Source organism: Microbispora sp. NPDC088329 (assembly GCF_040685655.1).
Lineage (GTDB): Bacteria > Actinomycetota > Actinomycetes > Streptosporangiales > Streptosporangiaceae > Microbispora.
The window spans coordinates 1-109,525 of sequence record NZ_JBFBIP010000009.1; the positions used below are offsets into that span (position 1 = coordinate 1).

Genomic DNA, 109,525 nt, shown 5'->3' on the forward strand with positions numbered 1-109,525 from the left:
ATGTCCAGCAACGCGTCGTCCTGGCCGGAGGTGTGGTCCTTCTCCAGCGTCGCCCGCATCGACTCGTACTGGCCGAAACGCTCCAGAATCTGGTCACTGGTCCAGCCCAGCGCCTTCAGCAGCACCGTGACCGGCTGCTTGCGCTTGCGGTCGATCCGCACGCCGACGCTGTCACGCTTGTCGATCTCGAACTCGAGCCACGCGCCACGCGAGGGGATCACCCGGCAGCCGAACAGGTCCTTGTCGGAGGTCTTGTCGACCGACCGGTCGAAGTAGACACCCGGCGACCGCACGAGCTGGGAGACCACGACACGCTCGGTGCCGTTGATGATGAACGTGCCCTTCGACGTCATGAGCGGGAAGTCGCCCATGAACACCGTCTGGCTCTTGATCTCACCTGTGGTGTTATTGATGAACTCCGCCGTGACGAACATCGGGGCGGAGTAGGTCATGTCCTTGTCTTTGCACTCATCGACTGAGTACTTGGGCGGCTCGAACCTGTGGTCCCGGAACGACAGGGACATGGTTCCGGAGAAGTCCTCAATCGGACTGATCTCCTCGAAGATCTCTTCGAGACCCGACTGGGCCGGGACGTCCTTGCGCCCGGCCTGGCGAGCCGCCTCAACCCGTCCCTTCCATCTCTCGTTCCCGAGCAACCAGTCAAAGGACTCGGTCTGCAGGGCGAGAAGGTCGGGTACTTCGAGCGGCTCCTCGATACGTGCGAACGACACGGTACGGGGACCGGCGGGTACGGCGGAGGCGTTGCGCGAGGCTGCCAACAGATGTCCTTCCGAGGGCTCGCGGACTGACTACACGCACGCCAGACGACCAGGACTAAGAGTTACTCAGAGAGACGGTCGTCAAAGGGCAGCGCAAAGGGGCAGTGTAGCCGATCGGCATACACCTGTCCACTCCGCTATCGCTCTGCGCTCCACGTTGGTGGCAGCATCACCCGTCAGCGCCGAAACGTCAAGCCCGAGAGCCGACATTTCGCCTAACCGACGGGCGTCACGCTGGGTTTTTCCGCCCTCGGGACCGAGCGAGCGCCGGGGATCCAGTCCCTACCCGGGACCGGGGACGGGTAACGCTCAGTCACGCGAGCGGCCCAACGCTGACCGTCGGTCGACGCCGCCGTGCCCTGAATACCCATCTACAGCCCTGGCCTAAACGCCTTCTTTGCTAACAATTTAGCTACGTGCTCAGGGAACGGGCGTGTCACCCAGGAGCGTGGACAGCCGGGAGGCCCGCCAGCCGTCGCCCTGCGTCACCATGACCAGGCGTGCTCTCCCCTGGCTGACCTGCTGTTTGGGCTCCTCCTGCCCCGGCCCCGAGCGTGTCGTGACCAGGTTCACGAACAGCAGCACCCGGACCTCGTCCGGAGTCGCCGACTCCACGCCGGCGGCGGCCACGACCGCGTGCTGGACCGTCCGCCGTTCACGCGCCCCCGGGCCGAGCGTCGCCGCGAGCGTCCGATAGTGCTCCGCCAGCTGACCGGTCGCGTGCGCACCCGCCCTCAGCATGTCCCGCTCGATCGTACGGTAGTCGTACGACAGCATGTCCGGGGCGTAGGAACGGGCGGCCGCGAGGGCCTCCCTGGAGGCCGTCTCGGCGGCCTGAAGGCGGCGCAGGTCGAGCAGCAGCCACACCGCGGCGACGGTCAGTCCCGCCGCCAGGAGGACCGCCAGCGACCGCACCAGGCGACTCACCGCACCAGCTCCGCCCGGGCCACCAGCCACAGGCCCGAGGCCTTCGTGACGTCCATGCGCCACCGGAAGAAGCGTTCTTCGGGAGGGGCCTTCCTGCCGTCCTCCCAGTGGATCACCGCGTCCCCGACGATCAGCACCTGCGCCGTACGCCGGTCGCCGGCGAGGGAGGCGAGCGCGGACGCCCGCAGGACGCCCGTCTGGACGGCCTTGTTCTTCAGCGTGGCGGCTCTCAGCACCGCCTGTCCGGCGGCGTACTGTGCCCGTTCCTGGCCCGTGGAGGTCGCCAGCGCGCGTTTGATGTCGTCGTCGATGCGGCGGTGGTCGATCGACATGAGGCTCACGGCGTGCGCCGCCGCGGCCTGTACGGCCATCTCACGGTCCTGTACGGCGGTCAGGGCCTCCGTACGGGCTCGGGCGAAATACTGGGCCGCCAGGGCCGGCGCGGCCACGAGGAGGACGAGCCCGGCGGTCAGCGCGCGCCGCATCCCCGCACCTCCTGAGCACCCGGTCGTCTCGGTCCGTTCACGTCGCGCGGTCCACGGTCGTGTCCGACGCACCATGTCCCGCGTCAGACACTCCCTATGCCGCACGATAGATCAACGGGGCCACCATGCCCATAGGGTCTGGATCCCGTACGACTTCCGGACATGCGAAAGGGGCGGTCCCATCCGGCACCTGGATGGACCCGCCCCTTCGGTGAAGCGTGTTGCGAGACCGTCTTACTTGACGGTGACGGTGGCGCCGGCGCCCTCGAGGGCGGCCTTCGCCTTCTCGGCCTGCTCCTTGTTGACCTTGCCGTCGAAGACCGGCTTCGGAGCGCCGTCCACGAGGTCCTTGGCCTCCTTGAGGCCCAGGCTCGTCAGGGCGCGGATCTCCTTGATGACCTGGATCTTCTTGTCGCCGGCGGCCTCGAGGATGACGTCGAACTCGTCCTGCTCCTCGGCCTCTTCGGCGGCGGCCGGAGCGCCGGGGGCGCCGACGGCGGCGACGGCGACCGGAGCGGCGGCCTTGACGTCGAAGGTCTCCTCGAAGACCTTCACGAACTCGGACAGCTCAAGGAGGGTCATCTCCTTGAAGGTCTCGAGCAGCTCGTCGGTGCTGAGCTTCGCCATGATGTGTTCCTCCAGTGGATCTAACTCGAAAACGTGTAAGGGACCGCGGTGCGCGCTTCCCCCGTCCGCTGCGCGGACCTACTCGCCGGCCTCTTCGCGCTTGGCGCGCAGAGCCTCGGCCAGTCGAGCCATGGTGGTGGGCAGCGCGGCGAAGGTGGCGGCAGCCTGGGACTGCTTGGCCTTCAGCGCACCGGCCAGCTTCGCGAGGAGCACCTCACGGGACTCAAGGTCGGCAAGCTTGGTGATCTCGTCGGGGGTCATCGACTTGCCGTCGACGACGCCGCCCTTGATCACCAGGAGGGGGTTGGCCTTGGCGAAGTCACGCAGACCCTTGGCCGCCTCCACGACGTCGCCCTTGACGAACGCGATGGCGGTGGGGCCCTGGAACAGGTCGTCCAGGGAGGTGATCCCGGCGTCGTTCGCCGCGATCTTGGTAAGCGTGTTCTTCGCCACGGCGAACTTCGCATTCCCACCGAGAGAAACGCGCAGCTGCTTGAGCTGAGCGACGGTGAGACCGCGGTATTCGGTCAGAACGGCGGCGCTGGATCCCTCGAACTCACTCTTGAGCTCGGCGATCGCGACGCTCTTCTCCGCCTTCGCCATGGGCCTCCTTCCAGATGTGCCGCCGGCGAAGGCCCTCGGAAAACAGACAAGCCCCGGCGCAGGCGCACGGGGCTTGGACGGACATCGAACGTCCTCAAGCATCTCCACACCTACGCGGGCCGTCCACTCACGTGGATCCTTCGGTCACCAGGCTTCACGCCCGGCGACGACCGGCGGTCTTCGGCAGGAGACAGACTACGTTGTCAACCGGCTGGACGCCAAATCAGCCGCCGAGGCCGGACGGCTGCGGCAGGTTCTGCGGCAGTTCGCCCACCTGGTCGGCGGCCGGCGCCTCGATCGAGACCGGCTCGTTGAACGCCTTGAACATCGCCGTGGCCTTGACCGTGCCGGCGTTGGGCTCGCCGCCGTTCAGCTCGACCTTGCGCGGCAGGCCCTGGGCGTCGATCCAGGCGTCGAACTTGACGTCCTTGGCGTTCGCGAGCTCGCCCTGCAGGCGCGCGCGCCGCTCCTCGGGAAGCTGCTTGACCGCCTCGTCCACCGGGAACGTGCCCGAGTAGTGGGTGGTGTCCACCCCACCGACCTGCTCGCTGCCGACCGACTTCACGTCCTTCGACGCCGTCAGCATGGCGGCGCTCGTCTTCAGGTCGAACTGCTGGGCCTGGCCGAGGAACTGGTCGACGTTCACACCCGACTGCGAGCCGAGCTGCTTAAGGTCGAGCCTGATCCACGGCTTGGTGGCGCCCACCAGGGTCTTCAGCATGTCGACCTTCACGTACGCCACGTCGCCCTGCAGGATCAGCCGCACGCCGCCGGGCACGTTCTGCCCGTTGAACGCCACCTGGCTGAGATTGATGTCGGTGGCGAGCTGCGGGGTCTTCTGGTAGAGCATCGTGCCCTGGACGACCCCGCCCTGACCGCCCTTGGCGTCGGTCACGTTGACCACGAGGTCCGCGGCATAGGTGTTGACGTCGTCGACCTTCTTCGCGGTCTGCTGAATGGCCTCGGCCGCCGAAAGCTGCACGTTCTGGAGAGACGGAGTCGCGGTCGTCCCGCATCCCGCGACCGTGATCGCGGCCACCGCTCCGGCAGCCACCAGTAGTCGTCGCATTGTTTCCATCCCTTCGTTTCCCCCTTTACCTGCCCTTGACCCTATGCGCCTAACGCCCCAAGCGCGCCGAGGGCAGGCAAACCCCCATCAGCCCTGCACAATCCCTCCACATCGCTAGCGGTTCGGCAGGTGCGCGTGCACGGACAGCGGTGTCTGTGCCCATGGGTGTGCCGCTGTCCGGCGGCTGACGCGGGAAGGTTGTGTGATCCGCCCTGGACGCGCGGAAGCCCCCGCCCTGGAAAGGGCGGGGGCTTCCGTCGGTCTGCCGGCCGGAGCGACGGCTCAGGCGTCGATCTCGGCGGTCATCGCCCGCGTCACGTTCGGGTCGACCGGGATGCCCGGGCCCATGGACGTGGTGAAGGTGACCTTCTTGAGGTAACGGCCCTTGGCCGCCGACGGCTTGAGACGCAGCACCTCGTCCAGCGCCGCGGCGTAGTTCTCCACGAGCTGGCGGTCGTCGAAGGACGCCTTGCCGATGATGAAGTGCAGGTTCGCGTGCCGGTCGACCCGGAACTCGATCTTGCCGCCCTTGATGTCGGTGACGGCCTTGGTCACGTCGGGCGTGACGGTGCCGGTCTTCGGGTTCGGCATGAGGCCGCGGGGGCCGAGCACGCGGCCCAGACGACCGACCTTGCCCATCATGTCCGGGGTGGCGACGACCGCGTCGAAGTCGAGGCGGCCCTTGGACACCTCGTCGATCAGGTCATCGGAGCCGACGATGTCGGCGCCCGCCGCGCGGGCCTCCTCGGCACGGTCACCGGTCGCGAAGACCAGGACCCGGGCGGTCTTGCCGGTGCCGTGCGGGAGGTTGACGGTGCCGCGGACCATCTGGTCGGCCTTGCGCGGGTCGACGCCCAGCCGCAGGGCGACCTCGACGGTCGCGTCGAACTTCGTGGTCGCGGTCTTCTTGGCCAGCCGTACACCCTCGAGCGGGGCGTACAGGGCCGCGCGGTCGACCTCGGCCGCCGCGTTCTTCCAGTTCTTGCTGCGCTTCACTTCATGCTCCTCGTGGAGATCGTGGTCCGGGCCTGCGCTTCGGCCCTCCCACAGCGTTGGATCGCCTCGCCTGCGGCAAGGCGGGTTCGAAGTCAGTCGGCGATGGTGATGCCCATGGAACGGGCGGTGCCGGCGATGATCTTCTCCGCGGCCTCGACGTCGTTGGCGTTGAGGTCCTGCATCTTGGTCTCGGCGATCTGGCGAAGCTGCTCGCGGGTCAGCTTGCCCACCTTGTCCTTGTGCGGGTTCGCGCTGCCCTTCTGCAGACCGGCCGCCTTCTTGATCAGCTCGGGCGCCGGCGGCGTCTTCGTGACGAAGGTGAAGGTGCGGTCTTCGAAGATGGTGATCTCAACGGGGATGATGTTGCCCCGCTGGGCCTCCGTCGCCGCGTTGTACTGCTTGACGAAGTCCATGATGTTGACGCCGTGCGGACCGAGCGCGGTACCGACCGGCGGCGCGGGAGTGGCCTGTCCAGCGGGAAGCTGGACCTTCACCAGGGCCGCGACTTTCTTCTTTGGAGGCATCTGTCCTTCTCCGGGTCCTTTGTCCTACAAAAGCCTCACAGGCACGCCGAAGAAGGGCGTGCGTGAGGACGGCTATCGAGTCTACGGGAGACGGTCAGATCTTCGAGACCTGGTTGAACGACAGCTCGACCGGGGTCTCTCGGCCGAAGATCGAGACGAGGACCTTGAGCTTCTGCGACTCGGCGCTGATCTCGCTGACCGTGGCCGGCAGCGTGGCGAACGGCCCGTCCATGACCGTGACGGACTCGCCGACCTCGAAGTCGACGGTCGCGGTGGTCGTCTTGGCCGTGGCCTTCTTGACTTCCTCGGCGGGCTCCGGGGCGAGCAGCTTGGCGACCTCGTCGAGGTTCAGCGGACTCGGCTTGTTGGACAGGCCGACGAAGCCGGTCACGCCGGGCGTGTTGCGCACCGCGGCCCAGGACTCGTCGGTCAGGTCCATCCGGACCAGAACGTAACCGGGAAGCACGCGCTCCTTGATCGGAGTCTTCTTACCGCCCTTGAACTCCGTGATCGTGTGGGTCGGCACCTCGACCTGGAAGATGAAGTCCTCCATGTTGAGGGACCCGATACGGCTCTCGATGTTCTGCTTCACGCGGTTCTCGTAACCGGCGTACGAGTGGATGACGTACCACTCGCCGAACTGACCGCGAAGCTGACGCTTGAACTCCTCGACCGGGTCGACGTCCGGGAGAACGTCACCGTCCTCGTCGACCTGCGCGGCGGCCTCGGCCGAGTCTTCGCCGCCGTCACCGCCGTCTGAGTCGGCGGCCGTGGTCTCCTCGACCTCTGCTACGGCCTCGTCCTGCTCGGTGCCCCACTCGTCATGCTCGTCATGGGAGCGGTCGGCCGGCATCGGGGACTCGGACACGGGACTCTTCCTTCTTCGCTTGGTGTCTTGACGTGCTGCGACGTCTTGGGCGGGATCAGGATCCGCCGAAGAGCCAGAGCACAGCCTTACCCAGCAGCGTATCGATCCCGAACACGAGCCCAACCATGATCACGACGAAGACCAGGACAACTAGCGTGTACGAGATCAGGTCGTTGCGCCGGGGCCAGATGACCTTGCGCAGCTCGGCGACGACCTGCCGATAGAACAGAGCGGGCGAGGTGCGCTTTGCCTTCTTGTCACTGGTCGGCTTGCCTGGCTTGCCAGCGGTCTCGCCGCGGGTGTCAATCGCCACAGTCCTCACCTGATCCGTCGTGTCCGTCGCAGTTGCGGCGCGCTTTCACGCCATTGTTGCGCGGACCGCACTCCGCAGGGCACGAGGGACTCGAACCCCCAACCGCCGGTTTTGGAGACCGGTGCGCTACCAATTGCGCTAGTGCCCTAAGCCGTGCACCACGATACCCGAGAAACGCGTGGAAGCGTCCGTCGCGGTGTTCACGTGGCCCACTAGTCGGTGAAGTGTACGCGGGATTCACCACTCCGTCGAACCACATGGTCGCCGCACCGCCCGGAGGCGGCCCGGGTGCCGTTCCTGTGCGGTCTAAAGCTACCGTGCGAACCCGTCCGCATCCTGGATATGGAGACGAAACCGCGTGGCGCGTCTGGAACGATGGAGGCATGACCCGACCTCGCATCTCCGCACGTATTTCCGCGATCTCCGAGTCCGCGACTCTGGCCGTGGACGCCAAGGCCAAGGCGATGAAGGCGGCCGGTCGCCCGGTCATCGGCTTCGGCGCCGGCGAGCCCGACTTTCCCACGCCCGGCTACATCGTCGAGGCGGCCATCGAGGCGTGCCGGAACCCCAGGTTCCACAAGTACACGCCCGCCGGCGGCCTGCCCGAGCTCAAGCAGGCGATCGCCGACAAGACGTTGCGCGACAGCGGGTTCCAGGTCGAGGCCGCCCAGGTCCTGGTGACGAACGGCGGGAAGCAGGCGGTCTACGAGGCGTTCGCCACCCTGCTCGACCCCGGTGACGAGGTCCTGGTCGTCGCGCCGTACTGGACGACGTACCCGGAGGCGATCAAGCTCGCGGGCGGCGTCCAGGTCGACGTGGTCACCGACGAGACGACCGGCTACCTGGCCTCGGTGGAGCAGCTGGAGGAGAAGCTGACCGACCGCACCAAGGTGCTGCTGTTCGTCTCGCCGTCCAACCCGACGGGGGCCGTCTACTCCCCCGCCCAGGTCGAGGAGATCGGCCGCTGGGCGCTGGACAAGGGCCTGTGGGTCGTGACCGACGAGATCTACGAGCACCTGGTCTACGGCGAGGCGGAGTTCTCCAGCATCGCCACCGCCGTCCCCGAACTGCGCGACCGGGTCGTCGTGCTGAACGGCGTGGCCAAGACGTACGCGATGACCGGCTGGCGGGTGGGCTGGCTGATCGGTCCCTCCGACGTGGTCAAGGCGGCGACGAACCTGCAGTCCCACGCCACCTCGAACGTCTCCAACGTCGCCCAGGCCGCCGCGCTCGCGGCCGTCTCCGGCGACCTGTCGGCCGTCGCCGAGATGCGCGCGGCGTTCGACCGGCGCCGCCAGACCATGGTCCGGATGCTCAACGAGATTCCCGGCGTGGTCTGCCCCGAGCCGTTCGGCGCGTTCTACGCGTACCCGTCGGTCAAGGCGCTGCTGGGCAAGGAGATCCGCGGCAGGCGCCCGCAGACCTCGGCCGAGCTGGCCGAGCTCATCCTGGAGGAGGCCGAGGTCGCGCTGGTGCCCGGCGAGGCGTTCGGCACCCCCGGCTACTTCCGCCTGTCGTACGCGCTGGGCGACGACGACCTGGTCGAGGGCGTCAGCCGGGTGGCCAAGCTCCTGGCCGAGTCCCACTGAGAACCGCGGCGCACCGCCGCTCACCGAGAACGGCGGTGAATCACGCGCACCGGGATTCGAGGTGCGCCGAGGAGCGTCGAAGGGCCCGGGCGTGGGAACGCGCCCGGGCCCTTCGCATGCGTGCCGGGCCTCTCCCGATCGTCGCTTCCTGAGCTACGGTGTCTCGTTCAGGGCACCCGCAGATTCCGGACCAGGTCCGCCAGGTCGTCCACGGCCCGCGCCGAGTCGTCCGGGCCGGCGACGACGGTCACCGCGAGGACGAGGCCGACCTCGGGGTGCCACAGGAAGGTCCGGCCGGCCAACGGCCCCGCGCCGTCACGTGGCCTTTCCTTCCAGGTCAGCAGGGTGCCGTTGACATCGCCCACGGACGCGCCCCGCGGCGTCGCGGAGGAGATCTGCCGGAACCAGCCGTCGACCTCCACCTCAAGTCCCCGGTAGACGGACACGGCGACGTACGGGCCCTCGCCCGGCCTGCCACCCCAGAATCGGGTAATGCCCGACCATTCGCGGCCCATCGCGCTGTCGCCGCCCGACGGCTCCCCGAGGCTCGCGGGGACGCCGATGCCGTCCACGGTGACGGCGGCGTCCGCGGCCACCTCCTCGACGCCTTCCGCGATCCTCCGCAGCTCGCCGGCCAGCGGGGTCGTCGCCCAGATGCGCACACCCACGCCGGGCCGTACGACCCAGAGCAGCATGCGGCCCCTGTCGACGCGGCGGCCTGCTGACGCGACGGACCCCTGCAGAGCCGCGGCCGGCCCGACCGAGACGCGCCGCACGTCGAACAGCTCCTCGTTCGTCGGCCAGGGGACCTGGCGCAGGCTGTCCAGGTCGAGCGCCTCGCGGCCGTGCACGACCTCCACCGTCACGCCCTGCGTGTCGTTCGTGCCGTTCGTCCATGAGCGGGCGATGCCGCCGAGATTGATGCGGGCCTTGCCCGCGGCGCGCAGCCCGGATGGCACATACGTCACCCGCATGCCGCCGACGTCGCGGTTCCGGACGACGCGCAGCCCCTCGGCGATCCTGCCGAGCTCGCTCTCCAGAGAGGCGGACGTCGTGACCCGGAGCGCGAGGCCCGGCTCCGGCACCCACATCTCGTCCGTGGCGGTGAAGACGACCGGGCCGGTCCTCTTCACCGGCTCGCTCGCCACCGGCCCCAGGTTCAGGGCGAGGAGGTCGAGGGCGTCCTCCAGGCTCCGCCCGGTCCGGTAGACGCCGACCTGGACGAACCCGCCGTCGCCCTTCCATCGCAACGCCTCGCCGGCCAGCGGGCCGGCCTTCACCCTGATCCGCTCGGGAGGGCCGCCGAACCCCTCCGGAAGGTAGCCGACCTCGACACCGTCGATCTCGGCGAGCGTCTCGCCGGCGGTGACCTGGTGCCGGGGGACGAGCGCGACGTAGGCGGGCACCGCTCCGGCCACGACCAGGACCGCGGCGACGACGGCCAGCAGCCGCAGGCGCGTGCGGCGTCTGCGGACCGAGCGGCGCACGACCCGGTCGACCAGGTCCGGCGCGATCGCCAGGCCCGCCGTGTCGTCCGCCATGGCCCGGCGCAGCACGCTCTCAAGCTCTGACATCGTCGATCACCTCCGCACCCAGCAGCCGGCGCAGCCGTACGAGGGCCTTGGCGGTCTGGCTTTTGACGGTCCCCACCGAGCATCCGAGCACCTTCGCGGTCTGCGCCTCCGTCATGTCCTCCCAGAACCGGAGAACGACCACGGCCCGCTGGCGCGGGGGCAGGGCCCGCAGGCCGTCCATGAGCACCTGACGCAACTCGACGTCGGCGGCCGGTGCGGGCGTCTCCGGCGGCGTGTGGGTCGGGATGATCCGCAGCAGGGCACGCCGCCTCGCCCGGCTGATCGCGAGGTTGACGATGATCCGCCGCACGTACGGTTCCGGGTCGGCGTCCTTGTGCACCCTGTGCCAGTTACGGCAGGCCCGCTCCAGCGCCGCCTGCAGCACGTCTTCGGCGTCGTCTGAAGGGCCGCAGGTGAGATGGGCTGTGCGGAGCAGGCTCCTGCCACGGGCCGCCACGAACTCGGCGAACCCGTCCGGAGGTCTCACGCGCTTTCATCCAGTCTCATGCCCACACGTACGCTCGGCCGCCGCGGAAGGTTGCCCTCCGCGCATCACCGCCGGCCGTGTGCGTTCAGGACCAGAGGACGCAGATGGGAGCGGCGATGATCTTCTCGTCCATCTCGTGGATCCGCGGGCCGGTGTGCAGGACGACACCGGCCACGAAACGGTCCCCCAGCTCGTCCCGCAACCACCGGAGGTGCTTCGCGTCGTCGTGGCGTGGGGTGGCCGCGGCCTTGACCTCGATGCCGATCACTCGTCCCATGCCGAGCTCCAGGACGATGTCGACCTCGTGCCGTCCCTGGTCCTGACGCAGGTGGTAGATGCGGGGCCTGCTGTCGCACACCGGTGCCTCCGCACGTAGCTGCTGGACCACGAAAGTGTCCAGCAGCCGGCCGAGCAGATCGCCGTCACGGAGGACCGCCTGTTCGTCCACTCTCAGCAGGGCGGCGACCAGGGCCGGGTCGGCGAGATACCGCTTTGGCCCGCGGATCAGCCGCTTCAGCCGGTTGCTGAACCAGGCGGGCACCTTGTCCACGATGAGCAGATCACGGAGGAGGCGCTCGTACGCCTCTCCCGTGCGGGCGTTCACGCCCGCCGCGTCGTAGAGCGTCTTGTCCGTGACCACGCCCGCGGTGTTGAGAGCCAGCGCATCCAGGTAGGCCCGGAGGCGGACGGGATCGCGCCGTCCGTCCAGGGTCTCGATGTCCCGAGTGAGAGTCTGCTCGATGTAGCTGTCCAGCCACCGCATCCTCACCGGATCGGGCATCCGCTGAGCCTCGGGAAAGCCGCTGCGCAGCGCCAGGCCGATGTAGTCGGCCAGGTTCGGGGGCTGCGCCGCTACGGCGAGTTCCTCCACCCGTCCCTGAGCGAGGAGGTCGGCGAAAGGAAGTCTCCCGCTGTTGCGCGCGAGTTCCTTGACCGCCAGTCCCATCATGTCGATGCGGACGACCCGCCCCGTGCCGGGCCATGTCCGGCCCCCGAAGTCCGACCACACCGAGCCGGTGAGGATGAAGCGGCCCGGCCGGTGGTCGTCGTCCACCGCTCGCTTGACCGCCCCGAGCACTTCGGGGACCACCTGCCATTCATCCAGCAAGACGGGCTCTTTGAGCCCACGCAGGGCGACATCCGGGTCTGCGAGGAAGGCGGCGTTCTCGCTGTCCCGATCGAGCCGTACCACCGTTTCGACGTGTCGTTGAGCCGTGGTGGTCTTCCCGGTGGCCCGCGGTCCGACCAACATGATCGCCGGGAGCGTTGCAAAGACGGCGTCGATGATCGGATCCACGAGGCGCGGGATGTAGGAATCGCGGCTCACGCAGGCACAGTACCAATCTCACCCAGCGTGGAGTACAAAGACGACCCAGACGCCACTACAAAGGCGACCCACTGGGGCCGGGTTCGTACGACCGGCGCCTCCGGGCGCTGAGGGGACCGGAGGCGCGGGGACGGGCCGGGGTCACTTGCCGAGGACGACTCCGGCGGCGATCTTCTTGAGCTCCCTGTCGGCGGCGGCGCCGAGCTTGGCCTCGTAGTCGGGACTCATCATGACCTCGACCCCGACGCCGGAAGCGAGGGTCCACGCGATCGTCCGGGTGCCTCCGTCGTTGAGCTGGTCGCCCCCCTCGGACAGGCTGACCAGGTACGCCTTCGCGTCGCCGACGCCGACCGGCTCGGCGCCCTGGGCCGCGTAGCCCCGCATCCGCTTCTCGAGCGACTTCGCGGCGTCCTTCCGGTAGACCACGATCTGGATGCTGTACATCCCGGGGTCCAGCCCGGGCTCCACCCAGCTCGTGGTGTAGCTGCTCGTACCGAACCCGTCCTTGCCGGACCACTTGCCCCATTCGAGCCCCTCGGGCAGGTAGCCGACGTGCACGCCGCCGAGCGTCCGGCCGTCCCCCAGGTCGCCGAGGTCCTGGGGCGTCCGCGGGTTCTCGCTACTCGTGGTGGCGGGGGTCGGGGCGGGCTTCGCGGCGATCGTGATGGTGACCGCCGCCCCGGCGGGAGCGGCCGTCCCCGGCTGCGGCATCTGGGCGAAGACCGTCCCCGCCGGGGCCGCGTCGGTGACGACCTTCGTGATCCTCACCGTGTAACCGGCCGCCTTCAGCAGGGCGCCGACCTCCGCGGCGCGGATGCCGACCACGTTGGGGACGACGTTCCCGGGCACGGCGATCGTGTCGTCGGAGCCGGGCCCGGACGCGACGGGGGCGGCCGTACCGGACGCGGCGGGGGCCGCCGGACCGGTGGCGGCGCCTCCGGTGGCCGGGGTGAGGGCGGTGTCGGGCCTGGCCGTCAACGCCACGGGCACGCCCACGGCGACCGCGGCGGTCAGCACGGCCGCCCCCGCCGTACGGAACCTGACGACGTGACGGCGGTTGCGCCGCCGTACGGCCTGGCCGAGGGACGGCGAGGCGTGCGCGCCCGCGACCTCGGCCGCCATCGCGTCCTTCAGTGCCTCTTCCACGTTCATGCGGATGCTCCTTCCAAGCTCTCCATGCGCGCACGCACGCGGGCCAGGCCGCGGGCGGCCTGGCTCTTGACGGTCCCGACCGAGCAGCCCAGCAGCGCCGCGGTCTCGGCCTCGGACATGTCCTCCCAGTAGCGGAGGACCAGAACGGCCCGCATCCGGGCCGGCAGCTTCCTGAGTTCGGCGACCAGCACGTCCCGCAGGCCGAAGTCGGGCGACTCCACGGGCGTCTCCGGCGGCTGGGCGAAGGTGATCTCCTGGATCACCCTGCGCCGCCGGGCCTTGCTGATCGCGCCGTTCACCACGACCCGGCGCGCGTACGCCTCGGGGTTGTCGTGGCGGATGCGCGGCCAGTGACGGTAGACCTTCTCCAGAGCGCTCTGGACCATGTCCTCGGCGTCGGACGCCGAGGCGCCGCAGACCAGGATCGCGGTACGCAGGAGGGCGGTGCTGCGCGCGGCCAGGAACTCGTCGAAGGCCGCCTCGTCTTCTTCGGTCATGAGCTCCCCTTTCGTCCCTCCCCAACGCGCCAACCCGGCGACGGGTTGAGAAGAGGATGCGGCAACATATGGAGATGGCACGCCCACTCGTCACGCTCCCCAAGGCACATCTACACCTGCACTTCACCGGTTCGATGCGGCATTCGACGCTGATCGAGCTCGCCCGGGAGCAGGGCGTCCATCTTCCCGACGCGCTGGTGGAGGACTGGCCGCCGAAACTGCGGGCGACCGACGAGCGCGGATGGTTCCGGTTCCAGCGGTTGTACGACATCGCGCGGTCGGTGCTGCGCCGGCCCGAGGATGTCCGCCGGCTGCTGCGCGAGGCCGCGGAGGACGAGGCCCGGGAGGGGTCGCGCTGGCTTGAGATCCAGGTGGACCCGTCCGGGTACGCCCAGCGGTTCGGCGGGCTGACCGAGACCCTCGAACTCGTCCTCGACGCGGCGGAGGAGGCGGCCCGGGACGCCGGGATCGGCATGGCGGTGGTCGTGGCCGCCAACCGCACGCGGCACACGCTCGACGCCAGGACGCTGGCCCGCCTGGCGGCGCGGTACGCGGGCAAGGGCGTGGTGGGCTTCGGCCTGTCCAACGACGAGCGGCGCGGCCGCGCGAGGGAGTTCGAGCACGCCTTCAGGATCGCCAGGCGCGCGGGGCTGCTCGCCGTGCCGCACGGCGGCGAGCTGCTGGGCGCGGCGAGCGTCGCGGAGTGCCTGGACGACCTGGGCGCCGACCGGATCGGCCACGGCGTGCGCGCGGCGGAGTCGCCCCGGCTGATGGAGCGGCTGGCCGACCGGCAGGTCACCTGCGAGGTGTGCCCGCTGTCCAATGTGGGCCTCGGGGTGGTGGAACGGCCCGAGGACGTGCCGCTGCGGCGGTTGTTCGACGCCGGGGTGCCGATCGCCCTCGGCGCCGACGACCCGCTGCTGTTCGGCGCCAGGCTGCTGCCGCAGTACGAACTCGCCAGGGACGTGTACGGCTTCGGCGACGCGGAGATCGCCGAACTCGCCCGGCAGTCGATCCGGTCGTCGGCGGCGCCCGACGCGGTGAAGAAGGAGTTGCTGAGCGAGGTCGACGCCTGGCTCGCCTCCCCCGAATGATCGCGCCGCCGCGCCACGGGACGAAACGTCCGCGAATCGGCTTGCCCTGGCCCGCTACGCGAGCACGCCCGCCCCACCCGGCGCGAAGGCCGGAGCACTCCGGACGATCCCGGTAGCACGGCGAGGCCTCAGCGGACCGAGAGGGCGATCCGCACGGCCTCGGCGCGATCCGGTCCCTCCAGCCGCAGCCCGGCGAGCTTGTGCTGCCAGATGAGCGTCGGCCCTGCCACCTGCTCCTCGCGCGGCTCGCCGCCGCCCGCGGGCACGTACGACACGCCGTGCGGCCGCGGGATCCACCAGCCGCCGACGGCGTCCACCTGTTCCGGCCACGGCTCTCCGAGTTCCTTGCGCCAGACGACGCCGAGCGTCCCGTCGAACTCGTCGAGCCGGACGCCCGGCCACAGCAGCGTCACCACCCGGCCGCCGTCGGCCAGCCGGACGTCGGCCGGTTCGCCGAGCGCGGACGGCACCGCGACGGAAAAGCGGGCGGTCCGCCGCGCCTCCTCCAGCGTCACCCGGCGCTCGCCCGGCAGCGGGCTCGGCACCCCCGTGGGCAGCGGCCCGGCGCCGCCGACGTGGATCTCGACGCCCGCGAAGCGCAGCACCGACGCGACCGCGGCGCGGCCCTGCGGTGTGGCCCCGAGCAGCACGGCCATCGCCACCGCCACCAGCACCGCCACCGGCGCCGCCGCGACGCGCGGCCGCCGTCCCGCGGGCCGCCGGGACCACCGCGGGACACGCCCCGGCGAACCCTGCCGTGAGCCCCGCCGTGAGCCCCGCCGTGAACCCCGCTGACCGCCCGGCCCGCTCTCGGTGTTCCCGTCGCCGTCCCGCACCGGTCCCGCCGCGTCCGCGAGACGGGCGCGTACGGCGCGCGCCACGTCGGCGGGAGGCGGCGCGGGCACGGCCAGATCGGCACCGAGAGCCCGCAGGCGCGCCTCGATGGCCTCAGGATCGTCGTCATCCGAGGTGCTCACGGCTCACCTCCTCCCGCAGGCGCCGCAGGGCCCGGAACGTCCGCGACTTCACCGTGCCGAGCCGTACGCCGAGGACCTCGGCCGTCTCCGCCTCGGACAACTGCAGGAAATACCGGCAGACCACGGCTTCCCGGTCCCTGTCGGGCAGCGCGCGTACGGCCTCCAGCAGCCGGGTCCTGCCGTCGGCGTCCATGACCGCGTCCTGCGGGTCCCCGGGTCCCCCCGGTCCGTACGGCTCCCGCTCGCGGCCCAGCCGTACGGCGAGGTCGGAGCGGCGGCCACGCGACCGGGTGAGGTCGTGGGTCTCGTTGGCCACGATGCGCAGCAGCCAGGGGCGGAAGGACGAGCCCCGGCGGAAGCCCTTCAGATGCCGGAAGGCCTTGACGAACGCCTCCTGGACGACGTCCTCCGTCTCGTCGGCCGCCCCGAGCAGGCTCGCCGTACGGTGGGCGACCGCGCTGTAGCGGGTGACCAGCACCTCGTAGGCGTCAAGGTCACCGGCCAGGGCACGGGTCACTGCCTCGTCGTCGTCCATACGGGGGGTTTCAAGGAGAGACGCTGAAGGGCGTTCGGGGCGTCGGCCGGAACGGCGGACGGAGGTGAAGCCTACGAGCAGACGGGCATCCCGTCCACAGTGCCCGTCACACAATGCCGCCACACGATGCCGTCAGACAGTGCCCGTCACAGGGCGTTCATGACGCCCCTCTGAGGGCACGGTGCACCGAGGGCGCGCGGTGGAACGGCACGCCCGGAAGCCGCGGCGCCAGGCGGCGCGAACCCTTCCGCAAAGCGGCCCCTGTGGCGAAGCGGACACCCGCCGGAGGGGCGGGCACTACACTTTCCACGACCGTCAGCGTGCAGATCGAGGATCCTATGTCTGGGTATGACCGAGTAGTCCAGCCGGCGGCCGGGGACGAGGCTCTGGAGAACCACCTCGGCGGCGACGAGGCCAAGAACTACCGGCAATACGAGTTCGACATGGTCGCGCCGCACGTCGGGCGGTCGCTGCTGGAGATCGGCTCGGGTCTCGGGCATTTCGCCGAGCAGTTCCTGCCGCGCCTGGACAGGCTCGTGGTGAGCGACTTCGACCCCTACTGCGTCGAGCAACTGCGCAAGAGGTTCGCCGACCGCGACGACGTGTCGGTGCTCCAGTTCGGCCTGCCGACCGAGATCCCCCTGGCCGACCCGGTCGACACCGTCGTGATGATGAACGTCCTGGAGCACATCGAGCAGGACGCCGAGGCGCTGCGGTCGCTGGCCAGGGTGACCGCTCCCGGCGGGCGGATCATCATCTGGGTGCCCGGTTACATGCAGCTCTACGGGGACTTCGACCGCAAGGTGGGGCACGTCACCCGCTACACCCCCGCCACGCTGCGCAAGACGGTCACCGACGCCGGCCTCGGCGTCCAGGTGTGCAAGCCGATCAACTTCCTCGGCGGCATCGCCTGGTGGGCGGCGGTGCGGCGGGGCGGCGTGGGCTACCCCGACCCCCGGCTCGTGAAGATCTACGACCGGACCGTCGTGCCGATGACCCGGCTCATCGAGCGGTTCGTCCGTCCGCCGTTCGGCCAGACCGTGTTCTGCGTCGCCAGGGTTCCGCGATAGCGGTCTCCCCGGCGCAACACGGCTTCCGGACAAGCAGCGTGCCGGAGTAGGAGGCTCGCGTTTCCGCGCCCGCGCGGATCGCCCGTCATCGATCGTCCGCCGCGAGGATCACGAGGTGACGGAGCCGAGGACCCGAATTGTGCGAAAAAGTCCTCCTACCTGCACAATGGGTGCCCCATGAGTGAAACCAGGATCCTCGTCGTCGAGGACGAGCCGAACATCCGGGACGTCGTGGAGGTCGCCCTCCGATTCCACGGCTTCCGGGTGACGGCCGTGGGCACGGGCGCCGCGGCGCTCGGCGAGGTCCTGAGAAACCAGCCCGATCTGGTCGTTCTCGATGTCATGCTGCCCGACATCGATGGCTTCGAGGTGTGCCGACGGATTCGCGCCGAAGGCGGGCATCCACCCGTCATCTTCCTCACCGCCCGCGACGCGGTCGCCGACACCGTACGCGGGCTGACCCTCGGCGGGGACGACTACGTCACCAAACCCTTCTCGGTCGAGGCGCTGGTCGCGCGGATCCGCGCCGTGCTGCGCCGTACGACCGTGCCTGAGGCGGCCGAACGGGCGCACGGGCCGATCCTCCGGGTCGCCGACCTGGAGCTCGACGAGGCGCGCTGGGAGGTGCGGCGCGGCGGTGTCCCGGTGGAGCTGTCGCCGACCGAGTTCCGCCTGCTGGCCTTCCTGATGGCCAACGCCGGCCTGGTGCTCACCAAACGGCGGCTGCTCGAGGAGGTCTGGGGCTACGGCGGAAGTTCGCAGGTGCTGGAGACCTACATCTCCTACCTGCGCCGCAAGCTCGACCCGCTCGGACCGCCGCTGATCCACACGCAACGCGGCATCGGATACGCGCTGCGGCCGCCCCAGGACATGTGACGGCCTCCTGATGTCGCTCAGGACGCGTCTGCTCGCCGGGCTGCTCGGGGTGAGCGCGGTCCTGCTCGTCGTGTTCTCCCTCGTCAGCGTCGTCGTCCTGCGCGGTCACCTGCGTACGCGTCTGGAGGGGCAGGTGGTGGCGGCGACCGTCACGGCGGCACGGCGGGTGGTCGTGGGCGACCCGCTCGAGCAGGCGCTGACCGGCTCCACCTACGCGCTCGCGGTCTACAACCTCGGTGAGCAGCACGCGCATCTGGTCAGCGGCGACGCCGACGACGCCCCGGCCGTCCCCGGACTGGCCGAGGCGCTGGGCAAGGACAGGCTGCTGGCGTACGCCGCGCAGGGCCGCACCTTCGCCCTCGACCCGAGCGGCGGCCACGAACTGATCGCGGCCGCGGCGATGTCGCCGAGCGGTCTGCGGCTGATGGTCATCGCGGTGCCCCTGGACGCGGTCGACGATCCGGTGCGTCACCTGCTGATCTACGAGCTGGCGACCGGCGCGGTGCTGATGCTGCTGCTGGCCGCGGGCGGCCGGCTGCTGATCGCCGGTGGTCTGGCGCCTCTCGGCAAGATGGCGCGGACCGCGCACCTCGTGGCCGAGGGAGGCGACCTGTCGGCCCGGATGCCGGAGGGGCCGTCGGAGGTCGGCAGGCTGGGCGCCGCGGTCAACCTCATGCTCGAACGGATCGCCGACGCCTTCCGGGACCGTCAGGCGTCGGAGGACCGCGTGCGCCGGTTCGCCGCCGACGCCTCCCACGAGCTGCGCACCCCGCTGTCGACCATCTCCGGGTACGCGGAGCTGTATCGGGCCGGTGCGATCCCTCCCGAGGACCTGCCGAAGATCATGGGGAGGATCGAGGCCGAGGCCAACCGCATGGGCCGCCTGGTGGGCGAGATGCTGGAACTCGCCCGGCTCGACCGCGGCGCCGCTCTCGCGCTGAGCGAGACCGATCTGGCCGAGATGGCGCGCGAGGTGGCCGCCGACTCGGCCGCCGTCGACTCCGCGTATCCCGTGACGGTGGAGGCCCCGCCCTCCCTGGTGGCGACAGTGGACGAGGCACGAGTCCGCCAGGTGCTCGTCAACCTGATCGGCAACGTGCGGGCGCACACTGCCGAAGGCACCAAGGCCACCGTACGACTCCTGCCCGCTCCTGAATCGGTGACGATCGAGGTGCGCGACACCGGGCCGGGGATGAGCCCGGAGCAGGCGGAACGCGCCTTCGACCGGTTCCAGCGGGGAGAGGAGCACCTGTCCGGCGGTGCGGGGCTCGGCCTGTCGATCGTGAAGGCCATCGTGGAGGCGCACGGCGGGCGGTGCCGGATCGACTCCTCGCCTGGCGGTGGCACCGCCGTACACATCGCGCTTCCGGCGGTGCAAAAGGCTACTGGCGGGTAGTTAAGGGGCACAGCTCGTTTCACCGCCGAGGAGGTCGATGATGACGACCGATTACGCCAAGGCCAGGGAGGTGGCCGAGCAGGCACGCGAGACGGAGTGGACCCGCCCGAGCTTCGGCAGGCAGCTCTTCCTCGGGAACTTCCGGCTCGACCTCGTGCACCCCGCCCCCCGCCTGAGCGAAGAGGAGATCAAGAAGGGAGACGACTTCCTGCGTGCCCTGCGGGCGTTCCTGCAGGAGAAGGTCGATCCCGCGCTCATCGAGCGCACCGCCGTCATCCCGGACGACGTGGTCAAGGGCCTGGCGGCGATCGGCGCGTTCGGCATGACCATCGAAGAGGAGTACGGCGGGCTCGGACTGAGCCACCTGTACTACTGCCGCGCGCTGGAACTCGTGACGTCGTGTTCCCCCGCGCTCAGCGCGCTGCTGTCGGCCCATCAGTCCATCGGGGTTCCGCAGCCTCTGCGGTTGTTCGGCACTCCCGAACAGAAGCGCCGTTTCCTGCCTCGCTGCGCCCGCGGCGAGATCTCCGCGTTCCTGCTGACCGAGCCGGACGTCGGCTCCGACCCCGCACGGCTGTCGACGACCGCCGTCCGCGACGGCGACGCGTACGTGATCAATGGCGTGAAGCTGTGGACGACCAACGGAGTGGTCGCGGGCCTGCTGGTTGTGATGGCCAGGACCGGTACCAAGATCTCGGCCTTCGTGGTCGAGGCGGACTCCCCCGGCATCACGGTCGAGCACCGCAACCAGTTCATGGGCCTGCGCGGCATCGAGAACGGCGTCACCCGCTTCCACCAGGTGCGCGTGCCGGTGGAGAACCTCATCGGACGTGAGGGCCAGGGCCTGAAGATCGCGCTGACCACGCTCAACACCGGACGCCTCTCGCTGCCGGCCACCTGCGTCGGCGCGGCCAAGTGGGCGACGAAGATCGCCCGCGAGTGGGGGCGCGAGCGGGTTCAGTGGGGACGTCCCGTCGGCCAGCACGAGGCGGTGGCCCGCAAGGTCGCATACATCGCCGCCACCACGTACGCGCTGGAGTCCGTGGTGGACCTCGCCAGCCGGATGGCCGACGACGAACGCAACGACATCCGCATCGAGGCCGCGCTGGCCAAGCTGTACGGCTCGGAGATGGCCTGGCGGGTGATGGACGAACTCGTGCAGATGAGAGGCGGGCGCGGCTACGAGACCGCCGAGTCGCTGCACGCCCGCGGCGAGCGCGGAGTGCCCGTCGAGCAGATGCTGCGCGACATGCGGATCAACCGCATCTTCGAGGGCTCGACCGAGATCATGCACCTGCTCATCGCCCGCGAGGCGGTGGACGCCCACCTGTCGGTCGCGGGCGAGCTCGTCGATCCGAAGGCCGGCCTGCGGGCCAGGGGGCGCGCGGCCACCCGGGCCGGCGCCTTCTACGCCAAGTGGCTGCCGAGCCTGGTGACCGGGCCCGGCCAGGTGCCCACGTCGTACGCCGAGTTCGGCCCGCTGGCCCAGCACCTGCGGTATGTCGAGCGGACCAGCCGCAAGCTCGCCAGGTCGACGTTCTACGGCATGTCCCGGTGGCAGGCGCGTCTGGAGCACAAGCAGGGGTTCCTGTCGCGGATCGTGGACATCGGCGCGGAGCTGTTCGCCATGACCGCGGTCTGCGTGCGCGCCCAGGAGGACTCGGCCGAGTTCGGGCGCAAGCCGTTCGAGCTGGCGGACACCTTCTGCCACCAGGCCAGGCAGCGGGCCGAGGCGCTGTTCGACCGGCTGTGGGAGAACACCGACGCCCGGGACGTACGGCTGGCCAAGCGGGTGCTCGACGGGCGGTACACGTTCTTGGAGGACGGCGTCGTCGACCCGTCGCTGGAGGGCCCGTGGATCGCCCAGCAGCGCACCGGGCCGTCGATGTTCGAGGACGTCCACCGGCGCATCGACTGAGCGCCACACGGCCCCGTCCCCGGGCGGGGACGGGGCCGTGCCGTGAGGCCGGTCAGGCTCACACGTCGTAGCACCACATCCAGCCCTGGTCCGAGATCCAGCAGCGGTACCAGCCGTCGCCGGGCTTCTGGGCGTGCGCCGGGGCGGACAGGACGCCGAACGTGGTGACCGCGACGGCGGTGGTGGCGAGCACGGCCGCGGCGCGCTTGAGTGACTTCACTGGTATCTCCTATGCAAGGAACGTCTCTCTGACGCGTTTGAGTACACAGGAACCCACTTGTCGCAGTCTGGTGAGCCGCTTGGAAGCGGCTTGGTCGCCTCTGGCGGAGCGAAAACCCTTTGTCCCGCTATGCGGCGGCTTGTTACTGTCACCCGCATGTGGATTCTGTACGGCGACCGCTGATCAGCCTCTGAGCCGCTGATCCGCTCAGCGTTCCGGCCCTGTCCATTCGACGCGGCAGCTGAGTGACGGCACCTCGGTGCCGCGTTCCCGACGTACAAGGAGATCCCGTATGCCTACTCGCGCGTCCGGCAAGGGCGGCAAGCAGCAGAAGCCGCGCACGCCGCAGCCCCAGCGTTCGTTCCCACCGCCGCCGCGGCAGATCCCGGCCCCGCCCATGCGACCGGTACGGCAGCCGCGGCGGCTCCCGAGAGCCAAGTAAGCCGGCTTCGCGGCAGAAAGGGCACTCCGGCACGTGCCCGGGGTGCCCTTTCTGCTTCCATTCCTGCCGTCCTGTCCGTCCGGGGTGACGAGACCTGACGAGATCTCGGCTCAGACCGAAAGGAGCCCCGCCGGATCGATGGCGAGCTCGACCGGAGCGCGCACCTCCAGCAGGTTCCCGGCGAAGACACGATCGACCCGCCGGTAGACCCCGTGACCGGGCGCCAGAGTCCAGACCGTGATGTTCGGCTTGGGCTCCAGGTCCACCACCCAATATTGGGCTATCCCCGTTTTGGCGTATTCGCTGGGCTTCTCGTACCTGTCGGTGCGCTCGCTCCCGTTCCGGGAGACGACCTCGACCACGAGAAGCAGGTCCACTCCTTGGTATGCCCGTTCGTCTCGCTCTACCGCGCGCCGGGCGGCCTTGCCGTCTACGACCGCGACGTCCGGCACTCGTATCCCGGTGGAGGTGAACACATCGACGGGACCGTTCACGTAAAGATCGGCACCGGCGCACGTCACCGCTGTTTCCAGCCGGGTCCGCAGATGCCGGACCGCGTGGTCGTGACGAATGCCGAGCCAGGGGGACAAGACGATCCATCCGTCGACGAGCTCGTACCGCGCGTCCCTGGGCATGCGATCCAGATCGGCGATCGTGTACGGACCGTGTCGATAGGAGTGCTCGCGGTCATCATAGGCGACGCTCATCCCGCCCCCTCCACCCCGGATTTCCACGAGTCACGACTCAAGGTAACCCAGCATGCCCACAAGGGCCGGGTCTCGGGCTCGTACACAGCCGAGCAAGCAGAAGGGCACCCTGAAGCAACCGGGGTGCCCTTCATAGGAGCGTCAGAGGCGCTCGATGATCGTGACGTTGGCCTGGCCGCCGCCCTCGCACATCGTCTGCAGGCCGTACCGCCCGCCGGTGCGCTCCAGCTCGTGCAGCAGCTTGGTCATGAGGATCGCGCCGGTGCCGCCGAGCGGATGTCCCAGCGCGATGGCGCCGCCGTTGGGGTTGGTCCGGGCCGGATCGGCCCCGATCTCCTTGAGCCAGGCGAGTGGCACCGGGGCGAAGGCCTCGTTGATCTCGACGACGTCGATGTCCTCGATCGAGAGGCCCGCTTTGTCCAGGGCCTTGCGGGTGGCCGGGATCGGCGCCGTCAGCATGTAGACGGGGTCGTCACCGACGAGCGTCAGCGTGACGATCCTGGCGCGCGGGGTCAGCCCGTGATCGCGCACCGCCTGCTCCGAGGCGATGAGCAGCGCGCCGGAGCCGTCGGAGATCTGCGAGGAGGTGGCCGCGGTGATCCGGCCGCCATCGCGCAGGGTCTTCAGCTCGGCCATCTTCTCCAGTGTGGTGTCCGGCCGGGGACCCTCGTCGTCCTCGACGCCGTTGACCGGGGCGATCTGGTCCTTGAAGTGGCCGTTCGCGATCGCCTTGGCGGCCCGCTGGTGGCTCTCGTAGGCGAAGCGCTCCAGTTCGTCGCGCTCCAGGCCCCACTTCTCGCACATCAGCTCCGCGCCGCGGAACTGGGAGATCTCCTGCTTGCCGTACCGCTCGACCCACTTGTCGCCGAACGGGAACGGCATGCCCTTCTCCAGGGCCGCCGTGATGCTCGCCCCCATCGGGACGATGGACATCGACTCGACGCCGGCCGCCACCACCAGGTCCTGCGTGCCCGACAACACTCCCTGGGCGGCGAAGTGGATGGCCTGCTGCGACGAGCCGCACTGCCGGTCGATCGTGACTCCGGCCACGGTCTCCGGGAGGCCCGCGCTGAGCCAGGCGTTGCGCGCGATGTCCATGGACTGCGGGCCGAACTGCATGACGCAGCCCATGATCACGTCGTCCACCGCGGCGGGGTCGACGCCGGTGCGCTCCACGAGCGCGGAGAGAGTGTGGGCGGCCAGGTCGACCGGATGGACCGCGGAGAGCCCGCCCTTCTTCTTGCCGACCGGTGTGCGGACCGCCCCGACGATGTACGCCTCTGCCACAGTGCCTCCATAGAAACCGAGCAATGTTCGGTTAATGAGAGGTTACCTCAGAACGTTCGTCGGGGCAGACCGCGATATGGGCGCACTCCGGGGACGTGCTCTGTGGACGGACTCAGGCGTAACCTCCGGGTAGCACGTCGGCGGGCTCGACGATCTGGAACCCGCGGCTGTCGGCCGCGATCCCGCGGAGCGCGTTGGCCAGCGTCACCGCGATGGCCGCCCGCCCGACGAGCTCCACCCGCGTGGCGTCCTCGGGCACCATGTCCCCACCCGCGCCAACGCCGTCCGTCACGCCGACGGCCGCGAGAAGGTCCTCCGCCGCGTGCTCGGTGCTCCCGGCGCCCTCGCCGTTCGTCTCCTCCGCATGCTCGATCGGCGAGATCCGGGCGATGGCGATCTCCGTGAGGTACGGCCAGCGGGCCTGGGCGGCGGGCGGCATGCGGTGCCCCTCCTCGACGGTGAGGACCAGCCCTTCGCCCGCGTAGACGTCGGCCACCCTGCCGCGGCGGACGGGAACGTGGACGACACCGTCGACGAGTTCCCCCTCCGGCCAACGTTCCGTGTCCACGGTCTCGACAGGACCCAGTAGTCCGCGCAGGGCCGGCAGGATCTCCTCGGGCTCCGGCACGGCCGGCAGGTAGACCAGCGGGTCTCCGCCGTCGTCCGCCGGATCGAGCGGCTCGCCCTGGCAGAGCGACCAGCCGCCGAGGCGGTACGCGATGCCCTCGGCCAGGCTCTTGTCGAAGAAGTCGACCGGCAGCGGGCCTTCGGCGGCGATCCGGCAGGCCCAGAGCCTGTCCTCGCCGGGCACGCCGAGCTTGGCGAGGATGTCTCCGGTCAGTTCGATGGGCGGTTGGATGCGCGATCCGCCCGCGATGATGTCGTCGCCGTCGGTCCTCGCCTCGGGATCGGCGAGTTGTGCGACCGCCAGCAGTGTCTTCTGGTCCGGCCGGGCGGGCAGCAGCGCCGTGGGCCCTGTGCGCAGCCGACCGGGGAGCAGGACTTTCGAGAACCAGCCCACAGGCCCTCCTCATGATCGGTCGAAGAGACCATAGCCTCCACGGTCGCCGACCACGAGCCCTTCCGGCGAGGTCGCCCCGGTTCAGGACTTCGACTTCGCCAGACGCGTGCCGGTCATCGTGGCGTAGACGATGACGTTGTCGAAGTAGTGACCGGTCGAATAGTTGTATTTGCCGCCGCAGGTGATCAGCCGCAGCTCGGCGTTGTCGGCGTGCCCGTACACCCGGTTGGTGGGGAACGTCTGCTTGTCGGCCTGCTCGATCCCGCCGACGGTGAAGATGGCCACGGTCCCGTCGAGGCGGTACACCTCGATCTTGTCGCCGTACTCCAGTTCGTGCAGGCGGGCGAAGACGGCGCTGCGCGAGGTGGTGTCCTTGTGGCCGAGCATGACCGCCGGGCCCGCCTCACCCGCCGTCGGGCCGCCGCGATACCAGCCGACCAGGTTCGGATTGCCGATCGGGGGCGTCTGGATCGCGCCGGCGCGGTCGAGACCGACCGACTTGATCGGGGCGTTGATGCCGAGCTTGGGGATGACCAGGCGTTTGGGCGTGGACGGCTGCATCGCGGGCGCGGCCGGGATCTTCGGGACCGGCGGCGGCGCGTCGGCGACCGCCTGCGTCAGCGGCTGCCCGGCGCCACCGGGCCCCACAGTGGGGGCGAGCCCGTTCTGTGGGGCCGCGAGCTTCAGCGTCTGACGGGTCGGCGCGGCGTACTCGTCGGGGTTGTTCACGATGGTCACGACGCCCACGACCATGATGACCAGGCCCACGACGGCGGCCGTGATCAGCAGCCGCCTGATGGCCTGCGCACCGTCGCCGGGAGGCTTCTCCTCCGGCTCCTGCGGCGGTTGCACGGGCTGGATCTGCGGCAGCATCACCGGCTGGAAGACCGGCTGGCCGTAAACCGGCTGCGGGTAGCCCTGCCCGCCGGGCCCGAGAGGCATGCCGTACGGCTGGCCCGGCGGGTACTGCCCAGGTGGCGGGGTGGTCATCGCTAGTCCTACTTACTGTCTCGCCGGACGGCGGCGGGTCCGCAGCACGAGCCCACCGGCCGCGGCCGCCAGCATCAGCGCGGTGCCGGTGAGGACGAAGAGGCGGGCGTCGGGGCCCGCGTCACCTCCGCCGCCGGTGGCCGCGCCACCCCCGGGGGTGTTCTCGACCTGAACGGACTTCGTCTTCTTCTTGGACGGCGTGGGCGACGCGAAGACCGTCTCGAACACCGTCCGGGTGTTGCGGGGCGTGGGCGAGACGCTCGGCGAGGCGCTGGGACTGGCACTGGGGCTGGCGCTCGGGGACGCGGACGGGGACGCCGAGGGACTCGCCACCGGAATCGTCGCCACCGCGGGCGCCGTGTTGGCACCCGTCGTGGCGATCGCACAGGTGTACAGCGTGGTGGGCGTCGTGGTGGTGTTCGTGCCCGTGCCGGCGGGCGCGATCATCTTGATGGTGAAGTCCTTCGCCGTCAGCGCGACGGAGGTCGCTCCGGCCGACGGCGTGACGGTCAGCGTCGCCGTGGGGAGCGGCGGCATCGTCCCTTGGGCCGCGACGGCCGAGGTCAACGCCGCGCCCGTCGGCGAGGGCGTGGAGACTCCCGCGGTCGCGGTGGCCGGCAGCACCGTGGCCGCCACGCTGGGCTGCAACTCGATCGACGCGCCGTTCGCGATCGCCACCGGAGCGGGGAACGCCGACGTGGTGACCGGCGTGAAGCTCAAGGTCGCGGTGTACACGGTGCCGGTCCCGGTCGAGGTGAGCGACACGGTGAAGTCGTGATTGACGGCGGTGCCGCCGGTCGTCGACGGCGTGCAGGTGTATGTCACGGTCTTCGTGTCGGCATGCGCGCCGAGCGCGCCCAGGCCCAGGAGAAGGCCCGCGCTGACCACTCCGGCCGCGGCGGCCCTTCCGGCGACACGGCCCCGCGCCTTTGACTTCAGCACTGACTTCTCTCCACTTCGATACTCGCAGTCAACAGGCGTACCAGCTTGCCAGCATACGGTCACGCTCAGGTAGAGATTTTATGGACAAAAACCCCAAGACCGCCTCCGCTTCTCAAAACTCTCCCACGTTTCCGCAACGTCCGCACCGCCCGGACGCTAGCGCCTGCCGTAGGAGCCGGGGTTCGGGCCGAAACGCCGCAGCAGCAGTCCGCCGGCCGCCGCCGCGGCCATCAGCGCCAGGCCGGTGAGCACGACGAGGCGGGCGTCCGGGCCCGCGTCGCCCCCGGCTCCGGTCTGCGCGCCACCGAGCGGCGTCGTCTTGACCTGCTTGGTCGCCGTACGGGAGACCGTGGCCGTCGCGGTGGTGGACACGGTGGTGGACACGGTGGTGGTCGCCGTGGCGGCGGCTGAGGCGGTGACCGTGGCCGTGGTGGTCGTCGTGACCGTGGCGGCCGGAGACGTCGTCGCGTCGGGACTGGGCGACGGACTCGCGCCTCCGTCGTCGTCCGAGGGAGTCGTGCCCGACGAATCGGATGTGGAGACGGTGAAGGCGAGCGACGCCCGGGGCGCGGAGTCCGGCAGTGTGCACGTATAGAGCGCCTCGCCCGTACCGGTGGTGTCCCCGGCCGGCCGCAGCCTCAGCGTGAAGTTCCCGGCCGCGACCCCCACCGTGCCCTGCACCGTCGGAGTCAGCGTGACGAGCAGTTCCGGGATCGGCGACAGCGTGGCCGACGGCGAGAGGGACGACGGGACCGCCGTGGAGGCGGCTGGGCTCAGCGTGATCGCCGAGGGGGTCTCCTCCTGAGTGCCGGTCGTCGTGTCGTCCGTGGACGAGTCCGTCTCGCCGGTCGAGGGCGTCGGGCTCGGAGACGGTGACGCGCTGGGAGACGGTGACGCGCTGGGAGACGGCGAGGCGCTCGGGGACGGCGAGGGGGAGGTGTCCGCGACGGCCAGAGAATTCGTCTCTCCGGCCGATTCCCCCTCATCGGGGGACGGCGACGCCGAAGGGGAAGGTGTGGGCGAGACGGACGGCGACGCCGAAGGGGAGGGCGTGGGCGAGACGGACGGCGACGCCGAAGGGGACGGCGTGGGGGTCGGCGATTCGCTGGGAGTGGCGGACTCGCTCACGACGGGAGCACCGCTCGCCTCCATCAGGCCCTCGGCGACCAGGACGTCGTTCGCCGCGATGCCCGTCGCCGGCACCACCATGGAGCTCTGGTCCGGCGACGGCGAGGCGGGGGCGAGCTGCCAGGTGACGACCGCCGGGCTGTTCACCACCGGGTTGTCCGGCGCGACCAGAGTCACGCTCACGGGGTAGGTCGCGGCGCTGCCGCCCGCCGGAACGCAGGAATACGGCACGGTCGTGGTCTGACTCGCCGCAAGCACCGGCCAGGTCATCAGGGCCAGTGCGACCGTCGCTCCCGCTGCCGACCGGGCCGCGATGCGACGCCGGGCACTTCTGCGCCGGGCGCTGGGGTCGGGCACGACGTCTCTCCTGCCACCACAGTCCGTACACGTGGCCAACAGTCTCCCAGGAGTTGACCACGGACATAACCAGTGGGGCCTTATGTCAGGAAATTCTCAGGGAACCTTCATCGCCCTCTCACAGTGGGGAGAGCGGAGCGGAAAGCGACGACCGCTCGTGGCGCTCGTGGCCATGGCGGTGATGGCGGCGATCCTCGCGACGGCCCTGCCCGTCCTCCGGGACGCGGCCGCGATCGTCGCGACGGCGGCGGTGGCGGGCACGCTGCCGGTGCAGCGCGTGGCCCGGACGGCCGTACGGCGCAAACCGCACGATCCGCCCGAGCGCGAGGCGCGGAAGGGCGAAGAGGTGATCAGCGTGAACCGACCACCTCGCGATCACTTGCCCTTGGTCTCCGTCAGGGTCGCGTAGACGATGATGTTGTCGGTGTAGTGGTGCTGCTTGGCGTTGTAGACCCCGCCGCAGGTGATCAGCCGCAGCGAGGACGTGATCGTGTTGCCGTAGACCCGCTTCGTCGGGAACGTCGACTTGCTGACCTGCTCGATTCCGTCCACCGTGAAGATCGCCATCTTGCCGTCCGCGCGCAGGACGGCGATCTTGTTGCCGCGCTTGAGCTCACGCAGCCGGCTGAAGACGGCGGCGCCCTTGCGGGTGTTCACGTGCCCGAGGATGATCGACGGCCCCTGGTCGCCGGGGGCCGGCCCGAGGCGATACCAGCCGGTGAGGTTCGGCTTGCTCAGCGGAGGCGCCTGGATCTCGCCGGACTTCGCCACGCCGACCGAGCCCACGACGGCCTTCACGCCGATCGCCGGGATGCTGATCTTGAGGGGCCTGCCGGTGACCTTCTTGGTCGTCGTCTTCTTCGCGGCGGACGACGAGGACGACAGCGGCGTCGAGGACGACGAGGCCGCGCTCGTGAGGGTCAGCGGGGCGATCGGCTGCAGCGCGGGCAGCGGCGGCGGCGCGGTCGGGTCCGCGGCCGTGAGCGGCACGCCAGGCCCGCCCGGGCCCACGGTCGGCGGCAGGAAGGCCACGTTGCCCGCGTCCTGGACGTTCACCTGTGTGCCCGCGGCCAGCCCGGTCTCCTGCGAGTCCGAGGGGCTCAGCACGGCGAGCATCCCGGCCATGACGGCCGCGATGCCGCCGAACGACCCGGCCACGAGCAGGGTCGCGAGAACCGGCTGCGGCAGCGGCTTGCGCGTCTTCTTGGCGTCGTTCTCGACGTCGTTCGCGGTGCCGCCCTGTTCCGGAGCGCCGCCGTTGGGAGTGTCGTTCATCGTCATCCTCCTCAGCCCCGCTCGCCCGAGTGCGCCGCCCTGCGCCGGAGCAGTGCCACCCCACTGAGCATGCCGATCAACAACAGCGCACCACCCGAGCCGATCAGCAGCATGCCCGAGGAGGACATGCGCTCCGGAGCCTCACCGGTCTGCGCGCCGCCTTGCGGAGTGACCGCCACCTGGGCCACGGACGGAGTCGCGGTCAGTGTCACCGTCTTCGTCGCCGTCGGAGACGGGCTGCCCTGCGTGACCACCGCCGTCACGATGTAGTTCTGTGTCGCCGCCGCAGCCGGTGACGGACTGGCCGAGGGAGACACCGAGGGAGAGGCCGACGGTGAAGGCGACGGCGAGGGGGACGCCGAGGGAGACGGCGAGGGCGACTCGTTACCCGGGTTTCCCGACGGACTGGCCGAAGGGCTGGCCGGCGGGCTCACCGGAGGCGACGCGTCAGGCGAGCTGTCCGGCGACGGGCTGGTCGGCGGGGGGTTGTCGTCACCGCCGCCGATCTTCACCTGCACGGCGACCGGCGCGCTGACGATCTCACAGGTGGCGCGGTACTCCTGCGGCGGGTTGGCCAGCTCCCGCGTGATCACACGGAAGGCGTCGAGCTGGCCCCATTTGCCGTCCTCGACATTCTTGATGGTGATCGTGTGTTCGCCGAACTTCAGGCCGCGGAACCTCCACAGGGTCTGCCCACCCTTGTTGGCGTCGTTGACCACCGTGCCGTCGTCGTTCTTCGAAGGGTCGATCCGCGGCGGAGTGCCGGGCTGACCGTCGACGGCGATGTCGATCTCTCCGGCGCGTTGGTCCCTCTGGGCGATGTAGTCGATCCCGGTGCCCGTGAAGGTCAGCGATGCCCAGGCGTCTTTGGCCGTGGTCCTGTGCAGGTCGAGGTGGTGGTCCTTGTTCTGGCTCGGCTGATCGTTGAGATCTTCCCAGCCAGGGCCATAAGTGATCGCCAAGTCGTCGTCGTTGACCATGACCTCGGAGGCGGGAGGACGGAAGTCGATGAACAACCTGCCGGGCTTGACCGTGAGAGTGCCCTCCCGGTCCGTGTAGGCGAAGTCCGCGATGCCGTCAGGCAGCTTGAGAGGAGTGCCCTTGATCATGGCGCCCGGCTGGTCCACGGATCCCTTCGGCTGCAGCTGCCCGATCCAGGCACCGCTGAGGTTGACCCGCCCGGTCACCTCGATGCGGCCGCCGTCGGGCAGCCGCGCGGGCGCTCCCAACCGCGTCGCGTCCTTGTAGTTCAGCTTCCACTCGACGTTGAGGGGATCGCCGACGTTCAACGTGGTGGGGACGGTGAGCTTCGTCCGGAGATTCACAGTCTTCGAGCCGAACTCGGCCACGCCCTGTGTACAGGCGTAATCCACGACGAGATCTGCGGTAGCGGCGCTCGCCGTAGACGACGACGTGACGACCGTCGCCGTACCTGCCAGGCCGAGGGCCAGGGCGGCCATGGTCCTAGGAAGACCAGCTCTCCACCGATTCACCGCACACTCCGATCACAGGTCCGCCCCAGCGGGCCTATAGCAAACCGAAGGTAGATCTTAGAGGGTACGGAAGCGGTCAAAGGGGCCGTTATCTCAATGGTTTCGGAGTTGTGACACTCCGTACAGGTTGCAGCCGATCGACCCGAGGAGCACCAGAATCGTATTCTGGTGCCGCCAACAGACCCTGAGCCGGAAGGCGTACCCGATGCGGCGAGACCTCTTCGACGAGGAGCACGACCTCTTCCGCGAGACCGTCCGTGAGTTCATAGCCCGCGAGGTCGTCCCCCACCACGCACAGTGGGAGAAGGACGGCATCGTCCCCCGCGAGGTGTGGAAGAAGGCGGGCGAGCTGGGCATGTTCGGTTTCTCCGTACCCGAGGAGTACGGCGGCTCCGGGATCACCGACTTCCGCTACAACATGGTGATCGTCGAGGAGGTCGTCCGCGCCGGCGCGACCGGCCTGGGGTTCGGCCTGCACAACGACATCATGGCGCCCTACCTGGTCGACCTCACCGACGACGAACAGAAGCAGCGCTGGCTGCCCGGCTTCGCGTCCGGCGAGCTGATCACGGCCATCGGCATGACCGAGCCGGGGGCCGGCAGCGATCTGCAGGGCATCCGCACCATCGCCGTCCGCGAGGGCGACCACTATGTGGTGAACGGGCAGAAGACCTTCATCACCAACGGCATCAACTCCGACCTCGTCGTGGTCGTGACCAAGACCGACCCTTCCGCGGGTGCGCGCGGCACCTCGCTGCTGGTGGTGGAGCGCGGCATGGAGGGCTTCACCCGCGGCCGCAACCTGGAGAAGGTCGGCATGCACGCGCAGGACACCGCCGAGCTGTTCTTCGAGAACGTCAGGGTGCCGGTGGCCAACCTCCTGGGCGGCGAGGAAGGACAGGGCTTCTTCCAGCTCATGAACAACCTGCCGCAGGAACGGCTGTCGATCGCGGTGGCGGCCGTGGCCGCGGCGGAGACGGTGCTGGAGCAGACGATCGAGTACTGCCGCAACCGTACGGCCTTCGGCCGGAGCATCGGCAAGTTCCAGAACACCCGGTTCCTGCTGGCCGAACTGGCCACGGAGGTGGAGATCGCCCGCCACTACGTGGACAAGTGCGCACGGGCGCTCAACGCCAAGGAGCTGACGGCGGTGGACGCGGCCAAGGCCAAGTGGTGGACGACCGAGCTGCAGAACAAGGTCATCGACCGGTGCGTCCAGCTCCACGGCGGCTACGGCTACATGCTGGAGTATCCGGTGGCCAAGGCCTGGCTCGACAGCCGCGTGCAGACGATCTACGGCGGCACCACGGAGATCATGAAGGAGATCATCGGCCGGTCCTTCGGCTTCTGATGCCTCAGTGGTGCTGCTGTCCCCAGATCAGCAGCATGGCCACCACGAACACGATCACCACGCCCCCGTAGGCCATCGGGCTCAGCCGGAAGAACCTGCGCACCTTGTTCAGCAGCCACGCGAACAGGAACGCCAGGAAGACCAGAAGGATGAGTCCGGTGTCCACACTGATCAGTATGCGTGGGTATCCCCGCCTCCGCGTGCCCGTCGGCGCAATCGGTCCCGCTGACGGGGACTACGGGGCATCACCGCTGCGTTCGAGAATCACCCGCGCGACCAGCTCCGGGTCGTCGCTCATCGGCACGTGACCACAGCCCCGCAGCAGCGACGTCCGTTGCCCCGCCCACCGCGCCGCCCGTACGGCCTGGCGGCGCGGCAGCAGCCGGTCGCGCTCGCCCCAGGCGATCGTGACCGGCACCTTGGGCGGCGCGGGCGGCGCGACCCACGCCAGCGAGTCCAGCGTCTCCTCGAACCCCACGCAGTCACGCAGCGCCGTGACCGCCGCGCGCACGGCCTCGCCGGAAAGCCGCTGCGGACGGGCCACGATCAGGCCCGTCGCCAGGGCCTTCCCCTCGTCCGTGCCGGCCGCGAGCGTGGGCAGCCCGTCCGCCCGCACCGCCAGCCGCATCAGCCGCAGCACGGCCCGCGCGTACGCGTATTCGGCCCGCGACCAGAACCCGGCGGGGGACAACGCGACGGCCGTGCGGACGTCGGCGGCGGACGCGAGGTCGAGCGCGATGTAGCCGCCCAGCGAGTTGCCCGCGACGTGCGGCCGGCTCAGGCCGAGCCCGGTCCAGAACTCGCGCACCGCCCGCCCCAGCGTCTCCACGTTGTACGGCGTGCCGTACGGCAGCGGCGGGGACTCTCCGAAGCCGGGCAGGTCCACCGCGATGACGTCGTGCCGCTCTGCGAGCAGGTCGAGGACCGGCAGCCAGCCGTGCCGGTGGTGGCCGATGCCGTGGAGGAGTACCAGCGGCGGCCCGCTGCCGCGGCGGTCGTGGGCGAGCTCCATGTGTCCGAGTCAAGCACCGGGGACGGCCGGAAAGAAGCGCGCAGCGCGTCGCGTCCGGCCCCGTCCTGAGGCGGAGTCGGTGCATGCGCGTGCGCGCGGGCTGCAATCATGTTCCGTCGCATTGATTGAAGACGAAATGAACCGATAAATGACTATCGTCACGCCGGAGGAACACACCGGCCTCGCCGACCCGCCGGAGCCGGACGCGAGAGCCGGCGTCATCGACTTGCTGGAACGTAGCGGATCAGTCGTGGTGCCCATCGGCATCGCCCTCTACGCGCTGCTCTATCTCGGCATCCAGCAGGTGTACGGCATCTTCAACATCAGCCCCGAGCAGGCGGGCATCGACCAGGCCACCATGTTCGGCCGCCTGGTGGGGACGCTGATCCTGCTCATCATCGGCGGCGCGCTGCTCGCGGGCGTCGTCGTGGCGGTCGTCTGGCTGCTCGACAAGGCCACCCTCGGCCACCTGTTCCGTCTGGCCCAGGCCGTACGCGTGCGCCCGTGGGCCGCCGCGACCGCCGGCGCGCTGTGGTGCGGGGCGAGCTACTGGGGATTCCTCGGCTATCTCGGGCTGGGCGAGGGCGCGTCGCTGGCCGGCATCGTGATCACCGCGGCGGTTATCGGCGCCCTGGCCTTCCTCGTGCCGTTCCGGCTGCTGCGGCGGCGTCCGGCCGGTCGCGCGGGCATGAAGATCGTGGTGGCCGCGTTCACCGGCATCGGGCTGGGCTTCGCACTGATGGGACAGATGGAGAGCGACGCGCTCGCCGTCGCCCAGAAGGGCAGGCCCGCCAGCATGCTCCTGTCGATGGTGGGTTTCCAGGACCAGTGGGTGGTGCTCAACGACCGCGAAAGCGGCAAGGTGCTGCGCGGCGGGGTGGAGGTGCTGCTGCTCGGCGAACGCGAGGGCGCGTACGCGGTGTACGACTGCGCGCACCAGGAGACCTTCCGCATCTCCATCGACGCGACCGTGCTGCGGCAGGTGACGCTCGAGCCCGAACGCCCGGCCGGATACAGCTGCATCAAGCAGAAGAACTGACCGTGACGCGCCCCGCATCCGGGGACGCGTCACGACCTAACGACCGCCGGTGGGGATCTCGAACCAAACCGCTTTGCCCTCGCGGGTCGGGCGGGAGCCCCAGCGTCGCGCGAGCTGGTCGACGAGGTAGAGGCCACGGCCGCCCTCGTCGTTCTCCCCCGCACTGCGGATGCGGGGCAGGCGCAGATCCTGGTCGAAGACCTCGACCCAGACGGACTCCGCGCCCCTGCGCAGCCGCAGGGTGAACTCCTTGTCGCCCGCGATCTCCTCTTCGAAGCCCGGCACGTCCCACGACTCGTCGAACGGCAGCGGCGGCCCGTCGAGCACCAGCTCGCGACGCGGCACGCTGGCGCTGGCGGCGTGCAGGACCACGTTGGTCACGACCTCGGAGACGAGCAGGCAGGCCAGCTCCGCGCGTTCCTCGGGCACCTGCCATCCGGCGAACGCCTCGGACGCCATCCGCCGCGCCTCGCTCACCATGATCGGCTGAGCCGGGAACGTCCGTTCCTGGGACTGCAGCTCCGCGCCGGCCGAGCGGACGACGAGGATGGCCATGTCGTCGTCGATCTCGCCGGGGACGGCCACCGTGGCCAGGTCGGCGATGCGCTCGACGGACTCCCCCGACGCCTTGGCCAGCTTCTCCCGCAGAATGTCCAGCGCCTCGTCGTCGTCCGGGACGCCCGTGGCGGAGTCGCGCGGCGGCCTGCGGTCGATCAGGCCGTCGGTGTAGAGAAGCAGGGTCGCGCCGGGCGGCAGCACCCTCGTCTCCTCCTTGTAGACCAGGTCGGCGTGCATGCCCTTGGCCCGCACCCCCAGCGGCTGGCCGACCTCGGTGATGTCCAGGTCCCTGGCCTCGCCGTCCACGATCATCAGCGGCGGCGCGTGCCCGGCGTTGGCGAACGACAGCTGCCTCGACCACGCGTCGTACACCATGTATTGGCAGGTGACGATCGGCGGGTTGGTGATGTCGGCGCCGAAGTCGTCGTGCTCGGGCGCGGCGACGATCCTGGTCCACTCGTCCAGGCGGGCGAGGATGTCGGCCGGCGGTTTGTCGTCCTGGGCGAAGGCCCGCAACGCGGCTCTGAGCTGCCCCATGACCGCCGCCGCCTTGGCCCCCCGGCCCTCGACGTCGCCGATCACGATGCCGACGCGCCCGGCCGACAGCGGGATCACGTCGTACCAGTCGCCGCCCACCTGGGTCTGGATGCCCTGGCCGTGGGAGGCGAGCGGGGCGGCCGGGTAGTAGCGGACCGCGATCTCCAGGCCGTCGAGCGTGGGCAGCGGCTGCCGCGGGAGCAGGTGCTTCTGGAACGACTCGGCGGTGTGCCGCTCCTCCTCGAACAGCAGCGCGTTGTCGACGGCGAGTGCGACGCGGGTCGCGATGGCGCCGACGAAGTCGCGGTCGAAGGTGTCGTAGTGGGGCGAGCGCCGGTTCGTCAGGTTCGACAGGCCGAGGTACATCAGGCCGAGCGTCTCACCGCGCACGCACAGCGGGGCGACGATGGCCGAGGTCATGCCGATCTCGCCGCACAGCCGGGCCGCGCCCGCGCTCGTCGCCGGGTAGCTGACCTGCGAGAAGTCCTCGATGAGGATCGTCTCCTGGCGGCGCAGGGCGGTCTCGGCGTAATGCCCGAGGGGGTATCTGATCTCCGCGCCGACCGGCCGCCACGTGTCCGGCGGCGGCGTCCAGCCGTTCACGTGCGTGGAGACCTTGCGCACCAGGCGGTCGCCCTCGTTCAGTTCGATGAAGCAGTGGTCGGCGAACTGCGGGACGAGCATCTCCGCGACCCGGTTGAGCGTCTCCTCGACGTACAGGGAGCCGGCGAGCCGCTCGCCGATCCGCTCGAGCAGGCCGAAGCGGTCCTTCTCACGCTCGTTGCTGCGCATCGCCTCGCGCGCGGTGATCACGATGCCGCTCACGGAGCCGGAGGGATGCCGCAGCGGCACGGCCTGCGCGCGCACGTAGATCGTCGTGCCGTCGCCGCGGACCACGTCGAACGTGCCCTCCCACACGCCGCCGCGCAGCACGTGCTTGGCCAGCTCGGCCGTGAGCGGGTGGTCCTTCTCCGAGATCCCGAGGGTGTGCAGCGACTCCTTGCCCGGAGACGTCCCGACGCGGCCGAACAACTGCTCCGCGAAGGGGTTCCAGTACAGGACGTTGCTGAAGCGATCGGTCACGACCACGGCCATCTCCGCGTGGTCGAGCACGGAACCGGCGGAGAGATGGTCGTCGGCGTCCTGTGACAGATCTCCCCATCGCCTCATGCCACGACCGTCCCTTGACGAGGTGGGTTCGCTATGCCGGGCACGGGCGCTCCTGCGAAGGCTGGGTCGCGAGAAATGAAAGGACTCCCTAGGGGATTCAACCAGGCACAACTCATTCCGTCATCGTCTGGTGACAAAAACGTGTGAGGCGACGTCCCTCGGAAGGTCCGCGGTCGTGGTTCCCACCTCACCATCACCAGTCACCGTTACACCGTTGTCACTCGCCGCGAGCGTCACCTCGCGTCCGGGTTGTATCCCAACTTGCTTGAGTTTAAGCATCAAGGCCGGGTCACTTTGCACTTGTTCGCTGATTCGGCGCACTACAACGGGCACGGGGGCCTGTCCCGCGAGGGTCACCATGGGGGACACCGTCTCATCCCCGGCCGAACCGGACTGCGGCACCCCGAGCTCGTCGAGACCGGGGATCGGGTTGCCGTGCGGGCACACCCGTGGGTTCTTGAGGAGACTCACGAGCCGGCTCTCCACCGACTCCGACATCACGTGCTCCCAGCGGCACGCCTCGATGTGGACCTCCTCCCACGGCATGCCGATCACCTGGGTCAGCAGGCACTCCGCGAGACGGTGTTTGCGCATCACGCGGATGGCCAGCGTGCGGCCCAGCTCCGTCATGCTGAGGTGCCTGTCCCCCTCGACCTTCACCAGGCCGTCGCGTTCCATGCGCGCCACTGTCTGACTGACAGTCGGACCGCTCTGCTGCAGGCGCTCGGCGATGCGGGCGCGGAGCGGCACGATGCCTTCTTCTTCGAGCTCGAAGATCGTGCGGAGGTACATCTCCGTCGTATCGATCAGGCCATGTGCGGTCAAGGCTTAGGCTCCTCCACCAGTGTTACAACGATGCTACGACCTCCCCCGCGTTCGCAGCCGACCCTATTGGGGAAGCGACCCAGGATGGGAAACATCGGGGCCCAGCGATTCCTTCCGGCGGATATGAGCCTGCCCGCGCTCAGGGATGCCGCGCGGCACTGCGAGGGCTGCGACCTCTACCGCGCCGCCACGCAGACGGTCTTCGGCGAGGGCGTGCCCGACGCGCGGTTCATGCTGGTCGGCGAGCAGCCGGGCGACCAGGAGGACCGCGAGGGCGCGCCGTTCGTCGGGCCCGCGGGGCGGCTGCTGGGCAGGGCGCTCGAGGAGGCCGGCATCGAGCGCGAGGCGGTGTACGTGACCAACGCGGTCAAGCACTTCAAATACGAGCCCCGCGGCAAACGCAGGATCCACCGGAAGCCCTCCGTGGGGGAGATCAACGCCTGCCGCCCCTGGCTCGAGGCCGAGATGCGCCTGGTGGACCCGGAGGTCACCGTGGTGCTGGGGGCCACTGCCGCCCGGGCCCTGCTGGGCACGGACTTCCGCGTGACCAGGCATCGGGGAGAGCCGGTCCCCCGGCACGAGGGGGCGTACTACGTGGCGACGATCCACCCCTCGGCGATCCTCCGTTCGCCCGACCGGGACGAGGCGTACTCCGGCTTCCTCGCCGACCTCAAGGTCGCGGCCGGGCTGCCCTGACGCAATCGGGGAGCGGGACCTCAGGGGGCGAGGCGCTCCAGCGTCCAGGCGTCGCCGGTGCGCCGGTAGCGCAGCCGGTCGTGCATGCGGTCGGTCTGGCCCTGCCAGAACTCGACCTCCGCGGGCACCACCCGGAAGCCGCCCCAGAAGTCCGGCAGCGGCGGGTCCTGCGGCCAGCGTGCGGCCAGTTCACGGAACCTGGCGTCGAGCTGCTCCCTCGACTCCACCACCGCCGACTGACGGGAGGCCCACGCGCCGACGCGCGAGCCGTACGGGCGAGAGTGGAAGTAGGCGGCGCTGTCCTCGCGCGGGAGCCGTACGACGGAGCCCTCCACGCGGACCTGCCGCCTGATGGGATGCCACGGGAACAGCAGGCAGGCCCTCGGGTTCTCGCCGAGGTCGCGGCCCTTGCGAGACTCGTAGTTGGTGAAGAAGACGAACCCGCGCTCGTCGAACCCCTTGAGGAGGACCGTTCGGGCGGAGGGACGGCCACCGGCGGAGCTGGTGGCGACGACCATGGCGTTCGGTTCGGGCAGGCCCGCGCCGACGGCGTCCGCGAACCACAGCGCGAACTGCGTCACCGGGTCGGTGGCCATGCCGGATTCGAGCAGGGGCTCACCCTCGTAGCTGTGCCGGAGGCCGGGGAGGTGCGAAGCGCTGTCCACGGAAAGGTATTCTCGCGTGTTCGGCGTACGTCTCGCTCGGTGCCCCCCACCAGGGGGAACCCCGTTCGGTAGGGCCGGGGGCGCGACAGTCGGGCGTTGAGGGTTAAATTGACCCGCCGGTATCTCGACATCAAGGCTCTGGACTTCACAAGAGAGGGAGGCGGCCGAGAATGTCCGACTTCAAACCCGGGCTCGAAGGCGTGGTGGCGTTCGAGACCGAGATCGCGGAACCGGACAAAGAAGGGGGCGCCCTGCGATACCGGGGCGTCGACATCGAAGAGCTCGTGGGCAACGTCTCCTATGGACACGTCTGGGGCCTGCTCGTCGACAACTCGTTCCAGCCGGGCCTGCCCCCGGCGGAGCCGTACCCACTTCCCGTCCATTCCGGCGACATCCGAGTAGACGTACAGAGTGCGCTGGCCATGCTGGCGCCTTCCTACGGCTTCCGGCCCCTGCTCGACATCGACGACGACCAGGCCCGCGACGATCTCGCACGCGCCTCGGTGACCGCCCTGTCGTTCGTCGCGCAGTCGGCCCGCGGCCTGGGGCTGCCGATGGTTCCGCAAAAGCGCGTCGACGAGGCCGAGAGCATCGTCGAGCGCTTCATGGTCCGCTGGCGCGGTGAGCCCGATCCCAAGCACGTGAAGGCCATCGACGCGTACTGGACATCGGCCGCGGAGCACGGCATGAACGCCTCGACGTTCACCGCCCGTGTGATCGCCTCCACCGGCGCCGACGTGGCGGCCGCCCTGTCGGGCGCGGTCGGCGCGATGTCCGGCCCGCTGCACGGCGGCGCGCCGGCGCGGGTGCTGCACATGATCGAGGGCGTCGAGAAGATGGGTGACGCCCGCAAGTACGTCCAGAGCGAGCTGGACAAGGGCCAGCGGCTCATGGGCTTCGGCCACCGGGTCTACCGGGCCGAGGACCCGCGCGCCCGCGTGCTGCGCCGTACGGCCAAGGAGCTGGGCGCGCCCCGCTACGAGGTCGCCGCCGCGCTGGAGACCGCCGCGCTGGAGGAGCTGCACGCCCGCAAGCCGGACCGGGTCCTCGCGACCAACGTGGAGTACTGGGCCGCGGTGGTCCTCGACTTCGCCGAGGTGCCGTCGAACATGTTCACCTCGATGTTCACCTGCGCCCGGACCGCCGGCTGGGCCGCCCACATCCTGGAGCAGAAGCGCACGGGCAGGCTGGTCCGCCCCAGCGCCGACTACGTGGGCCCGAAGCAGCGCTCCATCAACGAGGTGCCCGGCGCCGCCGAGGTCGTCGGCAAGGTCTGAGCGTCCGCGCCGGGATCGCGGCCCTGCGGCGTGCCACAGGCTCCGAGAGGCCGCCGGGCCCGCCCGCGCACCATGGACAGCACCGCCGGTGCGCCGTCAGCGCCCTTGACGGCCCGTCCCTTCCGGGGCGGGCCGTTTCCGCGTGAACCGGATGTCCCGCGTCACCGGCCGGGGCCAGTGGCGTCCCGGAGCGAGAGCGTGGACGCGCCCGCGGACGGGATCGCGGCCGGGCCCGCCGACGAGACCGCCACCGGAGCGTTCCGGGCCGCGCGCTCCCTGACGTCTCCGTCGAGATCCGGGCAGATCTTCTCCTCGCTGTTCTTCTCCTCGCCGCCCTCGGGCTCGGTGGTCGCCAGGCGCCCGCAGCGGTAGGCGACCTCGGACCTGCCCGAGCCGGTCACCTTCATGATCGCGATGGTCTTGTCCTCGGGCTCGTGGGCGGCGGCACCGAAGGAGACCACCCCGCTCGAGCCGTTCCACCTGTCACGCGGTGAGACGAGGGAGATCTGGTAGAGCAGATCCCCCCTGCTGGGCGGACCGCCCCGGTAGGCCGCGTTGACGCGCTCGTAGAACAGCTTGGCGGCGTCGTAGCTGAGGATGAGATTGTCGTCGGACTCCTTCGGGTGCCGGCCGCTCAGCAGGCCCTGCACGAAGCCCGTCGGCGCCACGGCGCCGTCGCGCCACAGCTCGCGGCTCGCAAGCGCCGCGTAGTAGACCTGGACACGCCGGTAGTCGCCGATCTCCGCGCCGCGGTTGGCCACCGCCTTGATGACGTCGTCGCCCGCGAGAACCTTGATCGGCTCCTTGCCGCAGTCCTTGCCCTCGACGTAGCGGAGGAAGTCGAGGAAGTCGGCCGCGCGCCCCGCGTAGAGAAGCAGATCGGGCCCGTGGGCGCAGGCCCGGCTCACCGCCAGGTCCATGCCCGTCCCCCGGTCCTGGTACGCGACGCGGTCGCCGACCGTGATCCCCACCGCGGCGGCCTCGTCCGCGTAGTCGTCGGCGAGGTTGTTCGTGTAGTTGTCGTCGTCCGTCCGGTCCTGGACGACCACGGCGGACGGCTTGCGCACACCGCCGAGGAGCCGGTGGCGGGCGAACCTGGCGGCCAGCCGCGCCTGCCGCTGGTTCGACGGCCCGAGGCGGAACACGTACGGCGAGGGGTAGCCGCCGGACCCGGCCCGGGAGGGGTCGTCCGGCAGGTATCCGAGCCGGTCGGCGGTCGCGGTGGTCACCAGCATCGGGATCTTCGCCGTGTGCAGCGTCCGCATGGCCTCCTCGACGCCGCGGACGCTGCGCTGGAAGCCGATCACCCCGAGCACCCGGGGGTCCTCGGCGGCCATCTCGCTGACCAGCTCCGCCGTACGCCGCCCCTGGCGGAAGTTCGTCCCGGCGTTGGCGACGAGCACCTGGAGGCGGGGGGCGCCGGAGACGCCGCGCTGGTACTCCTCCACGGCCGTGAGCTCCGCCCGGGCCCCGACGAACGCGCTGTCGTTCTGGTCCTGCGCCACGGAGTACTCGCCGAACAGCACTACGCTCACGTATGTCCCGGCCTCCCTGGCCAGGGCGTTGTTCCGGTCGATCCGGGCCACGAGCTTCGTTATCTCGCCGGACGAGAAGATCCCGTCCGGGGCGGGCCCGTCGGCGTTGACGACGCCGACGCACTCCCTGCCGTCGCGCTCGACCCAGGACAGGCCGCCGCAGTGCGCGTTGCGGTCCTGCTGGATGCGTCCGAGCAGGACGACAGGACCGATGACCAGCAGCGCCATCAAGCACCAGTACCCCACCGCCCGCATGCGGCTGCCCAGCAGACGCGGCCGGTGGTCGTCGTCCGGGGGGACCGCGGGCGCGCTGACCATCAGCCGCAGCGGCGGCACCCGCCGCCGCGCCGCCGTACGCCACGCCGCGACCAGCGAGGGCAGCTCCGCCAGCCGGCCCCCGGTGACCGGCCGGGGGCCCGGGGCGAACGACTCGGGCACCGCTGCCAGCACCAGCAGCGGCGGCAGCAGCCCGGTCTCCTCGACCGTCTCCTCCAAGGTGCGCAGGAACCGCTCGTTGACGTCGCCGGACCACCGCGCGTCGAGGACCAGCATCGCGTACAGGCCGCGCCCCCAGCTCGGCCAGGGGATGACCCACTTCTGGTACGCCTGGCGCAGGTCCCGGCACAGCGCGTGGACGAGCAGCCTCTCGACTTCCGCCTCGCTCGCGTCGGCGATGCGCAGCGCGTACTTCGCCATGCGCTCGAAGGGTTTCCTGGTCAGGTACGGCTGCTTCCTGAACCAGCCGTTGAACAGGGATCCCCGGATCGAGAGCATGGCCTGGATCAGCGTGCCGACGACGGCGACGAGCACACCGAGCGCCCACGGGATCAGACCGACCAGGTCGGACGCGCCGCCGAGCCCCCAGGCGGCGAGCGTGCCCACCGGCACCCAGGTGGTGGCCGCGCGGCCGATGAAGTCCGCCGCGGTCCTGCGCCCCCGGTCCCCGCCGTACCTGCCCCTGCGCCAGTCCTTGAGCCGCTCCTTGAACGCCTCCTGGCCCGTACGCGACTGGGGGTCGGGCGGCCAGGTCCGGCCCGGCGCGTCGGCGGGCTCCCCGGGGGGCGGCTCCTCGCGCTGGCGCCGCGCCCACAGCACGAACTGGACGAGCGGGAACCGCGGCGGCGGCAGGAACGAGCCGCCGACGGGTTTGCCGAGCTGCCCGCGCTCCCCCGCCAGCGCCTCGACGAGGTCGCGCAGCGTGTCGAACTCCCCCGCCCTGACCGTCGCCTGCGGCAGGGAGTCCTCGAAGGGCGCGGCGAGGCGGCGGGCCGTGTCGAACGCGCCGCCGTCGCGGCCGACGACGAGGACGAGGGGCAGGGGAGGGTCGGAGCGCCAGAAGAACGGCCTGCGGACCAGGGCCTCGATGACGGTGTGCGGGTCGGCCACGCGGTTGTCTCCCGGGGGCGGAGTCCATTCTTGACGTGGTGCGTGATCTTAAAACTCGACCATGATGTCTCACGATCCGGACCGCGGTCTAGAGCATCCGCAGCTCTCACTACGCTTGAACCGTGGCTGACATCGTGATTCCCGCTGACATCAAGCCCGCCGACGGCCGCTTCGGCTGCGGGCCCTCGAAGGTACGCTCCGAGCAGCTCGCCGCTCTCGCCGACGCCGGGGCGAAGGTGATGGGCACCTCCCACCGGCAGAAGCCGGTGAAGAACCTCGTCGCCCGCGTTCGCGCCGGGCTCACCGACCTGTTCTCCCTCCCCGAGGGGTACGAGGTCGTGCTGGGCAACGGCGGCACCACGGCCTTCTGGGACATCGCGTCCTTCGGGCTGATCCGGGAGAAGTCTCAGCACCTGAACTTCGGGGAGTTCTCCTCGAAGTTCGCGACGGTCGCGAAGAAGGCTCCCTGGCTCGCCGACCCGTCGGTGATCAAGTCGGAGCCGGGCAGCCACCCGCTGCCGGTCGCCGAGGAGGGCGTGGACGTCTACGCGCTCACCCACAACGAGACCTCGACCGGCGTCGCGATGCCGATCAAGCGCGTCGTGGACGACGAGTCGCTCGTGCTGGTGGACGCCACCAGCGGCGCCGGCGGCCTGCCGGTCTCCGCCGAGGAGTTCGACGTCTACTACTTCGCCCCGCAGAAGAGCTTCGCCTCCGACGGCGGCCTGTGGATCGCGCTGTTCTCGCCGAAGGCGCTGGCCCGGGTGACGGAGATCGCCGAGAGCGGCCGGTTCGTCCCCGAGTTCTTCAGCCTGCCGACCGCGATCGACAACTCGGTCAAGGACCAGACGTACAACACCCCGGCGGTCGCCACGCTGTTCCTGCTGGCCGACCAGATCGACTGGATGAACGCCCAGGGCGGCCTCGCGTGGACCACCGCCCGGTCGGCCGACTCCGCCTCGCGCCTGTACACCTGGGCCGAGAAGACGTCGTACACCAAGCCGTTCGTGGCCGACCCGGCGCAGCGCTCCAACGTCGTCGGGACGATCGACTTCGACGACGCGGTGGACGCCGCGGCGGTCGCGAAGGTGCTGCGGGCCAACGGCATCGTGGACACCGAGCCCTACCGCAAGCTCGGCCGCAACCAGCTGCGGATCGCGATGTTCCCGGCGATCGACCCCGCCGACGTCGAGGCGCTGACCTCCTGCGTCGACTACGTGGTCGAGCGTCTCTAGCGGTTCTCACGGCGGCCGCCTTCCGGGCGGCCGCCGATCTCGCCGACGGTCTCCGGGCCGTCGGCTTTTTCGTTTTTCCGGTCCTGTAACGGTGTGTGGCGCTCCGTCCAAGCAGAGATGTGTTTGTCACACAACCGAGGGGAGCGCCGGTGCGCCGTGAAAAGACGGGTCCGGCGGGCTTCGCCCGTGATCCCGACGCATTCGAGGCCTTCTACCGGCGGCATGTCGACGCCGTGACGCGGTTCCTGGCCAGGCGTGCGGACGATCCGCACACCGTCGCCGACCTCACGGCCGAGGTGTTCCTCGCCGTGCTGGATTCCGCGCACACCTACCGCCCGGACAGGGGCAGCGAGATCGCCTGGCTGTACGGCGTGGCCCGCAACACCGTGCTGGCGCAGCGCCGCCGTACGGCGAGGGAGTTACGCGCCACCAGCAGGATCGCCGGCCGCCGCCTGCTCGACGCCGACGACATCGCCCGGCTGGAGGAACGCGTCGACGCCGAGTCGCCGGCCCGTCTGGCGCTGGAGGCGATGGCCGATCTGCCGGACGGCGACCGCGCGCTGCTGGAACTCGTGGCCGTCGACGGGCTCAGCCCCGCCGAGGCCGCCGCCGCGCTCGGCATCAGGCAGGGCACCGCGCGGGTCAGGCTGCACCGCGCCCGGCGGCAGGTCCGGCGCTTCCCAGGAGTCATGGAACTGATCGGAGGAACGAAGTGAACGACACGTTCGAGGACAGACTGCTCGCCGCGCTCAAGGCGGAGATGGTGGCCAGGGAGGCGCGGACGCGCGTGCCGGCCGTGCGCAGATTCGCCCGGCCCCGGTTCCTGGCCGGCGCCGCGACCGCCGCCGCCGCGGCGGCCGTCGCCGTACCGCTCGTGATCGGGCAGCAGACCCCGGCGTACGCGCTGACGAAGAACCCGGACGGCTCGATCAATCTCAAGATCAACGAGTTCAGGGACCCGGACCAGGTCGAGCGGGACCTGGCGAAGATGGGCGTGCACGCCGACATCACCTATCTGCCGCTGGGCAAGAGGTGCGCCGACGGGCGCGCTCCTTTCGTCGCGGGTGACCGCACCTCCTTCACGAAGAAGGAGCTGGAGAGCAAGGACCCGGCCGTCCAGGCGCACATTCGGCGGGTGTCGGAGAAGCTCGCCTCAAGCAAGGCCATCCGGCCGAAGAACGGCATCACCATCGATCCCGAGTTCATCAAGCCGGGGCAGATCGTCCTGATCGAGGTCAACGAGAATCCGGTGGAGCCGGATCCCGGCCATCCGGGAGTCGCCTGGCAGTTCTCCGGCCGGCTGACCGAAGGGCCCGTGAAGCCCTGTCGGGTCGTCGACGACCCCTCGGCGTTCGAGGTCGGGGACGCCACTCCGCCTCCCGGCTCCTGAGACGTTCGCGGGTCAGGCCCTGCGGCGGCGCAGCAGCCAGGCGGCGATCACGCCGCCGATGAGGCCGAACAGGTGGCCCTGCCAGGAGACGCCCGGCTGGGTGGGCAGGGCCCCCCACAGGATCGAGTAGTACAGCACGGCGACCACGACGCCGAGCACGATGTCGAGGGCCCGGCGGTCGAACAACCCCCGGGCCACCACATAACCGAAATATCCGAAGACGAGGCCGCTCGCGCCGATCGTCAGCGTGTCCGGCGGGCTGGTGAACCACACGCCGAGCCCGCTGACCAGGATGATGATCAGGCTCGCCCCCAGGAACCTGCCGATCCCTCTGATGGCGGCCACGAACCCCAGGATCAGCAGCGGCACGGAGTTCGCCATCAGATGGGCGAACCCGGCGTGCAGGAACGGCGCGAACAGGATCCCGGGCAGGCCGTCCGGCTCGTGGGCGACGATGCCCCACCTGTCGAGCCGTCCGTTCTCGATGTAGTCGACGATCTCGATCGCCCACATCACCGCGACGAGCACGATCATCAGGATCGCGCTGCCGAGTGCACCGGTGAGCAGCGCGGACGTCCGCTCCCGCATCGACCGGCCCGGCCGGGGCAGCCCGGGCCCGGAATCACTCATGGTCTCACCGTACGCAGTCCCGCTCACGAACGAGCGGACTGCCCCGATCCGCCGGGATCATGCGCTCGGGTTGCGAGGAGAGGGCGGACGACTGTATTTATAAATGAACAGTCATTTATAAATGGGAGGGCCGGTGGCGGGACGACCCCGCGGTGTGGACGATTCGGTGATCCTGCGCGCGGCGGCCGAGGTGATCGGCCGGGTGGGTCCCGCGGGGCTGACCCTCGCCGCAGTCGCCGACGAGGTGGGGCTCGTGCCCGGCACTCTCGTGCAGCGCTTCGGGTCCAAGCACGGCCTGCTGGTGGCGCTGGCGAGGCAGTCCGCGCACGAGGCGCAGGCCCACCACGAGCGGCTGCGGCAGGGGCGTCCCTCGCCGCTGGAGGCGCTGCTGGCGCTGGCCGAGGAGTCGATGTCCCTCATGGACACCCCGGAGCGCTTCGCCAACCACCTGGCGTTCCTGTGCATGGACCTCACCGATCCACAGCTGCACGAGCACGCCCTGGTCGTCCACGAGGCGCAGCGAGGGGCGATCCTGGCCCTGCTCGACGAGGCGGTCGCCGACGGCGAGCTGCGAACCGGCACCGACACCGCCGCGCTGGCCGAGTCGGTCCAGGCCCTGATCGCCGGCACCGGCCTGACGTGGGCCCTCGACCGGCGGGGCACGCTGCCGGAGCGGCTCAGGAGGGCCGTCACCGGCCTGCTGGCACCCCACAACCGCCGCGAGGAGAAGCGATGAACGACAGACAGCCACTCGCCGGGAAGGTCGCCCTGGTCGCCGGAGGCACACGGGGCGGCGGACGCGGCATCGCCGTCGAGCTCGGGGCCGCGGGCGCCACGGTCTACGTCACCGGCCGCAGCAGCGCGGCCGGCCGCTCCGACCTGGACCGTCCTGAGACCGTCGAGGAGACCGCGGCGCGGGTCACCGCGGCCGGCGGCACCGGCATCGCCGTGCGCACCGACCACAGCGACCCCGAGGAGGTGCGCGCCCTCATCGACCGGATCGCCGCCGAGCAGGACGGGCGGCTCGACGTCCTGGTCAACTCCGTGTGGGGCGGCGACGCGCTGACCGACTGGGAGCACCCCCTGTGGGAGCAGGACCTCGACACCGGCCTGCGGCTGCTGCGCCGCGCGGTGGAGACCCACATCGTCACGAGCCGGTTCGCGCTGCCCCTGATGGTCGCCCGCCGGAGCGGCCTGGTCGTGGAGGTCACCGACGGGAACACCGCCCGCTATCGCGGCTCGTTCTTCTACGACATCGCCAAGTCCACGGTGATCCGCCTCGCCGTGGGCCAGGCGGCGGAGCTCAAGCCGTACGGCGTGGCGGCCGTCGCCGTCACGCCGGGGTTCCTGCGTTCGGAGGCCATGCTGGAGCACTTCGGCGTTACCGAGGCCAACTGGCGGGACGCGGTGGCGAAGGACCCGCACTTCGCCCACTCCGAGACCCCCGCCTACCTGGGACGGGCCGTCGCCGCCCTGGCCGCCGACCCCGGCGTCATGGCCAAGACCGGCCGCGCCCTGGCCACCTGGGGGCTCTACAAGGAGTACGGCTTCACCGACGCGGACGGCACGCAGCCGGACTTCGCCGCCCACTGGGCCGACGGCCTGGAGGAGGAGTACGGCCCCCTCGGCGACCCGCTCTGACCCGCTCTCCGGACCGGCCCGCTCCGGACGGCTCGCTCTGAACAGCTCGGGGCGCCCCTGTGAGGAGCGCCCCGAGCGGGCCCGCGGCCGAGGGTTACTCGCCTCTCCAGACGGGAGCGCGCTTCTCGGCGAAGGCCGCGGCGCCCTCCATGGCGTCCTTCGAGGTGAAGACCGGGCTCACGATCTCGCCCTGCCTGCGGAACATCTCCTCGCGCGACCAGTCGGCCGACTCCACGATGACCCGCTTGGTCGCGGCGAGCGCCAGCGGCGCGTTCGCCGCGATCGTGCGGGCCAGTTCGAGCGCGCCGTTGAGCGCCTCTCCCGGATACGTGATCCGGTTGACCAGCCCCAGCTCGTACAGCCGGGTGGCCGGGTAGTGCTCGCCGGTCAGGGCGATCTCCATGGCCACGTGATACGGAATGCGGCGCGGCAGCCGCATGACCCCGCCCGCGCCGGCGACCAGGCCGCGCTTGGGCTCCGGCAGGCCGAACTTCGCCTCCTCGGACGCGACGATGATGTCGCACGACAGCGCCAGTTCGAAGCCGCCGGCCAGCGCGTACCCCTCGACCGCGGCGAGGATCGGCTTTTTCGGCGGCGCCTCGGTGATGCCACCGAAGCCGCGGCCTTCGACCACCGGCATGTCGCCGGTGAGGAAGCCCTTCAGGTCCATGCCGGCCGAGAACGTGCCGCCGGCCCCGGTGAGGACGATCGCGGACACGTCGCGGCTGTCGTCCAGCTCGTCCAGGGCGGCCGCGATTCCGCGCGCCACCGCGCCGTTCACGGCGTTCCTGGCCCTGGGCCGGTTGATGGTGACGACGGCCACGCCGCCGTCGACGATCTCTACGAGCACCTCGTCCGGCTCAGCGGCCGGCCCGGAGTTGACCTCGGACACCTGACCTCACCCGGCTCACTTGGGCTGGAAGCGAATGCCGCCGTCGAAACGGATGACCTCGCCGTTCATGTAGTCGTTCTCGATCAGCGTGCGGACCAGGTGGGCGAACTCCGAGGCCTTGCCGAGCCGCTTGGGGAACGCCACCGGCCCGATGAGCTTGGCCTTGAACTCCTCGGCGTTCTTGTCGCCGATCTTCCCGTAGATCGGGGTGTCGATGATGCCCGGAGCGATGGTCAGCACGCGGACGCCGATGACCGCGAGGTCGCGGGCGGCGGGAAGGGTCATGCCGATGATGCCGCCCTTCGAGGCGGAGTACGCCACCTGGCCCGTCTGGCCCTCGAGACCGGCGACCGACGCGGTGTTGACGACGACGCCGCGGGCGCCGTCCTCGTCCACCGGCTCGGTCTTGGCCATGGCCGCCGCGCCGATACGCATGAGGTTGAAGGTGCCGATCAGGTTGACGTCGATCACCTTGCGGTAGGCCGCCAGGTCGTGCGGGGAGCCGTCCCGTCCGACGGTGCGCTGCGCCCAGCCGATGCCGGCACTGCTGATCACGGCGCGCAACGGCTTGCCAGTGGCGACCGCCGCCTCGACCGCGGCCTGCACCGACGCCTCGTCGGACACGTCGGTGTGGACGAACACGCCGCCGATCTCGTCGGCCAGCGCCTTGCCGCGCTCCGCGTTGAGGTCGGCCACGACCACGGTAGCCCCGACGCGGGCCAGTTCGCGGGCCGTCGCCTCGCCGAGGCCGCTGGCACCGCCCGAGATGATTGCTGCTGCTCCGTTCAGATCCATAGCCGGACCTTAACGCGCGAACCGAATGAAGTTCTACTCGGGGTAGCGCAAAATCGCGGTATCGACGTCGGGGTAGACCTTGATCCGCCGGTCCAGGCCGGTCGTGCGCAGAATCCGGGCCACCGGAGGCTGCGGCGAGGCGAGACACACCCCGCCACCCTCGCTCGTGGCCAGCCGCCAGGCCTCGATGAGCACGCTGAGCCCGCTGGAGTCCATGAACGACAGCTCGCCCAGGTCCAGCACGAGCGTGGGGCCGTCGTCGCGAATGGCGTCCCGTATCTCGTCTCGCAGGAACGGCGCCGTGAACAGGTCGAGCTCCCCCTCCACGGCCACCACGACGGCATTGGAGAGCGATTGGCGCGCGAGCCGCAGCTTCATCGTCGGGACCTCCTCAGCTCCGGCCCACTTTACTTATCCATCACCCCGGGCTGAGCAGGGACGGCGAAGCCGTACGGGAGTTCGAGCCGGTGGGCGGCGAGCAACCGGCCGTCGGCGAGCAGCGCGTGCGTCGGCCCGTCGGCGGCGATCACTCCTTCGGACATGATGAGCGAACGCTCGCACAGTTCCAGCGCGTACGGCAGGTCATGGGTGACCATCAGCACGGTCACGTCCAGGCTCTTGAGGATTTCGGCCAGCTCGCGGCGGGACGCCGGGTCGAGGTTGGACGACGGTTCGTCGAGGACGAGGATCTCCGGCTCCATCGCCAGCACCGTGGCCACGGCCACCCGGCGGCGCTGTCCGAAGGACAGGTGGTGCGGCGGCCGGTCGATCGCGTCCAGCATGCCGACCCGCTCCAGCGCGTCGTGCACACGGCGGTCGAGTTCCGCGCCGCGCAGCCCGAGGTTGGCCGGGCCGAACGCGACGTCCTCCCGCACCGTCGGCATGAAGAGCTGGTCGTCCGGATCCTGGAACACCAGCCCGACCCGGCGGCGGATCTCCCGCAGGCTGTCCGCGCGCACGGGAAGCCCGGCCACCTCCACCGTTCCGTGCCCGGCCGTGAGGATGCCGTTGAGGTGCATGACGAGTGTCGTCTTGCCCGCGCCGTTCGGTCCGAGCAGGGCGACCCGCTCCCCCCGCTCGATCGTCAGGTCCACGCCGTACAACGCCTGGGTGCCGTCGGGGTAGGCGTACGCGAGGCTGCTCACTGTGAGAGAGGGGCCGCCGGAGGTCACGTCGTGCTCCACGCCAGTAGGGCCGTCACCGCGGCGAGGCAGGGCAGCACGGCCGCCGTCGCCCAGTCTCGTCCGGTCGCTGTTATATCCCTGATCGTCGGCATCTCGCCCGTGTAACCACGGCTCAGCATGGCGAGGTGGACCCGCTCCCCTCGCTCGTACGAGCGGATGAACAGGGCGCCCGCCGACTTGGCCAGCACGGGGGCCTGCCGGAGGTCGCGGGCGGCGAATCCCCGCGACTCCCTGGCGATCCGCATGCGCCGCATCTGGTCCATGACCACGTCCAGATAGCGCAGCATGAACGTCGCGATCTGCACGAGCAGCCGGGGCAGCCGCAGCCGTTCGGCGCCGAGCAGCATCATCCGGGGCTCGGTCGTGGACGCCAGCAGGATCGAGGCGACCACGCCCAGCGAGGCCTTGGCCAGGATGTTCCAGGCCGCCCACAGGCCGGGCTCGCTCAGCGACAGGCCGAGCACCTGGACCCGCTCGCCCGTGCCGATCACCGGAATCGCCAGCGCGAACAGCACGAACGGCACCTCGATCACCATGCGCCGCGCGATCGCGCCCGCCGGCACCCGGGCCGCGACCGCGACGGCGGCCAGCAGCAGCGCGTCGACCGCGAACGCCCAGAAGCGCTCGCGGGGCGTGGCGACCACGACCACCGCGAACGCGACGACCGCCGCCAGCTTGCAGTGCGGCGGCAGCCGGTGGACGGGCGTGTCGGCGGGCCGGTAGATCGGGTGATGGTGCCCGGCGCTCACTTCACACTCACAGGGCCATCATCGCCGACTCGCCGCGCCCGCATGCGCGCAGGGCGTGCTCACAGGCTCGGCGGCTCACCGCGCGTTCGCGGGGGTCATCCCGTCGGTCATCCGCCGGCGCCGGCGGATGACGTAGAACACGCCGCCTCCTGCCGCGACCGTCAGCGCCACGCCCGCCACCCCGGCCAGACCGCCGGACAACCGCTGGTTCTCCACGCCCTTCACGGCGTATCCCGCCAGCGGGCCGTCCTCCGCCGCGTGCGGCTTCTCCTGCGCGCTCATGCCCTTGTCGGCCGCCACCTTCTCCAGCCCGTCGGGGTCGCCGGAGGCGTAGAACGAGACGACACCGGCCAGCAGCACCGCCACGAGCGCGCCGCCCACCAGGACCGGGCGCAGGCCGATCCCGGCCGAGGGCGCCTCCGGAGACGCCGGCCCGACCTGGACCTCCCCCTCGGCGGTACGCAGCGTCAGCGTCCTGGTCATTCCGCGCGCGCCGTACACGAGATCGGGGCGCACGGCCAGCACGCTGCTCACGGTGAGCGCGGTGATGAAGCCCTCGCCGAGCCCGATGAGCAGGTGCACGCCGCCCATCGCGGCGGCCACCGAGCCCAGCTCGATCGGCGCGGTGCCGCCGAGCCAGAACAGGGCCGTGAACACGAGCGCCGCCGCCGGGACGGAGACCAGCGCCGCCACGAACGACGCGGCCACCAGCGTCGCCCGGCCGCGCGGCGCGCCCCTGGCGATCAGCCGGAACACCGCCCAGCCGACGACCGCGGTCACGATCGCCATGAGTGTGATGTTGACGCCCAGCGCCGTCAGCCCGCCGTCGGCGAAGAAGAACCCTTGGACGAGCAGCACGACCGCGACGCACAACACCGCGGTGTACGGCCCGACGAGTATCGCGGCCAGCGCCCCGCCGAGCAGATGACCGCTGGTGCCCGCCGCGACGGGGAAGTTGAGCATCTGCGCCGCGAAGATGAACGCGGCCACCAGGCCCGCCATGGGGGCGGTCCGGTCGTCGAGCTCCCGCTTGGCGCCCCGCAGGCACACGGCCACCCCCGCGGCCGCGAAGACCCCGGCGCCGACGGACACAGGGACATCAAAGAACCCATCGGGCACGTGCACGGCTATAACCCCTTCGAAACGGGCGAATCTCCCCCCACTTTAGGGCACCGAGTTGTAGTTGCAAATGATTCGCAATTAGCGATGGCGCATGCTCCGGATCATCCGCCTGACCACGGTCAGAGGGGAGGCCACCCGCACCGACACACTGAGCCTCCGGTTGACCGCTGTGGCGTACGGCCGCGCGGTCCACTGCACCGCTCCCCAGACCCCCGCTCCCCATCCCACGGCGCCCCACTGCTTCGGGCCGCACCACCATCGCAGGGGGCGGTCCAGTGCGTCCGCCTCGGCGACCTTGACCGGGAAGCGCAGCGGAGGACCGCCGAGGCCGAGTTCGAGGTAGGCGTCCCAGGTGCCGGGCCCCAGGCCGGCCGTCTCGGCCGCGAACTCCAGCGGCCCGGCCGCCACGGCCCTCTCACGGTGTTCCCGGCCCGATGCCCGCTCGCGCCAGATCAGGTGCCGTACGGCCGAGGCGGCGGCCTCGTCCCCGACGCGCACCTGCCCCTCGACGTGCAGCCGCCTTCCTCGCCACCGGGCCCGCGCCAGCCGTACGACGGCGGGGAAGCGGGCGACGTGCCCGCCGACATCGAGACCGAGGTGGCCCTGCGACCGGGTGAGGAAGGGCACCGCGACGGCCCCGCCCACCAGATGGGAAGCGGGGGCGCGGACGCCGGCGTCGCGGCGGGAGCCGAGCCGGGCCAGCCGGCGCGCGCCCTCGCACTCGACGGCCACGTGGACGTCCCACACTCCGGGCGGCAGCTTCGCCACGTCGACCACCGCGGTGAAGGATCCGGCGGAGCCGGTCCCGCCGCTGGTCACACCGCTGGTCACACTGGGCGCCACACCGCTGGTCACGATGAGCGCGCGCTCCTCACACGACAGGCGATCGCGCAGCACCACGCCCACGATGCCGCCCAACTCAGCACCGTCCAACTCAGCGCCGTCCACCCCGGCGCCGTCGCCGCCGTCAGGCGCGGCAGCGCTCAGTGCGGCAGTGCTTGATGCGGCAAGGCTTGATGTGGCAGTGCTCGGCGCGGCGCGGTTCGCGTCGGTGAGGGCGGCCCATCCTTCGATCAGCAGGCGGTCGCCCCGCCACTCGACGCCGGTCAGCCGGTGCCGCAGCGACGCGGCCTCCACGCGCGCGAGCCGTACGAGCCGGTCGGGGTCGTCGAGCGCGGCGACGCGGGCGGCGTCCACGCCGTCGAGACCCGCGCGCACGCCCGGCGTCAGCCACTGGCCGCAGATGTCGGCCACCTCGACGGCGATCTTCTCGCGGTGGGCCTCGCAGGCGGCCAGGAAAGGCGCCCCGAGCTGGGCGAGCACGTCGCGGCGCAGGTGCCGCAGGAGCAGGCGGTCGCGCAGCGCGCCGGGCGGCACGTGCCGCGCCATGACCTCGATCGGCGTGCGGACCACGCGCAGCCAGCCGAGCGGATCCCGCACGGACGCGCCGCTGCCGCCCTCCGCGTGATAGCAGTCACGGTCCGCGACCACGGAGATCACTTGGGCGTGGCAGTACGCGTGGACGGTGAAGGTCATGTCTTCGCCGCGCCGTTGCGCCTCGTCGAAGCGGATGGCGTGCCGTTCCAGGAAGTCACGGCGGAAAAGCTTGAAGCAGGACAGATCGTCGTAGACGTCGGGTAATGAGGCCCTGTCGGCAACGCCCCGCAGCCCTTGGCGCGCGCCGGCGACCTCGCCCACGACGACGTCGGCGTGGTTGCGGTCCCCCGCGGCGACCAGACGGGCCAGCGCGTCGGGAGCGAGATGGTCGCCCGCGTCGCAGAAGAGGACGTACCTCCCGGTCGCCCGGTCCAGTCCGCGGTTGCGTGCGCCGCCGGGCGTGCCGGGCTGGGCGTCCTCGATCACGGTGATCAGCCGGGGGTGGTGCGCGGCGTAGAGACCGAGCAACCCCAGGGTTCCGTCCCGCGAACCGCCGTCGACCACGACGATCTCCTTGGCGACCCGCTGAACGAGCAGCGAGGTGAGGCAACGGTCGAGCGACGCCCGGCGGTTGTACGCCGGGACGACGACGCTGACGTCGATCCCCCGATCGGCGCGCTGGTCACTCCCCGTATCCATCGCCCTTCATTATGTGCCGACGACCCGCCCCGGCCCCGCCTGCGCCGCGCCGGACGTCTCACGCGCTTCCCCGCGTTTCCCCGCGTCACGCCGGGTCTCCCTACGGCTCCCGCGACCCGGCGGCCGCCTCGTCGGCCGTGTCGCCCGTGCTTCGATGCCTGCTCCTGGACTTCGCCGCGGGCGCGGGCGACGCCCCCGGAGGCCACGACCCGCTCACTCGATGCCGCCGGGCCGCGGCCGGCCGCCGTCTGAGTGGCGGGTTTCGCGCGCGACGCGGCAGACTGAGCGCTCACCGAATCACCGGGGGTTCGTGTAGATGCGCACCACGTTGTTCCCAGAGGGTTTCGTCTGGGGAGTGTCCACGTCCGCGTTCCAGATCGAGGGCGCCACCGACCGCGACGGCCGGGGCCCCTCCATCTGGGACGCCTTCGCGGGCGGGGCGTACGGCGACCCGGCCTGCGACCACTACCTGCGCCACGCCGACGACGTCCGGCTGATGCGGGACCTGGGCATCGCGGCCTACCGGTTCTCGGTCAGCTGGCCGCGGGTGCTGCCGGAGGGGCACGGCCGCGTCAACGGCCCCGGGCTCGACTTCTACGACAGGCTCGTGGACGAGTTGCTGGAGGCGGGCATCGCGCCGTACGCCACGCTGTATCACTGGGACCTGCCCCAGGCGCTGCAGGACGGCGGGGGATGGACCTCGCGGGACACCGCCCACCACTTCGCCGACTACGCCCGAGTGGTGTACGACAGGATCGGCGACCGCGTGGACACGTGGTTCACGTTCAACGAGCCGTGGGTGGCCGCCTTCCTCGGCCACGCCTCGGGGGTGCACGCGCCCGGCCGGCGGTCGGCGTCCGACGCCTTCGTCAGCGCCCACCACATGCTGCTCGCGCACGGGCTGGGCCTGGAGGCACTGCGCGAGCGGGGCGCCGCCAGGGCCGGCGTCGTGCTGAATCTCTCCCCCGTCCTCACCCCCGCGCAGCTCGGGGACATGTCCCTCGACATCCCCGATGAGGACGCCGAGGCGGTGGCGAGGATCGACACCCTGCACAACCGGCAGTTCCTAGAGCCGGTGCTGCGGGGCCGCTACCCCGCCGAGCTGCTGCCGCTGATCGAGAAGGCCGCCGGGCTCGGCCACATCCGCGACGGAGACCTCGACCTCATCGGCCGGCCCATCGACCTGCTGGGCGTCAACTACTACACCCCCATCGCGGTGCAGGCCCAGCCCAGCGCCCCGGCCGACCCCGCCTTCCCCGGCAGTGAGGGCGTCCTGTTCTGCAGCGTGCCCACGGCCGTCACCGCGATGGGCTGGCCCATCATGCCGAGCGGCCTGTCCCTGGTCCTGCGGCGCCTGTCCGAGGAGTATCCCGAGACCGAGCTGATGATCACCGAGAACGGCGCCGACTTCGAGGACGCCGTCACCGGCGACGGCATTCACGACGTCGACCGGATCAGCTTCGTCGAGGAGCACCTGCGCGCCCTGCGGGCCTCGATCGACGAAGGCGCCCGGGTCCGCGGCTACCTGCTGTGGTCGCTGCTCGACTGCGTCGAATGGGCGGACGGCTACCGGCGCAAGTTCGGCATCGTCCACGTCGACTTCACCACCCAGCGGCGGCTGCCCAAGGACAGCGCGCTGTGGTATCGCGACGTCATCAAGCGCAACGGGCTCGGGGCGGAGCGGCCCAAGCGGCCCACGCTCGAGACCGTCGCCGCCCGCGCGGGCGTCTCCCGGGCCACGGTCTCGCGGGTCGTGAACGGTGAGGCGCGGGTCAGCCCCGATGTGCGCGCCGCCGTGCTGCGCGCCGTGCAGGAGCTGGGCTACGTGCCCAACGCCGCCGCCAGGAGCCTCGTCACCCGGCGGACCGACTCGGTCGCGCTCGTCCTGTCGGTCCCACGGCACGGCGGCGAGGCGCTGACCTCCGCCGTCGTCCAGTACGTCACCAGCGTCCTTGAAGGGGCCGGCAAGCGGATCACCCTCATGCTCGCCGACACGGCCGAGAGCCATCGGCGCATCGTGCGGCATGTGGAGGCGCGGCAGGTCGACGGGGTCGTGCTCGTTCCCCCGGACGGCCCGGACACGCTCACCGAACGGCTCACGCGCACCGGGGTGCCGGTCGTGCTGCTCGGCAAGCCCGCCATCGCCTCCCTCGTGCCGCACGTGGACGTGGACAACGCGGGTGGGGCGAGGGCGGCCACCCGGCACCTGCTCGACCGGGGGCGCCGCCGCATCGGCGTGATCTGCGGCCCCACGGACCTCGTCGCCGTCAAGGACCGCCTCGACGGGCACCTGGCCACGCTCCACGAGGAAGGCCTGCGGCCCATGATCGCGCTCGCCGGCCCGGACGACGGCGAGTCGGGTGCCGCCGCGGCCCGTGAGCTCCTGTCCGGCGGTCAGGCTCCGGACGCCGTGTTCGCCGTCTCCGACGAGCTGGCGATCGGCGCTCTGCGGGCGGCCCGCGAGATGGGACTGCGGGTGCCGGAAGACCTGGCGGTCGTCGGCTTCGGCGACATCCACGCCGCTTCCTGCACGACCCCGCCGCTCACCACCGTGCGGGTGCCCGCCGCGGATCAGGCCCTGGCTCTGGCGCGGCTGCTCCTGTCCCGTCTCGACGGCCGCCACACCAGCCCCGTCGTCCTTCCCACACGCCTGGTGGTCCGCGCCACCACGTGACCGTCCGGTCGATCACCCCGGCGAAGGGGGGTCCTGCCGCAGGCGGCCGGTCTCCGTCCGCGCATCGGCCTTCCCCGTCACGCCGCGTACGGTGACGTCGCCGTGCTCACTGCGGATCGTGACGTCGATGTCCCTCGGCACCACGAACACGTAGTCGGTGTGGCTTCCGGCCGTGTCCCTGATCGGGCCGCAGAACGAACCCGCGTCGTCGCACACCAGTCCGACCGTCAGCGAGCCGTCGCCCCACGACTCCACCCGGGGACCCGCCCCCTGCGCGTGACGGTTCACGCGCACCTCGGTCACGTCGGCGCCCACCACCTCGACGTCGCCGTGGTCGGTGTGGACGTCGAGCGTCCGGATGCCGCCGAACGACGAGGGCGAGCCCGGCAGCGTGTCCGTCGTCGACACGACGAGCACCACGAGCAGCGCGACGAGCAGCGGTATCGCCGCCGCCCACGCCAGGGTCCGGCCCGTCCGCGGGCAGCCCGTCCACATGCCGATGTCCATGGCGCAGTCGTACGGCCCGCCGCCTGCACGGCGGTTGCGGCCCGCTTACGTGGAGTACGTCCTCGGAGCGGTCACGCGGAGCATTCAGCGGGAAGGCTCCGGTAGGACCGGGCACGCGAGGAGGGGTGTCATGAGCGAGACCATCGCCGGAGTCGCCGTTCCCGATTCGACGCTGGCCAGGGAGGCGACCGGGCTGGTGCGGGAGGCGGCGCCCCCGTTGCTCTACCACCACTCGCGCCGGGTGTTCCTGTTCGGCTCGTTGCGGGGCCGGCGGCTCGGGCTGCGGGCCGATCCCGAGCTGCTCTACGTCGGGGCGATGTTCCACGATCTCGGGCTCACCGAGCGATACCGCCGTACGGACCAGCGGTTCGAGATCGACGGCGCCGACGAGGCCCGCCGGTTCCTCTCCTCCCGCGGGGTGCCTGAGGACGCCGTCCGCAGGGTGTGGGAGGGCATCGCCCTGCACACCACGCCGGAGATCCCCTACCGGCTGGAGCCCGAGGTGGCCCTGGTGACCGCCGGCGTGGAGGCCGACGTGCTCGGCGTCGGATTCGCCGATCTGGCCCCCGAGGACGTCGAGGCGGTCGTCGCGGCCCATCCTCGTCCCGACTTCAAACGCCGGATCCTGGCGGCGTTCACCGAGGGGTTCAAGGACCGCCCCGACACCACGTTCGGCACCGTCAACGCCGACGTGCTGCAGCACTTCCTGCCCGGGTTCCGGCGCGTCGACTTCGTGGAGGTGATCCAGGGCTCCGCCTGGCCCGAGTGACCGGCCTGCTATCGATCTTTTCCCCGGTACGGCATAGGTTGTCTGTGTCGTCCCCCGGTGCGAAGGCAGGTCGTTGTGACTCAGGAGCTCAGCCACGAGCGGTTCGAGGCCCTCAAGCGCGAATTCGACGCGATCGACGGCGACGGCGACGGCTTCATCACCGAGGCGGAGCTGCTGTCCCACTTCCCCGGCTTGCCGCCGGAGGCGATCGCCGCGCTCGACCGCGACGCCGACGTGGACGCCGACGGCCGGTTCTCCCTGGAGGAGTTCGTGCGCCTGGCCGGCGCCCGCGGCTGACACACGCACCGGCACACAAAAGTGCGTCTCACGCAAAATTACTTGTCACGCATCTTTGCTCCACGCGCAAATAGTTGTAGGGTGGTCCCGTGAGCAGGGAAGGCGAGCGTCCGGGGCTGCGCGAGCGCAAGAAGCTGGAGACGCGCACCGCGCTGAGCTGGGCGGCGATCCGGCTGACCGTGGAGCGCGGACTGGAGAACGTACGCGTGGAGGACATCGCCGCGGAGGCGCACGTGGCTCCGCGGACCTTCAACAACTACTTCTCCAGCAAGGGCGAGGCGATCGCCGCCAGGCACCTCGACCGCGCCCGGTTGGTCGCACATGAGCTGCGCCGCCGCCCGGCGTCGGAGTCGCTGTGGGAGGCCATCAAGATTTCCGTGCTGACCCAGCTCGCCTTCGGTGAGGATTACGGCGCCGGCCAGCCGGACCAGCAGTGGCAGACCGGCGTCCGGCTCATGATCAGTGAGCCCTCGCTGCAGGGCGAGATGCTCAAGGCCAACGCCATCGCCGAGGCCGAAATGGCCGCGGCCATCGCCGAACGGACCGGCACCGACGTCGCCCGCGACCTCTATCCGCGCCTCGTGGCGGGCGCGGCCGGGGCCGCGATCAGGGTGGCCATGGACCAGTGGTTGCGGGCCGATCCCCCGGTGCCCATCAGACCGCTCATCGAGGACGTGCTCGGCCGGCTCGCCGCCGGACTGCCCGAGCCCTGACCGTCGTACGTCCCCGCGTACGACACCACCCGCGGCGGCCCGGAGGCCGCCGAGATATCCGGCTCCGGAACCGCACCGCTCTGCCGTATCCCCCTGTGACGTGCCGCGTAGGCACGCCGCCCGGTCGTTCACGCCCTGACGCCGGAAGCCCGACACGCCTGACACGCCTGACATCGGACGCAGAACGCCGCCGATCGACCGGCGCCGTCTTGCCCGTCCGCCATGCCCAGGGTTCGCCGTACCACGCATTCGCCACGCCCTGACTGCCGCGTGATTCGTCATGCCGCGAACTCGCCATGCCCGAACTGCCAAGGAGGACCACCATGACCGAAGACGTCGTGATCGCCGGCGCCGGACCGAACGGGCTGATGCTCGCCTGCGAGCTGAGCCTGGCCGGAGTGCGGCCGATCGTGCTGGAGCGCCTGCCCGGGCGCACGCGGGAGAACCGGGCCAACGGACTGGTCGGCCAGGTCGTGCGGGCCCTCGACCGCCGCGGCCTGTACGGACGCCTGAGCGGCAGCGCCGAGCCGCCCCAGCCGAGCCCGGCCTTCGTGTTCGGCGCCATGCCCCTCGACCTCAGCCGGCTCGACGACAACCCGATGTACGGCCTGCCGGTGCCGCAGCTGCGGATCGAGCAGGTGCTGGAGGAGCGCGCGCTCGAACTCGGCGTGGAGATCCGCCGGGGCCAGGAGCTGACGGGGCTCTCCCAGGACGCCGACGGCGTCACCGTGGAGATCAGCGGGCCCGAGGGCGGCTATCGGCTGCGCACCCGCTACCTCGTCGGCGCGGACGGCGGGCACAGCGTCACCCGCAAGCTGTGCGGCATCGGCTTCCCGGGGGTGACCAAGGACGACTCGACCTCGCGCGGCGGGCACGTCACCGTGCCGGCCGAGCTGATCGATCCGGTCACCGGCGGGCTGAACGTGCCCGGCTACGGGCCGATCCCACCGTTCATGCACCACCGCACCGACCACGGCCTGTTCGTGTACGCGCCGTTCCCCACCGGGACGCTCGTCCACACCACCGAGTGGCACCAGGACGGCGACGACGAGCCGATGAGCCTGGACGAACTCCGCCGGAGCATCCGCCGCGTGCTCGGCGTCGACCTGCCGATCGGCCCGCATGACGGCGAGGGCCCGCACCAGCTGCGCCGCCGCACCGGCGGCAACACCCGCCTGGCCGAACGGTTCCGGGACGGCCGCGTGGTGCTGGTGGGCGACGCCGCGCACGTGCACAGCGCGATCGGCGGACCCGGCCTGAACCTCGGCCTGCAGGACGCGATCAACCTGGGCTGGAAGCTGGCCGCCGAGATCCACGGATGGGCCCCGCCCGGCCTGCTCGACACGTACGAGACCGAGCGGCGCCCGGCCGCCGAGCGCGTGGTCATGCACACCCAGGCGCAGTCCGCGCTGATCGCCCCCGGTCCGGAGGTGACCGCGCTGCGCACCCTCTTCGGCGAGCTGCTGCGCGACGAGCGCACCGTCAAGCACATCGCGGACATGATGTCCGGGGCGGACATCGGATATGACCTCGAAGGGACCCACCCCCTGACCGGGCGCCCGGCCCCCGACCTCGTGCTGGAGACGGAGACCGGCTCCGTACGGCTCGCCGAGCTGACCAGGACCGCACGGCCGCTGCTCATCGACCTGACGCCTGACGCCGCGCTGGCCGGGGCGCTCCGGGGCTGGCACGACCGGGTGGACCTCGTCACCGCGCCGCGCTGTGTCCCTACCGCTTTGCGCTGTGTCCCTACCGCTTTGCTCCTGCGCCCGGACTGCTACGTGGCCTGGGCGTCGGACTCCCCCAGCCCGGACGGGAAGGAGCGCGACACCCTGCGTACGGCCCTGGCCTCGACGTTCGGCGCCGCCCGCTGACAGGTCAGGCGAAAGCGGCGAGGATCGCCCCGGTCGTGTCGATCTGGGCGATCCTCGGCAGGATCACCCCGAGAGAGTTCTCGTGCGCCGAGGCGACCAGGTCGGTGACCGCGTCGGAGGCCACGGCGATCTCGTAGCCCCGCTCGCGAGCGCCGCGCGCCGTGGACTCCACGCCGATGCTGGTGGAGATCCCCGCCAGCACGATCCCGGTGACGCTCCGCCGCCGCAGTTGCAGGTCGAGCTCGGTGCCGTGGAAGGCGTCCCAGCCACGCTTGGTGATCGCGATGTCGGTCGGCCCGTCCGGGACGCGCTCGTCGTACTCGGCGAAGTCCGGCGCGGGCGCGATCGCGGGCCCGGGCGCGTCCGTCCGGGCCCGCAGCACGTCACCGCCGTCGGGAGAGAACGCCACCCGCACCCGCACGACCGGAAGGCCCCGCTCGCGGGCGGCCCCCGCGAGCCGGGCGGCGTTGGCGACGACCTCGGCCACCGGATGCGCGGTGGGCAGGGCGGTGATCCCCTTCTGCAGGTCGATCAGGACGACGGCCGTGCGGTCGTCGAGCAGTGTGATGGGCATGTGAGCTCCTCCAGATAGACAGCAAAACTGTACAGCCATGCTGAATATTTAGCCAGCAAGGCTGTACATCTCGGCTACGCTGAGCCCATGAGGGATGCGTCCGAGGTCGCCGCCGAGCTGCGACTCGTGGTCGGGGACCTGGTCAGGCGGGTGCGCGAAGACGACCCGATGCCTCCGGGGATCATCGCGGTGATCGGCCTGCTCGGCCGGCAGGGCCCGATGACCACCAGCGAACTGGCCGCCGCCCGGCGGGTGCGCCCCCAGTCGATGGCCCGCACCGTCGGCCAGCTGATCGACCAGGGGCTCGCCGAGCGCGGCACGCATCCCGTGGACGGCCGCAAGGCCCCCGTCTCGCTGACCGCCGCCGGGCTCGACGCCCTGGAACGGGTGCGCACGAGGCGGGCCGACTGGCTCGCCCGGGCGATCGAGGACACGCTGTCTCCCGCCGAGCGGGAGACTCTGGCGGGCGCGGTGGACCTGGTCCGCCGCCTGGTCGACTGGGAGCCGCCCCAAGCGGGCCCCAGGACGTGAGTCGTCAGCCCGCGGCGCCCGACAGCTCCGGGTTCTGCTGGCGGATGGGCGTGAAGAACGCGGCGACCGCGATCAGCAGGCAGGCCGCGCCGGCCAGCAGGCAGACCACCGCGACCCCGTGGCGCTGCGCGCCCCAGGTCAGCACGGCCGCCCCCGCGGGACCCAGCGAGAAGTGGATGGTCCAGAAGGCCGCGGTGACCCGGCCCAGCAGGTGGTCGGGGGTGACCTGCTGGCGCAGCGACATCGAGCAGATCCCGGCCACGCTGACGCAGGCGAGATAGACGGCGGCCGTCGCCGCGGCGGCCGGGACGGCGGCGGACAGGCCGAGTCCCACGATGGCGAGCCCGGCGACCGCGATCGCCCCGATCCAGGACGCGCCGAACCCCAGCCTGCGGCGCACGGGACCGACGAGAAGCGAGCCGGTGACGGTGCCCAGCGCGCCGACCGCGAGCACCAGCCCCACGGCGCCGTCGGCCTGGCCGAGGTCGTGCTTGAGGTGGTAGATCAGCACGTCGGTCAGACCGAGGGTCAGGAAGATGAAGAACGACAGCAGGACGGTCAGGGCACGCAGCACCGGCTGCCGCCACAGGAAGCGGGCACCGGCGAGCAACTCGCGCCAGGACCCGCGCCCCTCTTCCGGCGAGGGCGACCGCTGCCGCCGGAGCCGGATCGACAGGACGCCCAGCGCGGAGACCCCGAAGCTGGCCGCGTTGATCGCGATCGCGGCCGTGGGGCCGAACCAGCCCGCGACCACGCCGGCCAGCAGCGGTCCCCCGACCCCCGCCGCCGCGGCGGTGGCGCCCAGCCGCCCGTTGGCCTCGGTGATCTGGTCCGCGTCGACCAGACCCCGCACCGCCGTGACGTACGCGACCTGGAAGACCATGCCGATCGCCTCGCTGAGCGGCAGGACCACGTAGAGCAGCCAGACCTTCGGCCCGAAGGCCCAGGCGACCGGGACGATCCCGTACAGCGCCATCCGCGCCACATCGCACCAGATCAACAGGCGCCTGCGATCGAGCCGGTCGACCAGGACCCCGGCGAAGACCCCCGCCACCACCGACGCCGCGCTCGCCAGGCCGGTCAGCAGGCCCATCTGCGCGACCGACCCGGTCACGTGCAGCACGAGCAGCGGGACGGCGATGAGGGCGAACGAGTCACCCGCGACCGACAGCGTCTGGGACGCCCAGAAGACGGTGAAGTTCCGGTCACGCCACAACTGTGATCTTTGGGTCACCTCGCCATGCTGCCGTACGCGCGCGTCGAGGCCTAGACCCGCTCGATCACCACGACCGGGATCGTGCGGGCCGTACGGGCCTGGTAGTCGGCGTATCCGGGCGCCACCCGGACGACCCGCTCGAACAATCGCTCGCGCCGCTCGCCCCCGGCCGGCACGGCGACGGCGTCGAACACCTCCTCGCCCACTTCGACGCGTACGGCCGGGTGCGCGAGCACGTTGTGATACCAGGCAGGGTGGCGAGGAGCGCCGCCCGCGGACGCGACGACGAGCAGCGTGGCGCCGTCGCGGACGTAGCCGAGGGGAACGGTGTGCTCCCGTCCCGACCTCGCGCCGACGGTGGTCAGCAGGAGCAGGTCACCGCCCTCGAACGGGCCGCCGACCTTGCCTCCGTTGGCACGGAACTCCTCGATGACGGACTGATTGAACGACACGTTGAGACTCCAATACGTACGGCACGCACCGCGGCGGCCACATGGTCGGGCACACAGGCGCGGAGCGCGACACAGGCAAAAGCGCGGATCGCGAGACAAGGCGCACAAGCGCGGAGCGCGACGTCAGGTGAGAGGTGCGGAGTGGACACTCACGGCGTCGGTCCTTTCGGGAAGGTGCGGCCCAGCCACCGATCGGCCTGCCGCTGCCTCCTCGGGGCAGCCTCCGTGTGATCGGCGCCACGCGGCACGCCGATCATTAGATCCGGCCCGATCCGCCGCTGTCAACGCCGGTCGCGCCGCGGGCCCGATGCGGTAGACCCCCTGTGTCAGCGCCGAGTTCGCCTGCTGAGGAGAGGCCGCCATGACGGATCCCGACACCACGATCCGGCTCGTCCGGATGGACGACGCACCCTCGTCTTGACCATTGCCTGGGACACCAGTTGCGCTTTCCTGGCGCGTCGCGTGCCGAGATACGACTGTCACTCCGACACTTACTCTCCGTAATCGTCTCGGAGAAGGAGTGGTACGTGGTCACAATCGACCGGCGGGGGTTCGCCAAACTGGCCGGACTGGGCGCGGTGGGGTCCGTCGTCAGTCCGGCCCTGGGCGCGGCCCCCGCCTCGGCCGCCCGCGGGCCGTACACGGGGGAGCGCTGGCAGACCTGCCTTCGGGTGGCGCGCGACCACCTGCTCGTCGACACGGACGGCGACGACCTCAAGCACCGCTACCTGCGGGTGCTCATCGACCAGGGCCTGCCCAAGACCCGTACGCCCAAGAAGGTCCTGGTCGTCGGGGCCGGCATCTCCGGCCTGGTGACCGCGACCCTGCTGAAGCGGGCCGGGCACCACGTCACCGTCATCGAGGCCAACGGCAACCGGATCGGCGGCCGGATCAAGACCTTCCAGACGGGGTTCCGCGACCGGCGGCAGTACGCCGAGGCGGGCGCGATGCGCATCCCGGACTTCCATCCGCTGACGCTGGCGCTCATCGACAAGCTGGGGATCACCCGCAGGCCCTTCTACAACGTCGACGTGCCGCCCGGCGCCCAGCCCCGTGGGCCCGTGCCACCGGTCGTCTACACCTCGTACAAGGGGCAGGAGTGGCGCTCCGCACCGCCCAAGGGCACCTTCACGGCGCCCGCGCGCATGAACCACACGTTCATCCACGTCAACGGCATCACCCAGCGGCGCGACGAGTACGCCGACGACCCGCGCAGGATCAACGCCTCCTTCGGCCTGAAGGACGGCCGGACCGCGGCCGAGATCCTCGACACGGCCCTGGACCCGGCGAGGGACTACTTCTCGGTGAGCACGGGCGGCAAGCGGGTCGACAAGCCGCTGCCGGAGCTGATCGAGGGCTGGGCCCGGCTGCTGTACGACTTCGACGGCCTCTCCATGTACGGCTACCTGAAGGAGCACGCCAAGCTGAGCGACGAGGCGATCGACGCCATCGGCACGCTGGAGAACCTCACCTCCCGGCTGCCGCTGTCGTTCATGCACACGTTCCTCACCCGCAGCCTCGTCAACCCGGCCGTCACCTACTGGGAGATGACCGGCGGCAGCAGGGAGCTGCCGTACGCGCTGCAGCCCGGCCTGCGTGACGAGATCCGCATGGACCGCAGGGCCGTACGGATCGAGACGTCGGGACGCGGCGTCCGTGTCTCGACGGTCAGCGAGACGGGCAGCACGGAGTCGGAGTTCACGCGGCAGGCGCCGCGGGAGACGTTCGAGGCGGACGTGGCGATCATCACGATCCCGTTCTCCGCGCTGCGCCACGTCGAGATCGCGCCGGCTCTGTCCTACTCCAAGCGCCGCTCGATCATGGAACTGCACTACGACTCCGCCACCAAGGTGCTGCTGGAGTTCCGCAAACGGTGGTGGGAGTTCACCGAGGCGGACTGGAAGCGCGAGCTCGGCGGCCGCTACCGTCCCGGCCCGACGACCCACGTCACCGGCGGCGGGTCGGTCTGCGACAACGCCAACCGGTTCATCTACTTCCCCTCGCACCCCGTGCCGGGCAGCGAGGGCGGCGTCGTGCTGGCCAGCTACTCGTGGGCCGACGACGCGACTCGCTGGGACTCCATGGACGACGAGGAGCGGTACGGCTACGCGCTGCGCGGTCTTCAGGAGGTGCACGGCGACCGGGTCGCGGAGTTCTACACCGGCCACGGCCAGACCCAGAGCTGGATGCGCAACCGCTACGCCTTCGGCGAGGCCGCGGTCTTCACGCCCGGCCAGATGACCGAGATCCATCCCGCCATCGCCGTCGCCGAGGGTCCGCTGCACTTCGCCGGGGAGCACACCTCGCTCAAGCACTCCTGGATCGAGGGCGCCCTGGAGTCGGCCGTGCGCGTGGCCCTGGAGGTCAACGCCTGAACCCCCGCGGGGCCCCCGTGCCCGGGGGTCCCGCGGGTCCATCCGTCGCTGAGGGGCACCTGACAGGCACCGAATATCAGGACAACGACCAGGCCCGGTGTTATCTTCGCGCGGTAGCCGTTCCGCCACGGTCTGGAGCCGCATGGGAAACAAGCCCCTTTCGTACAACGACGCGGTGAAACTCCTGGGCGGGAACAACGCGGTGATCACCGCGCTGAGCCGGCTCGCGGGGGGCGCCCTGACGGTGGCCTCCGCCGGTGGGAGCGACGTGGCGCTGGGCCTGTTCGATCTCAAGGGCGAGGTGGACCAGCTCAGCCAGAGCCTGTTCGCCACCCTGCGCGACCGGGTCCGCGGGGTGAGCAGGTTCAGGCGCACGGAGCTCGTCGAGGCCGCGCACGCCGTGGTCGTGGTGGCCGCCTTCTTCGACGCGCTGGACGACCTGGACGACGAGATCCTCACCGCGCTGAACACGGCGTCCCTGGAGCTGACCCGTGACGAACAGGTGGCACTCGCCGGCGGGAGACGCCCCGAGACAGGACGCTGGGGTTTGGCGACTCTCGCCCTGAACCTGACGGCCGCGAACGGCCTGATATTCGACGAGATCATCGGGCACGTTCCGTTCCCGATTTTCTACCAGGAGCTGACAGAGCGCCTCCTCCGCTTCGCCTCCGGCACCGCGGCGTGGGACGCGAGAAATGAGACGCAGCGCGCCCGCTGGACCGACACCCTCCGCCGGAACCTGCCTTCGGCCGCACTCTCACGGTACGAGGAGCATCTGCGTACGCTCGCGAGCGAGTTTCCCGAGGTGGCGTTCTGGGCCCACCGGCTGGGCGTGCGGTCCATCCTGGACGAGCTGCACAAAGCACACCAGGACAGCAGAGAGCAGGCCGCCACCCTGCACGCTCTCGCGGGCATCATCGGCAGGATCGGGCAGGGACGCGATCCCAGCCGGGTCCGGGACGACCTGGTCAGGCGGTATCGGAAGCAGTTGGACGGGCCGTTGGCGGGGGTGGACGCGGTGCCGGAGGGGGTCACCTTACCGACGCTGCGTGAGATCTACATCAACCCCTCGTATCGCAGCCTGCCCGTGAGAGGCAGGTCCGCCGACCCGGACAAGTGGATCAGCGAGGGTGCGTGGCAGGAGGAGGAGCGCCGCGACGACCTGTGGGCGTTCCTCATGGACCATCTCGTGTCCACGCAGGCCGCCGACGTGCCACTGGTCGTGCTCGGCCAGCCCGGGGCCGGGAAGTCGCTGTTCACGCAGGTGCTGGCCGCGGAACTGAACCCGGCGGACTTCCTGGTCGTGCGGGTGGAGCTCCGGGCGGTCCCCGCAGACGCCGAGATCCAGCGGCAGATCGAGGTGGCGCTGAACAGCCTGACAGGGACCACCTTGTCCTGGCCGGAGTTCACGGCCGAATCGGGGACCGCGCAGCCGGTGATCCTGCTCGACGGGTTCGACGAGCTCCTCCAGGCGAGCGGAGTGAGCCACTACGACTTCCTGGAGCGGGTGCAGACCTTCCAGCGGCGTGAGGCGGAGCTCGAACGCCCGGTCGCGGTGATCGTCACCAGCCGGACCGCCGTCGCCGACCAGGTGCGCTATCCCGAAGGCACCATCGTCGTCCGGCTGGAGAATTTCAACAACGACCAGGTCGGGCGCTGGCTGGCCATCTGGAACGACGCGAACCCGGCGACCCCCCTCACCCCGAAGGTGGCACTGGCTCAGGGAGAGCTGTCCCGCCAGCCTCTGCTGCTCTTCATGCTCGCGCTGTTCCACTCCGGCGGAGGCGCCCTCACTCCGGGGATAGGCCAGGCGCAACTGTACGAGCGCCTGTTCACCCGGTTCGCCGAACGGGACGTCAACAAGCTCGACGACTCTCTGCCGGACCGCGAACGACGACGAGCGGTCGCGCGTGAACTGGATCAGTTGTCGGCGGTCGCCTTCTCCATGTTCAACCGGGGCCGGCAGACCGTCACGGACAAGGAACTCATCGCGGATTTCGCCGTCCTGCCCATAGGAGGCGGATCGTCGTACGCCTCCGGGCCGATCGGCACGCCATCCGTCGAACGACGAAAGGCCGCGGCGCTGGACGCCGCGCAACGCCTCGCGGGACGCTTCTTCTTTCGCCTGTTCGTCCAGCAGGCCCAGGCGGTCTACGGGCAGCAGAGCACGCAGAAGACCTACGAGTTCCTCCACGCCTCGTTCGGTGAGTTCCTGGTCGCGCGATGGGTCGTCGGCGAGGTCCGCCGCCTCGCGCGCCGCGTCAGGGAGGCCGCCGACGATCCCTGTCCCCCTCCCCCTGACGACGCGCTGCTGAACGCGCTCCTGTCGAAGGCGGTCATCAGTACGCGCGAGCAACGGATCCTGAGTTTCGTCCACGACCTGCTCGGCGGCCTGGACGGCGAGGAACTGGCCGAGCTGCGGGCCGTCGTCCGTGTCCTGTTCCGGCAGTGCCTGCGGACGAGAGGACGGGGCGCCTACGACGAATACCGGCCCGTGGAGCTGAGCTCTCCGGCGGAATACGCGGTCTACAGCGCCAATCTGCTGCTGCTCCTCCTTCTCATCTCGGCGCAGGACGGCGCCGACGGCGCCGTCCTGACGCTGAGCGAGCTGTACGCCTCCGCCTCTCCTCGCTCGGCCCAGGATCGCCGCGCGGCATGGCGATCGACCACTCGTCTGTGGCACTCGCAGCTGACCGGCAACGAATGGGACAGCCTGGTACGGGTGATCCGCATCGACCTGCCGGATGCGGAGGCCGGGGAAGTGCTGATCGGACTCTGGGACGACGAGGATGACGACGTCCACATCCACGACAAGCGCGGGTTGCTGCCCCTGACGGCGCAGAGATCCCTTTCGACGGCGGACATCAGACTTCCCAGAGGGAACGCCGTCGCGCAGGCCGCCCTGGAGGCGACCTTGCTCGATGCCCCCCGTTATCAGGACGCCTGCGCGACGCTGCTGCCGTACGCCGCGCTCCTTCCCGTCAGCGACGACGACGTACTGCTGGGACGCAGGTCGGCGGCGATGATGGAACTGCTGCTCACTCCGCCCGAGAATTTGCGCGAAGAGGAATACGGCCATCTGTTCGCCGTCGTGGCGCAACAGCTCGATGTGGAACCACACCTCAGCGTCTCCATCGAGCATGCCCGCCTCATTCTCACGCTGCTACGCGTTCACGCCGACCGTATTCCTGCGCGGATGCTGGGACATATATGCGGCGAGGTATCGATCTACCGGTGGGCGAACATGACCGCCTTCCTGGATGTGCACGCGAAGCTGCGGACGTTCCGCTCAGGGCGCTTCGAGTCCTACGGCATGCCGTCGAGCGTCCTGCTGGAGATGCTCGGCCTCTTCGACCTCCTCGACCTGCGGGCGACCGGCTACGTCCTCGTACCTCCAAGTGGCGCCGAATTCGCCTCGGACCGCGTCAGCAACCTGCTTGACGTACTGAAGCTCGGCGGCGATTTCGTCCAATGGAGCGGGGATGTTCCGGATGTCGACGCTCTGTTGAGCCTGGCGATCTGGACCAACTGCGTGGAACGCGGTCTACCGGGCGAGGATTTCCAGCCGATCAGCCTCAGCGTACGCCAGTTCGACATGTTGCTGACAGCCGCTCCCGGCTTCGTGACACGCACCCGATCCCTCGCGGACAGGCAGGGACTGCCCGATCCTTTCGACGTCGACGGGATCTGAGCACGATCTCCCACGGGCGCGATCTCCGCCGTCCTTTCCCGACCGGTCCCGCCTCCGCGAACCGGCTGCCCGACGACCCGTTGCCCTAGAGGTTCTGCCCGGGATCCGGCTCGATCTCGGCTCTCATCGGCTGCCAGGGCGAGGCGTCGAACACCAGTGTGATCGAGACGATCTTGCCGTCGTCGAGGCGGAAGTGCTCGGCGGTGCGCTGCGTGCCGGCCGGTGTCGCGGTGTGCACGTCGTACACGAGCGTCGCCTCGGCCTCGCCGTACAGCTCGCTGATGAGGTCCACCCCGGTCACGATCGACACGAACCCCGGCAACGTCGCCAGATGCCCGGCCCGGTCGTCGGAAGTGAAGAACGGGCTCTGGAACCGGAAGGGCTCCCCCAGATGCGCCGCGGCAGCGGTCGCGTCCCCGCGGAAACGGGCCTCGTGATACCCGCGTACGGCGCGGCGCGTCTGTTCCCGGGTGGTCACTGCGGGGATCCGATCTGACGAAGGTGGGCGGACAGGCGCTGCTGGTTGGCGGCCAGGCGCAGGCACAGGTCGCGCAGGACGACCAGCTCTTCGGGCGCGAATCCCTGGAACAGCGCCTTCATGGCGAGCCTCGACGGCTTGCGGAAGTCCTCGATCCACGCCCGGCCGTCCGGAGTGATCTCGGCGAGGACCGAACGCCGGTCGTTCGGGTCGGGGACCCGGCGGACCAGTCCGTCGCGTTCGAGGGTGTCCACCAGGCCGGTGACGTTGCGGGAGCTGACCCCGGCGGCCCGCGCGAGTTCGCCGATGCTGATCCCCTGCTCGCGTGCGTCGAGTCGGATCAGCAGGTCGAGAGCGCCCGCGCTGACGCCTCTGCCCTCGGATCCGTGGGCGCGCAGGCGTTCGACGGCGTGACAGGCGGTGCGGACGGCCGCGCTCGCCTCGAACGCGCGCAGATCGCCGTCCTCACCGTCTTCACCGGCGAGCCGTGCCATAGCCGTCCTGGCACCCGGGTCGTAGAGATAGCCGTCCGGATCATGCTCATAATTATGTACGTCGCTCATAATAAGTTTGCAGATTAGTACGTACTTCCAGATGTCGTCAACGGCGCGGCGGCGCAGGGCACCTCCGCCACGGCCGGCGGGCACGAAACAGTCCGGTCAGGCGTCATTACCAGCACGCCGACTCCCGGCGGCGCGCTCAAGGTGTAGACGGTGCGGCAGCCGTCATCCACCCGCTCCAAGCCCCGCGAGCAGGTCACCTCGACCCGCAACGTCTTCCCCGACTCCCAGGTCTCGCTCATCGAGGGGGGCCCGCCGTGCCAGGTCGTCTCCCGCTTGGCGGACAGGCGTCCGGGGACGCCCGGAGCGACCCGCACGTCGACCCTGCCCCGCACATCGACGATGATCTGGGGCGTCGTGACGGCGTAGGTCACGGTCCTCGTCTCGGTCCCCCGCTGATCGAGGACCGACGAGCGGTAGGAGCCGGGGAAGGAGAAGTCGTAGCTGCGGGGAACTCGGATCTGCGACCACGCCGCCAGCGCCATCGCCACCACCACGGACCCGGTCAGCGCCGCGCCGGCGGCGATCCACCTGGTCCGCACCGCTCTTCGCATCATGTCGCCTCTCGAATCTTCAGGAATCGCAGTACGGCCAGCACTCGCCGGTGATCCTTCTCGGCACCGGAGAGCTGGAGCTTGGCGAAGATGTTGTTGATGTGCTTGCCGACCGCGCTTTCCGACACCACGAGGGCCTCGGCGATGCCGGCGTTGGACCGTCCCTCCGCGATCAGCGCGAGCACCTCGTACTCCCTGCGGGTCAGCAGGTCCAGCGGATCGCTGTGGCGGCGCAGCAGCAGCTGGGCGACCACTTCGGGATCCAGGGCCGTGCCACCCGCGGCGACCCGCCGCAGCGAGTCCAGGAAGTCGGCGACGTCGGCCACCCGGTCCTTCAGCAGATATCCGACACCGGTCGTCGCCGTGGACAGCAGCCGAGTCGCGTAGCGCTCCTCGACGTACTGCGAGAGCACGAGGATGGGTAGTTTCGGCCGCCGATGCCGCAGCAGCAGCGCCGCGCGCAGTCCCTCGTCGGTGTGCGTCGGCGGCATCCGCACGTCCGTGACGACGAGATCGGGCTCGTGTTCGTCCACCGCCCGCAGCAGCCCTTCGGCGTCGGACACCGCGGCCACGACCTCGATGCCGGCTGATCCCAGGACCCAGACGAGGCCCTCCCTGAGGAGGACGGAATCCTCGGCGAGCACTACGCGCACGGTAGCTCCACCTCGATCGTCGTCGGGCCACCGCTCGGGCTGTCGATGCGCAGGACCCCGTCCACCGATCCCGCCCGCTGCGCGAGGCCGCGCAGGCCCGACCCCTTGGCGGGCTCGGCGCCCCCACCGCCGTCGTCGCGTATGACGATGCGGAGCACGTCTGCGTCGCGGCGCACGGTGACGTCGGCCCCGGAGGCCCGTGCGTGCTTTGCGACGTTGGTCAGCGCTTCGGAGACCACGAAGAACGCGACCGCCTCGATCACGGGAGCGGCCCGTTCCCGCACGTCGACGCTCAGCCGTACGGGGAAGGGGGCACGCGCCGCGATACCGGACAGCGCCGCGTCCAGCCCCTGGTCGTTGAGCACGGCCGGGTGTAGCCCCTGCACGACGTCGCGCAGTTCCTTCAACGCCTGCTTGGCTTCCTCGTGCGACCGCGCGATGGCCTGGCGGGCGGGCTCCGGCAGGTCGGTGAAGGCGGTGCGGGCCATGCCGAGGTTCAGAGCGAGCGACACCAGCCGCTGCTGCGTGCCGTCGTGCAGGTCGCGCTCGATCCGGCGACGTTCCGCGTCGGCGGCCTCGATCACCTCGGCCCGGCTCTCCCGCAGCGTCCTCACCCGCTGGGCCAGTTCGTCTTTCACGCTGGGACCGAGCAGCGCACGCGCCGCGACCGCGTCGAGCGCGGTGACGCCCCGAAGCAGCCACGGCACCACCACGAACAGCGCCAGCGCGCTCGCCGCGGGCAGGAAGGCGGTCCAGCCGCCTCCGGCCAGCAGGAGCTGCACGGCGACGATGGCCGCGACCAGGCACGCCGACCACGCCACGGCCCCGCTCAGGAACCCCACCACGCCGATCAGGGGCCCGATCGCCAGGTGATAGGCGACCTGCCGCCACAGGCTGCCCGATCGCGCCTGCAGGAGAAGCCGTCCGATCGGTCTTCCCTCCCGCGAAGAACGCGGCACCGGGGGGATGCCGTGGCCGAGGAAGGCGGCGAACCGGGAGCGTTGCACCCAGGTGAGCAGTGGCACCACCCTGGTGAGGATCAGCAGCGCGACCAGGGGGACGACGACCGTCCACGCCAGCACTATCGACAGCACGCCCAATCCCAGAATCGCCGCCATCGACATGAGCGCGATCGGGACGCCCACCGTCACGTGGATCGTACGGAGCCAGGTCGGCGACGCCCAGTGGCCGCGGATCCGGTTCCAGGGAGTGATCATGCGCCAACCCTAGAGAGCGGCGCGGCTCGACGAAATGACCTGGGTATCCCGGAAAAAGGTGAGGTAAACCCCACCTCTTCCCTGTTCGCGACTCCGGGGGGACTGCCGTGTCATCACTACCGAGGCGAGCAGAGGACGCCCGCGGGAGGCGGGCCCGATCTGAGCCGCCGCAGGCGGTACGGCCAGGCCAAGGATCCCGGGCAGGGCCGGCAGGGCGACCGGCACGGACCTCACTCGATGTGCGGAGCGGATCGGTGCCGGTCCGACCGATCGGTTCGTTCGGTTTGTCCCTAGCGCCGGTTCTCGCTCCGGTGCTCCCCGATCCCCGCGTTCTCCGCGGCGGTGACGATCGTGGTCGCGTCCTCCAGGAGGAGATATCCGGCGTCCACCGACGCCTGCGCGGCCGCCCGCACCTTGCCGACGTAGTCGGCGTGCGTCGGGTACAGCCGGCTGAGCACCGGCTCGGCCGTACGCGGCAGGAGCGGATCGGACGGGTCGCCCGCGTTGTGCCGGTCCCACGGGTCGGCGTCGCCGTTCCACGGGTCGCGGGCGCCGTAGAGGCCGCAGAAGACGCCGCTGCCGCTGGTGTCCCGCAGACCCGTAAGCGTGCGGGTCGGCACCGCCACGTCGGGGAGCCGGATGCCGCCCGTCGCCAGGCCCGTGCCCGGGTCGCGCAGCTCGGGGTGCAGCAGCGGCCCGCTCGGAGGCCGGGGCCCGCCCCTCGCCCAGGCGGCCAGGTGACGCAGCGCCGCGTTCATCGAGTAGTGGCCGGGCCCGTCGTTGAACGGCGCCGACCCGGCGGCGCAGTCGGCACTCGGCGCGGCTGAGCCCGCCGACTTCCGCACCGTCGCGTCGCCGAGGTCGTAGGCCCACTGGTCGCCGTGGGCCGTACCGGCCAGCTCCCAGTGCACCACGCGGCCGGTGTCCGGCTGCCGGGCCGCGAACGCCGTCGGGACGTCGGTCTCGGTGAGCACGACGAACGTCGGCACCGGCAGGTCCGTACGGATCCTGCTCGGGTTCGGCATCGCCAACAGGTCGAGCAGGCTGCCGCTGATCGGGGCGCCGACCGCGCCGTTGCTGTGGATCATGAAGCCGTCGTACACCTGCGACACGGGCTGGACCGCGTTGACGTACGTCGTCATGAGACCGGCCGACTGCGACTCGCCGTCGGCGAGCAGCGTCGTGACGTGCAGGCCGCCGAGCGGATCGGGCCCGATCGGCGTGCGCAACGCCTGCCCGGCCTGGGAGAAGATGTCGTACGCGTAGGCGTCGCCGGGGTGGACGAGGCTGCCGTACCGCGCCGGGTCCCAGCCCTTGAGACCGCGGATCTCGCCGAGGCCGCCGTCGACGCCGACCTCCTGCGCCGAGACGCCGACCCACGCGTAGCCCTTGCGCAGCAGTTCGTCGCGTTCGAACCAGTAGTCCGGGGACAGGTCGATCTGACCGCTGACGTTGAGCCACTCGACCACGACCGTGCCGTTGAACCTCGCCGGGTCGGCGGGCCGGCGTACCAGGAGCCGGGTCTTGTACGCGGCGCGGCCGGTCGCCCGGACGTTCCACCGGCCGTCCGAGGTCCAGATGCCGGACTTGGCGTAGGACGTGGCGGTGCCCTCGATGAAGTACTCGCTCTCCGTGAAGCCGAACGAGCCGAGGTCCTCCGCCGCGGCGAGGAACGGGAAGCCGTGGTCGCCGGCGGGCGGGATGCTGACGGTGGGACTCGCCGGCGCGGCCTGGGCGGCCGGCGGGGCGCCGTGAAGGGCGGCGGCGAGCGCCGCCCCCAGCGCCACGGCGGTGATCCGCCGCCGGGGAGACCGGACGGATAGGCGCACGGGTTACCTCCGTGAGACGAATGTCGGGGAGGCACAGTGTCACCCGCCCTGCCCCGCCGGGTAATCGGCGGAATCACCTGCGTTCGCCCTAGGTGGTGCCTGGACCTGAGGCGTCCACCTGGGCCTGCCGCCGGCGGAGCCCGCCGGCGGCTAATTCGAAGCGGGACGCGCTCCCTGGCGGGTCGAATGAGAACTATCGTGACCAGCATGGAAAATGCCCCCCAGCGCCGGGACTCCCCCACGTCCCACCTGCGCGCCTCGGACAGCAACAGGGACCAGGTCGCCGCCATGCTCGGTGAAGCCATGAGCACCGGCCAGCTGAGCCACGAGGAGTACTCCGAGCGCCTCGACAACCTCTACCAGGCCAAGACCGTGGGCGAGCTCGAGGTCCTCACCCACGACCTCCAGGTCGAGCGGCACGGCCCGGCCGCGAGCCCGGCATCGCACGCGCCGAGCGCGATTTCCTACGCGTCGAGCGCGAGCACCGAGCCGGACAACATCATCGCCGTCTTCGGCGGCGCCGACCGTAAGGGCCGCTGGCGGGTACGACGGCAGACCAAGGCGCTGGCCGTCTTCGGCGGCGTGCGGTTCGACCTGACCGAGGCCGAGTTCGAGGCGAAGGAGGTCGAGATCACGGTCAACGCCGTATTCGGCGGGGCCGAGATCATCCTGCCGGAGGGGGTCGAGGTGCGCTGCCAGGGCGTCGGCATCTTCGGCGGCTTCGACGTGAACAACAGCCCGACCGTCGACCCGTCCGCGCCGGTGATCGTGATCAAGGGCCTGGCGCTGTTCGGCGGAGTGAGCGGCAGGATCCGGCGCCGCCGCGACAGCTGAGCCCGGGGGCGACCTGCCGTGGCCGAACCGGACTTCTTGCTCTCCACCCGAGCGTCGTACGACGCGGTGGCCGCGGCGTTCGCGGGACGCTCCCACGACGAGCTGACGACCAAGCCCGTCGATCGCGCGATGCTCGCGGCCTTCGCGGAGCTGGTGCCGCGCACCGGGCCGGTCGCCGACATCGGATGTGGCACCGGCCACGTGACGGCGCACCTGCACGGTCTGGGGCTGTCCGTGTTCGGGATCGATCTTTCGCCTCGGATGGTCGCGGCGGCGCGGCGGGAACATCCGGGCCTGCGGTTCGACGAGGGGTCCATGACCGCCCTGGATCTGCCGGACCGGGCCCTCGGCGGCATCCTGGCCATGTATTCGATCATCCACATCCCGCAGGAGCGTCTGCCGCAGGTGTTCGCCGAGTTTCACCGGGTGCTGGTCCCGGGTGGCCGTGCGCTGCTCGTGTTCCAGGTGGGCGACGACCGGGAGCATCGCGCGGAGGCGTTCGGCCAGCCGATCTCACTCGACTGCTACTGGCGGCCGCTGGAGCGCGTCGCCGAGTTGCTGGGCGAGGCCGGGTTCGTCGAGGAAGCCCGGTTGCTGCGCGAGCCCGACGAGAACGAGAAGCTCCAGCGGGGCTGTCTCCTCGTCCGCCGGCCGGCGGACGTCGCCGGGTAGGTCCTCCGGGGGCACATGTCGCTCACCGTGGCCGGGGTCGTAGCCCGTCGAGGATGAGCTGGGCGATGTGGGCGGAGCGCGCACGACTGGTTTCCGCGCCGGCGTGGCGGATCGCGGCGAAGGCGCCGGCGACCAGTGCCATCACCTCGTCGACGGTGAGATCGGGGCGCACGGCGTGGGCCGCGTGCGCGCGCTCCAGAAGATTCGCGACGTGGCGCGTGAGATCCGCCGCGACATCGGGAGCGGCGGTGCGCAGGTCGAACTCGGCGGCCACCAGTGCGCTTTTCACCGCCACGTTCTCGGCGCCGCCGGCCATCATCGCGGACAGCAGCGTGAACAGAGCTTCGGGATCGCCGGTCGCGGCGAGTGCTTCCGCTTCCGTCACCAGTCGCCTGAGCTGGTCGATCGCGACGGCGAGATACAACGCTTCCTTCGTCGGGAAGTGCCGGTGGACGGTGCCGGGGCCGACGCCCGCGCGGCGGGCGATCTCGTCGAGCGAGACGCCGAGGCCCTCCGTCGCGAACAGCCGCTGCGCGGTCCGCAGGACCCGCTCGCGATTGCGGCGCGCGTCGGCCCGCAGCTCCCGGTCGCTTCCGTGAGCCGCCGTCGGGTTCGCCGCTGTCGGTCGAAGTGGCCGGCTGGACATGGCGATATCAGTGTAACCGGGGCGCCGCACCGTATACCGTGGCAATAACCGGGGCGGCGCACCGGTTGGAGTCCGCGCCGCTCGCACCCGGACCGCCGGCCACGAGGAGGCCACGCCGATGACCACACGCGAGGACGCGAGCGCCCTGGTGAAGCGGATGCAGGAGTGCTTCAACAGCCGGCGATTCGACGAGGCCGCGGACCTGCACCTCCCCGGCTTCTTCAGCCACCCGCTCGGCACCATGGGGTTCGAGGCGGGCAAGGAGGCCTGGCGCACACTCGTTGCCCGGTTTCCGGGCGTACGTGTCGTCGCCCAGGACATCCTGGTCGACGGCGACAAGGCCGCCGTCCGCTCGACCGTCGAGGGGATCGAGGTCCCGGACGGCGACGCACAGCCCATGCTGTTCGAGATTTTCCGGATCGACAACGGCCGATTCGCGGAGATGTGGGGGGCCAGCGCGGGCTTCCCGTCCTCAGCCAGCCCCGAGGAATTGATCGGATAAGCCGACCGGTCCGGCAGAAATCGCTCTCAACCTCACCCTCTCGGTGATTGCGGCAGATAGGCCCATGCCTCCCCTGATGCCGGACTGGTTGAGATTCTCCTCACCGACATTCTGCCGATGTGACGGGCCGACCCAGCGAAAAGATATGCGGGAGGAAAAAGACGTCGATCGCCGTTTGCGACTCCGGCGAACGGAAAGCAAGCCCCCAGACGAATGATCCACCGAGCGCTCGATCGAGACTCACTCGATTCAGAGAATCGCCGGAATTCTGGACATCGATACATTCAATGGGGAGAAAATGCCCAAGTGTCCTAATGTTGTCGGGCTTCTTGCTATCAGCGCCTCGCTGACCGGTGGTGCCATGCCCTTGGGCGCTCCTGCCATCGCCGCATCCGCGGAGGGCACTGTCGTGGCCGGTCCCGGCGTCGATCACCCGGCCGATCGCGGCCACGGCCGGGCGCATGAGCGCAATCGCACCAGGCAGCACGACAAGCAACGGCAGTCGGAGCACGAGCGACAGAACCAGAACCTGCTCCGCGACGTCACGCTCGCCGTCACGCCGGCGCAGAAGAGCGCGGCGGATTCGCGGGCTCTGCCGTACAACTGGCAAAAGACGGACACGAGCGCAAACACCTACACCGATCAGGACAGCCGATCGGAGATCACAAGCCGGCCCAGCCAGAAAGCGGAATCACCGCTCACCGACGGTGCACCCGAATCCGATTCGCCGGCCACGTCACCGGCACCGGCACCGCACGGCGATTCCGCCAGTGCGGCGATCCTGGCGTATTTGAAAGACCTGGCCGCGAAGAAGGAGTTCACCGGCTCGGCGCTGGTGGTGCGGCGCGGACAGGTGCTGGCGCGGTTCGCCGCGGGCGAGGCGGACGAGGAGCGGCACATCCCCAACCGGCCCGACACGGTCTATCGGGTCATGTCGATCACCAAGCAGTTCACCTCGATGCTCGTGCTGAAACTGCAGGACCGCGGGCTGCTCAAGCTGGACGACCCGATCTGCCCGTATCTCGTCCCGCGATACATCAAGGCGTGCCCGGCGGCGTGGCGTCCTATCACGATCCGCGAGACGGTCACGCACACCTCGGGCATTCCGAACATCGAGAAGCTGCCCAGCTACCTCGACAACGTCACGCGGCCGACCACGCCCCGGCGACTCATCCGGCAGTTCGTGAACCTGCCGCTGCTGTTCACGCCCGGCACCAACTGGAGTTACACCAACTCCGGCTACGTCCTGGCCGGTGCGATCATCCAGGCGGTGACACACAAGCCGTACGGCGAGGTGCTGCGCAAGCTGATCACCGAGCCTTTGAACCTCCGGCACACCGGTTACAGCACGACATATCCGCCACGCGGGTTCGCGAAGGGCTACTTCAGGCTCGGGTCGCCGGCCCCGCTCCTCAACAACTCCGAGCTGTTCTCCGCGACCGGCCTCTTCACCACCGTCGACGACATCGCACGCTGGGACCGGGCGTTCGGCTCGTTCACGGTCGCGCCGCCCGCCACGGTCAAGCTGGCGTTCACGCCGCAGGCGAAGTGTCCCCCCGGCGGCTGCCTCGACCTGCCGTCGAGCGCGTACGCCTTCGGCTGGCTCGTCGACCGGCTCCAGGGGCACCGGCTCCGGTACCACCCGGGTCTTTTCATGGGCTACACGGCGAGCAACATGTATCTGCCCGATGACGACATCCAGGTGGTCCTGCTCAGCAACGTGCAGGACACCGACACCGCCGGTATCGCCCGCCGCCTCGCCACGATGGCCCTCGATCTGTGAGTGCCGGGCGGCCCGAATCCGCCGTCGGCGATCGCAGCACCGTCACCTGCCTGTGACGGTGCTGCGGCGTTCGACGAGGACGACGTCGCGCCAGCGGTCGTGGTGGCGGCCGATGTGGTGGCGGGTGCCGACGACGCGGAAGCCGGCCTTCTCGTGCAGGCGCAGGCTGGCGGTGTTCTCGGGGAAGATGCCTGACTGGATCGTCCAGACGCCCTCGGTCTCGGTGGACTGGATCAGGGCGTTCAGGAGCGCCAGCCCGACTCCGCGGCCACCGTGACCGGGGTGGACGTACACGGAGTGTTCGACCACCCCGGCGTAGACACACCGGTCGGAGACGGCGCTGACCGCGATCCAGCCGATGACCTGCCCGCCGACGGCGTCGACCGCGACGTACCGGTGGCGCGGCAGCTTCGCGGCGTCGAACGTCCGCCAAGCGGGGGCCGTGGTCTCGAAGCTGGCGTTGCCGCCGTCGAGACCGGCTTGGTAGATGGCGAGGACCTGCGCGGCGTCGGCCTGCCGCATGGGGCGGATCGTGACTCCGCCGGCTCTGACTTCTTCCACGTTCTCGGACATGGGCTCTCCGTTCAGCAGGGCGGCGAGTCGGGAACGGGGCGGCCCATGACGACGTCGGCGGCGATGGGAAAGCCCTCCGTACCGGCGAGAGCCGGCGACACCGGGCCGATCAGGGCCGACATCCGGGCCAGGACGGCGGGCTTGATCCAGTAGTACACCCACGTGCCCCGGCGCTCGGAGTCGATCAGTCCTGCCCGCTTGAGCACCTTGAGGTGGTGGCTGATCGTCGGTGGGGTCAGGTCGAAGGCCGCCGTCAGGTCGCACACGCAGGTCTCGCCGCCCTCGTGACAGGCGATCAGCGACAGCAGGCGCAGCCGTACGGGGTCGGCGATCGCCTTGAACAGGGGAGCCAGCTCGGCCGCCTCGCTCTCCGACAACGGCCCGCACGCCAGCGGCGCGCAGCACGCACCGGCGGCCGCGTCCAAGCCCGCGTCAATGATCGACAGCTCCTGTTTCGACACACATCTAATTTGACATAGATCTATGCAAGGGCACAAACTGCGGCTTGATTAGACGATCGTCGAATCAGTCGGGGCCACCGCCGCCCGTCGTTTCCGCCCAAGGAGGACCGCCCATGTCCCGTGTCCAGCTCGCTCTGCGCGTCGCCGACCTGGAAGGCTCGATCGCGTTCTACTCCAAGCTGTTCGGCGTCGAGCCCGCCAAGCGACGGCCCGGTTACGCCAACTTCGCCGTCGCCGAGCCTCCGCTGAAGCTCGTTCTCCTCGAGGGCGAGGAGGGCGAGCCGACCCGGATGGACCACCTCGGCGTCGAGGTCGACGACACCGCGCAGCTCACCGCCGCGACCGAACGCCTGAAGGAGGCCGGCCTGGCCACCTTCGAGGAGAACGACACCACCTGCTGTTACGCCCTTCAGGACAAGGTGTGGGTGCACGGCCCCGGCAACGAGCCCTGGGAGGTGTACGTGGTCAAGGCCGACGCCGACACCCTCGTCAAGCAGGCCGACTCCGCCTGCTGCGCCTCCGACGACGCCGACGAGAAGACGGCGAGCGCTGACAGGTCCTCCTGCTGAAGCACGGCGAAAGACGCCCGGCGACCATCACCAGGGTGATCGCCGGGCACGGCCTATCGCCTCTGAACCCGGCACCGTTTCAGCAGCGCGCTGATTCTCTCGGGGTCCTTGTCGCCGTTCAACTCGTCAAGGAGATCGTCTGGGCAGAGTTCGTACAGGTCACCCCACCAGCGGCGGGCTTTGTTGTCCCAGATCCTGTATCCGCCGGGTACGCCTCTTGCGACGTAGCGCCTCCTGCTCACGACACAAAATTGAACCAGGCGAAGATCCCGCTGCCGGTGTCACAACGAGTATCTATTGATGGGCCCGCTCCTCACGTCTCTACCTCGGATCGAGTGCGCGTGTCATCCAGATCGTGTTGCCATGTTCGGCGTCCTCGGTGATGCGGCCGCTTGGGTGGAAAGCGAGCTTCTCGAGGACGCGGAACGAGGGTGCGTTCCACTCCCGCACGGTGGCCCAAAGTCGTCGACGTCCTGTTCGCGTCGCGGCTTCGACGACCGCACGAGCGGCCTCAGTCGCGTAACCATGGCCGTGAGCGCGTCGTGCCAGCTCGTACGCGATTTCAGGTTCATCGGAAGATGACTGGCCGACAGTCAGTCCGCAGTACCCGATGAACTCACCGGAGTCTCTCAGCTCGATCGGCAACAACCCGAGCCCCGGATCCGCCATCAGCGGATTGTCGAGGAGCCGTCCGCGCATGTCCTCGACCGTCGGGCGTCCCTCGGCGTCGATCCGCCGCGCCGGAGGCACTCGTGGATCCCGCTCAAGCCATAACCCGCGGTACTCCTCGGCATCCGACGGCACCCACCGCCGCAACCGCAGCCGCTCGGTCACCAGCTCCGCCGGTAGATCCTCATAGGTCCCCATCCGCCAAACCTAACCCCGCGCCGGCCAAGACCGAAGCTGACGACAAGAGGTGGACATCGAGCTGTCAACGGGGGCGGCTGGACGTTGCCGTCAAGGTCGCCGTCACGGAGTTGCCGGCGCACTGGACCGTCAGCCTTCGCGGCGGACTTCCCATAGCTGGTTCATGCTCCCTCTCAAAGGGGAGTAGTCGACTTTGGCGAGAACGGGGTGCTTCAGGCGCTTGAGAACCGCGGTCATCTGACGGGCGTTGCAGGCGATTGAGCCCACGCCCTCCTCGTCGGCGATGCGCGGATCACTACGGGTGAGCCAGTCGGCGTTACATGCCTCAGTGACTCGATTGAACCCGGCCATCCAGTCGTACCCGAGTTTCATCGGCCGGCCACCCTCCGGGGTGAAGATCACGACGCCGCTGATGCTGGGGTCCGGAGTTCTGTCTCCGAGGTATCGAAGGGTGCCGAAGGCGGCCTTGGGTCTCTCGGTCGCGATGCCGGGCCAGAGCTGATGGATCGTGGTGGCCTTGGTGCCCGCATAGACGATGCGGACCAGCGTGGGTCCGAGAGTGAAAACGAAGGCGAGGTCGGCGGAAGCACACGCGGTCTTGCCAAGGCCCTTGGCGCTTATGGCGTATTTGCCGCCGTTATCCTTGGCGCCGCATGTGACCGTTGTCCGGTAGAAGGAGGCCGATGAGTAGTCGAGCCGGATCTCTTTGGCTCCGGCCAAAGGATTCAAACGGTAGGTCTTGAGCCCGTTGTACGCAGTGATCGGCGTGGCTGCGCGCGGCACGAAACGGAGTTTTCCCTTCCCGTCCGGCCAGGCCCAGCCGTACGCGACCTTGGGAGAGGAGGCCTCGGCCGGCACGGCGGTCAGGCCGGTCGCGATGAGGACGAGACCAGCAATGGAGACTAACAGTCGCACGAGGTTCTCCTGGAAAAAACGGCACGGCGCTACACGGAACGCACAGCCTACTCACCCGGTACGACATTCCGCTGGGGTCCAAACCTGCCACTCCGGTCCGACCAGGAACGGCGAAGAGGCCCTCCGCGGCGACGCGGGCTTCTTCGCCGGCAAGGGCAACGACTCGTCGCGACATCGCACAGGCGCGCAGTGATACAACTGCTTCAGCCAGATCACCGCCACCCGGAGGGCAGCCCCTTGGCCATCCCCGACTACGAGACACTCATGCGTCCGATCCTCCAGTTACATGCGGATAACCAGGAGCACGCGAGAAGTGTCATCGTCACCAAGGTCGCCGAAATATTCCAGCTCACCGAGGCAGAGCTGGCCGAGACTCTCCCCAAGAGCAAGCGGCGGCTGATCGATGACAGGGTGCATTGGGCAATCCTCTACATGGTCAAGGCCGGCCTCCTGGTGCGCACCGGCAGAGGCATCACGCAGATCACTGACCGCGGTCATACCGTTTTGGCCCAATACCCGTCTGCACTGAACGACGGCATTCTTCAGCAATTCCCGGAGTTCAAGGAGTTCAAGCAGAGGAATCGCGGGTCTCTTGAGAACACGGTTCCGGACCCCACGGCCGAAGTCGACAACCACGTCCCGGCGGCGCTGCAGACCTTCCGCGAGAATCTGGAGCGCACTCGCGCATTCGTCTACGGCGGTAACAGGCTGAAAGAGCTGGGGGTAACCGCGTTCGACGTGGACGAGCTCTTCCGTGGCGCCTGGATCCAGGCCGTCGCCTATCACGAGCAGTGGGTCAAACAGGAGATCGTCGATCGAGCCGTCGCGATCGCGGAGGACAGCACAAGACCGAGGCCGGCGAAGTTCCAGAAGCTCAAGATTTCCGTCGCGCAGTTCGAGAAGATCCATCACGACCGGCAGTCGATCGCCAAGATTTTTCGCGCGCATCTGGAGGACCATTTCGGCCGGGAGTCGTTCCTCCGGCCCAGCCAGATCAAGGAGGGCTTCGCGCACGTCAGCTCCATTGATCTGTGGCAGGAGGTGGCAAGCATCCGTTCCGCGGGAGTCGCCGGCGATGCGGCCGTCAAGGTTCCGGAGCTCCATGCCCGCTTGAATGAGATCGCCGAAAGACGAAATCAGATCGCCCACGCAGCCGACCATGATCCACAGAGCGCAGGCAAATTGCTCCCCATTTCCGGTGAAGACGTGCTCGACGTCATCGACTGGCTGGACGCGAACGCCGTGGCGATCGTCCAGGCGATCGACGGTCACCACGCGTAGCCCGCTGGGCAGCGACAGCCGGCCCTGACGCGGGTGACACAACCAGGGCGATCGCGGAGCAGGTCTTCCACGATCCCGCGGTCACAGCCAGTGCCACGTGGACCAGGACGGCTGACCCGGCGATGAGGGAGCTTCCGGCTCCCAAGGTGGCTCCCAGGAGCCCGGCGGATCACGTGAGCCCTCGGTTCACTGGTGGAAGGAAGTTACTCCGAGCGTGTCCGGAGGGTCTCTCGTGCGACGTCGGTGAGTAGTGCGGCAGCCCAGAGAAATACCTTGGGGTCACCGACATTCGAGTCGGTGAGCCATTGAGCGGCCCGGCGCGCGTCCTGCTCATCCTGGATCAACCCCCAGATCCCCGGCTGGACGCCGGTGGCTCGGTAGACCTCGGATACGAGACCGCCCAGGCAGGTCCAGGTGTGCCAGCACCCGCTGTCGAAGCCGACCAGTTCGAACCCCAACCGCCGGCCGCCGGGGTTGGGAAACCTCTCGCGCCGGGCCAGCCGTTCCGGGAGGCTTCCGGCCGATGCGTCCCAGCCTCCATCGGCGATATCGGCCAGCAGGCCGGGAACGTCGGCAGTGGCGAAGCCGACCCCGAGCACGTGCAAGCCCGGCTTACCAGCGCGCTCGCGCGCGATCTCGGCCTCCTGGGGGCCGTCGAACCAGTCGTCCCAGCCAATGGGATCGGATGACACCAGGTCCACCACGCAGTCGCTCAGCGACACCAGACCACCGGGAAGGCCCACGTCCTGCCAATCGTGCCGATTCGCGCGTGTAGCGACCCGATAGCCGGCGAGGACGTAGTCGGGTTCCATGGCACTCTCTCCTCTTGCGGTCGGTATCGCAATTTTCCAGTCGTCGCCCTCGGCCTATAGTGCGCGGCTCGTGGTGCGACAACGCCCAGCCTTGTGGGGTTCGGCTCGTGCTTCGGCTTCCGTGAGCCCGAATCGTGGCTCGGGGAGGGTCGGACGGTCGGGTCGTCTCGGCCTGGCAAGCCTGTTACAGGTCAGCCCCAAGGTCACGAAACCATGCTGGCCTGATGGACCTGACCAACGCTGTTGAGGCGCTCACCACGACCGTGACCCCGGGCCGCCGCATGCCGGGGAAGATCGGCATGGGCATCCTCCTGATCTGCTGGCTCGCGCTCGGCGTGCTGCCGTTCGTGACCGCGGTGCCGGACTTCCGGCTCGCGACCGGGAAGATCGGCACTTCTGGCGCCCTCACCGTCGTCTCCTGCGTCTCCCTCGGCCAGGGACGGTATGACTGCAGGGGCAGGTTCGTCCCCGACGGCGGTGGAGACGCGGTCATGGTGGCCGCATCCCCCGACTCAGAGGTGGGGGACGTGATGCGGGCTCAGCTCACCCCTGAGGGGGATCAGGCGCTACCGTCCGGCACGAAGGGCGTCCTGCGGGCCATGACGCTCCCTGCCACCGGCCTCGGCGTGCTGGCCTTCCTGCCCTACGTCGTGCTGTACGTCTTCAGAGCCAGGCGGGGGCGCAAGACCGCCGTGATCGCGGGATCGGCGGTCACCGCCCTGTCCCTGGTGCTGATCGTGATCGGCATGGTCGCCGCTTACTCCTGACCGGCCTGGCCGGGCGACGAGGTCCGGGCGAGGATGTCCTTGCAAGGGGTCCCGCTACCCCGCCTTGGCTCCCCGTCGGACGCTCAGCCGATCGCGGCCCTGGCACAGGGCCAAATCGCCCGAGATTGTCCGGACAAGCACAAGGCCCCTGACCGCGAGAGCGCTGATCAGGGGCCTGCCGTACGAGAGCCGCCTTGGGGAATCGAACCCCAGACCTTCTGTTTACAAGATCCTGCCCGCAACGCGGCCGTCAGGGGTCATTCACGTTCGCCCAGCTCAAAGCCAGTACAGACCCGGACAGACCCGAGTTCGCCAGCGCTAAACCGGGATTTGATCTACCGAATTCCTACCGGAAGTCGATCATGATCGGCGTATTGCTGGGCTACGGACAGTAGTGTTCACGTGCTCGTGATCCGGCCTAACATTCCCCGCGTCATACTGAGCGAGCGAGCCGGACGATGGGCCCGGCACGCGCGCCAGGGACCGGACGATGCGAGGCGCCGGCCCCAACGCAAGCGGGGCCGTCTTACCGCTCATGGGGAGCTGGGACCAGGCGGCCCCGCTTGTGGTCAGGTCTCACTCCGCCTGCGGGGCCCGCTTGATCCGGATTACCGTGCCAGCCGCGTACACCTCGGCACGCCCCCGCTGGTAGACCACCACCACGGGATCGTCTGGGCCGATCTCCAGCTGTGCCTGCTCGGCCTCCGTGGGCGGCCTGCAGGTGACCGTGATCTCGTCGGCGTCCATAGTCACGACAACATCGTGTCCGGTATCCCGGACGAATGAACCTCTCGCCGGCACCGTGTAGACAAGACCACGGTCTCGGAGGATGGAAACCGCCTTCCGCACGGTCTCCCGGGCAACACCGAACTCCTGAACCAGCTGGGCTTCCGACGGGATGGGGCGTCGCGGCCTGAGCACACCGGACGTGATGCGCTCTGCGATCACGTCGGCGAGCTGGATGTAGACGTGTGTGTCCCCATCATGATCAATCACAGAGGCAAACGTAGAAGCCCACCCGTCCGGCTTCACATTCGACGGCGTATGGCCGTACGCCTATAGACGTCTGGCCACTTGTCTAGGCATCATGGTCTGTCCGGGCCGTCGGGAGGTCCTCGCAACTCCTGCGGCCTGGCCGCGAGTGCCCTCGGCGAGGGGCCGAGCGCCGGGGCGCCGCGGTCGACTCCCCGCGCCCAGAGCACCGCACGATCGCCGGGGATCACGATGCCCAGCAGAAGAACCCAGCGAAGTCTGGACATGCGTTAGCCCTGCACGCCAGCCTGTAGATGTCGAGTCATACAGGGAGTGCAGGGCTGGTATGGACGAAGGTAACACGATCGGCGCCAGGCTTCGAGCCGCCCGCAAGGACCGCGATCTCACCCAGGAGAAGCTGGCCGAACGAGCCGGGTTGTCCCGCGACCTGGTCGCCAAGCTGGAGCAGGGCCGCAGGCAATCGACCCGGCTGACCAGCCTCATGGCGCTCGCCAACGCCTTGGACATCGAGCTGAGCCAGCTCACTGACAAACGGGACCGCATGGGCAGTGACCGCGACGGCGCCAGCGTCCTGGCGCTCCGCGACGCCCTGCTTTCCCCGCACCATCTGCCCGCCATCGATGACGGGCACGACGGGGAACCCACCCCTGTGCCCGCCATCCGCGACGCGGTCGACGCCGCCTGCCGCGCCTACTGGCAGGGCGAGTTCCCCGCCCTCATCGCACAACTTCCGGACCTGATCGCCGAGGCCCGCCTCACTCATCAGGCGCACGGGGCAACCGCGGTGTACCCGCTGGCCATGGCCTACGACCTCGCCGCGAGCATCATGGTCCACCTCGGCCGGGACGACCTGGCGGCGATCGGCGCCGAACGCGCCATCACTGCCGCCCACGCCGGGGACGACGAACTGCTGTGGGCCACCCTCCACGGCACGTACGCGTGGGTGCTGCTTCACCAGGCCCGCACTCGCGAGGCCGAGGAGCTCGCCGCCCGCATGGCTGCCCGCATCGAACCCACCTTCAGCGCGCCGACGGCCCATGTCGCCGCCTACGGCAACCTCCTCATGACTGCCCTCGCGCCCGCCGCCGCGGCGGGCCGGGACGTCGCCGACTACGTTTCGCTGGCCACCGCGGCGGCCGGGCGGCTCGGCCGCCGCACCGCCATCTACAACAGCGCGTTCGGTCCCGCCACCGTCGCCATGCAGGAGACCCACGCCTACACCGTGCTGCGGGAGCCGGCCCGCGCCCTTGAGGCGTCCCGCCGGATCCGCCCCGGCGACCTGAACGGCATCAGCCACGGCCGTCACCTGCTGGACGTCGCCCAGTCGCACCTGGACGCCCGGCAGCGCCGAGCAGCGACCGAGCGGCTCATCGAAGCGCGCAGCCGGTCGGTAGTGTGGTTCCGCCACCAGGCGCTCGCGCGGGAACTGGTGGAGCGGGTCCGGGAGGAGGAAACCCGGCCGTCTGCCGCTGTGCGCTCCCTCGTGCGCACGCTCAGCCTGTGAGGTAGGACACAGCGTCCTAGTCCGCCTGAGAATTTCCTCAGCATGGGGACATGACGTCCCTGGGCGGCCCGTCACCGTGCGTATAGCGTCACTCGCGCACTGGTAAGACGGGCCCTCGCCCAACGCCGTGAACGCCAGGCGCGGGCCCTTGATCAGGAATCGAGGTCCTGACCCATGGCACACCCTAGAGCCACCGACGCCCCGCCGACGACCCCGGGCTGGCGGATCATGCGGAGCGACACGGGCCGCCTCTGGGCCACCCGCGAACGCCCGTTCACCGTGGCCGAGGAAGCGGCCGGCGCCTACCGAACCGTCGACGGCGACGACGCACTCCAGCTGGCCCGCGCCATCGCACACCAGGAGAGCGTGGCAGAAACCACGGCATCCGGCCCCGGCCACGAGGCGGGCCGATGAACCTCCTCGCCGTGCTCAACGCCTTCCCCAGCCTGCGCAACCTGGCACCCAGCGTGCCGACACCGCAACCGGCCTACCAGACCGCCGACTACTGCTTCCTCCGGGAGGGACCGAACGGCGAACGGCAAGTCTGTCTCCTCTTCGCCGGCAGAACATGGGCGAAGGAGATCGTCACCAGCGACGGCGTCGTCAAATCCAGCGATGTCACATCGCTGACCCAAGTGCCGCTCGACCAGTGGTTCGCCGAACGCTACACCGCCCGCATTCAGGGCGGCTGGCGGCCCGGGTTCGTCAGCCCGCCCACGGAAATCCCGGATACCCCATAAGCCGCTCGGCGGTGCGGACGAGGTCGCCCTTCTGCCCCCGTGGAGGGACTGGCCCCTGCGCCGCCGAGCGTTCCACCCCGGCCCGGAACGTACCGGCGCGGCGCGCCCGGGCCGGTCCTGACCCCCACGCCCACCTGTGAAGAAGAGGGACATGAACCCCGCCGATTCGTCCGGCGCCACCTGGCGCAAGAGCCTGCACAGCGCCAACGAATGCGCCTGCGTAGAGGTCGCACTCGACCTCGGCGGCGGCCAGGTAGGCGTCCGCCACAGCAAGAAGCCCGACGGGCCTGCCCTGGCCTTCACCCCCGCCGAGTGGGACGCCTTCCTCGCCGGCGTCCGCGACGGCGAGTTCGACCTCACCTAGCCGGCCGCGTCCTCCCGCTGAACACACCCCTAAGCCCTCGGCGGCATGGTCGTGCGCCCTTTCTCCCCGTCGGGCGTGCTCCACCACACCCAACGCCGCCGAGTACGCCGGCCCCGGGCGACTCCCCTGCCCCGCCCGGGGCCGGCACCCACCCCACCTCCCACCACGACAAGGACCGCGATGGACGAACGGCAGGAGATCGGGCATTGGTTCGGTCCGCCGAAAACGCTCGTGATCCAACCCACCCCGCTGTGCAACCTGAACTGCAGCTACTGCTACCTGCCGCACCGCACGCTCAACCGTCAGATGCCGGCCGAAGTCCTGGACGCCGTGGCCGCCTCCGCTGAGGAACTCACCCGCCGCGGTGGTCAGGTGGACATCGTGTGGCACGGCGGCGAACCACTCACCGTCGGTGTCAACCGGTTCGCCGCGATGCTGGCCCCGTTCGAGACCCTGCGCCAGCAGCGCCGCATACGGCACTACGTACAGACCAACGCGGTGCTCCTCAACGAGCGTTGGTGCGAACTGCTGACGCGTCATGATGTGCGGGTGGGCGTGAGCATCGACGGTCCCGCCCACTTGAACGCCCGCCGCACCGACCTGCGTGGGCAGTCCTCGTTCATCCGCGCCATCCGCGGTATCCGCGACCTCCACACCCATCGCATTCCGTTCTCCGTCATCGCCGTCGTCGGCCCCGACGGCATCGCCGAACCCGAGGCGCTGCTGGATTTCCTCGCGCGCCTGGAGCCGCACAGCATCGGGCTGAACGTCGAGGAGCAGGAGGGCGTGAACACCTGGACGCCGCCGATCACCCCGGAGGCAGCCGAGGAGTTCTGGGCGCGGGTCGTGGCCTGGTCGATGCAGCCCGGGCGCCTTCCCATCCTGCGGGAGGTACAGCGCGTCGCGGACTATCTGCGGCTGATCCGCCGCGGGCAGCACGGGGCGTGGGACAGCCGCCGCCTGGACCCGATCCCCACCGTGGCGTGGACCGGCGACGTCGTGCTGCTGTCCCCGGAACTGGCTGGCATCACCGACCCGGCGTACGGCGATTTCGTCGCCGGGAACGTCCGCGACCAGTCCATCCTCGCGATGCTCGGCAACGCGCATCGACTGCGGTACGTCCGCGAGTTCATGGCCGGCCTACGCGCCTGCCGCGACACCTGCGCATTCTGGGACTGGTGCCGCGGAGCCCAGGCAGGAAACCGCTATTTCGAGAACGGCAGCTTCGCCAGCACGGAGACCGCGTACTGCCGCCTCACCCGGCAAGCCCTCATCACCGCACTGGCAACCACCGCAACCAGGGAGCACGCATGAGCCCGCTGCAGGTCCTGGCGACCACGGACGCCCCGCTCGTCGACGACCTTGTCACCACGTACGAACCCACCACCCCCGCCCCGATCCACGCCGGGTTCGGCAACAAGCCGTCGTGGGACAACACCGGTAACACCTTCGACAACAGACCCTCGTGGGACAACTGGTCCAAGAAGTAGCCACCGAGCTGGGGCCGTGGGCGAGCACATCGGGGAACCGCCCGCGGCCCCGCCGCATTCCGATAGGGAGAACACATGGAGACGCACACCCTGCGGCAGACGAGCGTCCTGCTGCCCGGCCTGGACGAGGAGGACCTCACCGAGGTCGCCTCCCTGGACGGCGACAAGCTCACCGAGTTCAGTTACACCGGCGCCCGGCTGCGGGAGCTGTCCCTGTCCGGCGTCACCCTCATGAGCGGACGTATCAGCGAACTGGTCACCCAGCGCACCAACCTCAACAAGCTGGCGGTGAGCTCAGTCGAGCTGACCGGCTGCGACCTGTCCCATCTGCACTGGTCGGACAGCAAACTGTCCCGCGTCGTGTTCCGCGACTGCCGACTCCTCGGCGCGCTCCTGGAAGAAGTCACCTTCGACAACGTCATATTCGAGCGGTGCAGGCTGGACTACTCCGTCTTCGTCAACGTCCGCGCCGCCGGGCCCGTCATCTTCAATTCCTGCTCGCTACGCGAGATGTCGTTCACCCGCGCGGACATGACCGGCAGCGCAGCCGTCGACTGCGATCTCCTCCGGACCGAGTTCAACGGCGGCACCTACCGCGGCCTCGATCTACGGGGCAACGACCTGGCCGGCCTCCGCGGCCTCAGCTCTCTCCGGAAGGTCACCATCGACCGGTCGCAGCTCCCGGACCTGGCCCGGGCAGCCGCAGCAGACCTGGAAATCACCATCGCCGAGGACCAGACATAGGAGGGGTAATGGGCTTCCGCCTGCTGTTCGGCCAGTACACCGACATCCAGCACTGCGTCGACGTCGGCGGCGTCACCACGGCGGGCGACGCACCCGGCTACGACGAGCGGACCGCCGTCGTCCCCTCCGGCGACTGGCGACCGATCGCCGAGGAGGAGGCCGAGCAGCTCCGCCCGGACGCGACAACCCCCCGGAGTCTGCTGGTCGAGCTGGTCACCCACCCGCTGCCAGTGGACGCGGCCGCCGACCTGGACGCGCGCCGCCAGGCCGCCGCCGCCCTCGACCCGCTGGACGGACGCTGGCCCCGCGAGCGGCTCGCCTGCGCCGACAGCCCTCCCGGCCTGCTGACCACCACCCGCGACCACGACAACGGCAACCGCAGGATCGGCCTGCACGTCGACAACTTCGACCGCCAGCCCTACCCGACTCGGCTGAACAGCCGGCGCCGCCTGGCCCTCAACATGGGCCCCGGCAGCCGCTACCTCCTACTCGCGGACCGCACCATCATGGACATCTGCGCCGAGCTGGGCCGCGACCAGAACGGCCACCTGCCGCACACCGACGACCTGCGGCGCTACATCGCCGACGGGCACCCGCTGCGGTGCTTCCGTATCCGCCTGGACCCCGGCCAGGGGTACATCGCACCCACCGAGGTTGTCCCGCACGACGGCTCCACCGCCGACGCCGCAACCTGGTCGGTGGCCGCGTTCTGGCTCGGCTGACCACAGCCTGACACGCGAGAGCACCCCGCATCCTCGCTCGAGGAGCGGGGCGCTCTCGCGTCTGATCAGTCGTCGAGCAGCCCGGCGGCCTTCGCCCGCTCGCGCACCAGCGTGGCCATCGCCTGCAGAGCCGCCGCCTTCTCCTTGAGAGACTCGCGCCTGCGGTCATCGGGGGTGTGAAGCGCTTCTTCCCTGGCCTCGTCGGCCGCCTCCCGCATGCTGGCGATGAGCTCGGCGGGCGGCACACGCTCCGGCGGCTGGGCGTCAGGGGCGTAGAGCAGCCAGTCGATGATCTGGATGAGCTCTTTCGTCCGGTCGCCGGCACGTAGAGCGGCGTGGGTGCCGAATGCTTCCCACCGCTGCGGGTCCATCCGCAGGTGGCGACCTGGGTACTTGGGCTGGTTCGGCACGGGATCACCGTAGTCGCGGGCGCTGGAGGCGAGCAATCTGCATCTCCTCATCATTGCGGGTGTAGACATACCCAATCTAAGGTGTAGACATACCCCCGGTCTACAGGAGGACCCATCCATGGAAGCGGGCTCCGCTCCCGATCTCGGACGCGTCGCCGACGCGGTCGAGACCTTCGCATCCGAACATCCCGTGGTGACCGCTGTCCTCGGTGTGCTCGGCCTGGCCCTGCTGGTCCTGGGCTACTTCGCTGCTCGCGGGACCACACGGGCTGTTCTCCGGCCGATCCGAGCGGCCGCCGGCGCCGCACGCTCTTGGGCGGCGAACCGCCCCGTCGAGGACCGCCTGACCATCATCGCCGCGAGCATCGCCACCGGCGTGTCCGCCCAGGGCATGTGGCGCTTCTCCGGCGACGTCCTCGGCTTCGACGGCCCGCTGAGGCTCGGGCTGTTCGCGTTCATCGAAGTCGCCGTCGTCACGAGCGCCGTACGCGCCCGCCGCAGCATGCGAGAGGACCGCGGCGCCGGGCTGGACGGCCTCGCCGTCTGGATCTTCACCTGCCTGTCCGCCGTCCTGTCTACCTTGGACGCACGCAGCGTCGCCGAGGCCATCTTCCGGCTCGCCGCCCCGCTCGTGGCCGCCTGGCTGTGGGAACGCGGAATGGCCATCGAACGGCACCGCATCACCGGCCGCGGCCGCATCCACTGGCGGCTCACCCCCGAGCGGGTGCTCGTCCGGCTGGGCCTGGCCGAAGCGACAGACCGTACCGCGGAGGAGGTCGACGCCCAGCGCCGCCTCGACCGGGTGGCGCTAGCCGCCGACAACGCGCACCAGCTGCGGGAGGCCGGCGCTTCCGAGCGGAAGCAGCGCCGCGCGTACACCCGCCTGCGGCGCGCCTTCCGGGCGGCTGCCGCTCACACCGGCCTCGCCCGCGACCCCGAGCAGCAGGAGGTCCTGCGGCGCGAGGTGGCCGTCCTGCGCAGCATGGAGCAGCTCCTCGACGTCGCCCCGGAATCGGCGTGGGCGGCCGCGCCGGTGGCCGAGCCTGAGCCGGCGCACCAGGGCGACTTCGCTCGGCTGGCCGAGGAGACCCGTCACCTGCGTGAGACGCTTACGGACCGGCATGAGACGAAGAGCGACCTGGCGAACGTGACCATGCTGCTGGCGGACCTGACACGCCAGCGCCCGGCGCCCGTGACCACAGCCGCGACCGCGCCAGCAGTAGCGGGCCGCGTCGCGTCGCAGGTCGCGGAGCCGCCGCTGTTCCTGCCGCGCGAGTGGACGCCGCGGGCCATTGACGCGGCCTCGGCCGCGACCGCAGGCGTGACCGGCTCTGCGGTCACGACGGCAGTCACGTCCGATGTCACGGACACGGGTCCGATCGACCTGTTCAACCCCGCGGTGTTCGACCCGGCCTGCCCGCCGCCCGCGATGTCGGCTGCGCCCGCCGACGTGACCCCGGCCGCGACCGCGAACGAGGTCACAGGTGAGGTCGGTGAGCAGGGAGAACAGCCTTCCGGCGGGTCGTCGGAGGGCGGCCAGGGTGACGGCGGCGACGAGCCCGAGGTGCAGCCCAAGACCAAGATCATGCGCGACTTCTGGGACCAGCAGTGCGCCGAGGGCCGATACCCCTCCGTCACCGAGCTCGCCGAGGCCGCCGGTTCTCACCACAGTCTCGCCTCGAAGAATCGCAAGGCGTGGGTGGATGAGCTGCCGTGGTGGCAGCGCCGTAAGGCCCAGCCGCGTCGGGAGAAGGTGAATGCTTGATGTTCAACATCGCCCTCGTCATCACGCTCGTCGTGACTACGCCCGTGATCGTCGCTGTGATCGTGACCGCGGTCCGCGGGTGGGGCCGGTAGCCGTGCCCCCTCAGCACGATTCCGCGCCGGCGCCTTTCCCGGCGCCGGCGCGGGACAGCGTTCCCGTCATCCTGTGGGGTGCCGCCCGCACCACGGTCAAGGTCGCCGTCCGGGCTGGCCGGGTCGCGTGGTGGACATGGCGCCGTGTCCTGTGGCCGCGCCGCGACCAGCTCGCCGCGCCCGGGCTCGCGCTGGCCGCCCTCACCAGCGGCACAACCGCCCACCTCGCCGAGGTGCCGTGGTGGGCGGCCGGACTGGTGTGCGGCGGCTGCGTGGCGGTGCTGCGCCGTGCCTGGGACCGCCGCGGCGTCGCACCCGAGCACGCCGACACCCTCACCGGAGCAACGGTCGTCTTCGGTGCCTGGGCGACCGCGGCGACCGCCTGGGGCCCGGCCGGGATCCTCGGCCAGGCCTGGGCGGGCCTGGCAGCCGTTGCCACCGCGGCGTGGCTCGCGCACCCGGCCGCGCGTTCCTGGCGTGGCCTGCGGGCCCGCTGCCGCAACTGGACGGCCCAGCTGCCCGCCGTGCTGGCCGGGCTCGGCGCCGCCGGCGCGGTCTTGACGTCCACGCCGCGCCTGCAGGGCAAGCGGGTGGACTTCCCGCTGCGGCTGCCGCTCGGCACTACGCGGGAGGACGTCGACCGGCTCCGGCGAAAGATCGAGTCCGGGATGGGCTGGCCCGAGGGCAGCATCCGCGAGGTCCGCCAAGACCCCGGCTCCACCGCATCCAACCGGGTCATCCTCACCTGGCAGGACGGGCGTGTGAGGGCCCGCGCCGTGCGCCTGGATCAGGCGCCCATCCCCGCCTCCGTGTACGACCCGATCTGGCAGGGAGTCGACGACGACGGCCGGGACCTGTTCATCGAGCAGTACGCCACCGAGGGCATGACCCGTGGCCTGTACGGTGGCGAGCCCGGCTCGGCGAAGTCCAACCTGCTGCGGCTGATTGCCTACCTGCGCGCGTACTGCCCCGACGTGCTGATCTGGGCCGTCGATCTGAAGAACGACGGCATGACGTTCGCGTCGATCCTGCCGCGGCTTGACCGGATCGCCGTGAACCGCGCGCAGGTGGAGGAGGTGTTCGCCGACGCGGCGGCGCTGATCCCCTTGCGTGGGCGGCTGCTGCAGCCGGAGGACAACCAGAAGCTCCCCCTGTCGCCGCGGCGGCCCGCGGTGCTGATCCTGTTCGACGAGTTCGCCACCGCGTGGGGCAAGACCACGCAGAACAGGGCGACGGTCGAGTCCGCGAAGGAAGTCGGGGCCAAGGGGCGGGCGGCGGGCATCGGCGTGGAGGCGGCGTCTCAGTACCTCGCGCAGGGGTCCCTGCACCCGGATCTGCGGCCGCTGTTTACGCGGCGGGTCGCCGGCCGGATGCAGGAGCGTGCGGACGCCCAGTTCCTGCTGAAGCACTGGACCCGGCTCGACACCACAGTCCTGCCGACCGGAGTGTTCTACCTCCAGGTCAGCGGCGAGCGGCACGCCCGGCTGCTGCACACTCCGGAGGTCACCGATAAGGACTTGGCACGAGCGGCCGCGGAGACCGAGCACCTGGCGCCGGTCCTGGAGCCGGAGACCGCACAGGAGTTGCCGTTCTACGCGGGCCGGTGGGCGGATCTGCCGGAGCACCTGCTGCCGTACTGTTCCCCCGCGCAGCGCGAGCTCGCCGCTGCGCCACCGCCGGCGAGCGCCACGACCCTGCGGGCGGTGGCTGCCGCTCCCCCGCACAGGACGATGGTGTCTGAACGGATCGACTCGTCGGCCGCGGTGGATCCGGCGCTCGCGGCGATGTGCGCGGTGTTCGTCGACGCGCGCGACGGCGATGTGCGGACCGGCGACGTTGTCGCGGCGGCGGCCGCGCAGGGGAGGTCGCGGACCTACGCCACTGACCGCCTGGCGGCATGGCGGGGGGAGGGCCTGATCCGGCAGACCGGGAGGGGCCTGTGGGCCCTGGCCTGCCCCGCTGAGGGCCTCCTGGAGGCCGCCACGGCCGCTGAGGGGGGCGCGGGCCGCCGTCGGGGTGACGGACCGTGACCCCCTCGCTCGGGCGGGTCCTCCCCTCCCCCATCACCCCCGGGGAGGGGCTCCACACGCGTGCGCGCACGCGCGGGCGCGGGGGGATGTCCGGCGGACAACCGCGGCGGACATCGCACGGTGCACCCGGCGGACATTCGACCAACCGACATTCGATCACGGAAAGTAACCAATGACCGGGGATGACCTCGCCGACCTGTACGCCCTCGCCCACGACCCCGACGCCGAGTGGATGGCCCAGGCGCTGTGCGCCGAGACCGACCCAGAGGCCTTCTTCCCTGACGAGGGCCAGCGCCCCGACGCCGGGAAGAAGATCTGCCGCCGCTGCGAGGTCCGCGCAGAGTGCCTCGCCTACGCCCTCGATCACGACGAGACCGGGGTGTGGGGCGGCACCACCGAGAAAGAGCGCCGGCGCATGCGCGCGCGGCAGGCCGTGGCGGCCTGAGGACGCCCGACGGCAGCTGTCTACATCCCTATCTCGTGGAAGGAAGCCCATGACCGAGGCCGCCCAAGGCGCGCTCATCTTCGTCGTGCTCGTCATCCTCTTCATAGCCGCGGTGGGGCTCAGCGCCAGCCGCCACCCGATGTCCACCTGCCGGCGGTGCTCCGGCACCGGCCGCAAACGGTCCTGGCTGCTGTCCAGCCGCTGGCGGCCCTGCCCGTACTGCAGCGGCGGGGTGGTCAACCGCAGGCCCTGACGTGAACATGGCGCCCCTGCCCGCCCTCGGCGTGAGAGCGGGAGGGGGCTTCGCGTATGAGGCCAGCGGCAGGGAAGGAAATGCCGACGAGCGGCCCTGGCCTGCGTTACCGTCCGACTGTGCTGGAGAGCCAGATGCAACTCCTCGACCTCGACGAGCCGCGCGCCGACGAGCCGGTCCGGCCCGTGCGTGTCGGCGCCCGCACCCTGCAGGTGCGCGCGAGCGTGTTCGACACCTACTGGTGGTTCGCCGCGGAACGGCAGCAGGTCTTCCATCACCGGGCGGCCGGCGACCCGCCGCCGTGGACGACGGATCCCGTCATCGGCCGGCACAAGTTCACCAACGTCTACCGGGCCTCCGACCGGGTCAGTCAGTACCTCATCCGCGACGTCATCTACACCGGCCCGCAGGACGTCGAAGAGCTGGTGTTCCGCATCCTGCTGTTCAAACTGTTCAACAAGATCGAAACGTGGGAGCTTCTCACGGGCGCGATCGGCGAGCCGCCGTCATGGGAGGGCTACGACTTCGCCCGGTACAACCAGGCCCTGACGGCGGCGATGCAGCGCGGGGAGAAGGTCTACTCGGCGGCGTACATCATCCCGAACCCCGGCTTCGGCGAGGCTCGCAAGCACGGCAACCACCTCAGGTTGCTGGAGCACGTCATGACCTCCGGTCTGGCCTACCGGCTGGCCGATGCGACGACCCTGCGCGAGGTGTACGAGCTGCTGCTTGCCCTGCCGTCGCTCGGGCCGTTCCTGGCGTTTCAGTACGCGATCGACCTGGGGTACTCGCCGGTGGTCGACGTCGACGAGAACGAGTTCGTCGTCGCCGGGCCAGGCTGCCTCGACGGCCTGTCGAAGATGTTCGCCGACACCGCTGGCCTGGCACCGGCCGACCTCGTCGCGTGGATCCGGGACGTCTCCCGCGACGAGTTCGACCGGCTCGGCCTGCCATTCCGGGACTTGTGGGGCCGGTGGCCTCACCTGATCGACTGGCAGAACGTGTTCTGCGAGGTCAGCAAGTACACGCGCGTCTCCCACCCGCACGTGAACGGCGTGGCCAGCAGGACGCGGATCAAGCAGGAGTTCCGGCAGACGCCAGGGGCGGTCGACTACCGGTTCCCTCCGAAGTGGGGCTTGCCTGCGGAGCGCACGGCGCAGCTGCGGCAGTAGGGGCGGGCCGCCAGGTCAGGGTGCGCTCCTGCAGGTCGCCGACGAGGATGCCGCCGCCGTACGCCAGCTGGCCACCAGCTACCTCCCCGCGGGCCTGGCTCGCAGTACCATCCTCGCCGAAGCCGACACCGGCCCCGGCGGCATCTACGACCGCATGGAGGAGATGGGGCACGGACCCCTGCAGTGGTCCGCGGCGATCAGCGCCCGCATGCCCACCCCCGGCGAGGCCGAGTTCCTGACGTTGCCGCCCGGCGTGCCGGTGCTGCGCATCGTCCGCCTCGCCCAATCCGCTGGCGGGCGGCCGCTCGAGGTCAACGACACCCGACTGGACTCCGATCAGTACGAGGTGGGATACCCGCTGTCCCGAGAGGACGGGCCTCAGACATGACGCAACGCCCCCCTTGCGCCCCCTCTACGGGAGGGCGCACGGGGGCGCGTCAGCCCTGCCTCTTTGGCCGGCTACCCTTCCGTGCCCGGCGCTCGGTCATCTCGGCCGTCTCCTCGCTCATGCGCCCCTCTTCTTCGCCTCGATGCCATTGTCCCGCGCGATCTTCCGCACGTACGCGTCGGTGAAGGGCGAGTGCGCCCGCACGTCTGTCGGCCGCGCGCCGGCCTTGAGCGCCCCCACCACTGCGGAGAGGACCGCCTGGCGGGACTTCTCGTGCTCGGCCTCGGTGGCGCGGTACCGCTTGGTGGCCCGGTCAAGGGCGGCGAGGGGGTCTGTCGTGTCTGCCATGCGCAAGACGGTACCGCAACAGAGTTGCGCTCGCCACCTCCATGCGCTAGCGTCTATCGCAACACGGTAGCGCAACATAGGAGCGAACAGATGGGTACCACCAACACCGTCAGTGACGAGACCTGGGGCCGCCTCGCCGCCGTCCTCATCAAGCGCGCCGCCGAGCGCGGCATCCTCGGCGAGGTCATCAACCTGATGACCCCCGAGGAGCGGGCCGACTTCAACCGGGGCATCGCCCAGATCATCGGTTGACCGTCCGGGCCCGGGGAACCGCCTCCCGGGCCCACCTGATGCCCCCTAGCCTCAGACCACCACCGTCTCCAAGGAGCAGACATGACCATCGAGATCGCCTCCCTCCGCGAGGGCCGCAACGCCCCGGCCTACCACCTGGCCGACGAGATCGCCGACGCCCACGGCATGTCCCGGAGCGAGGCGCACGCAGCGATCCACGCCATGCTCGGCCAGATCGCCGAGATCGACGGCGACGGGGTGATCCTGGCCCGCCGACCCCAGCGCCCCGAGCTCCTCAAGGACAACCCGCACGACTTGGACATCGACTGGTGGCTGACGATCAGCGAGGACACCGCCGACCAGATCCGCGAAGCCATTGCGGCGCAGCAGCCGCCCACGGCAGACTAATCGTGCTCCCCGCGTACGCGGGGGTGGTCCAATGCGGACGGCGCCAGTCAAAGTGCTCCCGGCGCATGCCGGGATGGTCCGACGTGGACGGTAGTAGTCACGTGCTCCCCACGTATGTGGGGATCGGCCCCGCCCCGACGGGGATGCTCCGAGGATCGATGCAGCGTGCCAGACGGCCCCGCCTTGGCGGGGATGATCCGGTTATCTGGACAGCGTGTGGTGTCGGCCCCGCCCCGGCGGGGATCTCATAGTCCAGGGCATACCGAAGGCGCCGCCCCTCCCACCGCGAGGGGCGGCGCTTGGCGTTCCGGGGGCGCGATCGCCGTACGAAGACCGGCGACGAGGGGGACACTGCACGGATGGACGCCGACTTCCGCCTGTACGAGCTCGTCGACGCCGCGGTGCGCAAACAGCGGCGGCGCCGAGCCTGGGGCTTCGAGGACCCATCTGACCTCCCACCCCGCGAGGCACCCAGCGGGGTGGAGCAGACCATGGGGCAGGAGACGTAGCCCAGGTTCCTGGAGTCACAGGAGCAGGAGCCAGTGAACCCGCGCCCGGGCGGGGACGTCCTCTCCTGGCCAAACGTCCCCCAGCGCAGGAGAACACCTTGCTCCGTCGTATCATCGCCGCCGGCGCGCTCACCGCGGCCGCCCTCGTCGCCCCCGCCGCAGCCGTGGTGTCCCCGGCCCACGCCGCCAGCTCGGCGGCGAGCTGCTACCAGCGCGCCGGGAACCACTGGAACTGCATCACGCCGGGCGCCTACTGCCCCGCAGCGGCGCACGGAAAGTACGGGTACGCCAAGGTCACGAAGAAGCGGTACCGGTGCTCGTACTACTCGAGCGACCACCGGTGGCACTGGAAGCGCGCCTGACCGCGCCTGGGCATGACAAAGGCGCCCCGCCCCTCCCGGAGGAGGAGCGGGGCGCCCTTTGTTGCCCCGCCGCCCAGAGCCACTGAGCGAAGAGGCGGGGGTCAGACAAGTGGAAGCGCCGCCCGGCATCCCCTCGCGTAAGGAACCAGACGGCGCTCCAGCCAGCCCTCCAGGACTCGCCGTAGACGCTACGGGAGGGCACCGACAAAACGAGGGAGGGCGCCCGGGCAGGGTCCGCGCCGGGCCCGGGCCCTCAGCCTCAGCGGGCCCGGGTGGTGAAGCCCGCGGTCTGCGGGTCGCCGGCGCGGCCGGCCGCGACCGACGTCAGCACCGACACCACGGCCGCCAGCCCGGCCACCGAGCCGACGGTGGGCCAGTTGACGTCGAGCAGGCCGAGCTGGCCCGCGCCGACGATGCCGAGCGCGGCCTGCGCGGCGGTCCGCACGGCACGCTCGCCCGTGTCGATCAGCCACTTCTTCATGTGCCCCTCCTTCAGGGACAGCCCGCCGACGGCGGGACGAACAGGGGGGTGAGGGTCAGACCTCGTCGACCGGGGTGAAGTCGAGGTAGTAGTCCTTGCCGGGCTCGAACGAGACGTTCGGGTTGTCCACCTGGATCCGGAGCTCCCCGATCGGCGTGTACTTGGCGTACCGCCGGTCCTCCGGGATGCTGTGGTCGTACTGCGGGCTGAACCGGTAGGTGCGCGGCCAGGTCATCTCGTGGCTCGGCTCGTAGCCGCCGCCGGGGAGGCGCTGCAGGACCGGCTGAGGCTCGGTGGCCGACATCTCGACGGTGTTGCAGCGGAACTTCGCGCGGGTGGTGGGCTGGGACATGACGCTCCTCGATGAGAGTGGCCCCTCCGATCAGGGCCGGAAACTATAAGACCTGCCACGTTCTGGCAGGTCAGAAGGCTGCCGGTATACGAGCTGGTATGAAATCGGGCTGCTGGTCAGGTGTGCGCGAGTTCGAGCTGGCGGGCCGGCGGCCGCGGCGAGCCGACCACCCCGGCCTCGTACAGCCGCTTCCAGACCAGCGCCTCGCCCTTCGGAGTGACGTAGGTGACCGAGCGTTCGACCGGCGCGCGGTCCGGGTGCACGTCGACCAAGGTGACCTTGACCTTGAAGTGGCCGGAGGCGATGTACCTGGCCATGGGCTCATTGCGGCGGGTCCCCCGCTCGATGAGAAGGCCCTCCGCGTAGAGGAACTGACGCAGCCGTATCTCCTTCAGCCCGAACCTTTTGGCCACCGTCCCGACGAGCGCCAGGCCGTCCGCATCGAGCGTCTGCGCCGCCCGGGCTGCCTCCGGCTCCAGCTCGGCAATCCTCTCGGCCAACTCGAGGTTCTTCGCCGTCGAGGCAACCAGCATTTGGGCGACCGCATGCTGGCCCTGCGGTGTGGTGATGTCGGGCAGCGCAGACGGGGCGACGGAGTAGGAGCCCGTACGACGGAAGGTCGGCAGCAGCTCGTGCTTGATCCACCGCTTGAATGCCAGCGCTTCCGGCTTGCGCGAGGCAAGGATCAGTCCGTATAAGCCTGGCTCGGTCACCACGTAGGTCTGCTGCCTGCGCCCTGCGGAGTCGATGACTTCAGTTGAAGTGAACTCGTCGTCGTCGAGCCTGGTCAGCGCCGCAGTGACGTTGCTTAGGCCGAGCACCTCGCACACGTCACGAGCGACGATCCAAGGTTCTCCGTTCAGGATCACGGTGCGGACCTGCTGGCCCGTGTCGGGGAACACGAACCGCTCGACACCGTTACCGTTGGTCATGTCAATCCTCTCTCGAAGGGTTGGCCTGCCCTGGGCCGTGTCGGCGGCGCCAGGGCGTTTACATGCGAAAGCCCGTGTCGGATGGGAGATCGACACGGGCGGGGGTGAGTGTTCAGTCGGCGGGCGGGTCAGTTCGCGTCGTCGACGGTGCCGGGCTGGCAGGACGGCGGCGGAGATGGCGGGAGCTCGGGCGTGGCCGAAGGCTCAGACTCGGCCGGCGGCCGCCAGGACCAGGTCATGTCCCACGTCGCGCGGTCGACTTTGCCGGTGACGGGCAGGCCAGTCGCCTTCTGGTAACCGCGGCACACCGCCGTGGACTGCGGGCCGTACCAGGAGTCGACGTCGATCTTCCAGCCGCGGCGGCGGAGCTTCTCCTGCCATACGCGGACGTCCTCGCCGAAGATCATCGGCTCGTTGGGGTTGTACTCGAGCACCCGCCCGGGCCACTGCGGGACGTCCCCCTTCATGATGATCTTGATCGGGGGTTCCGGGGACGGTGCCGGCGGCTCTTCCTTGATCGGCATGCCCGCGTTGACCCACCCCTGCAGGCGCGGGCCCGGGCACGCCGTGGCGTACAACTGGCCGTGGCCACGCTTACGCAGCGCTCGCCCGGCCTTCCGGCACGCCTCGTCATACAGCCACCGGATGCTCTTCATCGCGAGCTGGGTCGGGTTGTTGCTGCCGATGAACGCCACACCGATACCCGACCTGTTGTGATCGGGGCAGTGCGCGCCGACGACGAGCCAGCCGCGGCCCTCGTAGATCGTGCCGTCGGAGTCGACGAGGAAGTTGTACCCGATGTCGTTCCAGCCGCGGGTGTCCTGATGGAACACCTGGATCGCGCGAACGAGCTGGGTCTTGGGACCCTCGGTGTGGTGGACGACGAACTCGGTCCGCGTCGCCCACGTCACGTGGACGACGTCGCGGGAGTTCTTCGGCGGGCGTGCGCCCCACCCGGCGCGCGGAATGATTTTCACGGTGCTCCTTCCAAGGGGGCGGCAGCCTCCGCGCCGGTATGCGGCTCTGGGGGCATGGGGTGCTGCATTCAGGTCACCGTCTCTCGCGGCGTTCCTTGCGGTAGTCGAGAAACGTGGCCAGCAGCAGGATCAGCAGCCAGTCCGCAGCGACGCCGAGGACGACCATGATCACGGTGTTGATGGCGCCGGTGTACTTCGGCGTCCACCCGTTGGTGGCCAGCAGCAGCGCGGACCGCAGGTAGGCCAGCCAGATCACGCCGACCAGGCCGTTCACGATCAGCGAGGGGCGACGGATTGGCCAGGCCGGGCGGAACCGCACCAGGAACCACGTTGTAGGGACCAGGCCGCCGGCGAGGATCGCCCACCAGGTCACCGTGATGAGCGTCATTTCGACTCCTTGATCACTGTTCGTCGTCGGATTCCCTGATCTCGTCCGATCCCCTGATCACTTCTCGCACGAGCAGCTCGGCGAATCCGTTGGACGCGTTGAGCTGCCGCAGCACGTCGACGAGCTCCTGCTCGGTCTGCTCGGTGCGCTCACGGGTGCGTTCGAGGCCGGCCTCGGCGGCGATCCGGGACCGGCGGGACTGCTCCACCTCGGCGGCGATCTCCGGCCGTACGGGGCGCCTGCGTAGGAGTCTCATCGCCGTGCCTCCGAGTTGCGCTCGCGCAGGTCGGTAAGCAGGTGCGCGGTCGTTTTGGCGGCCTCCAGCGCGGCCGCGTTGGAGCTGGCCGTCTCCAGCCGGTACGTCTCGCGTTCCGCTTCGCGGGCTGCCCGCTCGTCCGCGAGGGCCTGCCGTAGCCAGGCGATCTCTGCTTCCTTACTGTCCATCGCTGGCTTGGGGTGAATCCAGCCGAAAACGAACAGGAGCACGAACAGCCCAGCAGGACCCCACTTGATCAGTGCGTCCGCCAGGGTCGCACCGTCCACACCGTCCACATGCCCCCCTCGTTGTGTGCGGTCCGCCTGGCGGGTGCCAGGCGGGTGCCGCCCGCACGACGGATACAGTCAGCGGGCGGCATGATCACGTGGTGGTCAGATGACCTTGCGCAGGCGGATCGTGGACAGCGCCTTGATGGTGATGGGCTGGCCCGAAGTGGTGGTGCGGACGTTCACGGAGAAGTTGCCGGCGACCGCGCCGACCTGGAGGAAGCCGCGGATCTGCACCACGGATCCGCTGGGCTGGACGTACGAGGCCATGGCGATCGCGCCGGTCTGCCGAGCCGCCTTGTTGACCGGCCCTTCGTCGCTTGCTGGGTGGTTGGTCACCAGATAGACGTTGGCGTTGGATGGGATCACGAAATCGAAATCCAGAAAGCTCCCGCTGCCGGTGCAGGTGGCAGCGAGGAAGCACTCCAGCACGTACTGCGTGTTCGCCTGGACCGGTACGGACAGGTCCGTGATCCCCGTGTCTGAGGTGCTGGAGAAGACCTGGTCGGCGGCCTTGACGGCGACCAGGTCCTGCCCTGCCCCGGTGTCGTCGACCCACCGCCCGGTCTGGTAGATCCGGAGCTTCTGCGTGTCGGTCTCGTAGATGTGCCAGCCCTCGGCGGGCTGAGGGGGCCGGGTGGTCGAGGTGCAGCGGATGATGACCTGGCTCATCAGCAGCGCGTCGAGGTCGGACGTGGTGAACAGCTGCCCGTTGGCGAAGACCTTGTACCCCATCAGCCGACTTTCCGGACACGCAGCCAGGAGTTGGCGAGCAACCGCAGGTCCACGAAATTGTTGGCGTCCTTCCACCCGCCGGTGAACAGGAAAATCAGCTGCCCGGCCGTCGTGGTTTTGATCATCGCTTCGGGCTCGACGACGGCCCCGGTCGCATCAGCCCAGGCCGAGAAGTTGTGACCACCGATCACGTAATCGGGGTCGGCGTCGGTCATGCCGATGTCCTTCTTGTTCGCCGCGGCTTTCCCGCCCTCCGGCCAGGCGTACACGCCGAGCCGGACGCGGGTATCGGCAGAGGTGCCGGACGGGTCACCCATGGGCGACTGAAAGGAGCAGCGGATCTTCCACGCGGGCGAGACGTCAGGGAACACCCAGCCGAGGGCCGTGAGCTGCTCCAGGTTGCCTGGGGTCTGCTTGTTCTGCTGGAACTGCAGGAACCCCTCCAGCCAATAGGTGCTGTTGGCGTCGAGGTTGAACCGCAGGTGCGGGTCGTAGACGTTGGTGTACCACCCGTAGATGCCCGTCGTCTCCGGCTTGACCTTGAGCTGCTCGTAGATGCCCTCCGGCCGCCACGCCCCCGACGTGAACACCATGCGCCGGCCGGTGTCGATCTCATAGATGTGCCAACCCTCGGACGGGCCCGCGGGGCGGGTCGTCGACGTACACCGGATGACCACCTGCTGCATCAGGTAGGTGTTGACGTCGGAGGCGATCAGCGTCTCGGACGTGAAGGTCTTGAACGGCATGCCTCACCCCTGGATCGCCTGAAGCCGCAGCGTGGACAGCTCGTGCACGGTGACCGTGCCGGTGCTGGCCCGCCACTGCAGCTGGAGATTGCCGACGGTGTTGCCGGTCTTGAGGATCCCGCGCGCCCTGGTCATGTACACGGCGTTCGTCGTGGCGTGGCCGCCGCCGGAGGTCACGCGCACGTTGATCACCGTGCCCTGGTCGTTGACCCGCTTGTTGATGTTGTTGCCGCCTCCGCTCAACACGCCGGGATCGTTCAACGCCGGGTGGTTGCTCGCCCACAGCATGGTCGCCCCGGACGGGACCGACCACTGAGCGATCCAGTTGTGGCCGCTGACCGTGCCGCTCGCCATCAGGAGTGCGTCCATCCAGTACGTGCGTTGCGCCGACACCGGCAGGAACAGGTGCAGGTCGTTGTGCATGCTCGTTGAGGACGTGGTCTCGTCGGCGGTCTTGACCGCGTACAACTCCTGCTCGCCCTGCCGCACCCAGGACCCGGACCGGTAGACCAGGAAACGCCTCGTGTCCGTTTCATAGATGTGCCAACCCTCCGTCGGGCTCGACGGCCGGGTCGTCGACGTACACCGGATGATGACCTGCTGCATTAGATAGGTGTTGACGTCCGCGCTGGTCAGCACTTCAAGGCCCCAGTCCTTGAACGGCACCGCACACCTCCTCAGTACGACACGATGTTGCTGTTCAGGGACCCGGATCCGAGCAGGAAGAAGTTGCTGATGTAGCGGGTCGCCGACTGCAGCGTCCAGGTGGTGATCCAGGTCGCCTGGCCGATCTCATGCGTGATGCCGCGGATGAACACCTCGCGAGTGACGTCGGCACCGCCGCCGGGGACGTTGCGGCGCACGATCTTGATCCGGTCGCCGATCTCCCGCCCGAGAGCCTGCAACGCCAGGGTGTCCGGGTCGGCGTGCACGTGGATCCGGATCTCGTCGAATCGGGTCTCGGGGTTCTTGCTGATGTAGAGGATCCACTGGGCGTAGTTGCCGACGTCGACGTCGGACTCCAGCAGCAGGTCCGATCGCTGGAACGTGCGGGGCGTGTTCGCGGTCATGCTCGCGGAGTCGGCGGCCGTCTGCTCGGCGCCCCCCGTCCTCTGGACGATGACCTCGTTCCACAACGTCGCGTCGTCGGTGTTGAGCTTCACCTCGAACGGGGCGGGAACGCCCGGCGTCGCACCGAAGGTGCCCATCACGTTGGAGGATCGGAAGTCGGTGATCAGCGCGTGCCGGTTGCGGAACGCGACCTGGCCGCGGCCGTCGACGTACAGCTCGCCGATCTCGGACTCGGCGACGCGCTGCAGCTCCGACAGTGCGTCCCCGGACAGGTCGGTCGCCTGCACGGTCGAGTTGCCGGTCGCGATGTCCCGGTCAGCTGACGGCCAGCCGGCCGAGTCGAGGATGCGGTTGATCCGGGCGCCGGTCGTCTCCCCAGCGCCCACGGGCGGGTTGACGGCGGACCTTCTCTTGTTGGCCAGGACCTTGAACGCGTCCGTGGCGGTCACCGTGACGATGCTGTGAACTGTGGCGATCCAGTCCACATCCCACAGATCGATGTAGCCCCTGAACAAACTGAGGATGTAGGTGTCCCAGTTCGCGCGGATCCGTATCGGCCGCATCGCCGTCACCTGCGACACGCCACCAGACACGTACGGCCCGCCGAGGTGCGTCGGGTCGAATCTCCTATCGCGGTTCTTCAGGCGCAGGGTGGCGGTCCCCGGCTCGTACCGGATCACCGGGGACTCGACCCGGGACGAGCCGCGCCGAATGGTCATCGGCGCCTGCAGCCACTCCGATACGTCCGTCCACACCCCGGGCGTGAACTGCACCTCGACGACCAGCTGCGGCAGGCTCATCGGGGCATCACCCCACCCCGGCGGACGTACTCGCGCAGGCCTGCGGCCAGTTCGGCGCCCTTCTCATACAGGTTGCGATCGTCGGCAAAGGAGGCGTTGACCGTGATGTACATCGCGCCGCCCATGGACGCGCCGTCGCCGCCCGCCACGGGCATCCCGCCGGCGGGCGCCGCCTTGACGAACGCCCCGCCGAACATGCCTGCGACCTGGTCGAGGATCGCCTCACTGCGGGCCCTCTTGGACAGGGCGAGCGGGATGTAAGCCTCGCCGGACGTCTCGGGCTCGTTCCAGATTCGAATCGCGCCGGGGGCGCCAATCTGCGCGACGTGCCGCTCGACACCGCCAGCGAACGCCATGACCTGCCCGCCGGGCAGGATCACGTTACCGTTGGCGGACTTCAGCACGCCGACGCTGACGTTCGCGCTGGCGGCGCCGATGTCGGACAGCAGCTTGTTGAGCACGCCGTACGCCGAGTTGGCGTCCGCCGTGATCCGGATCTTGTGCTCGGGGCCGACTTCCTGGGTGATCCGCAGGCCGATCTTCCGGGCCGCGTCGTACACGCTGACGGCCCCCC

The 109,525-nt window shown here is 70.1% G+C and carries 122 protein-coding genes, 2 tRNA genes and 1 pseudogene (1 of these 125 cut by a window edge); 51 read left to right on the forward strand and 74 right to left on the reverse strand.

The window, feature by feature from the left end:
* From AB0O28_RS18125 to AB0O28_RS18175, 11 genes and pseudogenes are all read right to left on the reverse strand, one after another.
* Positions 1–779: pseudogene (locus AB0O28_RS18125) on the reverse strand (DNA-directed RNA polymerase subunit beta); the annotation flags it as partial.
* Between the two features lie 420 nt (positions 780–1,199).
* Entirely contained in the window at positions 1,200–1,706 is a 507-nt protein-coding gene (locus AB0O28_RS18130; RefSeq protein WP_363641455.1) for a hypothetical protein, read from the reverse strand.
* Positions 1,703–2,191, reverse strand: coding sequence for a hypothetical protein (locus AB0O28_RS18135; RefSeq protein ID WP_363641457.1), 489 nt, complete (start codon positions 2,189–2,191; stop codon positions 1,703–1,705). Before AB0O28_RS18135 ends, AB0O28_RS18130 begins: the two co-directional genes overlap by 4 nt.
* A 234-nt stretch (positions 2,192–2,425) precedes the next feature.
* On the reverse strand, positions 2,426–2,818 hold the full coding sequence (rplL, locus tag AB0O28_RS18140; RefSeq protein WP_169953189.1) for a 50S ribosomal protein L7/L12: 393 nt from the start codon (positions 2,816–2,818) through the stop codon (positions 2,426–2,428).
* Positions 2,819–2,896: 78 nt separating this feature from the next.
* Positions 2,897–3,421 carry a 50S ribosomal protein L10 gene (gene rplJ, locus AB0O28_RS18145; protein WP_363641459.1) on the reverse strand — a complete coding sequence of 175 codons (525 nt, stop codon included), beginning with the start codon at positions 3,419–3,421 and terminating at the stop codon, positions 2,897–2,899.
* A gap of 223 nt (positions 3,422–3,644) precedes the next feature.
* The gene (locus AB0O28_RS18150; protein WP_363641461.1) at positions 3,645–4,490 is read right to left on the reverse strand and encodes an LppX_LprAFG lipoprotein; all 846 of its coding nucleotides are present in this window, start codon (positions 4,488–4,490) and stop codon (positions 3,645–3,647) included.
* 282 nt (positions 4,491–4,772) lie between these two features.
* Positions 4,773–5,486: a 50S ribosomal protein L1 gene (gene rplA / locus AB0O28_RS18155; protein WP_363641463.1), complete on the reverse strand. Its 714-nt coding sequence runs from the start codon at positions 5,484–5,486 to the stop codon at positions 4,773–4,775.
* A gap of 92 nt (positions 5,487–5,578) precedes the next feature.
* The gene (rplK, locus tag AB0O28_RS18160) at positions 5,579–6,010 is read right to left on the reverse strand and encodes a 50S ribosomal protein L11 (RefSeq protein ID WP_193207638.1); all 432 of its coding nucleotides are present in this window, start codon (positions 6,008–6,010) and stop codon (positions 5,579–5,581) included.
* Between the two features lie 94 nt (positions 6,011–6,104).
* Positions 6,105–6,878 carry a transcription termination/antitermination protein NusG gene (nusG, locus tag AB0O28_RS18165; protein WP_363641465.1) on the reverse strand — a complete coding sequence of 258 codons (774 nt, stop codon included), beginning with the start codon at positions 6,876–6,878 and terminating at the stop codon, positions 6,105–6,107.
* A gap of 55 nt (positions 6,879–6,933) precedes the next feature.
* The gene (gene secE, locus AB0O28_RS18170) at positions 6,934–7,191 is read right to left on the reverse strand and encodes a preprotein translocase subunit SecE (RefSeq protein WP_363641467.1); all 258 of its coding nucleotides are present in this window, start codon (positions 7,189–7,191) and stop codon (positions 6,934–6,936) included.
* Between the two features lie 75 nt (positions 7,192–7,266).
* Positions 7,267–7,339: transfer RNA gene (locus AB0O28_RS18175), tRNA-Trp, on the reverse strand.
* Between the two features lie 235 nt (positions 7,340–7,574).
* On the opposite strand from AB0O28_RS18175, the gene AB0O28_RS18180 reads away from it, so the two are divergent.
* Complete coding sequence (locus AB0O28_RS18180; RefSeq protein ID WP_363641469.1) at positions 7,575–8,780, forward strand: pyridoxal phosphate-dependent aminotransferase; 1,206 nt, start codon at positions 7,575–7,577, stop codon at positions 8,778–8,780.
* Positions 8,781–8,947: 167 nt separating this feature from the next.
* On the opposite strand, the gene AB0O28_RS18185 is transcribed toward AB0O28_RS18180, so the two are convergent.
* The 5 genes from AB0O28_RS18185 to AB0O28_RS18205 form a co-directional block, all read right to left on the reverse strand.
* Positions 8,948–10,354, reverse strand: a complete 1,407-nt coding sequence (locus AB0O28_RS18185; protein WP_363641471.1) for a hypothetical protein — start codon at positions 10,352–10,354, stop codon at positions 8,948–8,950.
* The gene (locus AB0O28_RS18190) at positions 10,341–10,841 is read right to left on the reverse strand and encodes a SigE family RNA polymerase sigma factor (protein WP_363641473.1); all 501 of its coding nucleotides are present in this window, start codon (positions 10,839–10,841) and stop codon (positions 10,341–10,343) included. The genes AB0O28_RS18185 and AB0O28_RS18190 overlap by 14 nt, the downstream gene beginning before the upstream one ends.
* A gap of 85 nt (positions 10,842–10,926) precedes the next feature.
* Entirely contained in the window at positions 10,927–12,168 is a 1,242-nt protein-coding gene (locus AB0O28_RS18195) for a DUF4143 domain-containing protein (protein WP_363641475.1), read from the reverse strand.
* A 141-nt stretch (positions 12,169–12,309) separates the two neighbouring features.
* Positions 12,310–13,320, reverse strand: a complete 1,011-nt coding sequence (locus AB0O28_RS18200; protein ID WP_363641477.1) for a PASTA domain-containing protein — start codon at positions 13,318–13,320, stop codon at positions 12,310–12,312.
* Positions 13,317–13,817 carry a SigE family RNA polymerase sigma factor gene (locus AB0O28_RS18205; protein WP_363641479.1) on the reverse strand — a complete coding sequence of 167 codons (501 nt, stop codon included), beginning with the start codon at positions 13,815–13,817 and terminating at the stop codon, positions 13,317–13,319. The genes AB0O28_RS18200 and AB0O28_RS18205 overlap by 4 nt, the downstream gene beginning before the upstream one ends.
* A 74-nt stretch (positions 13,818–13,891) precedes the next feature.
* Between AB0O28_RS18205 and AB0O28_RS18210 the strand changes: the two genes are divergently transcribed.
* On the forward strand, positions 13,892–14,911 hold the full coding sequence (locus AB0O28_RS18210) for an adenosine deaminase (RefSeq protein ID WP_363641481.1): 1,020 nt from the start codon (positions 13,892–13,894) through the stop codon (positions 14,909–14,911).
* 128 nt (positions 14,912–15,039) lie between these two features.
* Here the strand turns inward: AB0O28_RS18210 and AB0O28_RS18215 are convergent, their stop codons facing one another.
* Positions 15,040–15,888: a hypothetical protein gene (locus tag AB0O28_RS18215; protein WP_363641483.1), complete on the reverse strand. Its 849-nt coding sequence runs from the start codon at positions 15,886–15,888 to the stop codon at positions 15,040–15,042.
* Positions 15,872–16,423: an RNA polymerase sigma factor gene (locus AB0O28_RS18220; protein ID WP_363641485.1), complete on the reverse strand. Its 552-nt coding sequence runs from the start codon at positions 16,421–16,423 to the stop codon at positions 15,872–15,874. Before AB0O28_RS18220 ends, AB0O28_RS18215 begins: the two co-directional genes overlap by 17 nt.
* 338 nt (positions 16,424–16,761) lie before the next feature.
* Between AB0O28_RS18220 and AB0O28_RS18225 the strand changes: the two genes are divergently transcribed.
* The 4 genes from AB0O28_RS18225 to AB0O28_RS18240 all read left to right on the forward strand — a co-directional run bounded on the left by AB0O28_RS18225 (position 16,762) and on the right by AB0O28_RS18240 (position 21,683).
* The gene (locus AB0O28_RS18225; RefSeq protein WP_363641487.1) at positions 16,762–17,493 is read left to right on the forward strand and encodes a methyltransferase; all 732 of its coding nucleotides are present in this window, start codon (positions 16,762–16,764) and stop codon (positions 17,491–17,493) included.
* 177 nt (positions 17,494–17,670) lie between these two features.
* Positions 17,671–18,369, forward strand: coding sequence for a response regulator transcription factor (locus AB0O28_RS18230; protein ID WP_363641489.1), 699 nt, complete (start codon positions 17,671–17,673; stop codon positions 18,367–18,369).
* A gap of 10 nt (positions 18,370–18,379) precedes the next feature.
* Positions 18,380–19,765, forward strand: coding sequence for a HAMP domain-containing sensor histidine kinase (locus AB0O28_RS18235; protein ID WP_363641491.1), 1,386 nt, complete (start codon positions 18,380–18,382; stop codon positions 19,763–19,765).
* A gap of 40 nt (positions 19,766–19,805) precedes the next feature.
* The gene (locus tag AB0O28_RS18240) at positions 19,806–21,683 is read left to right on the forward strand and encodes an acyl-CoA dehydrogenase family protein (RefSeq protein WP_363642095.1); all 1,878 of its coding nucleotides are present in this window, start codon (positions 19,806–19,808) and stop codon (positions 21,681–21,683) included.
* A gap of 58 nt (positions 21,684–21,741) precedes the next feature.
* On the opposite strand, the gene AB0O28_RS18245 is transcribed toward AB0O28_RS18240, so the two are convergent.
* The 6 genes from AB0O28_RS18245 to AB0O28_RS18270 form a co-directional block, all read right to left on the reverse strand.
* The gene (locus AB0O28_RS18245) at positions 21,742–21,903 is read right to left on the reverse strand and encodes a hypothetical protein (protein ID WP_363641492.1); all 162 of its coding nucleotides are present in this window, start codon (positions 21,901–21,903) and stop codon (positions 21,742–21,744) included.
* 552 nt (positions 21,904–22,455) lie between these two features.
* Entirely contained in the window at positions 22,456–23,052 is a 597-nt protein-coding gene (locus tag AB0O28_RS18250) for a Uma2 family endonuclease (protein WP_363641494.1), read from the reverse strand.
* Between the two features lie 141 nt (positions 23,053–23,193).
* A complete protein-coding gene (locus AB0O28_RS18255) occupies positions 23,194–24,339 on the reverse strand; it encodes an acetyl-CoA C-acetyltransferase (protein ID WP_363641496.1) in 1,146 nt (381 codons plus the stop codon).
* A 112-nt stretch (positions 24,340–24,451) separates the two neighbouring features.
* A complete protein-coding gene (locus AB0O28_RS18260; RefSeq protein WP_363641498.1) occupies positions 24,452–25,360 on the reverse strand; it encodes a hypothetical protein in 909 nt (302 codons plus the stop codon).
* An 81-nt stretch (positions 25,361–25,441) separates the two neighbouring features.
* On the reverse strand, positions 25,442–26,350 hold the full coding sequence (locus AB0O28_RS18265) for a class F sortase (RefSeq protein WP_363641500.1): 909 nt from the start codon (positions 26,348–26,350) through the stop codon (positions 25,442–25,444).
* A gap of 12 nt (positions 26,351–26,362) precedes the next feature.
* A complete protein-coding gene (locus tag AB0O28_RS18270) occupies positions 26,363–26,578 on the reverse strand; it encodes a hypothetical protein (protein WP_363641502.1) in 216 nt (71 codons plus the stop codon).
* On the opposite strand from AB0O28_RS18270, the gene AB0O28_RS18275 reads away from it, so the two are divergent.
* Positions 26,550–27,128 (forward strand): hypothetical protein, encoded by a 579-nt coding sequence (locus AB0O28_RS18275; protein WP_363641504.1) that lies wholly within the window; start codon positions 26,550–26,552, stop codon positions 27,126–27,128. The genes AB0O28_RS18270 and AB0O28_RS18275 overlap by 29 nt on opposite strands.
* Before the next feature lie 320 nt (positions 27,129–27,448).
* On the opposite strand, the gene AB0O28_RS18280 is transcribed toward AB0O28_RS18275, so the two are convergent.
* On the reverse strand, positions 27,449–27,973 hold the full coding sequence (locus tag AB0O28_RS18280) for a hypothetical protein (protein WP_363641506.1): 525 nt from the start codon (positions 27,971–27,973) through the stop codon (positions 27,449–27,451).
* Positions 27,974–28,097: 124 nt separating this feature from the next.
* On the opposite strand from AB0O28_RS18280, the gene AB0O28_RS18285 reads away from it, so the two are divergent.
* Together AB0O28_RS18285 and AB0O28_RS18290 are read left to right on the forward strand one after the other, a co-directional pair.
* The gene (locus AB0O28_RS18285) at positions 28,098–28,610 is read left to right on the forward strand and encodes a hypothetical protein (protein ID WP_363641508.1); all 513 of its coding nucleotides are present in this window, start codon (positions 28,098–28,100) and stop codon (positions 28,608–28,610) included.
* 324 nt (positions 28,611–28,934) lie between these two features.
* On the forward strand, positions 28,935–29,186 hold the full coding sequence (locus AB0O28_RS18290) for a hypothetical protein (RefSeq protein ID WP_363641509.1): 252 nt from the start codon (positions 28,935–28,937) through the stop codon (positions 29,184–29,186).
* Here the strand turns inward: AB0O28_RS18290 and AB0O28_RS18295 are convergent.
* Positions 29,153–30,052 carry a class F sortase gene (locus AB0O28_RS18295; RefSeq protein ID WP_363641511.1) on the reverse strand — a complete coding sequence of 300 codons (900 nt, stop codon included), beginning with the start codon at positions 30,050–30,052 and terminating at the stop codon, positions 29,153–29,155. The two genes, AB0O28_RS18290 and AB0O28_RS18295, sit on opposite strands and share 34 nt — an antisense overlap.
* A gap of 11 nt (positions 30,053–30,063) precedes the next feature.
* Positions 30,064–31,512, reverse strand: coding sequence for a hypothetical protein (locus AB0O28_RS18300; protein ID WP_363641513.1), 1,449 nt, complete (start codon positions 31,510–31,512; stop codon positions 30,064–30,066).
* 238 nt (positions 31,513–31,750) lie between these two features.
* Here AB0O28_RS18300 and AB0O28_RS18305 point away from each other — a divergent pair, with 238 nt between their 5' ends.
* Positions 31,751–32,896: an acyl-CoA dehydrogenase family protein gene (locus AB0O28_RS18305; protein WP_363641515.1), complete on the forward strand. Its 1,146-nt coding sequence runs from the start codon at positions 31,751–31,753 to the stop codon at positions 32,894–32,896.
* 4 nt (positions 32,897–32,900) lie between these two features.
* Here the strand turns inward: AB0O28_RS18305 and AB0O28_RS18310 are convergent, their stop codons facing one another.
* Together AB0O28_RS18310 and AB0O28_RS18315 are read right to left on the reverse strand one after the other, a co-directional pair.
* A complete protein-coding gene (locus AB0O28_RS18310; RefSeq protein ID WP_363641517.1) occupies positions 32,901–33,062 on the reverse strand; it encodes a hypothetical protein in 162 nt (53 codons plus the stop codon).
* Between the two features lie 69 nt (positions 33,063–33,131).
* On the reverse strand, positions 33,132–33,908 hold the full coding sequence (locus AB0O28_RS18315) for an alpha/beta hydrolase (protein ID WP_363641519.1): 777 nt from the start codon (positions 33,906–33,908) through the stop codon (positions 33,132–33,134).
* A 148-nt stretch (positions 33,909–34,056) separates the two neighbouring features.
* Between AB0O28_RS18315 and AB0O28_RS18320 the strand changes: the two genes are divergently transcribed.
* A complete protein-coding gene (locus tag AB0O28_RS18320) occupies positions 34,057–34,947 on the forward strand; it encodes a hypothetical protein (protein WP_363641521.1) in 891 nt (296 codons plus the stop codon).
* Between the two features lie 36 nt (positions 34,948–34,983).
* Here the strand turns inward: AB0O28_RS18320 and AB0O28_RS18325 are convergent, their stop codons facing one another.
* Positions 34,984–37,212: a SpoIIE family protein phosphatase gene (locus AB0O28_RS18325; RefSeq protein WP_363641523.1), complete on the reverse strand. Its 2,229-nt coding sequence runs from the start codon at positions 37,210–37,212 to the stop codon at positions 34,984–34,986.
* Positions 37,213–37,332: 120 nt separating this feature from the next.
* On the reverse strand, positions 37,333–38,037 hold the full coding sequence (locus AB0O28_RS18330; protein WP_363641525.1) for a metal-dependent transcriptional regulator: 705 nt from the start codon (positions 38,035–38,037) through the stop codon (positions 37,333–37,335).
* A gap of 84 nt (positions 38,038–38,121) precedes the next feature.
* Here AB0O28_RS18330 and AB0O28_RS18335 point away from each other — a divergent pair, with 84 nt between their 5' ends.
* Complete coding sequence (locus AB0O28_RS18335; RefSeq protein ID WP_363641527.1) at positions 38,122–38,733, forward strand: UdgX family uracil-DNA binding protein; 612 nt, start codon at positions 38,122–38,124, stop codon at positions 38,731–38,733.
* Between the two features lie 20 nt (positions 38,734–38,753).
* Here AB0O28_RS18335 and pdxH read toward each other — a convergent pair whose 3' ends face one another.
* Positions 38,754–39,398 carry a pyridoxamine 5'-phosphate oxidase gene (gene pdxH, locus AB0O28_RS18340; protein WP_363641529.1) on the reverse strand — a complete coding sequence of 215 codons (645 nt, stop codon included), beginning with the start codon at positions 39,396–39,398 and terminating at the stop codon, positions 38,754–38,756.
* 170 nt (positions 39,399–39,568) lie between these two features.
* Between pdxH and AB0O28_RS18345 the strand changes: the two genes are divergently transcribed.
* Positions 39,569–40,675, forward strand: a complete 1,107-nt coding sequence (locus AB0O28_RS18345) for a citrate synthase 2 (RefSeq protein ID WP_363641531.1) — start codon at positions 39,569–39,571, stop codon at positions 40,673–40,675.
* A 161-nt stretch (positions 40,676–40,836) separates the two neighbouring features.
* Here the strand turns inward: AB0O28_RS18345 and AB0O28_RS18350 are convergent, their stop codons facing one another.
* Positions 40,837–43,596 carry an ABC transporter substrate-binding protein gene (locus tag AB0O28_RS18350; RefSeq protein WP_363641533.1) on the reverse strand — a complete coding sequence of 920 codons (2,760 nt, stop codon included), beginning with the start codon at positions 43,594–43,596 and terminating at the stop codon, positions 40,837–40,839.
* Between the two features lie 122 nt (positions 43,597–43,718).
* Between AB0O28_RS18350 and serC the strand changes: the two genes are divergently transcribed.
* The 3 genes from serC (at position 43,719) to AB0O28_RS18365 (ending at position 46,221) form a co-directional block, all read left to right on the forward strand.
* Positions 43,719–44,831 (forward strand): phosphoserine transaminase, encoded by a 1,113-nt coding sequence (gene serC / locus AB0O28_RS18355; RefSeq protein WP_363641535.1) that lies wholly within the window; start codon positions 43,719–43,721, stop codon positions 44,829–44,831.
* A gap of 149 nt (positions 44,832–44,980) precedes the next feature.
* Positions 44,981–45,547, forward strand: a complete 567-nt coding sequence (locus AB0O28_RS18360; protein WP_363641537.1) for an RNA polymerase sigma factor — start codon at positions 44,981–44,983, stop codon at positions 45,545–45,547.
* Positions 45,544–46,221, forward strand: coding sequence for a hypothetical protein (locus AB0O28_RS18365; protein WP_363641539.1), 678 nt, complete (start codon positions 45,544–45,546; stop codon positions 46,219–46,221). Before AB0O28_RS18360 ends, AB0O28_RS18365 begins: the two co-directional genes overlap by 4 nt.
* Positions 46,222–46,233: 12 nt before the next feature.
* Here AB0O28_RS18365 and AB0O28_RS18370 read toward each other — a convergent pair whose 3' ends face one another.
* Complete coding sequence (locus AB0O28_RS18370; protein WP_357225220.1) at positions 46,234–46,851, reverse strand: rhomboid family intramembrane serine protease; 618 nt, start codon at positions 46,849–46,851, stop codon at positions 46,234–46,236.
* Positions 46,852–46,984: 133 nt separating this feature from the next.
* Between AB0O28_RS18370 and AB0O28_RS18375 the strand changes: the two genes are divergently transcribed.
* A complete protein-coding gene (locus AB0O28_RS18375) occupies positions 46,985–47,587 on the forward strand; it encodes a TetR/AcrR family transcriptional regulator (RefSeq protein ID WP_363641541.1) in 603 nt (200 codons plus the stop codon).
* On the forward strand, positions 47,584–48,492 hold the full coding sequence (locus AB0O28_RS18380; RefSeq protein ID WP_363641543.1) for an SDR family oxidoreductase: 909 nt from the start codon (positions 47,584–47,586) through the stop codon (positions 48,490–48,492). Before AB0O28_RS18375 ends, AB0O28_RS18380 begins: the two co-directional genes overlap by 4 nt.
* A 94-nt stretch (positions 48,493–48,586) precedes the next feature.
* On the opposite strand, the gene AB0O28_RS18385 is transcribed toward AB0O28_RS18380, so the two are convergent.
* The 7 genes from AB0O28_RS18385 to AB0O28_RS18415 all read right to left on the reverse strand — a co-directional run bounded on the left by AB0O28_RS18385 (position 48,587) and on the right by AB0O28_RS18415 (position 55,310).
* Positions 48,587–49,384, reverse strand: a complete 798-nt coding sequence (locus AB0O28_RS18385; protein ID WP_363641545.1) for a crotonase/enoyl-CoA hydratase family protein — start codon at positions 49,382–49,384, stop codon at positions 48,587–48,589.
* Between the two features lie 15 nt (positions 49,385–49,399).
* A complete protein-coding gene (locus AB0O28_RS18390) occupies positions 49,400–50,179 on the reverse strand; it encodes an SDR family NAD(P)-dependent oxidoreductase (protein WP_363641547.1) in 780 nt (259 codons plus the stop codon).
* 33 nt (positions 50,180–50,212) lie between these two features.
* Positions 50,213–50,557, reverse strand: coding sequence for an STAS domain-containing protein (locus tag AB0O28_RS18395; RefSeq protein ID WP_363641549.1), 345 nt, complete (start codon positions 50,555–50,557; stop codon positions 50,213–50,215).
* A gap of 29 nt (positions 50,558–50,586) precedes the next feature.
* Positions 50,587–51,363 carry an ABC transporter ATP-binding protein gene (locus AB0O28_RS18400; RefSeq protein ID WP_363641551.1) on the reverse strand — a complete coding sequence of 259 codons (777 nt, stop codon included), beginning with the start codon at positions 51,361–51,363 and terminating at the stop codon, positions 50,587–50,589.
* The gene (cbiQ, locus tag AB0O28_RS18405) at positions 51,348–52,112 is read right to left on the reverse strand and encodes a cobalt ECF transporter T component CbiQ (RefSeq protein ID WP_363641553.1); all 765 of its coding nucleotides are present in this window, start codon (positions 52,110–52,112) and stop codon (positions 51,348–51,350) included. The genes AB0O28_RS18400 and cbiQ overlap by 16 nt, the downstream gene beginning before the upstream one ends.
* A gap of 75 nt (positions 52,113–52,187) precedes the next feature.
* Positions 52,188–53,237 carry an energy-coupling factor ABC transporter permease gene (locus AB0O28_RS18410; RefSeq protein ID WP_363641555.1) on the reverse strand — a complete coding sequence of 350 codons (1,050 nt, stop codon included), beginning with the start codon at positions 53,235–53,237 and terminating at the stop codon, positions 52,188–52,190.
* A gap of 75 nt (positions 53,238–53,312) precedes the next feature.
* The gene (locus AB0O28_RS18415) at positions 53,313–55,310 is read right to left on the reverse strand and encodes a glycosyltransferase family A protein (RefSeq protein WP_363641557.1); all 1,998 of its coding nucleotides are present in this window, start codon (positions 55,308–55,310) and stop codon (positions 53,313–53,315) included.
* Positions 55,311–55,626: 316 nt separating this feature from the next.
* Here AB0O28_RS18415 and AB0O28_RS18420 point away from each other — a divergent pair, with 316 nt between their 5' ends.
* A complete protein-coding gene (locus AB0O28_RS18420) occupies positions 55,627–57,984 on the forward strand; it encodes a GH1 family beta-glucosidase (RefSeq protein WP_363641559.1) in 2,358 nt (785 codons plus the stop codon).
* 12 nt (positions 57,985–57,996) lie between these two features.
* Here the strand turns inward: AB0O28_RS18420 and AB0O28_RS18425 are convergent, their stop codons facing one another.
* Positions 57,997–58,491 (reverse strand): hypothetical protein, encoded by a 495-nt coding sequence (locus AB0O28_RS18425; RefSeq protein WP_363641561.1) that lies wholly within the window; start codon positions 58,489–58,491, stop codon positions 57,997–57,999.
* Between the two features lie 130 nt (positions 58,492–58,621).
* Between AB0O28_RS18425 and AB0O28_RS18430 the strand changes: the two genes are divergently transcribed.
* The 4 genes from AB0O28_RS18430 to AB0O28_RS18445 all read left to right on the forward strand — a co-directional run bounded on the left by AB0O28_RS18430 (position 58,622) and on the right by AB0O28_RS18445 (position 62,144).
* Positions 58,622–59,260 (forward strand): HD domain-containing protein, encoded by a 639-nt coding sequence (locus AB0O28_RS18430; protein ID WP_363641563.1) that lies wholly within the window; start codon positions 58,622–58,624, stop codon positions 59,258–59,260.
* Positions 59,261–59,335: 75 nt separating this feature from the next.
* The gene (locus AB0O28_RS18435; protein WP_363641565.1) at positions 59,336–59,557 is read left to right on the forward strand and encodes an EF-hand domain-containing protein; all 222 of its coding nucleotides are present in this window, start codon (positions 59,336–59,338) and stop codon (positions 59,555–59,557) included.
* A gap of 89 nt (positions 59,558–59,646) precedes the next feature.
* Entirely contained in the window at positions 59,647–60,270 is a 624-nt protein-coding gene (locus AB0O28_RS18440; RefSeq protein WP_363641567.1) for a TetR family transcriptional regulator, read from the forward strand.
* Between the two features lie 323 nt (positions 60,271–60,593).
* Entirely contained in the window at positions 60,594–62,144 is a 1,551-nt protein-coding gene (locus AB0O28_RS18445; RefSeq protein ID WP_363641569.1) for an FAD-dependent monooxygenase, read from the forward strand.
* A 4-nt stretch (positions 62,145–62,148) separates the two neighbouring features.
* Here AB0O28_RS18445 and AB0O28_RS18450 read toward each other — a convergent pair whose 3' ends face one another.
* On the reverse strand, positions 62,149–62,718 hold the full coding sequence (locus AB0O28_RS18450; protein WP_363641571.1) for an isochorismatase family protein: 570 nt from the start codon (positions 62,716–62,718) through the stop codon (positions 62,149–62,151).
* Positions 62,719–62,805: 87 nt separating this feature from the next.
* Here AB0O28_RS18450 and AB0O28_RS18455 point away from each other — a divergent pair, with 87 nt between their 5' ends.
* A complete protein-coding gene (locus AB0O28_RS18455) occupies positions 62,806–63,249 on the forward strand; it encodes a MarR family transcriptional regulator (protein ID WP_363641573.1) in 444 nt (147 codons plus the stop codon).
* 4 nt (positions 63,250–63,253) lie between these two features.
* Here AB0O28_RS18455 and AB0O28_RS18460 read toward each other — a convergent pair whose 3' ends face one another.
* A complete protein-coding gene (locus AB0O28_RS18460; protein ID WP_363641575.1) occupies positions 63,254–64,483 on the reverse strand; it encodes an MFS transporter in 1,230 nt (409 codons plus the stop codon).
* Positions 64,484–64,515: 32 nt separating this feature from the next.
* Complete coding sequence (locus AB0O28_RS18465) at positions 64,516–64,917, reverse strand: nitroreductase family deazaflavin-dependent oxidoreductase (RefSeq protein WP_363641577.1); 402 nt, start codon at positions 64,915–64,917, stop codon at positions 64,516–64,518.
* A 527-nt stretch (positions 64,918–65,444) separates the two neighbouring features.
* Here AB0O28_RS18465 and AB0O28_RS18470 point away from each other — a divergent pair.
* A complete protein-coding gene (locus AB0O28_RS18470) occupies positions 65,445–67,292 on the forward strand; it encodes an FAD-dependent oxidoreductase (protein ID WP_363641579.1) in 1,848 nt (615 codons plus the stop codon).
* 142 nt (positions 67,293–67,434) lie between these two features.
* Positions 67,435–70,983 carry a hypothetical protein gene (locus tag AB0O28_RS18475; protein ID WP_363641581.1) on the forward strand — a complete coding sequence of 1,183 codons (3,549 nt, stop codon included), beginning with the start codon at positions 67,435–67,437 and terminating at the stop codon, positions 70,981–70,983.
* A gap of 85 nt (positions 70,984–71,068) precedes the next feature.
* Here the strand turns inward: AB0O28_RS18475 and AB0O28_RS18480 are convergent, their stop codons facing one another.
* The 6 genes from AB0O28_RS18480 to AB0O28_RS18505 all read right to left on the reverse strand — a co-directional run bounded on the left by AB0O28_RS18480 (position 71,069) and on the right by AB0O28_RS18505 (position 76,274).
* Positions 71,069–71,461 (reverse strand): hypothetical protein, encoded by a 393-nt coding sequence (locus tag AB0O28_RS18480; RefSeq protein WP_363641583.1) that lies wholly within the window; start codon positions 71,459–71,461, stop codon positions 71,069–71,071.
* Entirely contained in the window at positions 71,458–72,024 is a 567-nt protein-coding gene (locus AB0O28_RS18485; protein WP_363641585.1) for a MarR family transcriptional regulator, read from the reverse strand. Before AB0O28_RS18485 ends, AB0O28_RS18480 begins: the two co-directional genes overlap by 4 nt.
* 14 nt (positions 72,025–72,038) lie before the next feature.
* Positions 72,039–72,578 (reverse strand): hypothetical protein, encoded by a 540-nt coding sequence (locus AB0O28_RS18490; protein WP_363641587.1) that lies wholly within the window; start codon positions 72,576–72,578, stop codon positions 72,039–72,041.
* Positions 72,575–73,228: a response regulator transcription factor gene (locus tag AB0O28_RS18495; RefSeq protein ID WP_363641589.1), complete on the reverse strand. Its 654-nt coding sequence runs from the start codon at positions 73,226–73,228 to the stop codon at positions 72,575–72,577. The genes AB0O28_RS18490 and AB0O28_RS18495 overlap by 4 nt, the downstream gene beginning before the upstream one ends.
* Complete coding sequence (locus AB0O28_RS18500; RefSeq protein ID WP_363641591.1) at positions 73,219–74,445, reverse strand: sensor histidine kinase; 1,227 nt, start codon at positions 74,443–74,445, stop codon at positions 73,219–73,221. The genes AB0O28_RS18495 and AB0O28_RS18500 overlap by 10 nt, the downstream gene beginning before the upstream one ends.
* 290 nt (positions 74,446–74,735) lie before the next feature.
* On the reverse strand, positions 74,736–76,274 hold the full coding sequence (locus AB0O28_RS18505) for an alpha/beta hydrolase domain-containing protein (RefSeq protein WP_363641593.1): 1,539 nt from the start codon (positions 76,272–76,274) through the stop codon (positions 74,736–74,738).
* Positions 76,275–76,481: 207 nt separating this feature from the next.
* On the opposite strand from AB0O28_RS18505, the gene AB0O28_RS18510 reads away from it, so the two are divergent.
* Positions 76,482–77,108, forward strand: coding sequence for a DUF1707 domain-containing protein (locus AB0O28_RS18510; protein WP_363641595.1), 627 nt, complete (start codon positions 76,482–76,484; stop codon positions 77,106–77,108).
* 36 nt (positions 77,109–77,144) lie between these two features.
* The gene (locus tag AB0O28_RS18515; RefSeq protein ID WP_363641597.1) at positions 77,145–77,780 is read left to right on the forward strand and encodes a class I SAM-dependent methyltransferase; all 636 of its coding nucleotides are present in this window, start codon (positions 77,145–77,147) and stop codon (positions 77,778–77,780) included.
* Between the two features lie 22 nt (positions 77,781–77,802).
* Here AB0O28_RS18515 and AB0O28_RS18520 read toward each other — a convergent pair whose 3' ends face one another.
* Positions 77,803–78,426 carry a helix-turn-helix domain-containing protein gene (locus tag AB0O28_RS18520; protein ID WP_363641599.1) on the reverse strand — a complete coding sequence of 208 codons (624 nt, stop codon included), beginning with the start codon at positions 78,424–78,426 and terminating at the stop codon, positions 77,803–77,805.
* A gap of 118 nt (positions 78,427–78,544) precedes the next feature.
* On the opposite strand from AB0O28_RS18520, the gene AB0O28_RS18525 reads away from it, so the two are divergent.
* Both AB0O28_RS18525 and AB0O28_RS18530 read left to right on the forward strand, forming a co-directional pair.
* Positions 78,545–78,928 (forward strand): nuclear transport factor 2 family protein, encoded by a 384-nt coding sequence (locus tag AB0O28_RS18525; protein ID WP_363641601.1) that lies wholly within the window; start codon positions 78,545–78,547, stop codon positions 78,926–78,928.
* 790 nt (positions 78,929–79,718) lie between these two features.
* Positions 79,719–80,711, forward strand: a complete 993-nt coding sequence (locus tag AB0O28_RS18530; protein ID WP_363641603.1) for a serine hydrolase domain-containing protein — start codon at positions 79,719–79,721, stop codon at positions 80,709–80,711.
* A 42-nt stretch (positions 80,712–80,753) separates the two neighbouring features.
* Here the strand turns inward: AB0O28_RS18530 and AB0O28_RS18535 are convergent, their stop codons facing one another.
* Positions 80,754–81,284, reverse strand: coding sequence for an N-acetyltransferase family protein (locus AB0O28_RS18535; protein WP_363641605.1), 531 nt, complete (start codon positions 81,282–81,284; stop codon positions 80,754–80,756).
* 11 nt (positions 81,285–81,295) lie between these two features.
* Positions 81,296–81,709 carry a metalloregulator ArsR/SmtB family transcription factor gene (locus tag AB0O28_RS18540; protein ID WP_363642097.1) on the reverse strand — a complete coding sequence of 138 codons (414 nt, stop codon included), beginning with the start codon at positions 81,707–81,709 and terminating at the stop codon, positions 81,296–81,298.
* Positions 81,710–81,858: 149 nt separating this feature from the next.
* Here AB0O28_RS18540 and AB0O28_RS18545 point away from each other — a divergent pair, with 149 nt between their 5' ends.
* Positions 81,859–82,314, forward strand: a complete 456-nt coding sequence (locus AB0O28_RS18545; RefSeq protein ID WP_363641607.1) for an ArsI/CadI family heavy metal resistance metalloenzyme — start codon at positions 81,859–81,861, stop codon at positions 82,312–82,314.
* A 321-nt stretch (positions 82,315–82,635) separates the two neighbouring features.
* Here AB0O28_RS18545 and AB0O28_RS18550 read toward each other — a convergent pair whose 3' ends face one another.
* Both AB0O28_RS18550 and AB0O28_RS18555 read right to left on the reverse strand, forming a co-directional pair.
* On the reverse strand, positions 82,636–83,181 hold the full coding sequence (locus tag AB0O28_RS18550) for a GNAT family N-acetyltransferase (RefSeq protein WP_363641609.1): 546 nt from the start codon (positions 83,179–83,181) through the stop codon (positions 82,636–82,638).
* A 129-nt stretch (positions 83,182–83,310) separates the two neighbouring features.
* Positions 83,311–84,096 carry a hypothetical protein gene (locus tag AB0O28_RS18555; protein WP_363641611.1) on the reverse strand — a complete coding sequence of 262 codons (786 nt, stop codon included), beginning with the start codon at positions 84,094–84,096 and terminating at the stop codon, positions 83,311–83,313.
* A gap of 237 nt (positions 84,097–84,333) precedes the next feature.
* Here AB0O28_RS18555 and AB0O28_RS18560 point away from each other — a divergent pair, with 237 nt between their 5' ends.
* Positions 84,334–85,377 (forward strand): winged helix-turn-helix domain-containing protein, encoded by a 1,044-nt coding sequence (locus tag AB0O28_RS18560; RefSeq protein ID WP_363641613.1) that lies wholly within the window; start codon positions 84,334–84,336, stop codon positions 85,375–85,377.
* 203 nt (positions 85,378–85,580) lie between these two features.
* On the opposite strand, the gene AB0O28_RS18565 is transcribed toward AB0O28_RS18560, so the two are convergent.
* On the reverse strand, positions 85,581–86,189 hold the full coding sequence (locus tag AB0O28_RS18565; protein ID WP_363641615.1) for a hypothetical protein: 609 nt from the start codon (positions 86,187–86,189) through the stop codon (positions 85,581–85,583).
* A 224-nt stretch (positions 86,190–86,413) separates the two neighbouring features.
* Here AB0O28_RS18565 and AB0O28_RS18570 point away from each other — a divergent pair, with 224 nt between their 5' ends.
* On the forward strand, positions 86,414–86,956 hold the full coding sequence (locus AB0O28_RS18570) for a hypothetical protein (protein WP_363641617.1): 543 nt from the start codon (positions 86,414–86,416) through the stop codon (positions 86,954–86,956).
* Between the two features lie 187 nt (positions 86,957–87,143).
* Here the strand turns inward: AB0O28_RS18570 and AB0O28_RS18575 are convergent.
* The 3 genes from AB0O28_RS18575 to AB0O28_RS18585 all read right to left on the reverse strand — a co-directional run bounded on the left by AB0O28_RS18575 (position 87,144) and on the right by AB0O28_RS18585 (position 88,215).
* A tRNA-Leu gene (locus AB0O28_RS18575) sits at positions 87,144–87,204 on the reverse strand.
* Between the two features lie 328 nt (positions 87,205–87,532).
* Positions 87,533–87,952 (reverse strand): GntR family transcriptional regulator, encoded by a 420-nt coding sequence (locus AB0O28_RS18580; RefSeq protein ID WP_363641619.1) that lies wholly within the window; start codon positions 87,950–87,952, stop codon positions 87,533–87,535.
* Between the two features lie 89 nt (positions 87,953–88,041).
* Complete coding sequence (locus tag AB0O28_RS18585; RefSeq protein WP_363641621.1) at positions 88,042–88,215, reverse strand: hypothetical protein; 174 nt, start codon at positions 88,213–88,215, stop codon at positions 88,042–88,044.
* A 59-nt stretch (positions 88,216–88,274) separates the two neighbouring features.
* Here AB0O28_RS18585 and AB0O28_RS18590 point away from each other — a divergent pair, with 59 nt between their 5' ends.
* The 8 genes from AB0O28_RS18590 (at position 88,275) to AB0O28_RS18625 (ending at position 93,513) form a co-directional block, all read left to right on the forward strand.
* Positions 88,275–89,453 carry a helix-turn-helix transcriptional regulator gene (locus AB0O28_RS18590; protein ID WP_363641623.1) on the forward strand — a complete coding sequence of 393 codons (1,179 nt, stop codon included), beginning with the start codon at positions 88,275–88,277 and terminating at the stop codon, positions 89,451–89,453.
* A 174-nt stretch (positions 89,454–89,627) separates the two neighbouring features.
* A complete protein-coding gene (locus AB0O28_RS18595) occupies positions 89,628–89,867 on the forward strand; it encodes a hypothetical protein (protein ID WP_363641625.1) in 240 nt (79 codons plus the stop codon).
* A complete protein-coding gene (locus tag AB0O28_RS18600) occupies positions 89,864–90,193 on the forward strand; it encodes a hypothetical protein (protein WP_363641627.1) in 330 nt (109 codons plus the stop codon). Before AB0O28_RS18595 ends, AB0O28_RS18600 begins: the two co-directional genes overlap by 4 nt.
* Before the next feature lie 151 nt (positions 90,194–90,344).
* Positions 90,345–90,557 carry a DUF397 domain-containing protein gene (locus tag AB0O28_RS18605; protein ID WP_363641629.1) on the forward strand — a complete coding sequence of 71 codons (213 nt, stop codon included), beginning with the start codon at positions 90,345–90,347 and terminating at the stop codon, positions 90,555–90,557.
* Positions 90,558–90,737: 180 nt separating this feature from the next.
* On the forward strand, positions 90,738–91,871 hold the full coding sequence (gene amcB, locus AB0O28_RS18610; RefSeq protein ID WP_363641631.1) for a cyclophane-forming radical SAM peptide maturase AmcB: 1,134 nt from the start codon (positions 90,738–90,740) through the stop codon (positions 91,869–91,871).
* Complete coding sequence (gene amcA / locus AB0O28_RS18615) at positions 91,868–92,047, forward strand: multiple cyclophane-containing RiPP AmcA (RefSeq protein WP_363641633.1); 180 nt, start codon at positions 91,868–91,870, stop codon at positions 92,045–92,047. The genes amcB and amcA overlap by 4 nt, the downstream gene beginning before the upstream one ends.
* A 75-nt stretch (positions 92,048–92,122) precedes the next feature.
* Positions 92,123–92,791 carry a pentapeptide repeat-containing protein gene (locus tag AB0O28_RS18620; RefSeq protein WP_363641635.1) on the forward strand — a complete coding sequence of 223 codons (669 nt, stop codon included), beginning with the start codon at positions 92,123–92,125 and terminating at the stop codon, positions 92,789–92,791.
* Positions 92,792–92,799: 8 nt separating this feature from the next.
* A complete protein-coding gene (locus tag AB0O28_RS18625) occupies positions 92,800–93,513 on the forward strand; it encodes a hypothetical protein (protein WP_363641637.1) in 714 nt (237 codons plus the stop codon).
* Positions 93,514–93,578: 65 nt separating this feature from the next.
* Here the strand turns inward: AB0O28_RS18625 and AB0O28_RS18630 are convergent, their stop codons facing one another.
* The gene (locus AB0O28_RS18630; protein ID WP_363641639.1) at positions 93,579–93,959 is read right to left on the reverse strand and encodes a hypothetical protein; all 381 of its coding nucleotides are present in this window, start codon (positions 93,957–93,959) and stop codon (positions 93,579–93,581) included.
* A gap of 82 nt (positions 93,960–94,041) precedes the next feature.
* Between AB0O28_RS18630 and AB0O28_RS18635 the strand changes: the two genes are divergently transcribed.
* From AB0O28_RS18635 to AB0O28_RS18660, 6 genes are all read left to right on the forward strand, one after another.
* Positions 94,042–95,688: a hypothetical protein gene (locus tag AB0O28_RS18635; RefSeq protein ID WP_363641641.1), complete on the forward strand. Its 1,647-nt coding sequence runs from the start codon at positions 94,042–94,044 to the stop codon at positions 95,686–95,688.
* A gap of 94 nt (positions 95,689–95,782) precedes the next feature.
* Entirely contained in the window at positions 95,783–97,810 is a 2,028-nt protein-coding gene (locus AB0O28_RS18640; protein WP_363641643.1) for a hypothetical protein, read from the forward strand.
* Positions 97,811–97,982: 172 nt separating this feature from the next.
* Complete coding sequence (locus AB0O28_RS18645; protein ID WP_363641645.1) at positions 97,983–98,255, forward strand: WhiB family transcriptional regulator; 273 nt, start codon at positions 97,983–97,985, stop codon at positions 98,253–98,255.
* A 49-nt stretch (positions 98,256–98,304) separates the two neighbouring features.
* Complete coding sequence (locus AB0O28_RS18650; protein ID WP_363641647.1) at positions 98,305–98,508, forward strand: hypothetical protein; 204 nt, start codon at positions 98,305–98,307, stop codon at positions 98,506–98,508.
* A 119-nt stretch (positions 98,509–98,627) separates the two neighbouring features.
* Entirely contained in the window at positions 98,628–99,680 is a 1,053-nt protein-coding gene (locus AB0O28_RS18655; RefSeq protein WP_363641649.1) for a nucleotide kinase domain-containing protein, read from the forward strand.
* 67 nt (positions 99,681–99,747) lie between these two features.
* On the forward strand, positions 99,748–100,068 hold the full coding sequence (locus AB0O28_RS18660) for a UTRA domain-containing protein (RefSeq protein WP_363642099.1): 321 nt from the start codon (positions 99,748–99,750) through the stop codon (positions 100,066–100,068).
* A 117-nt stretch (positions 100,069–100,185) separates the two neighbouring features.
* On the opposite strand, the gene AB0O28_RS18665 is transcribed toward AB0O28_RS18660, so the two are convergent.
* Positions 100,186–100,416: a hypothetical protein gene (locus AB0O28_RS18665; protein ID WP_363641651.1), complete on the reverse strand. Its 231-nt coding sequence runs from the start codon at positions 100,414–100,416 to the stop codon at positions 100,186–100,188.
* Between the two features lie 90 nt (positions 100,417–100,506).
* Between AB0O28_RS18665 and AB0O28_RS18670 the strand changes: the two genes are divergently transcribed.
* The 4 genes from AB0O28_RS18670 (at position 100,507) to AB0O28_RS18685 (ending at position 101,926) form a co-directional block, all read left to right on the forward strand.
* Positions 100,507–100,668, forward strand: a complete 162-nt coding sequence (locus tag AB0O28_RS18670) for a hypothetical protein (RefSeq protein ID WP_363641653.1) — start codon at positions 100,507–100,509, stop codon at positions 100,666–100,668.
* Positions 100,669–100,749: 81 nt separating this feature from the next.
* Complete coding sequence (locus tag AB0O28_RS18675; protein ID WP_363641655.1) at positions 100,750–101,055, forward strand: hypothetical protein; 306 nt, start codon at positions 100,750–100,752, stop codon at positions 101,053–101,055.
* A 359-nt stretch (positions 101,056–101,414) separates the two neighbouring features.
* A complete protein-coding gene (locus AB0O28_RS18680) occupies positions 101,415–101,564 on the forward strand; it encodes a hypothetical protein (RefSeq protein ID WP_363641657.1) in 150 nt (49 codons plus the stop codon).
* Positions 101,565–101,662: 98 nt separating this feature from the next.
* Positions 101,663–101,926 carry a hypothetical protein gene (locus AB0O28_RS18685; protein ID WP_363641659.1) on the forward strand — a complete coding sequence of 88 codons (264 nt, stop codon included), beginning with the start codon at positions 101,663–101,665 and terminating at the stop codon, positions 101,924–101,926.
* Positions 101,927–102,185: 259 nt separating this feature from the next.
* Here the strand turns inward: AB0O28_RS18685 and AB0O28_RS18690 are convergent, their stop codons facing one another.
* The 12 genes from AB0O28_RS18690 to AB0O28_RS18745 form a co-directional block, all read right to left on the reverse strand.
* Complete coding sequence (locus tag AB0O28_RS18690; RefSeq protein ID WP_363641661.1) at positions 102,186–102,407, reverse strand: holin; 222 nt, start codon at positions 102,405–102,407, stop codon at positions 102,186–102,188.
* Between the two features lie 55 nt (positions 102,408–102,462).
* A complete protein-coding gene (locus AB0O28_RS18695) occupies positions 102,463–102,759 on the reverse strand; it encodes a hypothetical protein (RefSeq protein WP_363641663.1) in 297 nt (98 codons plus the stop codon).
* A 116-nt stretch (positions 102,760–102,875) separates the two neighbouring features.
* Positions 102,876–103,691, reverse strand: coding sequence for a BRO family protein (locus AB0O28_RS18700; protein ID WP_363641665.1), 816 nt, complete (start codon positions 103,689–103,691; stop codon positions 102,876–102,878).
* Positions 103,692–103,819: 128 nt separating this feature from the next.
* Positions 103,820–104,668, reverse strand: coding sequence for a peptidoglycan-binding domain-containing protein (locus AB0O28_RS18705; protein ID WP_363641667.1), 849 nt, complete (start codon positions 104,666–104,668; stop codon positions 103,820–103,822).
* Positions 104,669–104,741: 73 nt separating this feature from the next.
* Complete coding sequence (locus AB0O28_RS18710) at positions 104,742–105,056, reverse strand: hypothetical protein (protein ID WP_363641669.1); 315 nt, start codon at positions 105,054–105,056, stop codon at positions 104,742–104,744.
* 13 nt (positions 105,057–105,069) lie between these two features.
* Entirely contained in the window at positions 105,070–105,312 is a 243-nt protein-coding gene (locus tag AB0O28_RS18715; RefSeq protein WP_363641671.1) for a hypothetical protein, read from the reverse strand.
* Positions 105,309–105,608 (reverse strand): hypothetical protein, encoded by a 300-nt coding sequence (locus AB0O28_RS18720; RefSeq protein ID WP_363641673.1) that lies wholly within the window; start codon positions 105,606–105,608, stop codon positions 105,309–105,311. The genes AB0O28_RS18715 and AB0O28_RS18720 overlap by 4 nt, the downstream gene beginning before the upstream one ends.
* A 96-nt stretch (positions 105,609–105,704) precedes the next feature.
* Entirely contained in the window at positions 105,705–106,334 is a 630-nt protein-coding gene (locus AB0O28_RS18725; protein ID WP_363641675.1) for a hypothetical protein, read from the reverse strand.
* Positions 106,334–107,080 (reverse strand): hypothetical protein, encoded by a 747-nt coding sequence (locus tag AB0O28_RS18730; RefSeq protein ID WP_363641677.1) that lies wholly within the window; start codon positions 107,078–107,080, stop codon positions 106,334–106,336. The genes AB0O28_RS18725 and AB0O28_RS18730 overlap by 1 nt, the downstream gene beginning before the upstream one ends.
* Positions 107,081–107,083: 3 nt before the next feature.
* A complete protein-coding gene (locus AB0O28_RS18735) occupies positions 107,084–107,746 on the reverse strand; it encodes a hypothetical protein (protein ID WP_363641679.1) in 663 nt (220 codons plus the stop codon).
* An 11-nt stretch (positions 107,747–107,757) separates the two neighbouring features.
* Positions 107,758–108,951, reverse strand: coding sequence for a hypothetical protein (locus AB0O28_RS18740; RefSeq protein WP_363641681.1), 1,194 nt, complete (start codon positions 108,949–108,951; stop codon positions 107,758–107,760).
* Positions 108,948–109,525: the 3' portion of a hypothetical protein gene (locus AB0O28_RS18745; protein WP_363641683.1), read on the reverse strand. Its footprint extends 3,379 nt past the window's final position; 578 of the gene's 3,957 nt are visible here — the last part of the coding sequence; the start codon falls outside the window, past its right edge; it ends in the stop codon at positions 108,948–108,950. Before AB0O28_RS18745 ends, AB0O28_RS18740 begins: the two co-directional genes overlap by 4 nt.

What these genes read in the sequence shown, in the direction of transcription:
- AB0O28_RS18135 (WP_363641457.1), bottom strand. Translation starts at nt 2,191, where the DNA reads ATGCGGCGCGCGCTGACCGCCGGGCTCGTCCTCCTCGTGGCCGCGCCG.
- rplL (WP_169953189.1), bottom strand. Translation starts at nt 2,818, where the DNA reads ATGGCGAAGCTCAGCACCGACGAGCTGCTCGAGACCTTCAAGGAGATG.
- rplJ (WP_363641459.1), bottom strand. Translation starts at nt 3,421, where the DNA reads ATGGCGAAGGCGGAGAAGAGCGTCGCGATCGCCGAGCTCAAGAGTGAG.
- AB0O28_RS18150 (WP_363641461.1), bottom strand. Translation starts at nt 4,490, where the DNA reads ATGCGACGACTACTGGTGGCTGCCGGAGCGGTGGCCGCGATCACGGTC.
- rplK (WP_193207638.1), bottom strand. Translation starts at nt 6,010, where the DNA reads ATGCCTCCAAAGAAGAAAGTCGCGGCCCTGGTGAAGGTCCAGCTTCCC.
- AB0O28_RS18180 (WP_363641469.1), top strand. Translation starts at nt 7,575, where the DNA reads ATGACCCGACCTCGCATCTCCGCACGTATTTCCGCGATCTCCGAGTCC.
- AB0O28_RS18185 (WP_363641471.1), bottom strand. Translation starts at nt 10,354, where the DNA reads ATGTCAGAGCTTGAGAGCGTGCTGCGCCGGGCCATGGCGGACGACACG.
- AB0O28_RS18200 (WP_363641477.1), bottom strand. Translation starts at nt 13,320, where the DNA reads ATGAACGTGGAAGAGGCACTGAAGGACGCGATGGCGGCCGAGGTCGCG.
- AB0O28_RS18205 (WP_363641479.1), bottom strand. Translation starts at nt 13,817, where the DNA reads ATGACCGAAGAAGACGAGGCGGCCTTCGACGAGTTCCTGGCCGCGCGC.
- AB0O28_RS18210 (WP_363641481.1), top strand. Translation starts at nt 13,892, where the DNA reads ATGGCACGCCCACTCGTCACGCTCCCCAAGGCACATCTACACCTGCAC.
- AB0O28_RS18220 (WP_363641485.1), bottom strand. Translation starts at nt 16,423, where the DNA reads ATGGACGACGACGAGGCAGTGACCCGTGCCCTGGCCGGTGACCTTGAC.
- AB0O28_RS18225 (WP_363641487.1), top strand. Translation starts at nt 16,762, where the DNA reads ATGTCTGGGTATGACCGAGTAGTCCAGCCGGCGGCCGGGGACGAGGCT.
- AB0O28_RS18230 (WP_363641489.1), top strand. Translation starts at nt 17,671, where the DNA reads ATGAGTGAAACCAGGATCCTCGTCGTCGAGGACGAGCCGAACATCCGG.
- AB0O28_RS18235 (WP_363641491.1), top strand. Translation starts at nt 18,380, where the DNA reads ATGTCGCTCAGGACGCGTCTGCTCGCCGGGCTGCTCGGGGTGAGCGCG.
- AB0O28_RS18240 (WP_363642095.1), top strand. Translation starts at nt 19,806, where the DNA reads ATGACGACCGATTACGCCAAGGCCAGGGAGGTGGCCGAGCAGGCACGC.
- AB0O28_RS18250 (WP_363641494.1), bottom strand. Translation starts at nt 23,052, where the DNA reads ATGAGCGTCGCCTATGATGACCGCGAGCACTCCTATCGACACGGTCCG.
- AB0O28_RS18265 (WP_363641500.1), bottom strand. Translation starts at nt 26,350, where the DNA reads ATGACCACCCCGCCACCTGGGCAGTACCCGCCGGGCCAGCCGTACGGC.
- AB0O28_RS18295 (WP_363641511.1), bottom strand. Translation starts at nt 30,052, where the DNA reads ATGAACGACACTCCCAACGGCGGCGCTCCGGAACAGGGCGGCACCGCG.
- AB0O28_RS18300 (WP_363641513.1), bottom strand. Translation starts at nt 31,512, where the DNA reads ATGGCCGCCCTGGCCCTCGGCCTGGCAGGTACGGCGACGGTCGTCACG.
- AB0O28_RS18305 (WP_363641515.1), top strand. Translation starts at nt 31,751, where the DNA reads ATGCGGCGAGACCTCTTCGACGAGGAGCACGACCTCTTCCGCGAGACC.
- AB0O28_RS18315 (WP_363641519.1), bottom strand. Translation starts at nt 33,908, where the DNA reads ATGGAGCTCGCCCACGACCGCCGCGGCAGCGGGCCGCCGCTGGTACTC.
- AB0O28_RS18320 (WP_363641521.1), top strand. Translation starts at nt 34,057, where the DNA reads ATGACTATCGTCACGCCGGAGGAACACACCGGCCTCGCCGACCCGCCG.
- AB0O28_RS18325 (WP_363641523.1), bottom strand. Translation starts at nt 37,212, where the DNA reads ATGAGGCGATGGGGAGATCTGTCACAGGACGCCGACGACCATCTCTCC.
- AB0O28_RS18335 (WP_363641527.1), top strand. Translation starts at nt 38,122, where the DNA reads ATGGGAAACATCGGGGCCCAGCGATTCCTTCCGGCGGATATGAGCCTG.
- AB0O28_RS18345 (WP_363641531.1), top strand. Translation starts at nt 39,569, where the DNA reads ATGTCCGACTTCAAACCCGGGCTCGAAGGCGTGGTGGCGTTCGAGACC.
- AB0O28_RS18370 (WP_357225220.1), bottom strand. Translation starts at nt 46,851, where the DNA reads ATGAGTGATTCCGGGCCCGGGCTGCCCCGGCCGGGCCGGTCGATGCGG.
- AB0O28_RS18380 (WP_363641543.1), top strand. Translation starts at nt 47,584, where the DNA reads ATGAACGACAGACAGCCACTCGCCGGGAAGGTCGCCCTGGTCGCCGGA.
- AB0O28_RS18390 (WP_363641547.1), bottom strand. Translation starts at nt 50,179, where the DNA reads ATGGATCTGAACGGAGCAGCAGCAATCATCTCGGGCGGTGCCAGCGGC.
- AB0O28_RS18395 (WP_363641549.1), bottom strand. Translation starts at nt 50,557, where the DNA reads ATGAAGCTGCGGCTCGCGCGCCAATCGCTCTCCAATGCCGTCGTGGTG.
- AB0O28_RS18415 (WP_363641557.1), bottom strand. Translation starts at nt 55,310, where the DNA reads ATGGATACGGGGAGTGACCAGCGCGCCGATCGGGGGATCGACGTCAGC.
- AB0O28_RS18420 (WP_363641559.1), top strand. Translation starts at nt 55,627, where the DNA reads ATGCGCACCACGTTGTTCCCAGAGGGTTTCGTCTGGGGAGTGTCCACG.
- AB0O28_RS18425 (WP_363641561.1), bottom strand. Translation starts at nt 58,491, where the DNA reads ATGGACATCGGCATGTGGACGGGCTGCCCGCGGACGGGCCGGACCCTG.
- AB0O28_RS18430 (WP_363641563.1), top strand. Translation starts at nt 58,622, where the DNA reads ATGAGCGAGACCATCGCCGGAGTCGCCGTTCCCGATTCGACGCTGGCC.
- AB0O28_RS18445 (WP_363641569.1), top strand. Translation starts at nt 60,594, where the DNA reads ATGACCGAAGACGTCGTGATCGCCGGCGCCGGACCGAACGGGCTGATG.
- AB0O28_RS18450 (WP_363641571.1), bottom strand. Translation starts at nt 62,718, where the DNA reads ATGCCCATCACACTGCTCGACGACCGCACGGCCGTCGTCCTGATCGAC.
- AB0O28_RS18455 (WP_363641573.1), top strand. Translation starts at nt 62,806, where the DNA reads ATGAGGGATGCGTCCGAGGTCGCCGCCGAGCTGCGACTCGTGGTCGGG.
- AB0O28_RS18475 (WP_363641581.1), top strand. Translation starts at nt 67,435, where the DNA reads ATGGGAAACAAGCCCCTTTCGTACAACGACGCGGTGAAACTCCTGGGC.
- AB0O28_RS18485 (WP_363641585.1), bottom strand. Translation starts at nt 72,024, where the DNA reads ATGAGCGACGTACATAATTATGAGCATGATCCGGACGGCTATCTCTAC.
- AB0O28_RS18490 (WP_363641587.1), bottom strand. Translation starts at nt 72,578, where the DNA reads ATGATGCGAAGAGCGGTGCGGACCAGGTGGATCGCCGCCGGCGCGGCG.
- AB0O28_RS18500 (WP_363641591.1), bottom strand. Translation starts at nt 74,445, where the DNA reads ATGATCACTCCCTGGAACCGGATCCGCGGCCACTGGGCGTCGCCGACC.
- AB0O28_RS18510 (WP_363641595.1), top strand. Translation starts at nt 76,482, where the DNA reads ATGGAAAATGCCCCCCAGCGCCGGGACTCCCCCACGTCCCACCTGCGC.
- AB0O28_RS18520 (WP_363641599.1), bottom strand. Translation starts at nt 78,426, where the DNA reads ATGTCCAGCCGGCCACTTCGACCGACAGCGGCGAACCCGACGGCGGCT.
- AB0O28_RS18525 (WP_363641601.1), top strand. Translation starts at nt 78,545, where the DNA reads ATGACCACACGCGAGGACGCGAGCGCCCTGGTGAAGCGGATGCAGGAG.
- AB0O28_RS18535 (WP_363641605.1), bottom strand. Translation starts at nt 81,284, where the DNA reads ATGTCCGAGAACGTGGAAGAAGTCAGAGCCGGCGGAGTCACGATCCGC.
- AB0O28_RS18545 (WP_363641607.1), top strand. Translation starts at nt 81,859, where the DNA reads ATGTCCCGTGTCCAGCTCGCTCTGCGCGTCGCCGACCTGGAAGGCTCG.
- AB0O28_RS18550 (WP_363641609.1), bottom strand. Translation starts at nt 83,181, where the DNA reads ATGGGGACCTATGAGGATCTACCGGCGGAGCTGGTGACCGAGCGGCTG.
- AB0O28_RS18565 (WP_363641615.1), bottom strand. Translation starts at nt 86,189, where the DNA reads ATGGAACCCGACTACGTCCTCGCCGGCTATCGGGTCGCTACACGCGCG.
- AB0O28_RS18570 (WP_363641617.1), top strand. Translation starts at nt 86,414, where the DNA reads ATGGACCTGACCAACGCTGTTGAGGCGCTCACCACGACCGTGACCCCG.
- AB0O28_RS18585 (WP_363641621.1), bottom strand. Translation starts at nt 88,215, where the DNA reads ATGTCCAGACTTCGCTGGGTTCTTCTGCTGGGCATCGTGATCCCCGGC.
- AB0O28_RS18590 (WP_363641623.1), top strand. Translation starts at nt 88,275, where the DNA reads ATGGACGAAGGTAACACGATCGGCGCCAGGCTTCGAGCCGCCCGCAAG.
- AB0O28_RS18595 (WP_363641625.1), top strand. Translation starts at nt 89,628, where the DNA reads ATGGCACACCCTAGAGCCACCGACGCCCCGCCGACGACCCCGGGCTGG.
- AB0O28_RS18600 (WP_363641627.1), top strand. Translation starts at nt 89,864, where the DNA reads ATGAACCTCCTCGCCGTGCTCAACGCCTTCCCCAGCCTGCGCAACCTG.
- AB0O28_RS18605 (WP_363641629.1), top strand. Translation starts at nt 90,345, where the DNA reads ATGAACCCCGCCGATTCGTCCGGCGCCACCTGGCGCAAGAGCCTGCAC.
- amcB (WP_363641631.1), top strand. Translation starts at nt 90,738, where the DNA reads ATGGACGAACGGCAGGAGATCGGGCATTGGTTCGGTCCGCCGAAAACG.
- amcA (WP_363641633.1), top strand. Translation starts at nt 91,868, where the DNA reads ATGAGCCCGCTGCAGGTCCTGGCGACCACGGACGCCCCGCTCGTCGAC.
- AB0O28_RS18620 (WP_363641635.1), top strand. Translation starts at nt 92,123, where the DNA reads ATGGAGACGCACACCCTGCGGCAGACGAGCGTCCTGCTGCCCGGCCTG.
- AB0O28_RS18625 (WP_363641637.1), top strand. Translation starts at nt 92,800, where the DNA reads ATGGGCTTCCGCCTGCTGTTCGGCCAGTACACCGACATCCAGCACTGC.
- AB0O28_RS18635 (WP_363641641.1), top strand. Translation starts at nt 94,042, where the DNA reads ATGGAAGCGGGCTCCGCTCCCGATCTCGGACGCGTCGCCGACGCGGTC.
- AB0O28_RS18645 (WP_363641645.1), top strand. Translation starts at nt 97,983, where the DNA reads ATGACCGGGGATGACCTCGCCGACCTGTACGCCCTCGCCCACGACCCC.
- AB0O28_RS18650 (WP_363641647.1), top strand. Translation starts at nt 98,305, where the DNA reads ATGACCGAGGCCGCCCAAGGCGCGCTCATCTTCGTCGTGCTCGTCATC.
- AB0O28_RS18665 (WP_363641651.1), bottom strand. Translation starts at nt 100,416, where the DNA reads ATGGCAGACACGACAGACCCCCTCGCCGCCCTTGACCGGGCCACCAAG.
- AB0O28_RS18670 (WP_363641653.1), top strand. Translation starts at nt 100,507, where the DNA reads ATGGGTACCACCAACACCGTCAGTGACGAGACCTGGGGCCGCCTCGCC.
- AB0O28_RS18675 (WP_363641655.1), top strand. Translation starts at nt 100,750, where the DNA reads ATGACCATCGAGATCGCCTCCCTCCGCGAGGGCCGCAACGCCCCGGCC.
- AB0O28_RS18680 (WP_363641657.1), top strand. Translation starts at nt 101,415, where the DNA reads ATGGACGCCGACTTCCGCCTGTACGAGCTCGTCGACGCCGCGGTGCGC.
- AB0O28_RS18690 (WP_363641661.1), bottom strand. Translation starts at nt 102,407, where the DNA reads ATGAAGAAGTGGCTGATCGACACGGGCGAGCGTGCCGTGCGGACCGCC.
- AB0O28_RS18695 (WP_363641663.1), bottom strand. Translation starts at nt 102,759, where the DNA reads ATGTCCCAGCCCACCACCCGCGCGAAGTTCCGCTGCAACACCGTCGAG.
- AB0O28_RS18700 (WP_363641665.1), bottom strand. Translation starts at nt 103,691, where the DNA reads ATGACCAACGGTAACGGTGTCGAGCGGTTCGTGTTCCCCGACACGGGC.
- AB0O28_RS18710 (WP_363641669.1), bottom strand. Translation starts at nt 105,056, where the DNA reads ATGACGCTCATCACGGTGACCTGGTGGGCGATCCTCGCCGGCGGCCTG.
- AB0O28_RS18715 (WP_363641671.1), bottom strand. Translation starts at nt 105,312, where the DNA reads ATGAGACTCCTACGCAGGCGCCCCGTACGGCCGGAGATCGCCGCCGAG.
- AB0O28_RS18725 (WP_363641675.1), bottom strand. Translation starts at nt 106,334, where the DNA reads ATGGGGTACAAGGTCTTCGCCAACGGGCAGCTGTTCACCACGTCCGAC.
- AB0O28_RS18730 (WP_363641677.1), bottom strand. Translation starts at nt 107,080, where the DNA reads ATGCCGTTCAAGACCTTCACGTCCGAGACGCTGATCGCCTCCGACGTC.
- AB0O28_RS18740 (WP_363641681.1), bottom strand. Translation starts at nt 108,951, where the DNA reads ATGAGCCTGCCGCAGCTGGTCGTCGAGGTGCAGTTCACGCCCGGGGTG.